The following is a 115343-nucleotide window of genomic DNA, read 5'->3' as shown; positions in this document are numbered from 1 at the left end:
ATAATAAATATAGCTAAGAAGTTGGATGATAGCGGTAGAAATGTATATGAAGAATAGCTTGAATAGATAAATTATAGATAAAAAAGTATGTTAAGTAGAAATAAAAATATAAGTTATATGAATATTTATACTTATTTATGAATAAATATGCTATAATGGTTAATGAATAAAGATTCTGTTTTTAAAAATTAAAGTTGATATATTTTATTCATATAAAAATATTAAAACTATCCTTAATATGTCTTGACATACTATTATCTATGAACTAGAATTATTAGAAAGAGAAAGTTAAGATGCACTTTAACTTGGTCCTGTGAGGCCAGAAAGGGATTAAAACTATGATTTTTATGCATATATGCATAATAAAGGTAATTTCATAGCTTATTTTTTGAAGGCGAATAATATAGTAAGGTCACACAGGATAGTAAAAAGAAACAGTTTATTATTGTATTCTTTTTGTTATCCTTTTATTTTATTCAAATTTAAGGTGTAGTTTTAGCTAAAAATATATATTGTAGGAGGCTTAAGCATGAAGGCAAAGCTTATATTAGAAAATGGAATGATTTTTGAAGGTAAAGCTTTTGGCTACCTTAAAGAAAGTGTTGGTGAAGTAGTATTTACCACAGGTATGACAGGATATCAAGAAGTATTAACAGATCCATCATACTATGGTCAAATAGTAACTATGACTTATCCACTAATAGGTAACTATGGAATTAATCTTGAAGATATGGAATCTGATTCAGTAAAGGTAAGTGGATTTATTGTAAGAGAAAAGTGTAACTTACCAAGTAATTTTAGATGTGAATTAGATTTAGATAATTATTTAAAACAAGAAAAAGTCATTGGGCTTGAAGGAATAGATACAAGAGCATTAACAAAGGTGCTAAGAAATAGCGGTACAATGAAAGGAATCATTACACTAGAAAATGTAGATGATGAATATGTAAAAGAAAGACTTGAAAGTTTTTCAAACAAAAATGCTGTTAAATCTGTAACTGCAAAAGATTCATATGTAATTGAAGGTACTGGAAAGCATGTAGCTATAATGGATTTTGGCATAAAGACTAATATAATAAGAAACTTTAAAAAGAGAGGGTGCAAAATAACTGTATTCCCTGCAACAGCAACAGCTGAAGAGGTTTTAAACGTTAATCCAGATTTAGTATTCTTATCAAATGGCCCTGGAGATCCAGAAGACTTAGATTTTGTTGTAGAAAATGTTAAAAAGATTGTTGGCAAGAAACCAATAGTAGGAATATGTTTAGGACACCAATTATTAGCTTTAACATTAGGTGGAAAAACAACTAAATTAAAGTTTGGTCATAGAGGCTGTAACCATCCAGTTAAAGATTTAGAAAGAAATATCGTTCATATAACTTCTCAAAATCATGGATATGTTGTACAAACATTACCAGAGAATATGGAAGTTACTCATGTAAATATTAATGATGGAACTGTAGAAGGAATGAAACATAAGCAATTACCAATATATTCAGTACAATTTCATCCAGAAGCATCAGCAGGTCCACAAGACAGTGAATATATATTTGATAGATTCTTAGAATATGCACTATAGGAGGTTACGAAAATGCCATTAAATAAAGATATAAAAAAGGTTTTAGTTATAGGATCAGGTCCAATAGTTATAGGTCAGGCGGCAGAGTTTGATTACTCAGGAACTCAAGCTTGTGAAGCTTTGAAATCAGAAGGAATAGAAGTTGTACTTGTAAATTCAAATCCTGCAACAATAATGACTGATAAAGAAGTTGCAGATAAAATATACTTAGAACCATTAACTTTAGAATTTGTTGAAAAAGTTATAGCAAAAGAAAGACCAGATAGCTTACTTGCAGGAATGGGTGGTCAAACAGGGCTTAACCTTGCAGTAGACTTATATGATGCTGGAATTTTAGATAAGTATAATGTAAAAGTAATCGGAACATCTATTGAATCTATCAAAGAAGGAGAAGATAGAGAACTATTCAGAGATATGATGAATAGAATTGGAGAACCTGTTATAAAGAGTGAGATTGTAACAGATCTTCAAGCAGGATTAAATTTTGCAAATGAAATAGGGTATCCAGTAATAGTTAGACCAGCATATACACTTGGAGGTTCAGGTGGTGGTATAGCTGAGAATGAAGAAGAATTAAGAACTATATTAGATTCAGGTCTTCAACTTAGTACTATAGGTCAAGTATTACTTGAAAAGAGTGTTAAGGGATGGAAAGAAATAGAGTACGAAGTTATGAGAGACTCTTATGGAAACTGTATTACAGTATGTAACATGGAAAACATAGATCCAGTTGGTATACATACAGGAGATAGTATAGTTGTTGCTCCATCGCAAACTTTATCAGATAAAGAATATCAAATGCTTAGAACAGCATCAATAAACATAATAAATGCAGTAGGAATTGAAGGTGGATGTAATGTACAATTCTCATTAAATCCAACTACATTTGAATATGCAGTTATAGAAATAAATCCTAGAGTTTCAAGAAGTTCAGCTTTAGCATCTAAAGCAACTGGTTACCCTATAGCTAAGCTTGCTGCTAAGATAGCATTAGGTTATGGATTAGATGAAATAATGAATGCGGTAACTAAAAAGACATATGCATGTTTTGAACCAACATTAGATTATGTTGTAGTAAAAATTCCAAAATGGCCATTTGATAAGTTCTTTGGTGCAGATAGACAACTTGGAACTAAGATGATGGCGACTGGTGAAATAATGTCTATAGGAGCTAATTTCGAGCAAGCGTTCCTAAAGGGAATAAGAAGCTTAGAAATCGGAAAATACTCTTTAGACCATCCTAAGTTTAAAGAACATAGCATGTCTGAGCTTAAAGCATTAGTAATGAAGCCAGATGATGAAAGAATCTTTGCTTTAGCAGAAATGCTTAGACGTGATTATATGATTGATAAGATTAATAAATTAACAGGTATAGATTTATTCTTCTTAGAAAAAATTAAATGGATAGTTGAAGAAGAACAAAGATTAAAATTAAGTAAGATTGAAGATTTAGATAAAGAATGGTTACACAGCTTAAAGAAAAAAGGATTCTCAGATAAGGCTATAGCTGACATGCTAAAAGTAAGCCCAGATGATATCTATAGATTAAGAGATATATGGAATATTAAGCCATCATACAAAATGGTTGATACATGTGGTGGAGAATTTGAAGCTTTATCACCATATTACTATTCAACTTATGAACAATATGATGAGGTTGAAATATCAGATAAAAAGAAAGTTATAGTTATAGGATCTGGTCCTATAAGAATAGGTCAAGGTATTGAGTTTGACTATGCTTCAGTTCACTGTGTAAAGTCATTAAAGAAACTTGGAATTGAAACTATAATAGTTAATAATAACCCAGAAACAGTAAGTACAGACTTTGATGTTTCTGATAAATTATACTTTGAACCATTAACAGAAGAAGATGTTTTAAATATAATAGAAAAAGAAAATCCAGATGGAGTAATACTTCAATTTGGTGGTCAAACAGCTATTAAATTAGCAAACTTCTTAAAAGAAAAAAATATTGTAACTTTAGGAACTACAGCAGATCAAATAGATATGGCTGAAGATAGAGAAAAGTTTGATGAATTACTAGAAAGATTAGGAATATCTAGACCTAAGGGTAAAGGGATCTGGTCGCTTGAAGAAGGATTAGAAGAAGCTAGTAGATTAGGCTTCCCAGTACTTGTTAGACCTTCATATGTAATTGGTGGTCAAGGTATGGAGATAACTCATGATGAAGAAGAATTAACATTTTATTTAGTAAATGCATTTGCTAAAGATAAGAAGAATCCAATACTTATAGATAAGTATCTAATGGGCAGAGAAATTGAAGTAGATGCAATATCAGATGGAGAAAATGTATTAATACCAGGAATTATGGAACACTTAGAAAGAGCAGGGGTGCACTCTGGAGATAGTGTTACTATGTATCCAAGTCAAAATATATCTGATGACATGAAGGGCAGAATTTTAGATTATACTAAGAAGTTGGCTTTAGCAATAGGCATAAAAGGTATGATAAACATTCAATTCATAGAATTTGAAGGAAATCTTTATGTAATTGAAGTTAATCCAAGAGCATCAAGAACAGTACCATACATTAGTAAGGTAAGTGGTGTTCCAATAGTAGATTTAGCTACTAATGTAATGCTTGGAGCAAAACTTGTTGATTTAGGGTATGGAGTAGATATATATAAGGAACCGGAATTAGTTTCAGTTAAAGTTCCAGTATTCTCAACTCAAAAATTACCTAACGTTGAAGTGTGCTTAGGACCTGAAATGAGATCCACAGGAGAAGTTTTAGGTGTAGGTAGAAATGTTAAGGAAGCACTTTATAAAGGGTTTGTAGGGGCTAATATGTATCCATCAAAGGAAAAAGGAAAGATACTTGCTACAATTAATAAGCATAACAAACAGGAATTTTTAGAGATAGCTAAAGATCTTGCTAAAGTTGGATATACATTTATGGCTACTACAGGAACTTGTAAATTATTAAAAGATGCTGGTATAGAAGTTGAAGAAGTTAGAAGAATTAATGAACAAGAGCCTAATATACTTAATGTAGTCAAGAATAGAGAAGTGGATTTAGTGGTTAATACTCCAACTAAAGGAAATGATTCTAAAACTGATGGGTTCTTAATAAGAAGAGCAGCAGTTGAAAGAAACTTAGGAGTTATAACAGCATTAGATACGTTAAGAGCTATAGCAGATGTAGAACTTGAAAAGTTAGATGAAAATAAAGATTTAGAAGTATTTAATATAGCAGAAGTATAATATAGAAGAGCTACCGTTAATCGATAAGATTAACGGTAGTTTTAATTTTATTGTCTACTTTTTAGGGTAAAGTTCAAATTTTACGGGTAGTCCTGACTATTTCGAAATATTTATCCATGTATATAACACATTTTGATATAAATATCATAATATATACTATAATCTGTGAAGATAAAGATTAAGTATACAAAAGTTTAATATTTTTGGAGGTATATTATGAATTTAATATCAGAAGATGAAAGACTTGATGATTGTAGAGGAGAAAGAAGAAGAGGGCGTAGAAATTCGTGTAATTGTTCTACTACTAGTTCAAGAGACTTCACTACTACTAGCTCAAGAGAATGTTGTTCTACAGAAGGTGGAAAATCTATATTAAGATGTGGCTGTGCAAACGCTGGTCCTTTTCCAATACTTGGAACACAAGGGCTAATACCATCATTACCAATACCAGTAGGTAGCGTAACTATAGATACTTGTAATTTATGCAAACCTTCAGTATTAATAACTGCAAACTTATTGATCAATACACCGGCAGCTTTATTATCTAGTTTAACATTTAGAATTGTTAAATGCGTAGATGGCTGTTCTCAATCAGTAGGAGGCAGTTTTACTTTCTCAGATGCAATTGAAGCTTTATCAAGTAGTTCATTCACATTCTCATTCTGTGACTGTTCTTCATGCAATGGATGTGTAACTTATTCAGTGGAAGTTACATCAGCAACTTTATTACAAGCTGGAACAACAGTTGGAGGAACAATTTCTGCACTTGCAGTAGAAAATCTTTGTTAGCAAGTTTTTTAATTTGGGGTATTACAATTTGTAATACTCCTATTAATTTATCAAAATAATATTATACTTTTGTTATTTTAATAAATTGTAATGAATATATTATATTATAGTAACTTAATAGGAGCTTAAAATGTCGGAGATGAATGATTTAAATGAATTAAAGTGTGAGTACTACATTCCTATGGGAAAGCCTGGATCTATTGTTATAAAGGCACCTGTAGTACTTTCAACACTAAAAATATCAATTCCAATAAATAAAAGAATAAACTTAAATACTAAGTGTTCAAGAATTGAAATAATATCAAATAAAATTTCTATAAAGAAACCAAAGTTTAATAGAGATAATAGACTTGCAATAAATGGATATATACATAAATATATTAAATACTTTAATAATAATTCTAATAAGAATATAGGTAGAAATTTAGAAGTAAAGATTCCTATTAATTCAGAAATATTAATTAATTTTGATCAAATTCCAATTTATAATCCTGTCAGTAATAAAAATATTTTTTATGAAGAATCAAAAGCAATTAAGTGCGACTTTGAATGTATAAAACTTATTAGTGATTGTATAGCACAATCAGAATATAGATATTTTAATGACTCATTATTAGAATTAACTGTAACATTGACCCAAATTCAAAATATATTTATTCCTGAGCCTGATGGAGATTTTGTTTTAATTACTAATAACCTAAAGCCAAATCAGTTTAAAAATAATGGGGCTGAAAATAAGAATAGTCATTATTTAGTTGGATATGATAGTAGCAGAGGCTTAATTGCTAATATAATAGAACCTAATAAAAAAAGGTAGAAAAAATGCGGCTAAAAATTATTTTAACTATTTTTTAGTCGCATTTTTTATCTATTAATAAGATTATTTAAATAAGAAAGATAAAATAGAAATATTGACATACGAATATATGTTCGATATAATAAAAATATAAATTGTGAACATATGTTTGCTAAAAAGGGGATGTGTACCATGAACAATGAAGGTAATTTTTTTGTAAAATTAAATTGTAAAAATATCGACAGTATAAGAAGTTTAATAGTGGACAGGCCGATTAAAGATATAGATCAAAAAGAAAAATACATAATGTGTGCTGGAAAATATGATAAAAATGGATGGACAATAGTTTTTAGGGCTAGGACATATCAAGAAGCTGAGAAGTTAGCTAGTTTAAATCCATTTGAATATAGAAGATCAAAGGTAAGTTAAAAATTTAGTATATAAAAATATAAAAAGCAATTCTTATAAGAGTTGCTTTTTATACTTCATATTGAATATTAGATATAACAACTGAAAGTTTTTCTATAAGATTAATTATTGAACCAATCTTTTTAGAGTTATCACTTTTGATTATTTCGATAATAGGTCTTAGTGGAAAGTTAGGCAATGTTTCTTTAACTATTCCTATGTCACCGTTGCTAAGTGAAACAATAGTTCCTGCTGGAAACGGTATTATTACTTTTGAAAAAATATTCACTATATTAAAATCAAATGCAGATCCAGCATTTGACATTAGATATTCAACTGCATCACTTGGGCATAAGGCACGTTTATAAGGTCTATCAGATGTAAGAGCATCATAAACATCTGCCACTGATACTATTCTAGCTAAATGATTTATTTCTTCACCAAGTAATTTATTAGGATAACCTAATCCATCAAATCTTTCATGATGTTGAAGGACTATTGAATTTATATGTGAACTAAAGTTGTATGTTTTTTTTATAAAATCATAGCCTTCTTTAGGATGATTTTCTATTATTTTAAATTCATCTTCTGTTAAACGTGATGGTTTTTGTAATATCTCTTTAGGAATAAATGATTTACCTATATCATGAATAAGGGCACCTATACAAAGATATTTTAGATGTCTCTTAGGTAAATTTAAACTGATTCCAAGTACAAGAGAAATTACCGCTACATTAACACTATGCGCATATGTATAGTTGTCCATACTTTTTATATCTACAAGAGAAAGCAAGACATTTTTATTATTTAATATTTCTGAAATAAGTTCTTCTGCTAAATCATCAATTGAATGAAAATAATCTTGTTCTTTTTTGGTATAATCATTAAATTTTCTTTTCTCAAATTTATGTATGTTAGCAATTCTTTCAATGTCGGCAAATGTTTCCTTAACAATTCTAATAGCTTTTTGCCTTAGTTCTGGCTTTATTATATCTTCAATCTCTTCAGAACTATATTCATCAATTATATATAACGAATATATATGTAAATATTTAACTTTATCTATTAATGATTTAGTTAACACGCATCCTGACTTTAGCAAAACTCTTCCATCATAAGCGTATATACTTTTACCCAATATTGAATTTTCTCTAACACACTCAATAGGAATTAATCGCATCAACATCTACCTTTCATTGGTTAATAACTAAATTATATCATAAAAATATTATAAAATGAGAAAAACTACTAATAATTATTTTATAAAAAATAGTTATTAGCAGTTTTTTTATTAAATATCTAAAAGATTTTGCTTATAATCAGAATAATACTGTCTTAATCTTGACATTTTATCTTCTAATTCAAGATATAATCTTGATGCTTCAGGATAGTTTTTATTTGAAAATGCTTCTTTAATTTTAGTAAATAAACTTTTACTAGTATAAGTATCTTTCATAATTTCTAATCTTAAATCATTTATCTTCATCCAATTAGAAACATCTAAATCTAAAGCTTTATCTAAAGAATGAAGACATTTATAACTACGAATTTCATCTTTATAGTTAGAAATTACTCTTTTTGTTATTTCAGTAGTCCATCTTTCAATAACAGCTAATCTAAAGCTATTTAGGATAGAGTCAGTAAATACATCATTTCTCTTTAGAATATGAAGTTTTGAAGGATTGTTTTCTAATTGAGATATATTTTCGTAAATAGTAGCAGGTGCTTTTCCAAAGAATTTGTTTCTTTCAGATTCGCTATAGTCATCAAAAATATTCTTTTCAGTTCTATATGCTCTAGATTTTTCTAAATAATCTGCAGATTCACCAGGCTCTTTTGATAATTCAGCTAGTAGAGCATCTGCATCTTTATTATTTTCAACAGCATATATAATACCATCAAGCATAGCCATGTAAGAAGCGGCCATTACAAGATATGTATTTGAATGAGGATTTGGGGATCTAAGCTCAAACCTTGTAGCCATTGGAGAATTGATATCTCTAATTAATCCTGCAAGAACTGTTCTATTTCTTGATGGATTATCTGGAGATAAACCAAGTGATGTTACTGTACAAACAGGGGCTTCAAATCCAGGCTTTAATCTTTTTAATGAGTTATTAGTTGATGAAACAAATGGATTTACAATTTCATAATTTCTAAGAAGTCCCATTATTGCTCCATAACCTATAACACTTAGAAAATGATCTTTAGTACCATTAAATATATTGATTCTTTTACCATTGTTTAATTTAAGACTAACACCTAAATGAGTATGCATTCCAGAACCAGCTACATTTTCTATTGGTTTAGCCATGAATGTAACGTCTAGTCCATTTCTTCTGAATGTTTCTTGAATAAGTATTCTTATAAAAAGTTCGTTATCAGCAGCTTGGACTGCATCAGAGAACTTCCAGTCGACTTCTAATTGTTCCATAACATGATCATAGTCTCCAGAAGAGTTTAATTTAGCTCTAACTCCACCAACTTCTTTATGTCCCATTTCAGGTTCGAAGCCATACTTATCCATTAAGATTAAAGTTTCTTCTAAAGCAGTTCTAACAGAACCTTTTGTCCTTGTCCAATATTGTTCGTGTAAAACTTGTGAAGTAGATAATTCTTCAACCTCTGCAACATTATTTGGAGTCTTAACCCAAAATTCTAATTCGGTTGCTGATGTAACAACAACTTCATCTATATCGTTAACTGTAATATCAAAAGGTTTTAATGTTTCAGGATTAGTATTAAAGATGGTCATTAAGTTTTCTTTAAATGTAGTAACAGCTGAAGATAAGATGTGCCTTGAATCTACAGCTTTATTATCATGATATAAGAAGCAAGGGATTCTTAATGTTCCAATAGGCTTGTCTGTTTCAGAATCTATATAGTTGTAATTATAGTCAACCAACCATTTACAATCTAAATCAATTACCATATTTACTTTAGCATTATCTAGAGTTGCAATTCCAGGTAAAACAACTGATGAGCCATCAGTTTGTATTGCTACACCTTGTAAAAAGTCATCTAAGTCTTCTAAAAAAAGATTCATAGGTATTTTTTCATCAGTATCATTTCCAGATAAGTCTATTCCAACAAAAGAAGCAAATTTTATTTCTGGATGGTTATTTAAGATCTCTCTTAAGTCTTTAGAATTATGATTTTTCTTTTCAATTGTATAAATTAAATTATTCATACGGTGTTTATTACAACTCCGTTGTTGTAATAAAACATTCACATCCTTTCTATAATATCGAATAAAAAAAAGAAAAATCTTTTTAATATTCGTTATTTTCATCTAAGAAAATTTTATTATAAGCTGATAATACTGTCAATAATTAATATATAGAATATGAATCTTATTTATTAATATCTCCATTATATTTCAATGTAAGGAAAGTTTATGAGTTAAATGTTTATTTGATTATGGATTTATTAATGATAAAGTAATAAAATATTTATAGATAATTTTAGAAGTGGAGTGACAGTGCTTTGGATATAAAAAATAATCCTATAGGTTTTTTTGATTCAGGAGTAGGTGGACTAAGTGTCATGAGAGAATCTATCGCTATAATGCCTAATGAGAATTATATATATTTTGGTGATTCAAAAAATGCTCCTTATGGAACAAAATCTTTAGAAGAAGTTAGAAAACTTACTTTCGATGCAGTTGAATTTTTATTAATGAAAAATGTTAAAGCTATAGTTATTGCTTGCAACACGGCAACAAGCGCGGCAATAGAAGATCTTAGAAATAAATACACAGATATACCGATAATAGGAATAGAGCCGGCTATAAAACCAGCAATAAGTTTGAATAAAGAAGGAAATATTATTGTTATGGCAACTCCAATGACTCTTAGAGAAAATAAATTTAAAGAACTTATGAATAAATTGGATGATAAAGGTAACTTAGTACCATTACCATGTGCTGGTCTTGTAGAATATATAGAGCAAGGTATATTAGAAGGCGATGACTTGGAAAGTTATTTAAAAGAAAAATTAAATCCTTATTTAAAGCCTAAAATAGCATCAGTTGTGTTAGGATGTACTCATTATCCATTTGTTAAAAGAACAATATCTAAGGTCTTAGGAGATGATGTAGCGATCATAGATGGAGGCCATGGTACATCTTTAGAGTTAAAGCGTAAGTTAAAAGATAAAGGAGAGCTAAATGACAGTAAAGAAAAAGGAAAAATAGAAATTTATAATTCTAATAATGATAGTAAAGTTATAGATTTTTGTTATAATTTAATAAATACCAAATAAAGCTTCAGTTTATAAAATGAATTGAAAGATTATTTTGAGTAAATAATATTATTTAAGATTGTACTTTGAGAGGAGAATTTTCAATGAAAAACCCAATTGTAACAATAACAATGGAAAATGGCAATGTTATTAAGGCTGAATTATATCCTGAAATAGCACCAAATACAGTAAAGAATTTTGTTGACTTAATTAACAGAGGATTTTATGATGGATTAATATTCCATAGAGTTATTCCAGGATTTATGATTCAAGGAGGATGTCCAGAAGGAACAGGAATGGGTGGCCCAGGATATTCAATAAAGGGAGAATTTACATCTAATGGATTTAAAAATGATTTAAAACATACAAAAGGTGTGTTATCAATGGCAAGAGCTATGCATCCAGATTCAGCAGGAAGCCAATTCTTTATTATGGTAGCAGATGCTCCACATTTAGATGGACAATATGCTTCATTTGGTAAAGTTATAGAAGGATTAGAAGTTGCTGATAATATAGTAGCTCAAAAAACTGATGTATATGATAGACCATATGAAGATCAAGTTATAAAGAGTATGACAGTTGATATGCATGGTGAAGCTATTGAGGAACCTGAAATAATTGAAGAATAATACATAGTGTAAAATGGAAATATAAATATATTATAGAAATCCCTTAATAGGGATTTCTATAATTATAATAGAGAAAATGAAGATTCATTAATCATAGATATCTTGAATTTATAATAAAAATTTATAAAAATACTAATAGAATAGGGAGGTTGGCAAGTTTGGCTATAAACTATAAATGTATATTAGCATATGGATTAACTGATGAAGAATTTGATAAGATTCAAAAGAGAAGAATAAAAGTAAAAAGAGTTACAAATTCTGATGCTTCAAATAAAATTATTGATATTTTATGTGGTACTGAAGTAGAAAATAGTGAAGAAGAACTTCCAGTAGGTGAGAAAGCACTTATTTTTAATGGATATAATGATAAAGAGCTAAGAGGCGTAATAAAGTTTATTAGAGGCTTTATTGAAGGGGGAGTTCTAGCTGTAGTCACGGAACAATCAAGTAAATGGACTCTTAAATATTTATTAGAGCATCTAATAGAAGAAAGAACTATGTATGAAGAATATAAAAAAGGAGAGAAATAAAAAATGAGTCGTGTAGGCGAAAAGATAAAAATGGCTAGAGAAAAAAGTGGAATGCCAGCAAAAGTACTAGCTAAAAAACTTGGAGTAGCAGAAAAATTTATAAATGAAGTTGAAATGGGAAGAAAAGTTGCCCCAGAATCATTTATAGATAGAGCAGCAAAAGTACTAAATGTTGATTTAAATGACATTAGTATGGTAGTCACTGATGAAGCTCTTATGGAAGAGAAAAAAACGTTAAAAGAAATGCCTAAAAAGAAAATAGAAGCTTCATCAGAAGTATGGACAGATGCATTTTCATCAGTACTTAAAAATGTACCTATATATGATTATTCATTAAGTAAAAATAATGGATTTAAAGAAATGCCAGTACATTCAAATAAAATAGAAGGCTACCCTCAAGATAAAGTTTGCTATTTGCAAATTGAGGATGATGAAATGAGTGGCTTTAGAATAATGAAGGGAGATTTAGCTTTTGCTCATAGTGTAAAAGAAGTTAGTAATAATGGAATTTTTTTATTAGATTATAGAGGCAAAAGAAAAGTTAGACAAGTAAAGACTTTAGGAAATTCTAAAATTTTATTAGTAAGTAATTCTGGCAGTTTAATAACTGAAACAATGGAAATAAAAGAAGTTAATGTAATTGCTAAATTAGAAAGAATCGAAATTAAATTATAAATGAAATTATATGTATGAGATAGATTGTTAATGTATAAATCTATCTCATTTTTTATATAGTAATACATTTACAAAGTAATATATGAAGATAAATATTCATACTATTAGTATAAATATTATTCAATTATAGAGGTGATTATTATAGCAGAATTAGATCCACAAAAATCTGCAAAGATAGATGCATCATTAGGATTATTAAATAATGTACCAAGCACTGTGTTAAATAGACTAAATAATAAATTAAATTTAATTGGAGACGCAAACTTAATAGAGGTAACAATTTTATATAGAGATGAACCGATTGAAGTTAAAAAATTAATTGAAGGTCTAGGAGGAACTTTTCAAGATTTAGGTTTTAATTTTGCAATAGTAGGGATCCCAGTAGACAGAATAGTAGATTTGGCTAGAAGCAACAGTATACAATATATTGAATTGCCACAAAATTTATATACATCAGATTTAACAAGTAATAGGGAATCATGTGTTCCGCAGGCAACATCAACATACAATGTTAATGGAAAAGGAATACTTATTGGATTCATAGATTCAGGAATTGATTATACTCATCCAGCATTTAGGAATAGTGATAGAACTACAAGAATTGAATATATATATGATTTAAGTGATGGAGGAAAAGTATACAACAAAGAAAAAATTAATGAAGCCCTAGAAGCAACAGATCCATACTCAATAGTTCCATCAATAGATATAACTGGACATGGTACACACGTTGCTGGTATTGCCTGCGGTGGAGGAAATATTCCGAATTCTTATAAAGGAGTAGCTACAGAAGCATCTATAGCAATGGTCAAGGGCACAAGAGGAAATTGGGTTTTAAGTACTCAAATAATGAAGGGATTAAAATTTTTGTTAGATAAAAGTAAAGAATTAAATATGCCATTAGTTGTTAATATTAGTTTGAGTACTAATAATGGGGCTCACAATGGAAGTAGTTTATTAGAACAATATATTAGAACAATAGCAAATTTAGAAAGGATAACAATTGTAATTGCAGCAGGGAATGAGGGAGATTCTGCACATCATACTGGAGGAACATTTGAAATTATTCAAAATCAATCATTTAGTATAGCAAGAGATGAAAGTCTAATAGTTATAAATCTATATAAATCCATTTTGCCAGATATAACAATAAATATTAGAAGTTCAACGGGAGAAGCAAGTGGAAATATAAATATAAGAGAAGGATATTTTCAAGGAAATGTTGGTAGAGATAGGTATGATATATATGTTTCGGGACCAAAACCTTTTGAACTTAATAATGAAATTCAAATAGTTCTTTCTCCAATAACATCAAATTATATTACTGGAGGGCTATGGACAATATCAATTGATAAGATAAACAACTATGAAGGGGTATATTCAATTTGGCTTCCAGTTTCAAAAGGACTTAATCAAAAAACTAAATTTTTATCACCAGTAGCTTCAAATACATTAGGAATACCAGCAACTGTAGATAATATAATTGCGGTTGGAAGCTATAATCCTGTAACGAGAAACTTATCTAGTTTTAGTGGGAGAGGAGCAGAAAACCTAAGATATCCCCTAAGACCGGATTTAGCAGCACCTGGAGAGAATGTAATGGCACCGATACCTAATGGTGGATATGATAGAAAGACAGGAACATCAATGGCAACTCCTCAAGTGTCAGGGATTTGTGCATTACTTATGGAATGGGGGATTGTTAAAGGAAATGATTTTTATTTATATGCACAAAGATTAAAGTATTATTTAGTAAAGGGATCTACTAGAAAAAGAACTGATATAATCTATCCCAACTCTTCATGGGGATATGGAGCAGTTTGTGCATATGATAGTTTTTATTTAATTGAATCGACAATAAATTCAATTTTAGCTGGAAGGCAACGTGATTATACAAGAGATTACTATAGAGAAAGTAACAGTGTAGATTTAAATACCGATAATATATTATCCAAGTTAGGGGTGAGTTGTATAGGGAATGATTCAGAGAATGCAACCATATCACCTGATGATCTAATAGGAATAATTGTACAGATATCAAATCCAGAAGTTGTTGAACAGATAAAAAAAGGCATGCCAGATGCTGCAATAGTTAGGCTTTCAGATGCGTTTATTATAGTAATAACGCCTTATAAAGACATAAATAAGCTAGGAAATTATAATTTAGATATTATTCCTAATATAAATCCACCTGTATACACATTAAGTGCACTATCACCAGTAGAGGCTAGTGGGGCGCCCTTGTTTGTGAATAATCCCTATTTAAGATTGGATGGAACTGGAGTATTGGTTGGTATAATAGATACAGGAATAGATTATTTAAATGAAGAATTTATGCTAGAAGATGATACAACAAGAATTGAAAGAATATGGGATCAGACCCTTAAAGCAACAGAAGAAGTACAAGGCATAAAATTAGGAGTTGAGTATACCAAAGATCAAATTAATGAAGCTATAAAACTATATAAGGGTGGTGGAGATCCATATAGTATAGTTGCTAGTAAAGATAATGTTGGTCATGGAACAATGACAGCAGGAATAATTGGAGGAAGAGGACGAAATCCGGCATTATTAGGAGCAGCTCCAAATTGTAAATTTGCAGTTGTTAAACTTAGAGAGATGAGTAAAGCTGAATCAATTTATGCAGGCGTATCTAAAGAGGGAATTAATAAGTATGGATATATTGATATAATTTTAGCTGTTAGATATTTGAACAATATAGCATTGCAATTAGGGATGCCTATTGTTTTTCATATACCTATGGGAACTAATACAGGAGCACATGATGGTAATAGTTATATAGAACAATTATTTGAAAGTCAGTCAGGTAGAAGAGGTTTTGTTCCAGTAGTGGGGACTGGAAATCAAGGTGATACTCAAACACATACAGAAGGAAAAATTAATAAAACTGAAGATATGGTTTCAGTTGAGGTAAAGGTTGGAAAAAATCAAAAAGATATGAATTTTCAATTCTATTTTTTGAAGCCAGATAAAGCGTCTATTGGAATTGTTTCTCCTTCAGGAGAGGTTTTAGAAAGAGTTAATACTAATCTTAAATCAATAACAGATTATAAGTTCATTTATGAAGGGACAATAGTATGTATACATTATTTGATTCCTGATAATATATCGGGAAATGAAGTAATAATTATTAAACTTAGAAACTTAAAGGAAGGAATATGGACCTTTAGGTTATATGGAGATTATATTGTTGATGGAAGATTTTGGTCTTGGCTACCGCAAAGAGAATTATTATATGATGATACTAGATTTCTTTCTCCACTACAGACATCTACATTAACTGTACCAGCAACAGGAAAAAATGTTATTGTTTCTGCATATTATAATCAATCATTAAATACTGTAGTGGCTGAATCAGGACGTGGTTACACTATAGATGGAAGAGTAAAACCAGATATAGCTGCAGGTGGTGTAGATGCAATAGTTACAAAGCCAGGTGGTGGGACTACTGTTGCTACAGGATCATCAATAGGATCATCAGTATTAGCTGGATGCTGTTGTTTAATATTACAATGGGCTATTGTAGAAAAGAATGATATTGAGATAAATGTTAATAAAATGATAGCTTATATAATAAGAGGGGCTAAGACTAGAGAGGGTGACACATATCCAAATAAAGATTGGGGATATGGAATGCTTGATTTAGAAGGGGTTTTTAATGCTTTAAGAAAACGGAATTACGAAAAAAATAATGATTTATATCTAGAAGATACTGTTGAAGAAATTAAGTATTTAACGTATTCTGATTTAAATAAATTAAGGAATGGAAATAGCATAATTGAATTTAATATAGGAAATTTATTTTGTAGGATTCCATAGTAACAAATAGAAATTTATAACATATAATGATTAAGTAAAAATAATATTTGAGGAGTATCTATGGCAGATATAGGAAGATTAAAGGTCCAATGCTTTAGAGGAAATGATTATATTCCCATTGATGGAGCTAAGATTACTATAAGAGGAATAGGAGAATTTGCAACAAATAGAACTATAAATCTGACTACAAATTCATCTGGGTTAACTGAAGAGATTGAAGTTGATGCACCACCGATAGAGTATTCGCTAAATGAAAATAGTAATAAAACACCATATAGTTTGTATGATATAACTGTAGAAAGAGAAGATTTTGAGCCTATAAGTATAAGGGGATGCCAGGTATTTCCGGGTGAAGTAGCATATCAAATATGCAATTTAAGTACAGATCTTAGATCAAGAAATACAAGGCAAGAAGTTATAAATATTTTACCAAACACATTATATGGAAACTTTCCACCCAAAATACCAGAAGAGGTTGATAAGCCATTACCACCACCAACATCAGGGGTAGTGCTACCGCAACCAGTAGTACCTGAATATATAGTAGTACATCAAGGCAGCCCTAATGATGCATCAGCTCCTAATTATAAAGTTGATTATAAGGAGTATATAAAAAATGTTGCATCATGTGAAATTTACTCAACATGGCCAGAAACAACAATACGTGCAAATGTTTTTTGCATAATATCATTTACTTTAAACAGGATTTATACTGAATGGTATAGAGGAAAAGGAAAGAATTTTGATATTACAAGTTCTACAGCTTATGATCATGCTTTTAATTACGGAAGAAATATTTATGACAGTATCAGTGCTATTGTAGATGAGATATTTTCTACTTATGTAAGAAGAATTGGAAATAAACAGCCACTTTTAACTCAATATTGTGATGGTAAAAATGTCAAATGCCCAGAATGGCTAAGTCAATGGGGAAGCAAATATTTGGGCGATCAAGGAAAATTACCATATGAAATTTTAATGTATTACTATGGAAATGATATTGAGCTTGTTACTGCTGAGAAAGTTGAAGGAAGCCCTCAATCTTATCCAGGTTATGATTTGACAATTGGATCAACAGGAGAACCTGTAAGAACTATTCAGGAACAATTAAACAGAATAGCTCGAAATTATCCTTTAATACCTAAAGTAGCTCAGGATGGCGTTTTTGGAGAAACAACAGCAGAAGCGGTGAGAACATTCCAAGGAATATTCTCTTTACCAAAGACTGGTGTAGTAGATTATGCAACATGGTATAAGATATCAGATGTATATGTAGGCGTTACTAGAATTGCTGAATTAAGGGGAGCAACAAATAGAATATTTGTGCCACCTGTAGCTCCTAGAAAAGATAATGATATAAAAATTCCAAGTTTTTATTATTAAATATGAGAAGACTGTTGCTATAATATTTTCAACAGTCTTCTTATATTTATATATAGCTATATATAAAAATAATTTTTTATAAACTTTAGAGATTCTATAATTTATACTCCTTCACAATTAAATTTTGGGACATAAGAAATAGTGTCAGTACCTTCCTCTTGTATGAATCCATTTTTTAGACCTAAATTTAGAGCATAATTTATTAAAGAATCATAGTGCTTAGGATTTAGTGGTTTATTTATTTCATGGTAATTACAAGCGTTAAACATAGGAACATATTGATTCATTAAGCTGATGTATATACTATCCCCATACCTGTTGTACAAAGTATCAACAACTTTTTTTGAATCAAATAAAAGTCCGGGAAGCATTAGATGTCTTACTATAACACCTTTAATTATTTTTCCTTCTGAATCAAATTTGGGTGTACCAACTTGTTTTAACATTTCATCTATTACTGAAATAGCATTAGATGCGTAGTTATTCACTTTAGAATATTTTAATGCATATTTATCATTAAAATATTTAAAATCAGGTAGATAAACATCAATATAACCATCTAATAATTTTATTGTTTCCAGAGAATCATAACTATTAGTGTTATAAAGAATAGGTATATTTAATCCATTGGATTTTGAAATCTTTAATGCTTCTATAATTTGAGGTACATAATGAGTAGGAGTGACTAAGTTAATGTTGTTTGCTCCTTTTTCTTGAAGCTCTAAAAAGATTTCACTTAATCTTTCGATTGATATTTCTTTACCATTGAATTCTTGACTTATATCATGGTTTTGACAAAAAACACAATTTAAATTGCAATGTGAGAAGAACACGGTTCCAGAACCGTTTCCCATAGAGATTGGTGGCTCTTCCCAAAGATGAAGGGCAGCTCTAGCTACCTTAACTGTGTTAGAGGCTTTGCAAAAGCCAATACTATTATTATTTCTATTAACTTTGCAGTTTCTACTGCAAAGAGTACATTCGTTTAATAAATCTAAATTTTTCATTGACTATACTTCCTTAAAATTTTAATAATAATTAAAGTATAGCATATTTGAAAATTAACTATAATTACTTAGCTTTAAATATATAACGCAAAATATATTAAAGCTTGTGTTTACTTCTATAGAAAAAGCCAATAATTCTATCCTTAAAAAAGAAGTAAATACATTGTGAAATAAACACTAAGCTTAATAATCCGAATAAAGGATAAAGCTTATTTATAAGATTTCCAAACCCAAATTGAGAAATTATAAATGCTACTCCTAAAACAGGGAAAATAGCTTTTTTAAAGCTTATATTGAATGTATTTTCTAAAGTTTTACTTATGGAATATACGTCTGATACTTCTGTTGAGAACATTTCAAGCCATATTATAACAAGAAGGAGGGCTTGAATTATTGTCCCAAATCTATTAGCAACAAATAAAAGAGGAATTTCATACTTATATATATAAGGTTGATTTATAGTTAATAATAAGTTAATCATTGAGCAAAGGATTGTAAGGCCTAAAGCACCACAGATTATGCCTATAAACATGGTTTTTGGCTTTTTCATAGTTGTGCTTAAAGGAACGATAACTCCAGATGCAGATAAAGTATTATATCCAGCATATAGAAGTGTTGATATTGCTATGCCGTCCTTTTGTGGCTCGAAGCTTGAAATATTTGAGTAGGATACTGCATCTTTACAAAATAAAAAATAGAGAATCGTAATTAAACTTATGGTAAAAACAAGTGCAGGAACTATAAAGGAATTTATCTCTATTAATCCGTCAGTACCACGAAGTAAGAAAAAAACAGCAATGCAAATCATAATTAATGAACCAATTACTTTTGGAATACCAAAAAACTGATTTATTAAAGCACCACTTCCAGCAAGAATTATGGATGCACTTGAAATAAGAAAAAAAGTAGTTACAAGTCCAGTAAATTTTCCAAGTATATTAGGACTTATTAGATTTATTACATCACTATAAGAATCAAGGTTGTGGTTTATACTTATCTTTGAAATTATTGAGCTCATTATTATATAGAATATGCCACAAATGAATATTCCTAAAAAACTTTTTAATCCGTATTTGGTAAAAAACTCTGTTATTTCTTTTCCTGAAGCAAGTCCTGCACCAACAATAGTACCAATAAATACTGTGGCTATCTGAAATATTTTGGTTAATTCATCTTTCAATTTATCGTTCCCCCTTAAAATTCTTCCTAGTATTAAATATATAAGGGAGACTTTTTATTTATTCTTTAAACAAGTAAATAATTGTTACAATAATAAAAATAATATTTTATATATTAAGAATAAATCATGAATATATGTACTATCAGCATAAGGTTGGAATTTTTAAATTAATATGCAATAATCATTATAGTAAATAAATTAAAGAATTTATGTTAATTTAAAATAGATTGGAGAAAAGTAAAAATGAAAGAATGGAATGGGAAAAGATATCATACATTAAATCATTTTTTAAGAGAAAAATTTGGAGAGAAGGTATTTAAAATATCACTAGATGGTGGTTTTACATGTCCTAATAGAGATGGAAAAGCAGGAAGAGGAGGTTGCGTATTTTGCAGTGCAAGAGGTTCAGGTGACTTTGCAGGAGATAGAGATTTTTCAATATCTAAGCAATTTGATGATGTTAAATTAATGATGGAGCACAAATGGAAGAGCGGGAAGTATATAGCATATTTTCAGGCATACACAAATACATATGCACCTGTAGATGAATTAAGAAAAAAGTATAATGAAGCAATAGTAAAAGAAGGTGTTGTAGCTTTAGCTATTGCCACTAGACCAGATTGTCTTGATGATGATGTTTTAGATTTATTAGAGGAAATCAGTAAAAAGTTATATGTATGGGTAGAACTTGGATTACAAACTTCAAATGATGAGACAGCAAAGATAATAAATAGAGGATATATGTTAAGTACATTTGATGATGCAATGGAGAGATTAAATAAGAGAAATATTGATACAGTAGTTCATGCTATATTTGGATTACCAGGTGAAATAAAAGAAGACATGATTAATACAGTAGATCATATAGCTCATAGTGGAGCTCAAGGAATTAAGATACATCTTCTGCATCTTATGAAAAATACTGCACTTGTAAAAGAATATGAAAAAGGAAATCTAAAATTTTTATCTCAAGAAGAATATATTAATTTAATAACAGAAAGTATTTCTAGACTTCCAGAAGAGATGATAGTTCATAGATTAACCGGAGATGCTCCAAGAAATGAACTTATTGGTCCAATGTGGAGTTTAAAAAAATGGGAAGTATTAAATGCAATAGACAAGGCCTTTGAGGATAATAATATATATCAGGGGATGAATTTTAAGAGATAGATTATTTAATTATCTAAAAATAGTGATTAAATAAAAAGGTTAATAATTAAAAAAATAGTTGTTCAAATATTTGAAGAATGAAAAAATGCCCAGAATTTAAGAATTTAAGAATTTAAGAATTTAAGAATTTAAGAATTTAAGAATTTAAGAATTTAAGAATTTAAGAATACAAGAATATAAATTCTTACGAATTTGCTTATTTTATGCGGATTGATGAAGATAAAGAAATACTTTATTCTTAAAAAGTCAATTGAATAAGAACAACATAAGTTTGATTTTAAAAATACATTATATATGGAAGAGAGGATTTAATAACTATGAAAGTTGATATAATTATTAGTGGGGATGATATCAAAGAAAGTAAAATAGAAAATAAAATAGCGATTGTTATAGATATGTTTAGAGCAACTTCGGTAATAGTCACTGCTTTAAATAATGGATGTAAGGAAGTAATACCTTTCTTAACTATAGAAGAGACTTTTGAAAAGGCAGAAGAGCTTAAAAGAGAGAATTGTATTTTAGGCGGGGAAAGAAAAGCTGTAAAGATAGATGGCTTTGATGTTTCAAATTCACCTTTAGAATATACCAAAGAACTTGTAGGTGGAAAAAGTGTTCTTATGACAACAACTAATGGAACAAAAACACTAACAAGGTCTTTATCTGCAAAGAAAATTTTTATAGCAGCTATGATCAATGCAAAAGCTGTTGCAGAAAAATTACTTGAAATAAATGAAGATGTTGTAATCATAAATGCGGGAACTAATGGAAATTTCTCTATGGATGACTTCATATGTAGCGGATACATAATAGATGAAATGACAAAAAAATCATCAAAATTAGATTTAACTGATATAGCTAAAACAGCACATCAAATATATAAATCAAATGAAAATGTAATGAATTATATTAAAGATGCTACCCATTATTCGGTTATGAAAAGTTTAGGGCTAGATGATGATATATCATATTGTACTAAGAAAAGCATAATTGATATTGTTCCAGAATATAAAAATTCGAAGATAGAAATTTAAAAAAATAGAGCGTCTCATTTGAGGCGCTCTACTTTATAATTAAAAATAACTAGCTATTCTTATATTCTTCAATTAAATTATTTATTATATAAGAACAAGTTTTGCCTTTGCAAGAACCTGTGCCTGCACCGGTAGCTGCCTTAACTTTTTCAAAAGTATCAGCACCATTCCTTATTGCCTCTTTTATTTTAGCTCTTGAAATTGCTCGGCAACGACATGTTTTGGTTAATTTATCTAAAATAGCTTCGTTTAAATTATTATCATTACTATCCATATTTATTCTCCTAAAATTTAAAGTATTTTACATAATTTAAGCACTAAATTAATAAAGAGTCAAGAGGAGAATAATTATTTGAAATTATTAAAATAATTTAGCTTCTGTTAAGAAAATAGGTATATAATATTTATAAAATTTAAAGTATAGGGGAAAAAGATAATTAAAATCAAATGGAGGCGAATAATAATGATAAAAGTGCTTTTGGTAGAAGATAATATTAAAATAAGTGAAAATATAGTTGAATATTTAAGTAAAGATTTAGAAATTGAGCCTGTATATAATGGAACAGATGCAATTCATTTATTGGGCTTATATGATTATGATATTGTTATTTTAGATTTAATGTTGCCAGGGGCAGATGGAATGACTGTATTAAATAATATATCAAAAAAATGTTTGAATACAGGAGTAATAATATTAACTGCAAAAGAAGAATTAGGTGATAAACTTAGAGCTTTTAATCTAGGGGCGAATGATTATCTTACTAAGCCTTTTTTCATGGAAGAGCTTAAAGCAAGAATAAATGCAATTTTAAAAAGCATGGGAAAGATAAAAGACGCTAATACTCTTGAATTTAAAGGGCTAAGCATTGATATGAAGATAAAAAAGGCCTATATAGAAGGAATGGAATTAGAATTAAATGAGAAGCTATATAAATTGTTAGAATATCTAGTTTTAAATAAAGGTGTATTATTATTTAAAGAGCAAATTTTTGATAATGTATGTGGCTATAATAGTGATGCTTCTACTGAAATAATAGAAGTATATATAAGTAGATTAAGAAAACAGTTAGCTAGCTTTGGATATGATAAGTATTTAATAACTAAACGTGGGATGGGATATGTATTAGATGAAAGTATAGGGGAGTAAATAATGAAAAAGGATATCTTTTTAGCTACAAGAAGAAATATTATTGCTATTAGTACAATAATAGTATTTGCTTGTTTGATAGTATTTGCAGTAATAACACAGACACTATATTCTGCAAAAGTAATGGATAATATTGATAAACAGCTTTTGGAACAACGAGATATAATAAATATGGATGTATTTGATTTTGAAAGATATTTAAATCAAATGAATAATCCATTTCCTAAAAATTTTCATGGAAAACCAGGTATGCATGAGGAGGATTTTATACGTATTCCACCTAATTTGATTGTGATCGTATATAAAGATGATGAACTAAAAAATATAAGTAGAAACCAATATTTCACTGAAAATAATTTGCCTGATTTCTCCAAAGAGTCAGAAAACACAATAGTTACAATTGATGATAATGGATATAAGTTTAGAGGTATAATTATTTCTAAAGATTCATATAAAATACAAGTATTATCTAATATAGATTCAGAAGTGAATTCAATACATAGGCTAACTAAAACTTTAATTATAAGTTTGATCATTTTAATAATAGTTGCTATAGTATTATCTGCTTATTTAGCATCAAAAGTTATAAAACCAGTGAGAGAAGCATATGAAAAACAGATTCATTTTGTTCAGGATGCATCTCATGAAATGAGAACTCCATTAGCTGTAATAAAAGGAAAGTTAGAACTGTTGGCAAACTCATCGAAAGATACTATAGATAGTCATTTTGAGCATATTTCGAAGATAATGAGTGAAATACGTGGATTAGAAAAATTGAATACTGACTTATTATTATTGTCTAAAGAAGATTTGGACTTAGGCATAAATATTACTAAATTTTCTTTGTATGAATTTATAAATGATATAGGTGAATTTTATATTGATTTAGCGGATATACAAGGAAAAGAATTTAAAGTGATTAAACCTGCATACGATGTAGAAGTTCTATGGGATTATAGCAAAATAAGAAGAGCTGTAATTATATTGATAGAAAATGCTTTTAAATATACTGATGATAATGGAAAGATAGAATTTATCATAGAAGAGTTTAATAAAAATATTAGAATTTCAGTACGTGATAATGGTATAGGAATCAGAGAAGAGGATCAAGAACGTATCTTTGATAGATTTTATAGAAGTGATATAGTTAGAGGAAAAAATATTAGTGGAACTGGAATAGGCCTTAGCTTACTAAAGTCTATTTCTAAAAATTTTGGCATTAAATTAAATGTAAATTCAACATATGGAGAAGGATCAGAATTTACAATGATGATCCCTAAAACATTTGATTAATATTAAAGAAAAGTAAGAACACCTACATGTATTTTTGAAAATATATGTAGGTGTTTTTCTGTTTATATAAAATTTAACTTTGTTAAGCTACTGTTAAGACGTGTCATTTAAAATAAGTATATAAGATAAAGAAACGGAGGTGTATAGATGGAAGAGGTTAAATTTAGACATGAGCTAAAGCATTATATTAATTTCTCTGATTATATATCAATTAAAAGTAGATTAAGATCTATAATGCACATAGATAAGAATGCTAATGAAAATAATGAATATAAAATAAGAAGCTTATACTTTGATAATGTTTATGATAAGGCATTAATGGAAAAGGTTATAGGAGTTCCTAAGAGGCACAAGTTTCGTATTAGGTTTTATAATGATAATCATGAATTTATAAGACTAGAAAAAAAATCAAAGATAAGAGGATTGTGTCTTAAAGATAGTGAGAAAATCACAAAAGAAGAATGTGAGAAAATAATAAATGGAGACATAGAATTTTTGAGAGATTCTAATAAAAAGTTATTTATTGATTTGTATAGTGAAATGAAGGGAAATCTATTAAGACCGAAAACCATAGTTGACTATACAAGAGAAGCATATATATATCCAATAGGAAATGTGAGGATAACTTTTGATAAATCGGTAAGAACAGGTTTAAATAATATAAATATGTTTGATGATAATCTAGCAACTATAGAAACCATAGATAATAAATACATTGTTTTAGAGGTAAAATTTGATGAGTTTTTACCACAAATAATAAGAGATATTATACAAGTAAAAGAACGTAGAGCAACTTCAATTTCAAAATATGAAGCTGCAAGAATTTATGGATAGACGAAATACATATAATTTTAGGAGGAAAAAGAATGTCTGATTCAGCAATTAATTTTAGCGATATTTTAAAATCTAGTTTTGTAGAAAAATTAAGTTCAATTTCATATTTAGACATGGCTATAGCGTTGTTATTAGCTTTTGTGGTTGGGCTGTTTATAATGCAAGTTTACAAAAAAACTTTTAAAGGTGTAATGTATTCAGAAAGTTTTGCAATATCACTTTTAGCACTTTGTTTAATTACTACTTTAATCATATTAGCGGTAACATCTAATATTGTATTATCACTAGGTATGGTAGGTGCTCTTTCTATTGTACGTTTCAGAAGTGCAATTAAGGAACCTATTGATATAGCATATCTTTTTTGGTCAATTAGTTCAGGAATAGTAATTGGAGCTGGATTAATACCACTTGCAATAATAGCATCAATATTCATAGGTATAGTAATGATATTATTTGTTAATAAGAAAACTGCAAATAATCCATATATATTAGTTATAAACTGTTCAGATGATGATTCAGAAAATAATGCATTAAATTTACTTTCAAAAAGTGTTGAAAAGTATAATGTTAAATCAAAGACTGTTTCACCTGTAAATGGAGTTGAAATTACAGTTGAGGTTGGATTAAAGAAAAATACTACAAAATTTGTAAATGCCATATCAAAATTAGAAGGTATTTCGAATGTTGTTTTAGTAAGTTATAACGGAGATTACATGTCTTAATTTATAAATAGAAGATGGTTGGAATTGGTTATTAGATAGAAGAGGTTATAATTATAGAAATTAGAAAAGAGGTTTCAGTTAGCATGAAACCTCTTTTAAAGATTAAACCTATTAATAGTTATTAAATGAACCTATGAATGCTGCAGCAAATACAACAGCTAAAAGAATATATACTGCCAAAATACATATTGTTATTATGAATGAAACAAATCCAGCTCTATTCCAAGTATTTTGAACTAAGAAAAATTCTTCTGGACTAGAATAATTACCATTTTTCCAAGCCCATTCATTTCCTTTTGCACCACATACAAATATCCAAATTATATTGAATAGTGGAATTAGACAAAGTAGAGTAAGATAAGATTTATTACCTATGCCCCACATAATATTCATCATAAAAGCTCCCCAATTCCATTTTTTTATTTCAGAAGGAACTTCTGAACTTGAGTATTGATTAATACCCATATTGTTTGAATTTTCCATAATTATTTATCCCCCTAATTAATAATTTAAAATAATTTCAATTTATTATATCATGGTTATAATTGTAATTAAAGTTTATTAAGGTTAAATATAATATATAATGGGAAAATGAAAAGTTTGGTATAATAATTTTGAAATAATGTTCAAGGGGGAAAACATGGATAATAATGATAAACGTAATTTAGATAGCTCTGATGGGATCTCAGAAGAAAATAATCTTTTGAATGAAGTTATTGATGATATCAGCATTAGAAATGATAAGGACAATATATAAATAATGAGCCGCTTTACACATAAGCAACAAATAAAATATATAAAGAATCAAATCAACAAAAGTTTATTTTTAACAAAGTCATTTACTAGTATTCTTTTGTTATGATTATTTATCAGCATTAAGAACATATTGATAAATTTTAAGAATACTAAGTAATTATATAGTCATGAATTGACAATTAAAATTTGGTAATATATAATTAGAAAATAATGAAAGACTGTGATTAGGAAAAGTATCTTAGAATTTATTTTTAGAGAGTAGCTGTTTGGTGGAAAGCTATAATAAATCTATGAGAAAATCACCTAGGAGTTGGAGACTGAAAAGCTTATACGCTGAATAAGTTATCACGTTGACCTGCGTTAAAGGATAGAGTATGTATGTACTTGAACTAAAGCATTTATTATGATGCAATGACCTTAGGTGGTTTGCGAATTCAACTTCGTCCTTTAGGATGGAGTTTTTTTTATGTTTTAGGCAATAATAACAATTAATAGATAATTTTATACGCATGGAAAGGGGAAAATTTAATGTACAAAAAAGTTGATTCTTCTAAAAGTACTGTAGATATGGAAAAAGAAATCGCTAAGTTTTGGAAGGAAAAAGATGTAATTCAAAAAAGTTTTGATTCAAATCAAGATGGAGAGTATTTTACTTTTTATGATGGTCCTCCAACTGCAAATGGAAAGCCACATGTTGGTCATATCTTAACAAGAGTTATGAAGGACATAATTCCAAGATTTAAAGTTATGAAGGGATATAAAGTTTTAAGAAAAGCTGGATGGGATACTCATGGCCTTCCAGTTGAGCTTGAAATAGAAAAGAAACTAGGAATCTCAGGGAAAGAACAAATAGAAGATTACGGTGTTGAAAAATTCATTACTGAATGTAAGGACAGCGTATTCTCATATGTTAGCTTATGGAAAGATATGTCTGAACAAATTGGATTCTGGGTTGATATGGATGATCCATATGTAACTTATCATGATGATTATATAGAATCAGAATGGTGGGCATTAAAGAAGCTATGGGATAAAGGTTTATTATATAAAGGTCATAAGGTAATGCCTTACTGTCCAAGATGTGGAACAGCTTTATCATCTCATGAAGTTGCTCAAGGATATAAAGATGTTAAAGATTTAACTGCTACTGCTAAATTTAAGGTTAAAGGAGAAGATAACAAGTATATACTTGCCTGGACAACAACTCCTTGGACATTACCATCAAATTTAGCATTATGTATAAACAAAGCTTATACATATGCAGATGTTAAAGTTGGAGATGAAGTTTATGTATTAGCTAAAGACTTAATTGAAAAAGTGCTTGGCGATAGAGAATATGAAGTAATAAAAGAATATAAAGGTGAAGAACTATTAGGAACTGAATATGAACAATTATTACCTTTTGCTAAGGTTGAAGGTAAAGCATTTGTTGTAATTCATGGAGACTATGTAACATTAACAGATGGTACTGGTATAGTTCATATAGCCCCAGCTTATGGTGAAGATGATAGCTTTGTTGCAAAACAAAATGGCATCGCATTTGTAAACATGGTTGACGCAAGTGGTAACTTCGTAGATGAAGTAACTCCATGGGCAGGAAAATTCGTTAAGAAATGTGATGAAAGCATTTGTAATTACTTAGAAGAGCATAATCAATTATTTGATAAACATAAGCATCTACATTCATATCCACATTGTTGGAGATGTGATACACCACTTCTTTACTATCCAAAAGACAGCTGGTTTGTTGCCATGACTCAAATGAGAGATAAATTACTTGAAAATAATAATAAAGTAAATTGGTATCCTGATAACATTAGAACAGGTAGATTTGGTAAGTTCCTTGAAAATGTTATTGACTGGGGTATTTCAAGAGATAGATACTGGGGAACTCCACTTCCAATATGGCAATGTGAATGTGGTCACAGAGAATGTATAGGAAGCAGAGAAGAATTGGAATCAAAAGCTACTACAGACTGCAAGGGAATAGAATTACACAAACCATATGTTGATGGAATCAAGTTAAAATGTCCTGAATGTGGTAAGGAAATGACTAGAACTCATGAAGTAATTGACTGCTGGTTTGATTCAGGATCAATGCCTTTTGCACAATGGCACTATCCATTTGAAAATAAAGAAACTTTTGAAAAGAACTTCCCAGCACAATTTATTTCAGAAGCAGTTGACCAAACTAGAGGATGGTTCTATACATTAATGGCTATATCAACATGTTTATTTGATACAAATCCATTTGAAAACTGTATAGTATTAGGTCACGTTTTAGATAAAAAAGGACTTAAGATGTCTAAGTCTAAGGGAAATGTTGTAGATCCATTTGAAGTATTAGGAAGCCAAGGAGCTGATGCTACAAGATGGCACTTCTATACTGCAAGTGCACCATGGCTACCAACAAGATTCTCTATAGATGATGTTGCTGAAACTCAAAGAAAATTCTTAGGAACATTATGGAACGTATACTCATTCTATGTTCTATATGCGGATATAGATAAATTTGATCCAACTAAATATCCAGATTTCGTTTCAGGGAATGTAATGGATAAGTGGATTATATCTAAATTAAATACATTAATTGAAACTGTAGATGAAAACTTAAGTGGATATAAGATTACTCAAGCTGCTTTAGCTATTGAAGACTTTACAGATGAATTATCAAACTGGTATGTAAGAAGAAACAGAGCTAGATTCTGGGCTCAAGACTTAAGTGATGATAAGATTGGAGCCTATGTAACTTTATATAAAGTATTAACTACTTTAGTTACAGTTGCAGCACCATTTGTACCATTTATATCAGAAGAAATTTATCAAAACTTAGTTGTAAGTTTAGATAAGGATGCTGTAGAAAGCGTTCATTTATGTAAGTTCCCAGAAGCTGATAAGGCTGCTATAAATGTAGAATTAGAAAAAGAAATGGATTTAGCATATACTCTTGTTAAACTTGGAAGAAGTGCAAGAAATTCAGCTAATATCAAGAACAGACAGCCACTTTCAACAATGCTTGTTTCAACTAAATCTTTACCAGAATATTATGGAGATATAGTTAAAGAAGAATTAAATATCAAAGCTGTTGAATTAGGTGCAGATTTATCTGAACATGTTAATTTTGAAATTAAGCCTAACTTACCTGTACTTGGTAAAGCATATGGTAAGTTAATACCACAAATCAGAAAAGCTATTTCAGAAAAGAATCAAATGGAACTAGCTCAAAAGATTCAAAATGGTGGAGAAGAAACTATAGATGTTAATGGAACTGAAATAGTTCTTACTAATGAAAATCTTCTAGTAACAATGCAAGGCTTAGAAGGATATGCATTTGCTGGTGAAGGTGAAATTGGAGTTGTGTTAGATACTACAATCACTCCAGAACTTCAAGAAGAAGGTCATGTAAGAGAAATGATTTCAAAGATTCAAAACATGAGAAAAGATAAAGGATTTGAAGTGGCTGATAAGATAAAACTTTATGTTTCTGATAATGATATGTTAATTAACGTAATTAAGAAGTTTGAAGATACAATTAAGAAAGAAACTTTAACAGAAGAAGTTATATATTCTTTAGAAGCTGATTATACAGAAGTAACTATAAATGGTGAAAAGTTAAATATGACAGTTGAAGTTATAAAATAGTAATTGCCTTATGAGTGCACTAGGGATCTAAGAGATTTAGATTCCTAGTATACTTTAAAGAAAAAAACTGCATAATAAATTAAAATAAGTTTTAAGCTATGATTATTATAATAAATATACTATAATTATTATAAAAGTAAATTTTTGTGAAACTTTATAATAGAAATAGAGATTATTTGTGCATACTATTATTGATTTATTATGCAATATATTAGTATAATTAAAGTATCTAGAAAATTCAAAGGAGGAATAAAAAATGGCTACTTCTATTAAAGATGTTGCAAAAGAAGCAGGTGTATCGATTGCAACAGTTTCTAGAGTTTTAAATGATATCGATGTAGTAAATGAAGATACTAAGAAAAAAGTCTTAGATGCAATAAAAAAATTAGGTTATAGACCTAATATAGTAGCAAGAAGTTTAAAAACTCAAAGAACAAAAACAATAGGAATACTACTTCCAGATATATCAAATCAATTTTACCCAGAGATAGTTAGAGGAGCTGAAGACGTTTCCAATATTTATGATTATAATATAATATTATGCAACTCTGACTTAGATATACAAAAGGAAAAAGAATATTTAAGAGTGCTAAAAGAGAAAATGGTTGACGGTGTATTATACATGAGTAGTTCTCTTAATGAAGAAATATTAGATTTAATTAATGAATTAGACTTAAAAACAGTCCTTGTTGAAACACGTGATAAAGATGGCGCACTTCCAAGTGTAACAATTGATAATGTAAAGGCTTCTTTTGATAGTACTAATTTCTTAATAAGTAAAGGATTAAAAAATATTGCATTTATAGGAACTGAAAAAGATAGTATGAATGCATGGGGCGATAGATATACAGGATATGAGTCTGCGATGAAAGATGCAAAGCTTAATATAGATTCTGATTTAGTGTATCTTAACTCAATAAAAATTAAGACTGGTTATGAAGGCGTTATTAGCTTTATTAAATCAGGAAAGAAATTTGATGGTATAGTTTGTGCATCTGATGATATTGCTATGGGTGCTATAAACGCATTGAGAGATAATGGACTTGAAGTTCCTAAGGATGTAAGTGTTGTTGGATTTAATGATAATTTTGCAGCATCTATTTTCTATCCTAAGATAACAACTATTTCACAACCAACATATGATATGGGTTCTGTAGCTATGAGAATATTAATAAAGATGTTAAGCCAAAAACCTTTAGAGGAATCTCAATATGTTTTGGAACATCAATTGATTGAAAGAGACAGTACAATTTAGTTTTTAATATTTAACCTAAAGGAATTTTATATAATTAAATTCCTTTGGGATTTTTTATTTTTAAATAGTTGATTTAAATAAATAATAGAGCCCCATTAAGAAAATATAAATTTCTTAATGAGGCTATTTTATGCCGTATTTTAATCAATATTCTTTATAGACATAAATTCAATAATGATAAATTAAAGTATACCTTCACTTTTAAGAATGTCTTCCAGTCTTTGAACTTTACTTGTTAATTGAACAAATTTTTCTTTTAATTCTTCCTTTGAAGATCCAGTATCACTAGTAATGCAAGCTTCCATTTCTTCAACAGCTTTTAAAGCCTCTTCTACATCGTTTTGAGCTAATTTTAAATTGGAATCTTTCATAAAGTTACTTCTCCTTATATTTTTATATTATGTTTAATAATTATATGGTATCACTACTAAAATGTAAGTTCAAGGAATATAAATTTAAAGAGTAATAATATTTAGGAGGGAAGGGTACAGTTGATAGCTGGGAGTTGACAGTTGGTAATTAATTAAAAAGAATAATACATATTTAATTAATTGTTCAGTATCAATTATCAATTATTAACTGTATAAGTATAATGATAAATTATATTTGGTTTTTGTTAATTTTTCTAGGGGGAATTGTTGGCTTAATTAATGGAAATGGTGAAGTGATATCAAAATCTATAGTTAATTCTTGTGGAAATACAGTAACGTTTATGATAGAGCTTGCAGGAATAATGTGTTTTTGGTGTGGGGTTATGAAAATTGCAGAAAAAAGTGGATTTACAGAAAAATTATCCAAAATACTAAAACCTGTATTAAAGCTTATATTTAAAGATGCTGCAAAGGATGAGAAAGCTCTTGGAGCAATAGTTATGAATCTTACAGCAAATATGATGGGATTATCAAATGCAGCAACTCCATTTGGAATTAGAGCTATGGAAGAAATGGACAGGCTGAATCCTAATAAAGGGACTACAACAAATGATATGTCACTTTTTTTAGTATTAAATGCAGCATGTATTCAGCTAGTGCCTACAACAATAATATCAATCAGAGCAGCCTGTAATTCAGTTAATCCAGGAATAATTATAGTACCAGCAATTATATCAACAACTGTGGCGGCAATAGTTGGAGTATGTTCGTGTAAACTTTTAGAGAGGTACTTTTGATTATGATTAATTATTTAAGTAAAAGTATAATACCAATAATACTGCTTATAATTATAACTTATGGAATGCTGAAAGAAAGGAAGGTTTATGAGTGGTTCATAGAAGGTGCAAAAGAAGGTCTTGGCGTAGTAATGAGAATCTTCCCATATATTTTAGCAATGATAATAGCTGTACAGATTTTTAGAGAAGCAAAACTCATGGATGCATTAAACAACATAGCAGGACCTATTGTAAATCTTATAGGATTGCCAAAAGAGTTACTGCCACTTGTTATTATAAAGCCTTTATCAGGCAGTGGGGCAATAGGTGTGTTTACTGAAATAATTAAAAATTTTGGACCAGATACAAAGATAGGACTTATAGCATCTGTAATCATGGGTACTACAGAAACTATTTTTTATACAATAACAGTCTACTTTGGTGCAGTTAAGGTAAAAAAAATTAGACATACTTTATGGGCAGCTGTAATTGCTGATATAACTGCAATGATAATGGCTATTTTAATGGTTAACTTATTGATTATTAAATAAGCAGAGTTAAACTTAAATATAGAAAATAAAAAAATTAAAATTAAATGTTGACATTAACGCAACGTAATCCCTTATGATGAAATTGTCAGGAGGTACAAAGTCATGGAATATACAATAAAAAGATTAGCTGAACTTGCTGGTGTTAGTGCACGAACACTCAGATATTATGATGAAATTGGTTTATTAAGGCCATGTAGAATAAATTCAGCTGGTTACAGAATTTATGGAGAAAGAGAAGTAGATTTATTACAACAAATATTATTTTATAAATCTATGGATATGAAGTTAGAAGAAATTCAAAAAATTATTTCTAATCCAGATTTTGATACTAAAAAAGCTTTAGAGGAACATTACGAAAAGCTTATCTCCAGACGAAAGCAACTTGATCAATTAATATTGACGGTTGAAAAAACATTAGCATATAAAAAGGGAGAGATAGAAATGTCTGATAAAGAGAAATTTGAAGGATTAAAGAAGGAAAAGATAGCTAAAAATGAAGCTATGTATGGCAAGGAAATTAGAAATAAATATGGAGAAGATGTAGTTGAAGCTTCAAATAATAAATTCTTAAATATGAGCGAAGAAAATTTTAATGAAATGCAGAAGACTGAAGATGAAATGTTTGAATTATTGTCAAAAGTTATTAAAACAAAAGATTTAGAATGTGATGAAGCCCAAAAGGTATATGAAAAGCATAAGAAATGGCTAGAGTTTTCATGGCCATCATATTCAAAGGAAGCTCATGCTGGACTTGCAGAAATGTATATAGCTGATGAAAGATTTTCAAAATACTATAATGATAAACTAGGAGAAAATGCAGTAGAAGTATTACACGATATAATTGTAAGATATACTAAATATAAATTAATAATTTGATTTTCATAAAATATGGTGAGTAGTATAATAATAGTAGTATACTACTCATTTTATTTAAGACCAGCTATAAAAAGTCAATAACTTCTTATAAGGTCTAAAAAGGATATAAGAAACTAAGGAGAATGCGCGATGAATAATAGTGTGTTTATTAAAAATAGAGAAAACTTAATTAATCAAACAGATGATGATTCAATATTAATAGCTTTTGCAGGGCATGCGCCTAAGAAGACAGGCGATGAACTATATCAGTTTACTCAAAATAGAAATTTTTATTACTTAACTGGTATAGTAGAGCCACATCATATAGTTGTGTTATCTAAAATAAAAGGAAAAGTAACAGAAAAGTTATTTTTAAAGGAAATAAACTTGGATGAAGAAATGTGGAATGGAAAAACATTAAGAGATACAGAAGGAAAAGATATTTCGGGAATTAAAGAAGTAGTCTATATGAATGACTTTTATTCATATTTGAATTCACAAATTAAAGGTACAGAGCAAATTAATTTATACTTAGATTTAGATAAGGAAAATATAGAAGAAGATGATTCGGAAGCATTAAAATTTTCAAAAGAAATGAGAAATAAATATCCTCAAATAGTTATAAAGAATTTTTCAAATAAAATTATTCCTTTAAGAATGATAAAAAGTGATGAAGAAATAAATGAAATGAAAAAAGCAATTGAAATAACTATAAGAGGAGTTAAATCTCTTATGAATAATGCTAAGCCTGGTCTTAAAGAATATGAGCTTGAAGCTTATTTTGATTTTGAATGTAAAAGAAGTGGAGCAAAAGATTTTGCATTTTCAACTATAGCAGCAGCTGGAAAAAATGCTACTATACTTCATTATGTATCTAATGATAGTGAGATAAAGGAAAATGATTTAATATTATTTGATTTAGGGGCACAATGGAATTTATACAATGCAGATATTACGAGGACATTCCCTGCAAATGGTAAGTTTACTGACAGGCAAAGAGAAGTTTATGAAGCAGTTTTAAGAGTGAACAAAGCTGTAATAGAAAAAATAAAGCCAGGGGTTGTTTATAAAGAATTAAATGCATGGTCTAAAGATTTAATTGCAGAAGAGTGTATTAAGCTTGGAATAATTAAAGAAAAAGAAGAAGTAAGCAAATATTATTGGCATAGCATTGGACATAATTTAGGATTAGACACTCATGATTTAGAACCTCAAGGAAGAGAATTTGTATTTGAAAAAGGAATGGTATTTACAGTTGAACCTGGAATTTATATTTCAGAAGAAGGGATTGGAATTAGAATAGAAGATGATGTTTTAGTAACTGAAGATGGATGTGAAGTTTTAACTAAGGACATGATAAAAGAAGTAAAAGACATAGAAGAATTTATGAAGAATAGATAATCTTTAAAAATTTGAATATAAATAATTATAAACCAGAATAATATATTTAAGTTATATTGTAGTTAGGAGATGATTTATATGTTAGAAGAAATGAAAAAATTATGTCTGGCAGCTGTTGGTGTAGCAGCAATTACCTATGATAAAACAATTGATATTATAAATGATTTGGTTGAAAAAGGAAAAATAACAGTAGAGGAAGGAAAAGAATTATCAGAAGAACTAAAGAAAAATATTACTACTAAGGCAGAAGTAGCAAAAAATAAAGCAATTGATATGAAGCCATTGACAAAAGATAGTGTTCAAGATGTCTTAGAAAATTTAAACTTAGCTACTAAAAGTGATATAGAGAGCTTAAAAATTAGAATTAATGAACTTGAAGAAAAAATTAATAATAAGTAAAAGAGAAACAGAAGGTGTAAGTTTTATATGAATTTTACATCTTCTATTTATATAAAATTAGTATATACTTTTTAAAAGTGAAGATTTTAATTAATAATTTATATGTTGCCTTTGAATGGGTTATTATTTTGAAAGAGGATATTATTTATGAAAGAAAAGCCATCAAGTAGATTTAGAGAAATAATAATGGTATTTGCTAAATATGGATTTGGATATATTTTCGATAGAAAAGATGAAGAACAAAAAAAATCTCCTGCTAATTTAAGAAAATCTTTTGAAGATTTAGGTCCAACATTTATTAAGATAGGTCAAATATTAAGTACCAGACCAGATTTATTGCCAAAAGAATACATAGATGAGTTAGTTAAGTTACAAGATTCAGCGATAGTGGAAAATTTTGACGATATGAAGTTAGTTTTTGAAAAATCACTGAACACAACTATAGATGAAAGTTTTCAATATCTTAATAGGGCTCCAATAGCATCAGCATCTATAGCACAAGTATATGAAGGAATATTAAAAGATGGCAGAGAGGTTGTTTTAAAAATTCAAAGGCCTAAAATATATGAAAAAATAATAAAAGATATTGCTATTCTGATGAAGATATTGAAGATTGCTGAAGGAAGAATAAATATACCTATAATTGATCCTATAGAAGCGCTGGAAGAAATAAAATTCACAACAATTCAAGAACTTGATTTTATATCAGAAGCTGGTAATATAGAGAAATTTAGCGAGTTAAATAAAAATACTGCACCTATTTATGCACCTTATGTAGTTAGAGAGTTGTTAAGTGATAAGGTTTTAGTATTAGAAAATATTGATGGTATAAAAATAAATGATATAAAAGAGCTTGAGCAGAATGGATATGATATAAATGATATTGCTGATAAATTGACATTAGCATTCTGTAAACATATATTTGAAGATGGCTTTTTTCATGGAGATCCACATCCCGGAAATTTATTGATTTCAGAAGGGAAAATATGTTTTATAGATTTTGGTATAGTAGGACAACTAAGTGATAACATGAAAAAATGGCTTAACATAGCCATGATAGCTATAGCTACTCATGACAAAGAAAAACTGGTTAACTGTATTTTAGCAATAGCTATAAAGAAAGGAAAGGTCAATAAAGTAGATATATATGATTCAGTTTCATATATTTTCGATGTTTATTTAGAAACATCTATAAAAAATATAAAAATATCAGAACTTGTTCAAGAAATATGGAATATTACGAGGGAAAATAATATACAGTTACCTAGAGAATTGGTTTCCTTGACAAGGAGCTTAATTTTGTTAGAAGGAGTAATTGCTTATCTTGACCCAGATCTAGAAATAGTAAATGTAATTGCTAATTTTATGAAATCAAATAATAGAACTACGATTTTAAGATGTTTAGAGAAAGAAGAATTAATAATTTCACTATATTGTTTTACAAGAGATTCTATGAAAATTCCTACAAAGACTATAGAGGTTTTGAATAAATTATCAGATGGAAAGCTTACACTAGATATACGAATTAATGAGATAGATGAAATAATTAAGCAAGCTAATAAAATGGTAAATAGATTAACAGAAGGTGTTGTTATCGCTGCTTTAATATTATCTTCATCATTAATTATCAGTAATGATGTTAAGCCTTTATATAGAGGAATATCAATAATAGGGATAGGTGGATACGCAATTGCTTTTATGTTAGCTATAAAAGTTCTAATATCTATGAGCAGAGCAAATGAATGTCGAAAAAAGAAATAAAATTAACAATAAAATCAAAAAATATTGAAATAAAATTAAAAATAAGGTATCCTATATCATATAAAAGTGAATAAAGTAAGAGATAGAGGCGCAATATTTAATAGTAATATTATGGAGCTAAGCACTTTGAAGTAATATGAAAGGAAATATTGCCGAAGTCTATAACTAATGCTTTAAGGTTATAGAGCTGGGGTTGCATAGAATATATGCAAAACTGTCACAAGTACTTTGTGGTGAGCTATCATTCGTGGTTATGTAAAACATATTATGTTTTTTAAAGACCTTGGGTGTTATCTCAAGGTCTTATTTTTTTGATTAAGAATTTATTTTAAATTTAGAAAATAAATTTCTTAGAGCCATAATTGTATTTTATAAGTTAATTACTTAAATTCTATCTTTAAATTTATCACAATAAAGATTAGGAGGATCATTAACATGAAAAATTCAAGAAGCTACTGTGTGTTTTTATTGACATTAATTATGTTAATAATGGCATCGACAGCAGTTTTTGCAGCTGACGTTGCAGAGGTTAATGCAGAAAAATTTGGACTTTGGACTATACTTCCACCAATTATAGCAATCGCATTAGCATTTATAACAAAAAATGTTGTAATATCACTATTTATAGGAACTCTATCAGGATGTTTTTTATTACAGATTACAGGAAGTAATCCATTTATGGCTATTATTCAAGCATTTTTAGATTTTGTACAAAGAGCATTAAACTCATTAGCAGATCCATGGAATGCAGGTATTGTTCTTCAAGTTATGGTAATTGGAGGAGTTATAAGTTTAGTCAGTAAAATGGGCGGAGCAAAAGCAATTGCAGAGTCTCTTGCTAAAAAGGCAAAAACTCCAAGAAGTGCTCAATTAATAACATGGTTCTTGGGAGTATTGGTATTCTTTGATGATTATGCAAATTCATTAATTGTCGGACCAATAATGAAGCCAGTAGCAGATAAGATGAAAATTTCAAGAGAAAGATTATCTTTTATAATTGATGCTACAGCAGCACCAATTGCAGGAATTATGATTGTATCTACATGGATTGGGTTAGAAGTTGGATTAATAAAAGATGGTTTCACATTAATAGGTCAGGAAGTAGATGCATTTGGAGTATTTTTAAGTACGATTCCATATAGATTCTATAACATATTAATTTTAATTTTTGTTGTTGCTACATCACTTTTATTAAGAGATTTTGGTCCCATGAGAAAAGCGGAAATAAATGCAAGAAAAGGATACATATCAGATGCAAGTAAAGAAATTACTCTTGATAAAGATGTAGAAGATGAAATGGCACCTAAAGAAGGTGTTAAACTAAGCGTATGGAATGCAATTATTCCAATTGGAGCGTTAATGATATCAGCTCTGATAAGTTTTTATTATAGTGGATATACTGCAATTATGGGTGGTGAAGATGTTGTACTTCAAAATTTAATGACAACATCACCAGCTTCATTTACAGCTATAAGAGAAGCTTTTAGTGCATCAGATGCATCGGTAGCATTATTCCAATCAGCATTATTTGCATCTATTGTTGCCATATTTATGGCTGTATGTAAAAAAATATTTACATTCTCAGAAGCAGTAGAAGTCTGGATAGATGGAATGAAAGGATTAATCATAACAGGAGTTATATTAATACTTGCATGGTCATTAAGTTCAGTGATAAAAGAGTTAGGAACTGCAGCATATTTAGTTAAATTGCTTTCAAGTTCAATACCTCAATTTTTATTACCAAGTATAATATTCATTTTAGGAGCAGTTATATCATTTGCAACAGGTACAGCATATGGGACTATGGGAATATTAATGCCACTTGCGATCCCTCTTTCATACTCAATATCGCCTGAAATGGGATACGTTATAGTAGGTACGAGTGCTGTTTTAACTGGAGCTATTTTTGGGGATCACTGTTCTCCAATTTCAGATACGACAATTATGTCATCAATGGGAGCAGGATGTGATCATATTAGTCATGTTAGAACTCAAATGCCATATGCGTTATCTGTAGCAGCAATTACAATACTATTTGGATATATTCCAGTAGGATTAGGACTTTCTATATGGCTTGTATTACCATTAGCAACAGCTGCGATATTTGCGCTAGTTTATTTTATAGGGAAACCTGTTGATAATATAGAATAAATTTTTGATACAAATTATATAAAAACTACTCAAATTAAATTTTGGGTAGTTTTTTTGATGAATTTAAAGATGAAACATATAGATTTTTATAAGGATTTTTTAATTCATAAATATAAATTTTAAAATTCTAGATGCTTAATTATCTAAATGAGTGATATAATTTGACTTATAATAGAAATTTGAAGTTTTTAGAAAGAGGTAATAATCAATGAGAGTAAGTGAAAGAATAGAAAAACTAAGAAAGATAATGAAAAGAGAAAATATAGATTATTATATAGTGCCAAGTGCAGATTTTCACCAAAGTGAATATGTTTCTGAATGTTTTAAATCAAGAGCATATATTACAGGATTTACAGGGTCTGCTGGAACTGCATTAATTGGAATGGATAAAGCAATATTGTGGACAGATGGAAGATACTTTATTCAAGCAGAACAACAATTAGCAGGTTCAGGAATAGAACTCTATAAAATGAGAATACCAGGATGGCCAAGCTTAGAAGAATATTTAAGTACAAATATGAAAGAAGGAGAATGTCTTGGATTCGATGGAAGGGTGTTCTCTATAAATGAATATAAAGAATTCAAGAAAATACAACAAAGCAAGAATATTAAAATTGCAATGGATAAGGATTTGATTGCAGAAATATGGGCAGATAAACCTTCTATGCCTAAAGAAAAAGTATTTTTACATGATGTAAAATATTGTGGTAAAACAGTTAATGAGAAAGTAGAAGAAGTACGTGAACAAATGAAAACATTAGGATGTAAATCATATATTTTATCATCTTTAGATGATATCGCTTGGCTATTTAATATCAGAGGAAATGATGTAGAGTGTACGCCTGTAACATTAGCATATGCACTTATAAATGATAAAGCAGCTGTATTATATATAGATAAAGATAAGATTGGTTGTGAAGATAAGAGTATATTAGAAAATAGAGATGGAATAACCTTAAAGAATTATGAGGATATATTTGAAGATGTAAAATTAATAAAAGGAAACGTACTATTAGATCCAAGTAAGGTTAGTGCATTTATATTAACTAATTTGAATGAAGATGTTAGAGTGATAGAATCTATAAATATAACTACTAATCTTAAAGCGATAAAAAATAATGTTGAGATAGAATGTTTTAAAAATTCTCATATAAAAGATGGAGTAGCCATGGTTAGATTTACAAAATGGCTTAAAGAACATGTTGGTAAAGAAAAAATAACAGAAGTTACTTTATCAGAAAAATTATTAGAATTCAGATCTATGGGAGATTTATTCATAGAAGAGAGTTTTAAAACTATAGCTGGATATAAAGAACATGCAGCTATGATGCATTATTCTGCCACAGAAGAAAGTGCTTATGAATTGAAGGAAGAAGGTATGGTATTAGTAGACTGTGGTGGGCAATATTTAGATGGAACTACTGATATAACAAGAACTTTTGTACTTGGAAAAATTACAGAAGAAGAGAAAAAAGATTTCACATTAGTATTAAAAGGACATATTAATCTTATGACATGTAAGTTCTTACAAGGCTCAATAGGATCTAGCTTAGATATAATGGCAAGAAAACCATTATGGGAAGAAGGAATAGATTATAAATGTGGAACAGGTCATGGTATAGGATTCTGTTTAAGTGTACATGAAGGGCCTCAACAAATACGTCCAATAAATTATGTGGAATTAAAACCAGGAATGATATTAACAAATGAGCCAGGAGTATATAAAGAAGGTAAGCATGGAATAAGAATAGAAAATGTTATGCTTATAGTAGAAGATAGTAAGACAGAATATGGTGGACAGTTCTATAAATTTGAACCCTTATCATATTGTCCAATAGATTTAGACGGTATTGAAGTAAGTATGTTAACAGATAAAGAAAGAGAATGGATTAATAGTTATCATAAAGAAACTTATGAAAAATTAAGTCCATACTTAAATGATGAGGAAAAAGAATTCCTTAGAAAAGAAACTAGAACTATATAAATAAAATTTTTTATAATTATATAACTGATATGCTAAGGTTAAAGGCTGATAAATAGCTTTTAACCTTATTTTTATTTTGATAATATTATTGAATGTCTTGTATTATTTGGAAAAATATATTGACTTATACAGTCTAACTGTATATTATAAATATATAGTTAGACTGTATAGTTTAACTATATATATTTAATGCGAGGTAATTCATATGAATTTAAATAAATATTTACCATTAACAGAAACTACTTTTTATATATTACTTTCATTAAAAGAACCTAGTCATGGATATGCAATTATGCAAAAAGTAGAAGAATTAAGTAACGGAAGAGTGCGAATTGCAGCAGGAACAATGTATGGTGCAATTGAAAATTTATTAAAACAGAAATTGATTGAGAATGTAAAGACAGAAGATAAACGTAGGAAAGTTTATAAATTATCAGATACAGGGCTAGAAGTAATAAAGCTTGAAATTGAGAGATTAAGGCATTTAGTTAGAGTTAGTGAAGAACTGGAATTTTAAAATTTATAAAGGGGAGATGATTATATGAAGAAGTTCAGGGTATTTGTAGATATAAGTGAAGAAGAAAAATATTTAAATGAGATGGCTAACAAGGGGTATTTTCTAAAGAAATATTCTTCTTTGGGGAGATATCATTTCATAGAAAGTAAACCTGAAGATTTACACTATAGAGTAGATTATAGAGTGTTTAAGAAAAAAGATGATTTTGATGATTATGTATCATTGTTTGAAGATGCAGGCTGGACGCATGTTTACGGAACATATCAATCAGGAAGTCAATACTTTTTACCTAATTCATCAGATTCAACTGAAGATATATTCTCAGATATTGAATCAAAAGCAGGAAGATATCTAAGATTCATACAAGCAGCTCGTCTTTGTTCAATATCATTTATAATTGCTTTAATTATTATATTAGTTAGTGTTAATTTTAATTTATCAGAATTAACATTTTTAACACCAGGGTTATGGGAAAGGCAAGGAAGTGAATTTTGGAGGGCTTTTTGGTTTGAGGTTCCATTTGTTATGTTAAGAATAATTCCTCCAATTGCATTAATTATAGCAACTATTCTTTATAGTATATGGGTGATTAAAGCTAAAAAATTATATAATGCAGTCTTGGGTAAAAAAGATAATATTTAGAAAAGAGATGAAGTAATATGGAAAATGAGTCTTTTTTAAAAGAAAAAGAAAGCTTTTTTAGGGAATGGATAGTACCAATTATAGCTGCTATATTTATAGCAGTACTTATTAATAAATTTATTTTTTTTAATGTAACGGTACCAACAGGGTCAATGATACCTACTATAAATAAGGATGATAGGTTTATGGTTACTAGAATATACAATACAAATAATATTGAAAGAGGGGATATTATTGTATTTTATTCAGATGAATTACAAAAATTATTAATAAAGAGAGCTATAGGACTACCAGGAGATCATATAGAAATCAATAATGGACAAGTAAAAGTAAATGGAGATATTCTGAATGAAGGCTATGTAAAAAACAATGATGATTATAATGGAACTTTTGATGTACCAGAAGGTAAGTTTTTCTTTTTAGGTGATAATAGGGCGGATTCGTGGGATGCTAGAAGGTGGATTAACCCATATATAGATGCTTCTCAAATTAAAGGAGAAGCTAGAGTTAGATTTTATCCATTTAATAATATTAAATTCTTTAAATAATACAGTGGGTATATCAAAAGAATGACTTAAATCTGATATACCCGCTGTATTATTTATTAAATATTTTATGTTAAGTACCCCTCTTCACTCGGAGGATTTATATGTTTATTTATTAAAACAGCTATAATAATTCCGATTATTGTATCAAAGCTTCTATTAATTGCATAAATATAAGCATTAGCTTGTGATGCAGAATTTATCATAATTGCTACAAGAACAATGCAAGAAACTACAACTGCTTCAGGTTTTTTTATAATAGTACATATATATATAGAAATAGAGATACCTAAACCTGTCATTATAGGAGTAATTAAATTGAAAAATGGGAATACAGAATTTAAATAAATAATAATTATTCCAACTACTCCTCCAATAATAGTACCTATTGTTCTATTTAATCCCATAGAAATGCTGCTAGAAACAGTATCTTTCATACAAAATACAGCAGCAATACATGCAAAGAAGGGATTATCTCGGTTAAATAGCTGAAAAATGAGCATACATAATGTAACTGCAATAGCAGTCTTTAAGTTTCTAAGACCGATTCTAGGTAGATTAATATTTATATTGATTCACCTCCAAGATAAGATTAATAACAAAAGTTTTTTAGCAGCGATATTATAGCATAAGTTTAAAAATGTAAGAAACAAACTATATCTAAAAATAAGCAAGTATTGCACATAAGTAAAACTAAGAGTATAATGTATATAATTTGAAATAAAGTATACAAGATATATTGTGTGAAAATAATATTTGATTATACCAAGAAAATAATATAAAATATTGTTGTAAAAATATAAATGCAATGAAAAGAAGAGTAGTAAAGTAAACATTCCATAAGAGAGCTGACATTTGCTGAAAGTCAGTGTTTGTGAATTTTATGAAGATGGTCTTAGAGCAGATTTCCTGAGCTAAAGTATTTGAGTTAGGGGAATACGGTGGCAACCGTTATGTTGCAGGGTGATGATGGTCACCTAATGAGTTATTTATTGTGAAATAAATAAGAAATAGAGTGGTAACACGTATAATACGTCTCTATATAGGTTTTAATATACCTATATAGAGCTTTTTTTATATTTATAAAATTATTCATAAGAGACAATAAAAAAAAGGCTAAATCTAATTGTGAATTATGAATTTATAAAAAGGGAGGAACACAAAAAAATGTGTACAGATTGTAAAAAAACATACTATATAACTACCCCAATTTACTATCCATCAACAAAGCTACATATAGGAAATACATATACAACAGTGGCTGCTGATGCTATAGCGAGATTTAAGAGATTAACAGGATATGATGTAATGTTCTTAACAGGAACAGATGAACATGGTCAAAAGATCCAAAGAATTGCAGAAGAAAAAGGAATAACTCCAAAAGAACATGTAGATGAAATTGTTGCAGGAATTAAAGATCTTTGGAAGATGATGAATGTAAGCTATGATAAATTTATCAGAACTACTGATGATTATCATGTAAAAGCTGTTCAAGATATATTTAAAAAATTATATGATCAAGGCGATATTTATAAGAGCTCTTATGAAGGATGGTATTGTACACCATGTGAATCTTTTTGGACTGATACTCAATTAGTTGATGGAAATTGCCCTGATTGTGGAAGACCAGTTGAAAAGTCTAAAGAAGAAGCTTACTTCTTTAAAATGAGCAAATATGCAGACAGATTAATTAAGCATATTGAAGAAAATCCACATTTCATTCAACCAGAATCAAGAAAAAATGAAATGTTAAATAATTTTTTAAGACCAGGGCTTCAAGATTTATGCGTTTCAAGAACTAGCTTTAACTGGGGAGTTCCAGTAACATTTGATGAAGATCATGTTGTTTATGTATGGATTGATGCTTTATCAAACTATATTACTGCACTTGGATATGGTCAAGAAAATAAAGAAATGTATGATAAATATTGGCCAGCAGATGTACATTTAATAGGAAAAGATATTTTAAGATTCCATACAATTTATTGGCCAATTATGTTAATGGCTTTAGGTGAACCACTTCCAAAACAAGTATTCGGTCATGGATGGTTACTTGTTGATGGTGGAAAGATGTCTAAATCTAAAGGAAATGTTGTAGATCCAGTAGTTCTTGTAAATGAATTTGGTACAGATCCTGTAAGATATTATTTATTGAGAGAAATTCCATTTGGAGCAGATGGATTATTCAATAATGAAATATTCATAAAGAAAATAAATTCAGATTTATGTAATGATTTAGGTAATCTTTTATCTAGAACAGTTGCTATGATAGAAAAATATTTTGATGGTGAAATTCCTGCTCAAGCTGAAAGTGGCGATTTTGATGGAGAGCTAATAGCTTTAGCATTAGGTACTCCTGATAAAGTAGAAGATGCAGTTAATAGCTTAAATCTTCCACTTGCATTAGAACATGTATTTGAATTAATAGGAAGAGCAAATAAATATATAGATGAAACAACTCCTTGGATTTTAGCTAAAGATGAAAGCAAAAAGGCTAGACTTGGAACAGTTCTTTATAATTTAGTTGAAAGTTTAAGATTTGCTTCAGTTATGATTTCAGCATTCTTACCAGATACAGCTAAGAAGATAAATGAGCAAATAAATACCGACAATATATCATGGGAATCATTAAAATTATTTAATGGAACAAAAGCTGGAACTAAAGTAGTAAAAGGCGATAACTTATTCCCAAGAATTGATGTAGAGAAAAAACTTGAGGAATTAGAAGCATTAAGAGCGAAAATGAATCCAGCTCCAGAGAAGAGAGAAATCACTCCAATAAAAGAAGAAATCACAATAGAAGACTTCGAAAAAATTGATTTAAGAGTAGTTAAAGTTTTAGCATGTGAACCAATTAAGGGAGCGAAAAAATTACTTAAATTAAAAGTAGATTTAGGCGGAGAAGAAAGACAAGTGGTTTCAGGAATTGCTGCATACTATAAACCAGAAGATTTAGTTGGAAAGAATGTAGTTTTAGTTGCTAACTTAAAACCAGTTAAATTGAGAGGAGAATTATCGCAAGGCATGATTTTATGTGCTGCTACTGATGATGATAAAGAATTAAAGGCAGTTGATCCAGGAGATATAATTTCAGGAAGTATTGTAAGATAATATTTAAATTTAATTTAGTTTAATATGAATGTGAGGCGTGCTTAATTAATTTAAACATGTCTCGCATAAATTTTATACATCTATAAAAAGATTGATTGTATCCAAGTAAGTGGTTTAAATAATTGTTTTCTGAAAATAAAAAGCTTGAACAATATTTTAAAATAAGATATAACGCCCAGAATTTAAGTGAGAACCCCAATTTTATATTTGGCTTATCGAACTTACTCTTATGAACGGATGTGAATAGTGAGTTTCCTTTAAAAAGTGGATGGGTAAAAATTACGACAGCCCAAAGTATGAAAGTGACAGATTTTAAATAAAAGAAATTTATTGCTTAAATATTTGAAGAATGAAAAAATGGCCAGAATTTAAGAATTTAAGAATTTAAGAATTTAAGAATTTAAGAATTTAAGAATTTATATTCTTGAGAATATAAGAATATAGGAATATGCTTATTTTATGCGAGGTAGATAGAGGCAAAAGATACTTATTAATATAGTTTCATTATTTAAGGAAACATATTCATAAATAGATAAAGATGGGCTATACTGATAAATATCACCTTACCAAGCGTTATATAGCAAAATAAGAGAGGTGAAGAGATTTTTGAACATTATAATAGGAAATGCATGGCCTTATGCAAATGGAGAGCTTCATTTAGGAAGAATAGCGGTTCTACTTCCAGGAGATATATTAGCTAGATACCATAGATTAATGGGAGACGATGTAGTCTTTGTATCTGGAAGCGATTCTCACGGAACACCAGTTACTATGAAAGCAAAAGAAGAAAATCTTACTCCAGAGCAAGTGAGTGCGAAATATCATGAAAAGATAAAGGATTGCTTTGAAAGATTAGGATTTTCATTTGATTTATTTACTCAGACACATACAGAATATCATTCAGAAAAAGTTAAAGAATTTATATTGGAATTATATGAAAAAGGTTATATATATGAAAAGAATGTAGAAGAAACTTACTGCGAACACTGTAAAGAATATCTATTAGATAGATATATTGAAGGGGTATGCCCATTTTGTGGAGGATATGCTGTTGGAGATCAGTGTCAGGAATGTTCAAAAATATTTGAAAGTGATGAACTTCTAGATAAAAAATGTTCATTTTGCAAATCTACACCAATAATAAAAGAAACTAAGCATTTATTTTTTGCTTTATCTAAATTGGAGAATGATGTGAAAAGAATTTATATAAAGCAAGATGGATGGAGAGAAAATGCACAAAAGATAACTAAAAGATATTTAGATGAAGGTCTTAGAGATAGGGGAGTAACAAGGGACTTTAATTGGGGAGTAGATGTACCTTTAGATGGGTATGAAGATAAAAAAATATATGTTTGGATAGAAGCGGTTATGGGATATTTAACTGCAAGCATGAAATGCATTGAAGAAAGGCACGAAGATTATAGGGAATATTGGGATGGAGATGATAGCAGAGTTTATTTTGTACATGGAAAAGATAATATTCCATTCCATACAGTGATTTTCCCTGCAATTTTATCAGGATTAGGATTTAAAAATCCTAATATAAGAGAAATATCAAGTGAATACTTAAAACTTGAAGGAAAGAATTTTTCTGCTGCAAAGAATTGGGCTGTATGGGGAAAAGATATATTGGATAACTACAATGCTGATTTAATAAGATATTATTTAATATTAAATGGACCAGAAACAAAAGATACTGATTTTTCATGGAAATCTTTTATAACAGCTAATAATAATGACTTGGTTGGATTATTTGGGAATTTAGTCAATAGAATAGTAGTTTTTGCTAAAAAGAATTTTGATAACTCAATACCAAAAGGAACTTTAGATAAGAATTTTAAAGATGATTTATTTAAAGTTTATTGTGAAATTGGGGATAATATTGAAGAGGGCAATTTTAAATATGCATTGGATAAGGTTATGTCTTTAGTTAAAACAGCAAATAAATATTTCGATACAGCAGCACCATGGATAAGTGTAAAGCAAAATAAGGCTAAATGTGCAAAAGACATATATATATGCATTCAATATATAGCTAATATATCTAATCTAATAGAACCATTTATGCCATATTCAGCAGAAAAAATCAGAAAAATTTTAAATATAGAAAACTCAATATGGATGCCAATAGAGCTTAAAGAAGGAAAAATAAATGATGTAGAGATTTTATTTGATAGAATTGATAGAAAAAATATTGATGAGGAAATTGAAAATTTAAAAGAGAAATGTTACTAAAGAATTTTAACAAAATGAAAGCGCCTCTTGTAGGGGATACAAGGCGCTTTCTTAACCAATTATGGTTAAAGGGGTAAATAATAATGCTTTAACTACTTTACAATTAAAATTTTACTATAGTAATATGTCAGTTATGTGACAGAATTGATATTAAAAAATAAATATTACTTATTATTACTAATGTTTAATAATATGGAATATAAATGAATGATTTGTTGGAAAACGGAAATTAATTATAATTAATTTACTAAAATATTTAAGAAAAATCAATGCAATAAAATTTTTAGTAGGTAAAATAATTTTATGAAAATTGTATAAATATAAAGATAAGAGTAAAATTAATAGAAAGATTTAATAATAAAAAATAAATTTATCATATATAAAGAATGAATTAAAAAGGAGTATATGAAAAATTAGGTTTCAATAGGAGTGAATTATGGAAAAGAGATTTTCAATTATAGATAGTCATGCTCATTATGATGATGAATCTTATGATGAGGATAGAGATCAAATTTTAAATGAATTAAGAAATAATGGAGTTATAGGTATTTTAAATTGCGCGGCTTCATATGAGAGTTTAAAAACAACTGATAAATTAACTAAAGATTATGATTTTATTAATGGTGCATTAGGAATTCATCCTGAAAATGCAGATGAATTTAAAGAAAATACATTAGATGAAATAAGAGAATACATTAGAAATAATAATAAGATAGTTGCTATTGGAGAAATAGGACTAGATTATTATTGGGATGAGAATCCACCTAAAGAAGTACAAAAAGAAGTTTTCAGAAGTCAAATGAAATTAGCTGAAGAATTAGAGCTACCAGTAGTAATACATGATAGGGATGCACATCAAGATACTTTAGAAATAATCAAAGAATATCCAGATGTAACTGGTGTTGTTCATTGCTTTTCAGGCAGTGTAGAATTTGCACAGGAGTGCATTAAACTAGGATATTATATTGGATTTACTGGAGTTGTAACATTTAAGAATGCAAAAAAAATAGTTCAAGTTGCTAAAGAAATTCCAATAGATAGAATTTTAGTTGAAACAGATTGTCCTTATATGTCTCCAGAACCAAATCGAGGTAAAAGAAATAGATCAGATTATATAGAATATATAATAAATAAAATAAGCGAAATCAAAGAAATAGAGCCAGCTGAGGCCAATAAAGTATTTAATGAAAACTTTAAAAGGTTGATTTATAAGGAAAAATAAGGTAAAATATAATTCGTACACTTCATCACTATAATACTTATATTTAAAAAGGATGTTTGAACTAACATTTAAAATTAATATCGTTTGGTTTTACTTACAAAGAAGTATGGTTAAATCGCTATCATTTAATATTTTATTTATTTTATGCACAGTGTGCATTGTTACTATACTTCATAATAATGCAAGAGATTCATAATTTGACAACTTTGTAGGATTAATATATAATGCAAAGGACACTCTTGCCAAAGGAGGGAAATCAATGATAGAAAGGTTAAAAGGTTTTATCAAAGAAAGTTTTTCAAACGGTCCTAAGGCAAAAATTATTTGTGCAATAGCTGCATTATTTGTAGTTATGATTGTTACGACAGTAACAATAACAAATATGAGAAAAACATTAACATTAAGTATAGACGGTAAAGATGAGACTATTGTCACATACAAGGGGACTGTTCAAGATGTGTTGCAAGAAAGAGGCATAAATGTAAGCCCTAAAGATAAAGTGCAACCATCACTAGAAACCAAAGTATCAGAAAATGAGTTTATTAAATTGAAAACACCTGTTAAAGTACAAATCACAGCAAACGGGACACGCTTTGATGTACAAACTGCTGAAAATACAGTTAAAGATATGCTGGAAGCAGAAAAAGATACATTAAATTCTAAAGGAATTGATTTTGAAAAGGACATAGATGAAGTAAATCCCGGACTAGATACGAATATTGAAGAAAACTTAGATATACAAATTGTAAAAGTAGAGACAAAAGAAATTGTTGAAAAAGAAGCCATTAAATTCGATACAATTGTTGAAAATGATGCTGATTTAGATATTAGCGTCAAAAAGGTTAAGAGTGAAGGAATTGATGGTGAAAAAGAAATTACGTATAATGTAGTCTATAAAGACGGAGTAGAGGTTTCTAGAGACATAAAAAGTACTAAAACCATTTCAGAACCACAAAATGAAATAATAATTAAAGGGACGAGCCAGGTTTATGCTAGTAGAGGTGGAGAAAATATAACTTACAAGAAAAAAGTAAGTAGTGTATCTACAGCATATACTGGCGGAGGCATTACGGCTACAGGAAGAACACCTGTTAGAAATGTCGGTGGATTAAGCACTATAGCAGTTGACCCCTCTGTAATTCCATTAGGAAGTAAGGTTTATGTAGAGGGATATGGATACGCTATTGCTTCAGACACTGGTGGAGCAATTAAAGGTAATGCTGTTGATTTATACCTTAGTTCTGCAAGTGACTGCAGACGGTGGGGAAGAAGACAAGTTGATGTACTAGTTGTTGCTTACCCAGGAGAGTGGTAAGTAGAAGATTAGAGATAACGATTGTTATCTCTATTTTTTTCTTTAAAACATAAGAATTTTAGAATATTATTAATAGTAGTAAGAATTTTATAAATTAATAGTTAATTAGGAATAATAATTAAAAACACTTATTCTTAAATAGTGATAAAGGAGAGTATGGTTTTGATAAAAGAAGTTATTGTTGTTGAAGGCAGAGATGATGTGGATGCTGTTAAAAAAGCATTAGATGCAGAAATAATAGCTGTTGGCGGATTTGGAATAAATGCTAAAGTTATTGATAGAATAAAAGAGGCACAAAAAAGAAAAGGCGTAATTGTATTAACTGACCCTGATTTCGCAGGAGAAAAGATAAGAAGAATAATTTCTAAAAGGGTTAAGGGAATAAAGCATGCTTATATTTCAAGAGAAGATGGAACAAAAGATGGAGACATAGGTGTTGAGAATGCTACACCAGAAGTAATATTAAGAGCATTAGAGATGGCAAAGATTACTCAAGAAGAAAAGATTGAATTCTATACAATGCAAGACATGTTTTATTTTAAATTAACAGGGGATAATACATCTAGAGAAAGAAGAGAGGCACTCGGAAAGATTTTAGGTATTGGATATGGAAATGCAACTCAAATGGTGTCGAGATTAAATAATTATGGAATAAGCAAAGAAGAATTTAGTAAAGCTATAGAAGAAATAGAAAAACAATTGGAAGCAGGTAATAGATAGATGGATTTAAATGATTATAAAACACAAGAATTGGTTAAAAAATATAATTTTAGGTTTTCAAAAAGTTTAGGCCAAAACTTCTTAACAGATGAATCTGTATTAACAGACATTGTAGAAGGCGCAGAAGTTAATAAAGATGATTTTGTTATTGAAATAGGGCCGGGAGTTGGAACTTTAACAGCTCAGCTTTTATTAAAAGCTAAAAAGGTAACATCAATAGAATTAGATAATGATTTAATTCCTATACTTACAACTGAGCTTGGAGAAAATGAAAATTTTTCATTAATACATAAAGATGCATTAAAAGTTGATTTTAATGAACTAATAGGTGATGAGAAAAGTGTTAAATTAGTTGCTAATTTACCTTACTATGTTACAACACCAATAATAGTAAGACTTTTAAAAGAACAGTATAATTTTAAATCTCTAACTATAATGATACAAAAAGAAGTAGCTGAAAGAATTAATGCTGAGCCAAATTGTAAAGACTATGGTTCGTTATCTGTTTTGGTTCAATATTATTGCAATACAAGTATAGTAAGAAGAGTTCCACCAACTTGCTTTATACCAAGACCTAAAGTAGATTCAATAGTTATAAGATTGGATAGATTAGAAAAACCAAGAGTTGAAACTAAAGATGAAAATCTTATGTTTGAAATAGTGAGAGCTGGATTTAATATGAGAAGAAAAACTTTATGGAATGCAGCTAAGACATTGAAGGTAGAAAAAGAAAAATTAGAAACTGCGTTTGAAAAGTCTGGAATAGATCCGAAGAGAAGGGCGGAAACATTAACATTAGAAGAGTTTGCAAAATTAGCAGATTCTATATACGATGTAAAAAATAATTAGAAGAAATTAAAGACAGGAAGTGGTATGGCTTTCTGTCTTTTTGATTTTAAAAAATCATAATCCTTATTTTAAAACATATAATGTATGGAATAAATATATGTGGAGGGAATATTAATTTGTCTCATAATAAATTGTATAGAAATTTCATAATATTACAAGAAGATGAGAGAGGATACTCATCAGAAAATGGGAAAGCTCTCTCAGGATATGCAAAGGTAGAAGCCAAGGGGGATAAGTGTAAAATATCTTTTTATGCTCAAAACCTTAGAAAAGAAGATAATTATTCTATGGTACTTATTTGCTGCAAAAGAGACTTTAAAGAGTTAATTGATTTGGGACCTTTAACAATAAATGAGGTTGGAAAAGGAGATACCAGCAAAGAATATTATATAAATAATATCGCAGGTCTTGGAGTCTCATATGAAAAAATTTCTGGCGCAGGTATATGTAAAGTATCAGGAAATGATTTGAATTTTATAATGCATGGCTTCATGAATGGTGAAGAGCCAACTGAGAATTGGAGAAAATTTAAATTAGTAAGAGTTGAATCGAAAAAAGAAGATGTAGTATTAGAACCTAAAAAGCTTGATGAAAAAATCATAAGTGCTAATGAAAAAATCATAAGTGCTAATGAAAAAATCATAAGTGCTAATGAAAAAATAGTAAATTCAAAGGTAGATGATATAGGTAAGGCAGAAAGAATTGAGAACATAAAAATAGGAACAGTAGAAGTATTAGAATCAGTAGAGAAAACTGATACTAATATAGAAAGTGTGGAAGAGAAGATAGAAGAAAATATATTATCTTCAGATGAAAGAAACAAATGTAAGAAGTGTGATAAAGAAGAAGATAAAAAGGAAAAGCATAAAAAAGAGGAATGTAAGAAAGAAGAACATAAGAAGGATGAATGCAAAAAAGAAGAGTGTAAGAAGGATGAATGCAAAAAAGAAGAGTGTAAGAAGGAAGAGCACAAAAAGGATGAAGAACATAAAAATGAATGCAAGAAATGTGAGAAGGGCGAAGCAAAGAAAGAAGAGTATAAAAAAGAGAGCTTTGAAGAAATAATAGATAATCTTTGCGATAAAATAGAAGAGTGCAATCACATAATAGATTTTGATATACAGGATATGAATTGCGATTACATGGTTTATGGTTTTATAAAGAAGAAATATGATAATAAATGTGAGTGGAAGAAATTTAAATTAAATAGAAGTAAGAGTGATATGTACTGTAAAACACATATAAATAAAAGAATAGAAGAAAACACAAGGCTGGATTTAGATTTAGACACACCAGACTTTGATAAATATGAAAGAGATATTAAAGAAAATGTGAATACTTCTAAAGATTTTGCTATGAACGGAAGTGTGGGAGAATACTTTGAAAAAATAGCAAGAGGTTTTGATGTATATGAGGACAAACTAAATGATATCAATAATTGTAAATGGTATAGAGTTAATGTAGATAGTATAGATGATTTATGTAATGAATCAAATTATAACAAATATACATTAGCGTATTATCCAATGATAAACTATTATCCATATATAAGCAAAAATAATCATTTCTTATTAGGTTATAAGTGTGATACAGAAGGAGAATTACAGTATATAGTATATGGTATACCAGGTTCTAAGGATAAAGAAGATCAACCGTATGGAGGAAAAACAGGATTCGTAACATGGACAAATAGTAATAATAGAAGTCAGGGATATTGGCTAATGTTCTATGATTTTAAAAATTCTTCAATTGTAATACCTATGAAGAAATAAAAATAAGTTGAACAGATATGAATAAAAAGCAGTTAATTGTTACGTCCATATTAATATGTTTAATGTTGTTACTATCCATAGTTCAAGGTTTTTTCAATAAAAACTTTAATAAGGTGGCTCTTACGGATAATGGGATAAGTGAATTTAAGGAATATAATTTTGATAAAAGTAACTATATTATTTCTTTGCCAAATGAATGGACGGTAGTTGAGAGAATGGGAGATAATCAATACATAAATAATGTATTGAATTTTACAGATGGAAATAATAAACTTACTGGATCATTACAAATTATTAATACAAATGATGAGATTGAAGCCTTTGCAGAGAGAGATTCTAAAAACCAATCTTTAAAGTATTCTAAATTAGAAATAATGCCTTATAAATATAAAAGTAATATTGGGGTTTTATCAACATATGAAACTACCATTAGAAATGGCTATGATTTTAAAAATCAATGTTATTATTTACAATTCGAAAAAGGTAAAATAGTTAAGATATTATTTAATGTAAAAGAAAAAAATTATAAAGAAAATATAAAATCAGTATTTAATTCTATTGTTTCCAGTGTAGAGCTTAGTTAAGCGATAATATTTGCTAATAATGAGCATTAGTATTATAATTTTAAGTACCAATGAGAGGCTGTTTTGTTTCTCTTTGGTACTTGTTTAATGTAAGGAGGAAATTAATGAGGATAACACTATTTGAGATATTTGGGTTAAAAATCAGAAGTTATGGACTGATGATTGCAATTGGTATAATTATAGCTTCTAGCTTATTAATCAGAGCAGCTAAGAAGAAAGGCTATGATGAAGATTCATTATTAAATTTAATTATATTTGCTGTAATAGGTGGAGTGTTAGGCGGAAAGTTATTATTTATAATAACTGAATTTAAGGAAGTTTTACAAGATCCAAGTATATTGAAAAACTTTGGATATGGGTTTGTTATTTATGGTGCTATAATCGGTGGAGCTCTATCTATATATTTATACTCTAAGAAAAAAGGGTGGAATACGTTAGAATTATTAGATATGACTATTCCAGGTGTAGCTATAGCACAGGGATTTGGAAGGATAGGTTGTTTTCTAGCAGGTTGCTGCTATGGGGCTGAAACGGATTTGCCAATTGGAGTTGTGTTTCCAGAGGGGTCTCTTGCACCAGCTGGAATTCATATTCATCCGACTCAATTATACTCATCAGCTTTCGATTTTATATTAGGATTTTTCCTTTTATATTATTCAAAGAAAGAGAAGAAATCTGGAAAAGTAGTAGGTTGTTATTTAATCATATATAGTATAGGTAGATTTTTGATTGAGTTCTTGAGAAATGATCCAAGAGGTAGTGTAGGAATTCTTTCTACATCACAGTTTATTGCTATATTTACTTTAATCATTGGAATAGTGGTTTTTAATTTCCATAAGTTGATTAAAGGAGTGTATAGGAAGTGAGAAAAAAGAAATTTATAATTTTAAGTATATTAATAGTTACTATTATAAGTAGTTTATTCTCAGGATGTACTTTATTGGACAATTTAGCTATTAAGGCTAATTTGAGAAATGAAAGTTTTGACTACATAAAGCAAGAGAAAGTAGATCAAATAATAATACAAAATTTTAGAGATAGTGGATTTAGATTTATAGTAAATGATCCTCAGGCAATTAATGATATATATAAAATTTTGAAGAAGGGCAAAATCGTTTCTGATAAATCTTCTCTTGATCCTGATTACATATTTGAAGTTCAGATTGGAGACGAAGTAAAAAAGTATAATTATATAGTTGGTACTGATGAAAAAGGTAAGGGTAATTTTTATAATGATCAAGAGTCATTTATAGTTCCAAAGACTTTGGAAAATACAATAATGCAAAATCTTTCATTTATAAGAAAGCCAAGAGATTTTCAATATATTTACTATCAATCAATCCTTGATATACTTGAATTAAAAAAAGATGCATTATCATCTAATAGTAAAGTCGGAATAGATATTTCAGGTGATACAGAATGCTTGAAATATATATTTTCAGTAGAATTATTAGATTTTGAAGAGAGCATAAAGAAAATACTACCTAATGCTGAATTAGTTAAAAACAATTCAGATCAATTTGATACAATAATAACAGTTAAAAATAGAGGGTATAGCACAACTATATTTAAAACATTGATAACTGTGGATAATAAAAAAGACAATTCTTATGAAAATTACTATATTCAAGCTGAATATAGTTATAAGGATTGGAATATTAACATTAGTGAACCAAATGAAAAGCCAAGAGATTGGTAAAGAGCAAGGAGGACTATGCGATGGGAAACTGTGATAGCTGTCCAAGTAAGGGCACTTGTCAAACAAAAAAAGAAGATTGTAATGGTGTAGAATCTTCAAAATTACAGCCAAGATTCGGAAGGATAAAGAATGTTATAGGTGTAATAAGTGGTAAAGGTGGAGTTGGTAAATCAACTGTAACTGGTATCATGGCAGCAATGTTAGCTAAAAGAGGATATAAGGTTGGTGTACTTGATGCTGATATTACAGGACCTTCTATGCCAAGAGTTTTGGGTATAAATGAGAAGAGAGCTGGAATAGTGCCTATTAATGATGAGGTTGTTAGATTTGATCCAGTTGAAACTGATTGTGGTATAAAAGTAATATCAATGAATCTTGTTAATCCAGTAGAAGAAGAACCTCTTATCTGGAGAGGCGGGATTATAAATGGCGTGCTTAAACAAATATTTGTTGATACTAACTGGGGAGAACTTGATTATTTACTTATAGATATGCCACCAGGCACAGGAGATATTGCATTAACTGTTATGCAGGAGTTTCCTATAAATGAACTAGTTATTGTTTCAACACCACAAGATATGGTATCAATGATAGTTAAGAAAGTTGTAATAATGGCTAATAAAATAGGTGTTAAAATTAAAGGCGTCGTAGAAAATATGGCTTATATTAATTGTCCGGATTGTGACAAAAAGATAAGAGTATTTAGTAATAAATCATCTGAAGAAAATGCTGAATATTTAGGAATACCATTAATAGGAGAACTTCCTATTGATATTAATCTTACAGACGCATTAGCGCAAGGTAAATTAGAAGAGTATGTTAAAGAAGATCCATTATATTCATTAATATTCGAAGGATTATATTAATAAAACTTACTGCCCAAGAATGATCTGAAAATCATTCTTGGGCAGTATTATTTTGATTATGAATAATTCTTCTATTATAGGTAAATAATAAAATTGAAATTTTTTAGAGAGGAAGTATGAAAATGAAAGCTGCAGTTGATAAAGATACTTGCATAGCATGTGGATTATGTCCATCTATATGTCCAGAATGTTTTGAAATAGAGGATGATGGAAAGGCTGGATTCATAGTTGATGAAGCACCAGATGGAACAGAAGGAGAAGTTCAAGAAGCTGTAGACAGCTGCCCAGTAGCTGCAATATCAATTGTAGAAGAATAGAAAACTTGATTTTTGTTATTTCTTCTATAATTGTAGTCTTAATTTATATTAAGAAATCATATTTTAGAAAATAAAAAATGATTATATTTAATAGTAAAACTATTTTAAATATAATCATTTTTTTATTTTAAAGTAATAATGATATTATACTGTACCAAACTTAGATGTAGCATTTATTATTCTGTTAACTGGAAGGACTGATACTATTACTAAGCATATGATACCTTCTATTCCTATCATAGGTCCATTAACAGATAATGAGTAAATCCAAGAAGACATTCCTTCAGGAGCATACATACCAAAGAAGGCAACTCCTGATATAAAGTGACACAAAAATCTAATGAATACAGATATACCTACACCGAGTAATCTCTTGTCCTTAAAGAATCCAGCAAGTCCTAAAGCAGTAAATGGAAGTGGATAATCAAATAGTACTTGGACTGGATGAAGGATATATGGATCCATAATGAATGTAATTACTCCATAAAGGAATCCTGTTAAACATCCAACCTGAGGTCCGTACATAAATGCAATAAGCAGTATAGGAACCATACTTCCTAAAGTTATACTACCTCCTTGTGGAAAGTGATAAAGTCTAAGTAGTTTTAGTATAGTTGCTAATGCTAAAGCAATCCCTATTCTTGTTATTAATTGAGATGTAAATTCTATCTTTTTTGCTTTAATTAATACAATTAATAATGCGATACATCCAATTATAGTAGCAACTGTTAACCACGCATTCTGTGGATTTTCTGTAAATTGTTCCTTTAAACTAGGAACAATCTGAGTTAATGAAAAGAATTCATCCTTCCATCCAAAAAAATTTTCCATAAAAAAACCTCCTTTGTGTGCTTGTCCATATTATTTTATATGGATTGGGTAAGCCAGAGTATAAATCAAATTTTTTTATTATAGTAGAAAATTGATTCAACTCTATACAGGAGATATCAACCGAATAAATAGATATTTATTTTTATAAGGTTGCATTCCCTACGCTAGAATTAACTAGATCAGGTTTAAAGGGTTTATGATTTCTCAAATCTCAGCACAAAGGCTCCCCTAGCACATTACTATATTATTTATTGTATATTTAAATCTATATATAGTCAATTACATTATATACATTTAATTTATCGATATTATTATGATGAGAAATATATGAAGATGTATTTTCGTTTAAAGGCATATTGTAAGTCTTAATTGTATTATTTAATAAACTATGAGATGAAATGGTTGAGATATTATTATTATTATCAATTATTGAGCTTTCTTTAAATGTAGAATCCAGAATAAATCCTTTCATAATTAAAACCTCTTTTTTTATATTATTTTATAAATATTTTTAACAAAAAAATTTTTTTTATTCCTTAAAATAATACTGAATCCACATGTAATCTGATTTTAAATGATCTTTAAATTAGTCAAATATCCAATATGGGTAAAAATTCGAATAATATGAAGATAATATGACCTAACTAGATATAATTGAAATATTTTCGTTTAAAAATAAAAAATTAGAAGTATTGCTAACACATATTTAATAAAGTATAATAAAACAATGATGATACTAGATATTGTGTTGTGGGAGGAATATTAATGCTATATGTTGTAAAAAGAGATGGGAGACAAGTGGATTTCAACTCTGATAAAATAGCTCAAGCTATAAAGGGCTCAGCTAATGAAATCGGTTTAGATTTAAAAGAAAGTCAAGTTCTAGATACGGTAAAAAAGGTAATATCATTTATAGAAGTAGAAGCAAAATTAACTATAAGTGTAGAAGAAATTCAAAATTTAGTTGAAAAAGCATTGAGCGAACAAGGTCTTAAGGAAATTGCAGCGGCATATTCTGGATATAGACAAGAAAGAACAAAAGTTAGAGAAATAAAATCAGACTTAATGAAAGCTATACGTAGTATAGGTGTAGAAACAGATAGAGATAATGCAAATGTAGGAAATAACTTTAGCTCAAAGTTATTAAGAATAGCATCAGAATCAAATAAGTGGAATACTTTAGCAATAATGCCAAAGTTCTTAGCTAAGGCTCATGAAACTGGAGACTTATATTATCATGATTTAGATAGTTATAATTTAACTGTAAACTGTCTACACATACCTACAAGAGAAATATTAGAAAAAGGTTTCAACACTGGATATGGAACAATAAATGCTCCAAAGAGAATAGAAACAGCAGCAGAATTATCTTGCATATTACTTCAATCAACTCAAAACGATATGTTTGGGGGCCAATCACATCCAGATTTTGATAATGATATGGCAATCTTTGTAGAACCTACAAGAGAAGAGATTAGGAAAGAATTTAAAGAATTAGGTTTATCAGATGAAAAGATTAATGAAGTGTTAGAAAAGAAAGTAAGGGAAAGAGTTCACCAAGCTATGCAAGGTGTAGTTTATAATTTGAATACAATGCATTCAAGAGCAGGATCTCAAGTTCCGTTTAGTTCAATAAACATAGGATTGCCTACAAGTGAAGATGCGGCATTAGTATGTGAGATTTTCCTTTTAGAATATGAAAAAGGATTAGGTAAAGGAGAACAACCTATTTTCCCTAATATAATTTTTAGAGTTAAAGAAGGCGTAAATAGAGAAGAAAATGATCCATACTTCTATTTATATAAATTAGCATGTAGAGTTGCAGCAAAAAGAATGAACCCTACTTTTATGAATATAGACGCAGACTTTAATAAAGAATACTATGATAAAGGATATGTTCCAGCAACAATGGGATGCAGAACATACATAATGAAGAACGTTAATGGGGAGCCTGGTTGTAAAGGAAGAGGAAACATTGCTCCAACAACTATTAATTTACCAAGAATAGGTCTACAAGCAAAGGGCAGTGTAGATAAATTCTTTGAAATATTAGATTCAAGACTTGAATTAGCAAAGGATTCTCTACTTCATAGATATGATGTGTTGAAAAAACTAAGAGTTAAAGATTTACCATTTGTAGTTGGGCAGGGTCTTATGAAAGGCTCAGAAGGCTTAGAGCCAGATGATTCTATTGAACCAATATTAAAACAAGGAACTTGGGGAATTGGATATATAGGTCTTGCAGAAACCTTAGTAGCATTAGTTGGAAAGCATCATGGTGAAGATGAAGAATCTAGGAAACTAGGAGTAAAGATTGTTGAATATATTAGACAATATACAGATAGATTATCAGAAGAACTAAGTTTAAATTGGAGTTGTTATGCTACTCCTGCAGAAGGCCTTTCAGGAAAGTTTATAAAGCAGGATCAAAAGATATTTGGAATAATAAAAGGCGTTACAGACAAAGAATATTATACAAATAGTTTCCATGTACCTGTTGGTTATCCTATATCAATAAAAGATAAAATAGATATTGAAGCACCTTATCATAAACTATGCAATGGAGGTCATATAAGTTATATTGAAGTAGATGATTATCCAAATGCTGAAACTGTTATGGATATAGTTAATTATGCATATAAGCATACTAATATAAGTTATATAGGGGTTAACTTCCATATCAGATACTGTAAAGAATGTGGAACATATCTTCAAGCAGGAGATAGTAAATGTACTAAATGTGGAAGTATGGATATTCAAGGAATATCAAGAGTTACAGGATATTTAAGTTTAGATGAGAGATTTGGACCAGGAAAGTGTCACGAAAGAGAAGATAGAATTTCTCACACAGAAAACCATACACATAATTATTAAAAATATATAAATTTAGAAGAGTTGCCATCAAGAATATATTTTAAATGGCAATTCTTTTTTATATATGAATAAATATTTAATAATGCTGAATTAATATTAAAAAATAGTAGTCTTACTAATAAGAAATTTACATTTTAGAATATGATATATAAATATAATGTTGCAATGTAAAAAAAAAATCTTGCAATAATTTTATTAAATATTCATTAAAATATATGAAATTAAATAATACATGAAGGAAGGTAAGGCGTCTGTTGCAAAAATATGATTATAAGTATTGGCAGTTAATGTATAATGTGATATTATATGATTATATATAATATTTTGAAATATTATGAGCAATATTTATAAATTGGGGGAAAGTACAATGGCAGTTATTGATTTGAAGACTGGAAGCAAAGTCACTATAGTAGATACTACTCTTAGAGACGGCGAACAAACAGCAGGAGTAGTTTTTGCTAACCAAGAAAAAATAGCAATAGCAGAAATGTTGAGCGACTTAGGTGTTGATCAACTTGAAGTAGGAATACCTACTATGGGCGGAGACGAAAAAGCGGCTATAAAAGAAATTGTTAAGAGAAATCTGAAGTCAAGTATTATGGCATGGAATAGGGCTGTTATAAGTGATGTAGAGCAATCAATTGATTGTGGTGTAGATGCGGTTGCAATATCTATATCAGTATCAGACATTCATATTGAGCATAAGTTAAGGACATCTAGAGAATGGGTACTTGAACATATGATAAAATCAGTAGAATTTGCAAAGAAGAATGGACTTTATGTATCAGTAAATGGAGAAGATGCATCTAGAGCAGACAAAGATTTCTTAGTGCAATTTATTAATGAAGCTAAGAAGGCAGGAGCAGATAGATTTAGATATTGTGATACCGTAGGTATAATGGAGCCATTCAAGATAAGAGATGATATAAAATATTTACATGATAAAACTAATTTTGATATAGAAATGCACACACATAATGATTTTGGTATGGCAACAGCAAATGCAATAGCTGGTATAAAAGGCGGAGCATCACATGTGGGTGTAACTGTAAATGGATTGGGAGAAAGAGCAGGAAATGCTGCGCTAGAAGAGGTATTAATGGCACTTATGCTTGTTTATGGATATAAAGGTGAAAATATAGATACTAAGATGTTTAAAGATGTATCGGAATATGTATCAAGAGCATCAGGCAGAGAACTTCCAAAGTGGAAAGCTATAGTTGGATCAAATATGTTTGCTCATGAATCAGGAATACATGCAGATGGAGCATTAAAAGATCCTAAAAATTATGAAGCTTTTGATCCAGCAATAGTCGGACTTGAAAGACAAATATTAATAGGAAAACATTCTGGACGAGCTGCTATAGTTAATAAGTTTAAAGAATATAATATAGATCTTACAGATGAAGAATCAAAAGGTATATTAGAACTTGTAAGATCAACTTCAGTTAGATTAAAGAGAACTCTCTTTGATAAAGAAGTAGTACAATTATTTAAAGAATATCAAAGATTGAAGTCTGAAAAGTAAAAATTATCTCAGGGGAATCCCAGAGGTTTAAAAATAAAAAAAGTGATGAAATAGGGGGAGCTATAGGTGGGCGATAATTTAGTTTATAAAATTTTAAAAACACATGTTGTAGAAGGAGAATTAAAAGCAGGAGAGCCAATAAGTTTAAAGATCGATAAGACTTTAACTCAAGATTCAACTGGAACTATGGCATATCTTCAATTAGAAGCTATGGGCATAGATAGAGTAAAAACAAAAAAATCAGTAGCATTTATAGATCATAATATGTTACAACAAGGATTTGAAAATGCAGATGACCATAAGTTTATTCAAACTGTAGCGTCTAAATATGGTGTATATTTTTCAAAGCCAGGTAATGGTATATGTCATCAAATTTTCTTAGAAAGATTTGCTACGCCAGGAGATACGTTAATAGGATCTGATAGTCATACACCAACTGCTGGTGGTGTTGGTATGCTTGCAATGGGAGCTGGTGGATTAGATGTTGCTCTTGCCATGGGTGGTGGGGCATATAATATTAATACTCCAAAAGTTGTTAAAATCGAACTTACAGGAAAATTAAATAAGATGGTAGCTGCCAAAGATGTTATTCTTGAAGTATTAAGAAAACTAACAGTTAAAGGCGGAGTAGGTAAAGTATTTGAATATGCAGGAGAAGGTGTTAAAACACTTTCAGTTCCAGAAAGAGCTACAATAACAAATATGGGAGCTGAACTTGGAGCTACAACTTCAATATTCCCTAGTGATGAAAGAACATTAGAATTCTTTAAGGCACAAGGAAGAGAAGAAGACTGGATAGAATTTAAGCCAGATGCTGATGCGGCATATGATGATGTAGTAACAATTAACTTGGATGAACTAACTCCACTTACAGCTAAGCCACATAGTCCAGATAATGTAGCTAAGGTTAGTGAAGTAGGCAAAATTAAAGTAGATCAAGTATTTATAGGTAGTTGTACCAATTCCTCTTATGAGGATTTAATGAAGGTTGCAAAGATACTAAAAGGAAATAAGGTACATCCAGATGTTAGTTTAGTAATTGGACCAGGATCAAGACAAGTTATGGAAATGATAGCTAGAAATGGTGCTTTGGCAGATATAATCAGTGCAGGAGCAAGAATACTTGAAAATTCTTGTGGACCATGTATTGGTATGGGTCAAGCACCAGGAACTAATGGAATTTCTTTAAGAACTGTAAATAGAAACTTCTTTGGTAGAAGTGGAACATTGTCAGGTCAAATATATATTGTAAGTCCAGAAACAGCAGCAGTTTCGGCAATAAATGGAGTATTGACTGATCCAACAGAAATGGATATAGATTTAACAATAGATATGCCAGAAAGATTCTTGATAGATGATTCTATGATTTTAGCACCAGCACCAACAAATGCTGAAGTTGAGGTGGTTAGAGGACCAAACATCAAGCCATTCCCAATAGGAAAAGAATTAGGCAGTGAAGTTGATGGAAAAGTAATAATTAAAGTAGAAGATAATATTACAACAGATCATATTATGCCTTCTAATTCTAAGTTGTTACCATTTAGATCAAATATTCCATATCTTTCAGAATTCTGCTTCAGTACAATCGATGAAGAATTCCCTAAGAGAGCTAAGGAAAATAATGGTGGATTTATAATAGCTGGAGATAACTATGGGCAAGGATCAAGTAGAGAACATGCTGCATTAGCACCATTATATCTAGGTGTAAAAGGCGTAATAGCTAAATCATTTGCTAGAATTCATAAAGCTAATTTAATTAATAATGGAATAATTCCAATGGAATTTAAGAATGCAGATGATTACAATAAGATTGATTTATTAGATGAATTAAAAATTGAAGGAATTCAAGATGCATTAAATACAGGAGCTGTTAAAGTTAAGAATTTAACTAAAGGAACTGAATATGATATATTAGTGGATTTAACTGATAAAGAAATTGAAGTTATTAAAGCTGGTGGAAGATTAAATTACGTAAAGAAAAACAGCTAAACATAAAATGATATTATGAGTGAATAATATAGAAAGTATAGTATTAGGAATATAGTATTCTTAATACTATATTTTTTATATACTATTAGTAAAACGGGTAAATTATAATCTAGCATATTAACAAAAAATAAATTATTAAAAAGTAATTATGGATTTTATAAGAAGTTATTTTTATAGAGGATTTAAAACATATAGGGTTACAGAAGATTGAAGGGATTAGATGTAAAAAAGTTAGTCTTTTATAAATTTTAAGTAAAATGTATAATAAATTATATATGATAATTATAATATAAAGAAAGAAGAGCTTATTATGGAAAAAAATATAAGATTATCAGGAATAGCATATGAGAGTTTGGTAAATGGACCAGGTATGAGAAGGGTATTTTTTGCACAAGGATGCAGACATAATTGTGAAGGGTGCTTTAATCCAGATACCCATGACTTTAATGGTGGAGAGTTAAGAAATATAGAAAAACTTATAGAAGATGTATTAGATAATCCAATGTTAAGAGGTATAACATTTAGTGGAGGAGATCCATGGGAACAGGCAGAAGAATTTGCATATATGGCTAAGGCATTTAAAAAAAATAATTTAAATATATGGTGTTATACAGGATATACATTTGAATATATATTAAAACATAAAAAAGAACGAAATGGATGGCAGGAGTTGATTACTAACATTGATGTTCTGGTAGATGGAAAATTTGATATAAATAAAAAAGATGAAAATTTAAAATATAGAGGATCTAGTAATCAAAGAATTATAGATGTCAAAAAGAGTTTAGAATCAGATATGATAGTAATCATGGAATACTAAATTTGTGTAATAAAATATTAAAAGAGAAATTTAAAAAATATTTTATAGGTAATATATATCGAGAGGGGGAAGAAAAAATGAATTACTTTTTAGAAAATGATAATTTAAGAATTGGTACCAGGACTTATGGTGGTGAACTTATAGCCATACATAATAAAATTAATGGCAGCGAATATTTATGGGATGGAAATCCTGAATATTGGAAATACCATGCACCTATATTATTTCCTATAGTGGGAAAGGTTGTTGACTGTAAGTATAGGGTTGATGGAAAAATATATGAATTACCACAACATGGTTTAGCAAGAACTTCAGAATTTACCCTTTTAGAAAAGAAAGAAGATGAAATAACTTTTGAACTAAAATACTCTGACGAAAGTTTGAAAGTATATCCATATAAATTTTTATTGAAATCTAATTATAAATTAGAAGGAAATACTGTTAAGGTTACATACACAGTAGAGAATGTAGATGATAAAAAAATATATTTTTCTATTGGATCTCATCCGGCATTTTTATGTCCTATAGATAGAAAAGATAATTTAATTGATTGCTATATTGAATTTAATGAAAGGGAAACTAGCAAAAGAATAGTTATAAATAATGAAGGATACCTTTCACGAACTAAAATTGATTGCTTAGAAAATACCAATAAAATAAACTTATCAAAAGAATTATTTAAGGATGATGCGCTAGTTTTTAATGATTTAAAGTCTAATAAAATTACTATAAAATCAAATAATAATGATAAATATTTAGAAGTAGACTTTACTGGTTTTCCTGATATGGGAATATGGGCGCCTAAAGATGGTGCTCCATTTGTGTGTATAGAGCCATGGTTTGGGCATGCAGATTATGAAGATTTTAATGGTGAGTTCACTGAAAAAGAAGGTGTAATGCCATTGAATGTTGGAGAAAAATTTACTTGTACTTTTAGTGTTACTGTTAAATAACAATAAAAAATATTATATTATAAAATTATATGGCTAGTTATTGTTATAACTAGCCATATAATTTTATGAACTTAAATTCTCAATTTAATATAGTATAGAATAAACAGTATAGTGAAAAAATATTAAAAGATATCCACAAAAAAGATGAAAAATTGATAAAATTGTGGATTATTATCATCAAATTGTGTATAAATAAGATCAAGAAAGTAAAAGTGAATAAAAAGAGGTAATAAGAAATGATTCTAGAAAAAGATTTTTTTAAACAAGGTGCATTAGATTTAGCAAAAGATTTATTAGGAAAAATCCTTGTTAGAGAATGTGACGGAAGAATACTCAAAGGAAAAATTGTAGAGACAGAAGCATATATAGGAGAAATCGATAAGGCATCTCATGCGTATAATGGAAGAAGAACAGAAAGAACAGAACCACTATTTAGAGAAGGTGGAATAGCATATGTTTATTTTATTTACGGAAAATATTTTTGCTTCAATGTAATAAGTGGAATTGAAAATAAAGGGGAAGGAGTTTTAATAAGAGCAATTGAACCACTTAATGAATTTGATTATTTAGCTGAGAAAAGATTTAATCAAAATTATGATGAATTAACTAAAGCTAAAGAAAAGGCTCTCACAAATGGTCCATCAAAACTTTGTTTGGCATATTCTATAGATAAAAGTGATAATTATAAAAAACTATATGAAAAGGGAAACTTATATATAGAGGATAATTATGAAGATAATTTGTTTGAAATAGTGGAATCTAAAAGAATAGGGATAGACTATGCTGAAGAAGCAATAGATTTTTTATGGAGATTTTATATAAAGGACAACAAATATGTTTCAAAAAAATAAAAGGAGATAGATCACATACAAAAAAGTAGTCTATTTCCTTATTTTTATTACATAAAAGTATTTTAATCATGCTTTTTATTAAATGCAAAAAATTTCATCAGAATAAATGTAACAGGAACTCCTATAATAGCTGCTGAGCAATATGCTATAAGTTTATGTAATCCCATTAAGTTAAATACTAAATAAACAACGATATTTTGAATTATAAAGTTTGGAATATATGAAATAGCAAATTTTATAAATTTAGAAAAATCAAGTTTTTCTTTAAATGTAATTATACTATTTAATATATATGAAATTACTAATCCAGAAATATATCCAGTAACAAATGCCATATTTTCATTTAAGAAACCAGAATACATATATGCAAAAATAACTCCATTAAAAGTATTTATAATACCTATAACTACAAATAGAATAAATTCTTTTGAAAAGAATGTAGATTTAAATTTTTCAAATAAATTATTCATAAATAAATACCTATTTGTCTTTCTCTTCATTATTGATTAATTTATCAGCTATGATAAATCTAGGTCTTTGTTTTGTCTCATTATATATTTTCCCAATATATTCTCCAATTACTCCAAGGGATAATAATTGAATTCCACCTAATATCCAAATAGAAAGTGTTAAAGAAGTCCAGCCTGTTACAGTTTCTCCAAAAAATTTGACAATAAATGAATATAATAATGCTAAAATACTAATAAAGCATATAGTAAAGCCAAGTCCAGAAATGATCCTTATAGGTTTTATGCTTAAAGAAGTTATACCATCGAGTGCAAATGCTATCATCTTTCTTAAAGGATACTTAGATTCACCTGCAAATCTTTCGTGACGCTCATATTCAACTATAGAATATCTATATCCTATTAGAGGAACCATACCTCTTAAAAATAAATTAACTTCTTTAAATTGAGCTAAGCCTTCTAATGCACGTTTGCTCATAAGACGGTAATCAGCATGATTATAAATCATATCAACTCCTAGTCCGCTCATGAACTTATAAAAAGCAAGAGCAGTTGTTCTTTTGAAAAATGTATCTGTTTGCCTTGATGATCTTACACCATAAACAATATCACTTCCGTTATAATATTCTTCTACAAATTTGTCTATAACATCTATATCATCCTGAAGATCAGCATCAAGGGATATGGTCATATCTGCATAATCTTTTGCAGTCATAAGACCTGCTAACAATGCGTTTTGATGCCCTCTGTTTCTAGATAAGTTTATACCAGAAAAAATATTATTTTTATTGTGAAGCTCTTCAATTATACTCCATGTTTTATCTTTAGAACCGTCATTAACAAATACTATCTTACTTTCTTTTGATATTATCTCATTATCAATCATGTTGGTAATTTTTTTAAACAATCTTTTAGCTGTTTCATGCAGTACCTCTTCCTCATTGTAACAAGGGATTACAAGGTATAAAATTTGGTTCATAAAATCGCCTCCAAGTGATTATTATATCATTAATTGTAATTAATATTAATATGGTAAATGATTAATACAGAAAAAATAATAAATTTTTAACAATATAATAATTATACAAAGAAGTTATGACTTTATATACATATATTAAACAATGTTTTTCGACAAAAAAAGTCTTTTAAGTCACAAGTAGATGTAAGAAAATTATTCTCATTTCATAGATAAAATTAATAGAATTAATTCTATTATAATAGTATAATTATAAGTACAAATCGTGAAATCAAAATGTGAAAAGAGAAAATAAGTTATGAGTTACAATGTTATTGATATTATTAATAAGTGTATATATATAGAAAATGAGCAAAAGAAAATGTTTGAAGTATTTTTAGATGATGATAATGCCTCTATAAAGTTACAAGTATTAGTAAAGGTATTTTTAAAAGATACGGATAGAATAATTAATTATTATAATCAATTAAAAGAAGAAATACTTGAATATGAACTTGAAGAGATAGATATTAGAACTTACGATAAGATAGCATTTCTTATGAATGAGTATAATATTAGAATGCATTCTGTAAACTTAAATAAGGTTTCACCTAGAGAATATTTAAAAATATTTTTAGAATTAGCACGAGATAAGCAGTCGTTATTTATTGATCTGCAAGGAAGATTTTATAATAATGCTAGGGACAGCCAAAGTAATACTTATAAGGTATTATCCAAGATAATTGAATATACAAAACGTCATACAAAAATGATTGAAAAGACAGTGTTATAAATAAAGAAGCATCCTAAAGTAGAAAGGATACTTCTTATTTTTTATATTAGAATTCACTACTTCCTGTTGTTCTAGGGAATGGAATAACATCTCTAATATTACCCATACCAGTGATATACATGATTAATCTTTCGAATCCTAAACCAAATCCAGCATGTTTAGTTTCTCCATATTTTCTAAGTTCTAAGTACCACCAGTAATCTTCTTTGTTAAGACCTAATTCAGCCATTCTAGCTTCTAATACATCAAGTCTTTCTTCTCTTTGGCTACCACCGATAATTTCTCCTATACCAGGAACCAAAAGATCTGTAGCAGCAACTGTTTTATTATCATCATTCATTCTCATATAGAATGCTTTAATATCCTTTGGATAATCAGTTACAAATAAAGGCTTTTTAAAATGTTCTTCAGTAAGATATCTTTCATGTTCAGTTTGTAGGTCGATTCCCCAAGATACTGGGTAATCAAATTCCTTTCCACACTTTTGAAGTATATCAACAGCTTCAGTATAAGTAACTCTAGCAAAGTCTGATGAGACAACATGATTTAATCTTTCAAGTAATCCTTTATCTACAAATTGATTGAAGAATTGCATTTCTTCTGGACATTCATCCATAACATATTTAATAACATACTTAAGCATTGCTTCTGCGAGTTCCATATCATCTTCTAAATCTGCAAAAGCTATTTCAGGTTCTATCATCCAGAATTCAGCAGCGTGTCTTGTTGTGTTAGAGTTCTCAGCTCTGAATGTTGGACCAAATGTGTAAATATTTCTAAAAGCTAAAGCAAAACATTCCCCATTTAATTGTCCTGAAACAGTAAGGTTAGTTTCTTTACCAAAGAAGTCTTGAGTATAATCAATATTTCCATCTTCAGTTAGTGGTGGATTCTTAGGATCAAGAGTTGATACTCTAAACATTTCTCCAGCACCTTCACAATCACTACCAGTAATTAATGGAGTGTGAGTATATACAAAGTCTTGATCTTGAAAGAACTTGTGTATAGCGTATGCAGCTACTGAACGCACTCTAAATGTAGCTGAAAAGGCATTACTTCTTGGTCTTAAGTGAGCAATTGTTCTTAAGTATTCAAATGTATGTCTTTTCTTTTGTAGAGGATAATCAGAATTAGACATACCTTCTACAATAACTTCTTTTGCTTGAATTTCAAATGGTTGTTTAGCATCTGGTGTAGCAACTAATGTACCAATAACAGATACTGAAGAACTTATAGGAAGTTTTGAAATCTCTTTGAAGTTTTCTAATTTATTATCAAAAACTACTTGAATATTTTTAAAAAAAGAACCATCATTGATTTCTATGAAGCCAAAAGCATTTGATGCTCTTAAAGTTCTTATCCATCCAGAGATAGTTACTTCTTTTGATAAGAACTCATCAGTGTTTCTATAAAGAGTTCTAATTAAATTTGATTTTGCCATTTATATGACCTCCGTTATTATAAATAAATATATAACATGTGTAAAATTTTTTACATTGTGATGTAAAAAATTTTACGTTTGAATTAATATGTTTATTATTACTTTATTAAATATTAAAAATAAAATTGTTAAAATAAGCAATAACTAGATTTTACAATACTTTCTTATTGAATGCAATTCCCAATTATTAATGATATTTCTATATAAGTTTATAGTTATAATTTTTTCAGCATTTAATAGGATTATTCATTTCCTGTTTCAAAGCTTTGAATTAATGTAGGAGGAAAGTTTAACATAGTCATATCTTTTACTATTTTCTTTACTTCATAAGAAATTTCTTTAAACTTAGCGCTTATTGTATTTTCTTCGGTGATTTCAATTATGCAATATGTACTATTTGGACGACCTATTTTAGGTTTGCCAACACTGCCAACATTAATATATGTTTTATTATTAATTTCTTTAATTCCAGGCAAATGAGTATGAGCACAGATCAATGCATCTTCTTTTATTTTATTTAAGTTCTCAACTGTGTTCTCTGAATCAATAAAGAGATATTCATTAATGCTAGATGGACTACCATGAACAAATAATAAATTTTTATCTCCAGCTTTTATTGTTAGCGATGAAGGTAATCCTTTAAGATATGATTTATTCTCAGCTCTTAATTCATTAACAGTCCAAGGCAAAGAGAACCTATTTATAGCTGTTTCTCTGATATAAGAGAATTCATTATCAGTTACTGAATTATCATAATTACCTTTTATGCAAAGTATATTTCTTCTCCTAATCATAGAAATAGTTTCATTAGGATGAGGTCCATATCCAACTAGGTCTCCTAAGCAAATAACTGAGTCAACCTTTTCTGAATCAATATCTTCTAGTACATTTATAAGAGCATAAATGTTAGAATGTATGTCTGAAATTACTGCAATTTTCACAAAAATCCCCCCGTGAGATAAGCTTCTAGTTGATAATGACAATAAAAATATTTTATTTAAAATGTAATTGTCATTTATCTAAAATTTAGATATATAAAAATACTATAATTTTAAAGTGTTATAATATTATTATAGCATTTACTTAATAAATAATATTATTAATTTTATAATAAAAATTATATACTTTTTATTATAAATATCACTAATCAAAAGCAAAGGATATTTATATATTCTAAGAAATATAATAATATATATTCTTAAGAATATAGGAATATAATTGAGCTTAGGCTCGCACATGTTCGCTTAGTAAGCGATTCACACCAAATGAAATATTTGATAGGCTCACAAGATAGGAACTCACTTATGAACTTGGGCCTAGATAATAAATTTTATTTTTAGATAAATCTAAGGAGGATATTTTTAATGAAACAAAGTAGAATAGACAATGTAATTAAAAAGATGAAAGAAAATAATTTAAAACAGATTATTGTAACATCAACAGCTTCTATATATTATTTAACTGGTAAATGGATTTCAAGTGGAGAAAGAATGATTGCTCTATATTTAAATATAGATGGAAAGCATAAATTTATAGTAAATAAACTTTTCCCTATAGAAGGAAATATAGGAATTGATATAGTATGGTATACAGATAATGATGATCCTATTTCTGTATTAGGAAGCATAGTTGAAAAAAATGAAGAATTAGGTGTTGATAAATTTTGGCCAGCACATTTTCTTATTAAATTAATGAATATTAACATTATTTCAAAGTTCGTAAATTCTTCAGACGTTATAGATGAATTAAGAATGAGAAAAGATGAGGAAGAAAAAGAACTTATGAGAAAATCATCTCAAATAAATGATAAGGTCATGGAAAGATTTTGGAAAGAGATTAAAGAAGGATATACTGAAAAACAATGTTCTAGAATATTAGCAGAATTATATGAAGAAGAGGGCGCTCAAGGATTTTCTTTTGAGCCAATTGTAGCATTTGGGGCAAATGGAGCTGATCCACATCATGAGTGTGATAATACAAAGCTAAAAAAAGGCGACAGTATAGTTATAGATATTGGAGGATTATATAATCATTATTGCTCTGATATGACAAGGACAGTATTTTTTAAAGAAGAACCAACTAAAGAAAAAAGAGAAGTATATGAAATTGTTAAAAATGCAAATTTAAAAGCTATATCAAAGGTTAAAGCAGGTGTGAAATTCTCAGAAATAGATGCTGCGGCTAGAGATTATATAACTGAGAGGGGATATGGAGAGTATTTTACTCATAGAACAGGGCATAGCATTGGAATTGAGGTACATGATAAAGGTGATGTGAGCTCAGTAAATAACGATGAGGTTCAAGAAGGAATGATTTTTTCAATAGAACCAGGAATATATCTAACTAATAAAATTGGAGTAAGAATAGAAGATTTAGTGCTTGTAACTAAAGATGGATGCGAAGTTCTTAACTCAGTTTCAAAAGATATAACAATAATTTAATTTTGAATTAAGTAAGATTAATGAATTTAACTAAAATAAAGGATCACATCAATATTAATATTGATATGATCTTTTTACTCTTAATATGAATTTATTTAGATTCTAAATATTTTTCTCCAACAATAACTACATCTCCAGCACCTACTGTTAATAATAAATCATCATTACCAACTTTAGACTTAACATATTCTAATGCTTCATCATGTGAATGAACATTAGTACATTTTATTCCTCTTTCACGTATAGCATCTCCAAGCATACCTGAAGATACTATTCCTGTATCTTTTTCACGTGCAGCATATATATCCATCAATATAAGCTCATCTGCATCATCAAAAGCAGTAGTGAATTCATCAAACAACGTTTTGGTTCTAGTATAAGTATGTGGTTGGAACACACAATATATTTTATTGTGATCTATTTTTTTTGCTGTACTTAAAGTCGCTTTAATTTCTGTAGGATGATGAGCATAATCATCAATTACAGTAACTCCATTAATTTCTCCCTTATATTCAAATCTTTTATGAGCACCCTTACACTTAGATAATCCACTAGCTATTGAATCATAAGTTATATTAAAAATTAGAGAAACACAAATTGTGGCTAAAGCATTTAATACATTATGCTTTCCTGGAACACTTAAAGATACACTAAATAAATTTTCGTCATCTTTATATACATCAAATGAAGCACAACCCATTTTGTTAAAATTAACATTTCTTGCAGTTACATCTGCATTTTCAAATCCATAACTTAATGTATTACATTTTGCTTTATTGATAATGTTTTTAACCCGAGGATCTTCTCCATATCCTACAAGATATCCGTCATCAGGTATTAAATTTGAAAATTTTTCGAATGTTTCAGCTATTTCATTTATATCTTTGTAGCAGTCTAAATGATCAGCGTCAATGTTTAAAATTACACCAACATAAGGGAAAAATTTCAAGAATGAACGTTTATATTCACAAGCTTCTGTTAAGAAGTACTCACTATTACCAATTCTGAAATTACCATCTATTATATCAAGTTCTCCACCAACCAATATGGTAGGATCTAAATTTCCATCAAGAGTAACATGAGATAGCATAGATGTACATGTAGTTTTTCCGTGTGTACCAGAAATAGCTACATTATATTTATGACCTTTCATTATATGACCTAAGAATTCAGCTCTATCCATTAATTGAATGTTTTTTTCTTTGGCTTCCAAAAGTTCTGGATTATCATTAGGTATTGCAGCAGTATAAACAATTAAATCAACATTATTAATGTTTTCTCTTCTATGACCTATGTATATTTCTGCTCCAAAAGACTTAAGCTTTTCAACAATCGGAGAATTTTTTGCATCAGATCCTGATACCTTAAATCCACTATTTAATAAAACAGCAGCAAGTCCACTCATACTGATTCCACCTATACCAATAAAATGAACTTTTTTATTTTTATCTTTTATAAAATCAAAAGACACATTAACAACTCCTTTTCATAAAAATATCTATAATTATTCTAAAAAATAAGAAAATTACAAGTAAAATAAATTTTTATCTATAATATATTGCAAAAATTAAAATTTAAGTTAATATTAAATAGCTGTAAATAAGATTTACTAGAAATTTGTGAAGCATAGAATAAATTATAAATTTACATATAACCATATATAATTATATACATTTTTCAGAGAATGAACCATAGAAAAACAATAAATACATAATATTATATGTAATTTTATTATATTTGTTAATCAATTTTAGATATAATATTAAGTTTATATCTAAAAATATTGCTATTAATTTGAATTTAGAATAAAATATGAATATTAATAGCAATAAATTAAAATAAAATTCGTGTAGGTGATTTTAGTGGAAAAGTTTACGAGAAATAAGAGAGTGGTCGCAATAACTAAAATATTATTAGAAAACCCTAATAAAATAATTGGATTAAATACTTTCTCAGAATTATTAAATGCAGCTAAATCAACAATAAGTGAAGATATAGTTGTTGTAAGAGAAGTTTTAGAAAAATTAGAAATGGGTAAAATTGAAACTATTGCTGGTGTAGCTGGAGGAATCAGATATGTGCCAGGAATAAGTAATGAACAGAAGAAAGATTTTGCGTTAGAGTTATGTAAACAATTAGAAGATGGAAGTAGGGTGATTCCGGGGAATATGATTTATATGACAGATTTAATGTATAATCCACAGATAATAAATAAAGCTGGTGTATTATTATCATCATGTTTTCAAGATAAAAATGTGGATTATGTAATAACAGTAGAAACAAAAGGAATTCCTTTAGCATATGAAGTAGCTAGAAACTTAGGAGTTCAGTTAGTTATTGCTAGAAGAAGTAGCATAGCAACTGAAGGATCTACAGTTACAATTAATTATGTATCAGGAACAAGTGGAAGATTGCAACAAATGGCTCTTTCTAAAAAGTCAATGAAATCAAACAGTAGATGTATATTCATTGATGACTTTATGAAAGGCGGCGGAACTGCTGTTGGGATTAAAGATTTATTAAAGGAATTTGACAGTGAATTAGTTGGCATCGGAGTGTTAGTAGATAATCAAGCAATAGAAAAGAAATTAGTGGATGAGTATGTTTCAGTGGTAGAACTCAAATCTGTAGATAAGTCAGCAATAATAGATGTTCAACCTTCTAAGATATTTTCTTAAAATAATTAAAAATTAGAGATTGAAATATATTATTTTGTAATTTGAGAACCCAAGTTTATTAAAAAGTAAAATTATCTTATAAAAATATAATAAAATATTTCGTTTTATTATACAAAAATATACAAAAAAGCAATGTGTTAATTCATTATATAAGATAATTTTTAGGAAAGTTGACATAAAAAATAAATTTTCTAATAATTTAACAAATTAAAAAAGGAATTTAGAAATTTGTGGAGAAATTATATAAATATGAAATTTTAATAAGCAACTGGGAAGGGGTAGAGTAAAAATGCAAATTACAGACGTTAGAATTAGAAAAATCTCAGCAGAAGGTAAAATGAAAGGAATAGTTTCTGTTACTTTTGATAATGAATTCGTGATTCATGACATCAAAGTTATAGAAGGACAAATGGGATTATTCATTGCTATGCCAAGCAGAAAAACACCAGATGGAGAATTTAAGGACATAGCTCACCCAATAAATACAGAAGCAAGAGAAAAAATTCAAACTGCAATTTTAGAAGCCTATGAAAAAGCAGTAGCTCAAGAAAATGCAGAAGAATAATGATTTATGAAATAAGAGGAAGTTTTGTGCTTCCTCTTATTTCGTTTGAAGTATCAAACATCTAAGATTCTCATGGGTTGAAATAAATTTATCTTTCAAATATAATTAATTAGAATAATAGAATAGGCTTATAGCTTATATAAAGAGGTGTTATTATAATGTATAAATGCGCATTAATTCTAGCGGCAGGACAAGGTAAAAGGATAAAATCAAATTTACCTAAAGTACTTCACAAAGTATGTGGTAAGGAAATGGTAAAGCATGTTATAGATACGGTAAAAAAAGCAGAAATTCAAGATATAAATTTAATTATAGGTAAAGGAGCAGAGCTTGTAGAAGAAAAAACTAAGGACACAGGTGTCACTTATTCACTTCAAGCAGAGCAATTAGGGACTGGGCATGCAGTTAAATGTGCTAAAAAATTTTTGGAAAATAAATCAGGAGTTGTAGCTGTTTTTACAGGAGATACACCTTTAATAAAGCAGTCAACAGTTGAAAGCTTAATAAATGATCATATAAACAACAAGAATGCAGCAACAATTTTAACAGCTATGGTAGACGATCCAACTGGATATGGAAGAATAGTTAGAGATGAAAGTGGAAAAGTATTAAAAATTGTTGAACATAAAGACTGTAATGAGGAAGAACTCAAAATTAAAGAGATGAATTCAGCAATTTATTGCTTTGATATAGAATTATTAGTTAAATCATTAGATAAATTAAATAATAATAATAAGCAAGGTGAATATTATCTTACAGATGTAATTGGAATTTTAAAAGATGAAGGATATTCAATTGGTGCAGTTGTTACTGACATCGAAGAAACTATTGGAGTAAATTCTAGGGTTCAGCTAGCAGAAGCAGAAGAGATTCTTAGAAATAGAATCAATACTATTCACATGGAAAATGGCGTTACATTAATAGACCCTAAAACAACATATATAGGTGCAGATGTTGAAATAGGAAAAGATACAATAATATATCCAAATAACATACTAGAAGGAAATACTGTTATAGGTGAGAATTGTTTATTATATCAAAATTCAAGAATTAAGGATAGTGTAATAGGTAATGAAGTAGATATCCAATCATCTGTAATATTAGATAGTAAAATTGGTGATAATACAACCGTTGGACCTTTTGCTTATATTCGTCCAGATAGCATTATAGGTAAGAGTACAAGAATAGGAGATTTCGTTGAAATAAAGAAAGCTACCATTGGAGATGGAACTAAGGTATCTCACTTAACTTATATTGGAGATGCAGAAGTGGGTTCAGGATGTAATTTTGGATGTGGAACAGTAGTAGTAAATTATGATGGAAAAGAAAAGCATAAGACAATTATTGGAGACCATAGTTTTATTGGATGTAATACTAACTTAGTTTCTCCGGTTAAAGTTGGTGATAATACTTATATTGCAGCAGGATCAACTATTACAGCTGAAGTAAAAGAAGGAGATCTAGCTGTAGCAAGGGCAAAACAAAGAAATATTAGTGGTTGGGTTGAAAAAAGAGGATTAAAAAAATAGCAATTTAAATATTATTAGCTAATAATTTTTAAGGAGGTCTTCTGACATTATGATAACTCATGGAAAAAATATAAAAATTTTTACTGGTAATTCTCATCCGCAGTTAGCAGAAGAAATAGCAAATATACTAAATGTAACTATGGGAAAATCAAAAGTTTCAACTTTTAGTGATGGAGAAATATCAGTTGATATTTCTGAAACAGTAAGAGGAACAGACGTATTTATAATACAATCAACTTGTTCGCCTGTAAATAATAATCTTATGGAATTACTAATAATGATTGATGCTTTTAAAAGAGCATCAGCAGGAAGAATAACAGCTGTTATTCCATATTACGGATATGCTAGACAAGATAGAAAAGCTAAATCAAGAGATCCAATAACGGCTAAGTTAGTAGCTGATCTATTAACAACAGCTGGAGCAAATAGAGTATTAACTATGGATTTACATGCAGCACAAATTCAAGGATATTTTAACATTCCAGTGGATCATTTACTTGGATCACCAATACTTGCAGAATATTTTATAAATAAAGGATTAATTGACAAGGATGATGTTGTGGTAGTGTCACCGGATTTGGGAAGTGTTACTAGAGCAAGAAAATTTGCAGATAATTTACATGCGCCGATAGCTATTATAGATAAAAGAAGACCAAAAGCTAATGTTTCTGAAATTATGAATATAATTGGTGATGTAGACGGAAAAAGATGTATACTACTTGATGATATGATTGATACAGCAGGAACAATAACAAATGCTGCTAATGCGCTTAAGGATTTGGGAGCTAAGAATGTTTATGCTTGTTGTACTCATGGAGTGCTATCAGGTCCTGCTATGGAAAGAATAAATAGTTCATCAATTGAAGAATTAATAATGCTCAATACTATACCGCTAAAAGAAGAAAATGATAATTATAAAATTAAATCAATATCTGTTGCTCCTCTATTTGCGGAAGCAATTAGAAGGATTTATGATGATCAGCCAATAAGTAAGTTGTTTGAATATCAAAGATGATACATATTGGAAATATCCCTCTATGGCATTAAAGCTGTAGAGGGTTTTTGCAGTATGAATTTTAAGGCATTATTAAGAATATTACTTAAAATTATGGTGATAGAATTTAATATGTCATGTTTGTAATAATATATGGTTTATTATAAAAATGCTTTATTTACTACCTAATGTAGGGCATAATTATATATAATGAATTTTGAATATTTTGGAGGAAATAAAATATGGAGAGTTTATCGGATAAAATTTTAATAGTAGATGATGATGAAAATATAAGTGAAATTTTAAATATGTATTTAGAGAGCTCAGGATATACTACTAAAATAGCTAGTACAGGAAAAAGAGCTCAAGAATTATTTTTGGAATATAATCCTAATTTGGTGTTACTTGATGTAATGATACCTGGAATAGATGGGATAGATGTATTAAAGTGGGTGAGAAAGCAAGGCGAAGTTCCTGTAATAATGCTTACAGCTAAAGGTGATACATTTGATAAAGTTTTAGCATTAGAATTAGGAGCAGATGACTATATAGTTAAACCCTTTGAACCAAAAGAGCTATTAGCAAGGGTAAAGGCTGTTTTAAGAAGATATTCAGCTGATAATGCTAAGAGTGAAATAATAAAGCTTAGTGATTTATCAATAGATCCAACATCATATAAAGTTATTTTTAATAAAGAAGATATAAAAATGCCGCCAAAGGAATTTGAACTTTTGTATTATTTAGCAAAAAATAAAAATAGAGTATTTACAAGAGAACAATTACTTTGCGAAGTATGGGGGTATGATTACCCTGGAGATTCTAGAACAGTTGATGTTCATATAAAAAGATTAAGAGAAAAATTAACTAGTGGTGAAGAATGGCAGATAGAAACAGTTTGGGGTGTGGGATATAAGTTTGAGGTGAAATAATGAGGAAACATGGCTTATTGCATAAATTAATGAATATTAATGCTATTATTATGGCTTGTGTTTTAACTTTTTTAGCTTGTTTACTATCTATATGGATAAAAATGAATTTTATTACAGAAAAAGAGCTTCAATTTAATCAAATGGGGCAATATATAAGTAATATGATAATAACTTATTCTGATATTGAAGATACTGAAGAAAGTAGAATTTCTAAATTGAAAAATATATTAAATATATCAGGAACAGCAATAAATGCTGATATATATATACTAGATGATAAGATGAGAATGTATATTTCAGCAGATAATATTAAACATATATATGATGCTGAAGATGCTAAGATTTTAAATTTATCTTCAGATGTTTTAAAAAGCGGGAAGACGATAAAATATATAAAAAAGAATTATACTTGCATATATCCTGTAATGCAAGATGGTGAATTTAAGGGCTGTGTTGTTATGGAGTCGCCTTTATTTTTAGTTAAAGGTCAATTAAGTAAAATATATATTATTATTTGGATTTCAGCAGGTCTTTTTATGATCTTATCTACTATAGTTTTATCATTTTTTACAAATATAATATTAATTAATCCATTGCATGAAATAAGCAAGACCGCAAGAAGATTTGCCAATGGAGAAGTGGATAAAAGAGTTAGTATATGTTCAAATGATGAAATCGGAGAATTGGCAAAATCGTTTAATATAATGGCTGAATCATTAGAAAAAGTTGAAAATAATAGACGAGAATTTATATCTAACGTTTCTCATGAATTAAGGAGTCCTATAACTTCAATTAAAGGATTTATATCAGGAATAATAGATGGCGTAATCCCAAAAGATAAAGAGGGATATTACTTAGAAAGAGCGTATAATGAAACTCAAAGATTAACCAGATTAATTAATGATTTATTGGATTTATCAGCTATTGAGTCAGGAAAACTTAAATTTAAAATGAAAAAAGTTGATATTAATGAAATAATACGAATTTGTATTATAAATAATGAGCAAAAATTAAATGATAAAAATATAAATTTAGAAGTTAATTTTCAATACGAAAAATGTTTTGCAAATGCAGATGAAGATAAGATGATGCAGGTGGTAACAAATTTGTTAGATAATTCAGTTAAGTATTGTGGAGATTGTGGAACTATAAAAATAAGTAATTATGTTAAAGGAAATAAAATATTTACTCAAATATACAATGATGGACCTCAAATAGAAGAAGAAGAAATAAATAAAATATGGGATCGATTTTATAAATCAGATAAATCTAGAACTAACAAGGTAAGTACTGGACTAGGACTGCCAATAGTTAGAATGATACTCATGCAGCAGGGAGAAGAGATCTGGGCAGAAAATGATAAAATTAAAGGTGTAAATTTTATTTTCACCTTAACTAAATTTAAAGAATTATAATAAAGGAGTAATGAAATATGTTTTTAATAGTTGGACTTGGAAATCCAGGTATTCAATATGAAAATACACGACATAATATAGGATTTAATGTTATCGATAATATAAGTAAGGAGTATAATATTGATATAAATAGGGAAAAATTTAAAGGTATGTATGGCGAAGGCTTTATAGGCAATACAAAAGTGATTTTATTAAAACCAACTACATATATGAATTTAAGTGGAGAAAGTATAAGAGAAGTAGTTGATTTTTACAAGATTACTAATGAGCAGATAATAGTTATTTATGATGACATAAGTTTAGATATTGGAAGACTTAGATTAAGGGAAAAAGGTAGTGCAGGTGGGCATAATGGAATAAAGAGCATAATAGCGCATTTAGGTACAGATATTTTCCCGAGAATAAAGGTGGGCGTAGGACAACCTGACGTTGATCTTGTAAAATATGTACTGGGTAAATTTACAAAAGAGGAAATGGATATTTTAAAATTTAGTATAGATGCATCCACAAAAGCAGTAGAAGAGATTATAAAATCAGATGTTAAGCAGGCTATGAATAAATATAACGGATTTAAGCCGAATTTAAGTATTTAAGGATGGTGCAAAATATGAGGTTAAAAGGATTATTGGAGCCTTTAGAGGAGAGTTCAGAGTTTAAGAACTTAGAAGATTCAATTAAAGGTAAAAAATATCCTATAGGAATATATGGTATATCAGAATCTGGAAGAGGATATATAATAGATGGTATATTTGAGAATATTGATAAGTCTATAGTAGTAGTAACTCAAAATGATATAGAAGCCAAAAACCTATATGAAGATTTAATATTATACACAAATGAGGTTTACTATTTCCCAGCTAAGGAGGTAGTATTTTATAATATTGATGCTGTATCGGGAGATTTAAGATGGGCTAGATTAAAAGTAATAAATGAGATATTAAATAATAATAAAAAAATAATTGTAACATCTGTAGATGCATTTGCCTCTAAATATACACCACATAAATTATTTACAGAATATAATATAAAATTAAAAGAAAATGATGATGTTGATGTTAAAGAGATAGGCAAAAAACTAATTCAATCAGGATATGAAAGAGTAGAAATGGTTGAAGGAAAGGGTCAATTTTCTTTAAGGGGAGGGATTCTTGATGTTTTCCCAACATGCTCAAGTTATCCATATAGAATTGAATTATTTGGAGATGAAATAGAATCCATAAGAACATTTAATATAGAATCACAAAGAAGCATTGAAAAAGTTAAATCAGTAAACATATTTCCAGCAAAAGAAATAGTCCTTACTGATGAGGCTTTAGAATATGGTAGAGAAAAACTAAAGAGTGAATTTGAGGAAATAGAAGATAAGGATAAAGATAAAGACAGAGTAGAAAAATTAAGAAAAATTTTAAATAAGAATTTAGAATCACTAGAAGAAACATGTTCTTTCGAAACTATAGATAGTTATTTAAATTATTTTTCTAAGAAGACAGAAAGCTTATTTGATTATTTTAATGATTATTATTTTATAATGGATAATGTTCAAAGATGTGAGGGAAAATTAAATTCTACATATATAGAGTTTGAGGAGAATTTTACAGCATTTTCTCAAAGAGGAGATATTTTTCCGGGACAAGGAGGACTATTACTTAATAAAGAAGAAATACTAGGATCATTTTCAGAACAAAAAATAATTTTTTTAGAATCGTTATCTCAGAATAATAACTGGTTAAGACCAATTACAAAAATTGATATAAGTCAATCAACGTTAACAAATTATCAAGGTCAGTTAGATTTATTAATTGATGATATTTCAAGAAAGAAATCTGAGGAATATAAGACGTTAATTTTATCAGGTACAAGAGCAAGGGGAGAACGTTTAGTAGACACATTACGTGATAGAGGAATTGAAAGCTCATATAAAGATTCTGTAGATAAAATTAATTTTGGTGAAGTTGTAATTACTTTTGGAAATCAGCTGAAAGGTTTTGAATATCCAAACTATAAAATTTGTGTAATTTCAGATAAGGAAGTATTTGGCGAAGCTAAAAGAAAGTTAAAGACTAAAAATAAATCTAAGCAAAAAGGTATTGCAAAGATAAAAAGTTTTGCAGAACTTAAACCAGGTGACTATGTAGTTCATGCTAACCATGGAATTGGTGTATATAAGGGTATTAAACAAATTGATGTTGCAGGACATAAGAGAGATTACTTAGATATTGTGTATGATAAGGGGGATAAGCTTTATGTTCCTGTTGAGCAATTGGATTTAATACAAAAATATGTTGGAAGTGAAGGAAAATTCCCTAAGATAAACAAACTTGGTGGAACTGAATGGCAAAAAGCTAAAGCTAAGGCTAGAAAATCCATTAATGAAATAGCTGAGGACCTAGTTAAGCTTTACGCAACAAGAGCAACCGTAAGGGGCTACAAATTTTCAAAGGACACACAATGGCAAAAACAATTTGAAGATGAATTTCCTTACGAAGAAACTCCGGACCAATTAACATCATTAGAAGAAATTAAAAGTGACATGGAATCAGATAAGCCTATGGATAGACTTTTATGTGGAGATGTTGGATATGGAAAGACAGAAGTTGCAGTAAGGGCGGCATTTAAATGTGTTATGGATGGAAAGCAAGTGGCTTTTTTAGTTCCAACTACAATCTTAGCAGAACAACATTACAAGAATATGAAAAATAGATTTTCAGATTTTCCAATAAAAGTTGATATGGTAAGTAGGTTTAGAACTACAAAACAGCAAAAGGAAACACTTCAAAGGCTTAAAGAAGGAAACGTTGATATTTTAATAGGAACTCATAGAATAGTTTCAAAGGACATACAATTCAAAGACTTAGGATTGTTAATAATTGATGAAGAGCAAAGATTTGGAGTTAAACAAAAAGAGAAAATAAAAAATTTAAAGAAAAATGTAGATGTATTAACTTTAAGTGCTACTCCTATACCAAGAACTCTTCATATGTCATTAACAGGGGTGAGAGATATATCGGTTATAGAAACTCCTCCAGAAGAGAGATATCCTGTACAAACTTATGTTGTAGAACAAAATGATCAACTTATAAGAGATGCAATTTTGAGAGAAGTAGGCAGAGATGGGCAAGTATATTTTGTTTATAACAGAGTAGAAGATATTGATAGAATGGCTAAATACGTCCAAGAATTGGTTCCGGAGGCTAAGGTAGGCATCGCACATGGTCAAATGGCAGAAAGAGAACTTGAAAAAGAAATGATGGACTTTATGTCGGGAGAGCATAATGTACTAGTGTGTACAACAATTATAGAAACTGGAATGGATATTCAGAATGTAAACACTATTATAATATATGATTCTGATAAAATGGGATTATCACAACTTTATCAATTGAGAGGAAGAGTAGGTAGATCTAACAGAATAGCATATGCATATCTGCTATATACTAAAGATAAGGTTTTAACAGAAGTAGCAGAGAAGAGACTTAAAGCTTTGAGGGATTTTACGGAATTAGGATCAGGATTTAAGATAGCTATGAGAGATTTAGAAATAAGGGGAGCAGGTAACATGATGGGATCTTCTCAACATGGACACATGGCAACTATAGGATATGATTTATATTGTAGAATGCTCGAGGATACTATTAAGATAATTAAAGGTGAAATAAGTAAAGAACCTATTGAAACTACAGTAGATATAAAAGTTGATGCATTTATTTCAGAACATTATATAGAAGATGAAATACAAAAGATAGAGGTATATAAAAAGATTGCAGCTATTGAAAATATAGATGATTATAATGATATAGAAGAAGAACTAAACGATAGATACTCTAAAATGCCTGAATCAGTTCGTAACTTGATGGATATAGCATATATAAAGAATAAAGCAAAAACTGTATTTATTGAGGAAATAAAAGAAATGCCAAAAGTGATAATATTTAAATTCGCTCAAGGCGAAAGTGATTATTCTAATATTTATGTAAATCTTATTAAAAAATACAAAGATATTGTGGTATTGAAATTTGGATTAGAACCATACTTTGCTTTTAAAATTAAAGGAATAAAAAAAGAAAATAAGTTAGAGTTTTTAAAAGAAGTAGTAGATGACATAATCTTGTAATAAAAAAATGATATACTAAATTATATTGTTTATTTTGAACTGAGTAATATTACAATATAAATATTAATTGAAAAAATTGAATTGTAAAAATAATATTGATATACTAATATTATGTCTTTTACAGCAATACTTAGAAAAAAGCGAGGGGAATACTTTGAAAAGATTAAAAAAAATTATTGCAACTGCAGCAGTTTGTGCATTAGCAATATCAATGATGGGTTGCAAAATGATTGAAAAAACGCCTGAAGCTATAGCAAAAACAGTTATTGCAAAAGTAGGTGATGAGAAAATTACTAAAGGTGATTTAGAAAGTGAATTGGAAAAAGCTGGAGTTGTTCAGCAATTAAAATCTACTTATGGCGAAGATTATGCAAATAATGATCAAGCAAAAGAACAACTTAAACAAATAAGACAACAATATTTAACTATGTTAGTAAATGAAAAAGTAATGATACAAAAAGGTACTGAATTAAAATTAATACCATCAGATGATGAACTTAATAAGAAAGTTGAAGATACAATTTCTCAATATAAGCAAGTGTACGGTGGAGAAGATCAGTATAAGAAAGCTTTAGAGCAATATGGTTATACAGAGGATAGCTTTAAAGAAATTCAAAGAGATCAAGCAAAATTAAATGCTATATATGAAGCAATGACTAAAGATGTTAAGATAACTGATGATGATGTAAAGAATTATTATGAAGAGAATAAAGACAGTAAGTATACTACACAAGGAGAAATAGATTATAACAAATCTTTAGAAGAAGCTAATGCTATAAAGGCTGAATTAGATGCTGGTGCAGATTTTGCTAAGACAGCTAAAGAAAAATCAACTGATACTGGAACAAAAGACAATGGCGGAAGTTTAGGATTTGTAAAGTATGATGATACTCAATATGTTCAAGAATTTATGGATGGATTTAAAAATTTAAAAGAAGGTGAAATTTCAGCACCTGTAAAGAGCCAATTTGGATATCATATAATTAAAGTCACTGGTGTAACTAGTGAAGGTGCGAATGTATCTCATATTTTAGTTGCAGAAAGAGGAGAAAGTAAAGTAACTCCTTTTGATGAAGTAAAAGATAGCATTAAATCACAAGTAACTCAAGAAAAAACTAATGCAGCATATAATTCAAAATTAGAAGAATGGAAAAAGGATATACAGATAAAGACATACGAAGATAGATTATAGTAAATTTTCTCCTCTTAACTTAAAGAGGAGAAAATTTTTTTTTATATAATATAAAATTTAGTTATTAGTGCATAAAATTTCTATATATTCAAATAATAATATCGTAAATTACTTAGATAAAATTACTTAAACAAATATAGAAGAAAGGAGCATGTTGTTAGAAAGGAATAGATAACTTTATATTAAATAATATTTTTAAGTGTTATATAACAAAAACATATAATATTTTATAAACTTTCTACAACGGTGAATAACTAATGAAAGCAACAGGAATTGTCAGAAGAATTGATGACTTAGGAAGGGTAGTAATTCCAAAAGAAATAAGAAGAACATTAAGAATAAGGGAAGGAGATCCGTTAGAGATTTTTACAGACCGTGATGGAGGAGTAATATTGAAAAAATATTCTCCAATTGAAGAGCTAACTGATTTTTCAAAGGAATATTGCGAAAGTTTACAACAAGTTATAGGACATATTGTATTGATATGTGATAAAGATGCATTTATTTCAGTAAGTGGAGCTCCCAAAAAAGAGTATATTGAAAGAAAAGTAAGTAACGAATTAGAAAAAATAATGAATGATAGAAAAACTGTGTTATTAAATAAATCTTCAGGATCAGTAGTTCCATTACATAATGATGATGAAGAAACAGAATATATCAGTCAAGTCATTGCACCTATCATAGCAGAAGGTGATGAGATTGGAGCTGTAATTATTCTATCAAAAGAAGATGATGTAGAATTAGGAGATGTTGAAACAAAACTAGTTGAGACAGCAGCTGCATTTTTAGGAAAACAAATGGAGCAATAATACTTCTTTGAGAAACATAAAAAATCAAAATTATCAATAATTAAAATAAAAGTCATAATACCTCCAGATTTACAATAAGAATTATTAATAGTATGTAAGTTTGGAGGTGTTTTATGAAAAAACAATCACTTGTTAAAGCAAGTTTAATTTTAGGTATAGCAGGAATATTAACAAGATTCCTAGGATTATTTTTTAGATGGCCATTGATAATGTTAATTGGAGATGAAGGTATAGGGTATTATCAGATGTCTTATCCGCTATATATGTTTTACATAGCATTAGCTTCAGGTGTACCAGTTGCTATGTCTAAAATAATATCTGAAAGAAATGCTGTAAATGATATAAGAGGAACCTTCGAAGTAATGAAGGAGTCGTTTCTTTTAATGATAATAATAGGGACAGGCATGACGGTATTCTTATTTTTCTTTGCTCATCCTATAATTCATTATCTTAAATGGGATGAGAAGTCGTATTATTCTTTAATAGGGATCTCTTTTGCTCCTGTTGTTATTTCATGTATGACAATACTAAGAGGATTTTTTCAAGGATTTCAAAATATGACCCCATCAGCCATATCTCAGATAATAGAACAAATTGGAAGAGTGCTTTTTGGAGTGGGATTAGCAGTGTTTTTATTGCCAAGGGGTATAGAATATTCAGCTGGTGGCGCAGCCTTTGGTGCAACAGCTGGAGCGGTTTTAGGTACGTCGTATCTGTATTCAAAATATAAAAAAATAAAAAAAGAATATGGAATAAAGAGATTGAAGGCTAATTCAGATGTATTAAATACAATACTGAAAATTGCAATTCCAATTTCATTGGGAACAACAGTAGGAACTATAATGAATTTAATAGATTCCATTTTAGTTCCGCAAAAGCTGTTACAAGCTGGTTTTACAACTACAGAAGCTACAGTATTATATGCTCAATTAACTGGAAAAGCGTCTGTCATAGTTAATATACCACTTACACTTTCAATGGCAATTTGCACATCTTTAATTCCTATAATTGCTGAGAGTTTTATTTTAAAAAAGAATAGTGAATTAAAGAATAAAATAAATATGTCAATGAAAATGGCAATAGTAATAGCACTTCCGTGTACGCTTGGTTTATTCTTTTTAGCTGAACCTGTAATGAAATTTATTTTTCCAGGAAGATTTGAAGGATTTGAAATATTGACATATCTATCTATATCTATACCATTTATAATAATAACACAAACTACTACGTCAATATTGCAAGGAACAGGGCATTATATAAAGCCGGTTATAAATTTACTTATTGGATGTATTGTTAAGGTAATATTAACATGGACATTAATACCTGTTAAATATCTTAATATTTATGGTGCAGTTATTGGAACTATAAGCGCATATGTTATTGCAAGTATATTAAATATTATAGTCTTAAAAGTTACGCTAAAAATAAAATTAGATTTATATGACATATTAATAAAACCTTCATATGCATCAATAATTATGATAATAGCAGTAATGTTTAGTTATAATATTATATATAAGTGCACTGTAAGTAATGGTATATCATGTTTGTTGTCAATATTTATAGGAGGAATAATATATGGTATATTAGTAATAGTATTTAAAGTATTTGGAATAGAAGAAATAAAAGATAGAATCAAAAGGATATAAAAAGGAGAGGAACCTAATGATTAAAATAGTTGGATTAGGACCAGGATCAAAGGAATCATTAACAATAGGAACATTAAATGAACTTAGAAATGGGAAGAATGTGTTTTTGAGAACAGAAAAACATCCAACAGTAGATTACTTAATAGAAGAGGAAGTGAATTTCAGCACCTATGATAACGTATATGAGACTAAGGAAAGCTTTGATGAAGTATATTTAGATATAGCACAAGATTTAATATGTAAACATAAAGAGTGCGGGGACTTGGTTTATGCAGTTCCGGGTCATCCTCTAGTTGCTGAAAAATCTGTTTTTAATTTAATTGATTTATGTAAAGAAGAAAACATAGAGTATAAAATAATTCCAGCTGTTAGTTTTATAGATGCTATGATGGAAGGTCTACAAATAGATCCAATAGAAGGATTAAAGGTAATAGATGCATTTGATATAAAAAATCAAATATTAGACAAGAGAATAGGAACAATAGTAACTCAAGTATATAATCCATTAATAGCATCAGAAGTTAAACTTAGATTATTAGAATATTATAATGATGAGACAGAAATATTTTATGTAAGAGCAGCAGGTATACAGGGAGAAGAAAGTATTAGAAAGATACCTTTATTTGAACTAGATATGCAGGAGGATATAGACTATCTAACATCTATATATATGCCTAGGGATCTAAATAATAAAAAAGATTTTAATGATTTATTAGATATAGTAGAAAAATTAAGAAGTGAAGATGGATGTCCTTGGGATAAAGAACAGACTCATAAATCCTTAGAAAAGGCACTTGTAGAAGAGAGTTATGAAGTTATTGATGCTATAGACAGAGATGATGATGACGCCTTGATAGAGGAGCTAGGAGATGTATTACTTCAAGTTGTATTTCATTCATCAATAGGTAATGAAGATGGTTATTTTAACATTCTAGACGTAATAGAGGGGATTTGTAATAAAATGATATATAGACATCCACATATTTTTAATAGTGATGTTAATTTAAATACCTCTGATGAAGTTATAATCAAATGGGATGAATTAAAAAAGAAAGAAAAGGGATATTTAGGACTTGTTGATGAAATGAAAGGAATAACTAAAGGATTACCAGCGCTTTTAAGAGCGCATAAAGTTCAAGAAAAGGCTAAAAAGGTTGGATTTGATTTTGAAAATGTTGATGAAGCAATAAAAAAATTAAATGAAGAAATTCAAGAAGTAATAGATGTATATAATATGGAAAATATGGATAAAATAAAAGATGAAGTCGGTGATTTATTATTTTCTTGTGTAAATATTGCTAGACTTTTAAAGGTTGATGAAGAAATTTCTTTAAATAATGCTATAGACAAGTTTATACGTAGATTTGCTTATATTGATGAAGAATCAAAGAAAAAAGGTATTGAATTAATTGATATGAGCTTAGAAGATATGGATAAACTTTGGGAAAAATCAAAAAAATAGATTAATATAACAATATATTAAAGGAATTTTCTACTTTTTGAAGAATAATAATTTATAAAGTAACTATGTTGTAACTTATTTGCTATATAATTTTGCTTTATTTTTAATTCAATGAAAGAATTTGTTTTTCTATAGACTCTTGTGGAAAGAGGTTATATAATAAAAGGGTGCAACTTAGTACATAAAAAGAACAGTTTAAATAAAATGTAACTGTATTTTAAGGAGGATGTTATTGTGAATAAATCAGAATTAATCACTAGTATGGCAGAAAAAAGTAAATTAACTAAAAAAGATGCTGAATTAGCTTTAAAAGCATTCATCGAAACAGTTGAAGAAACTTTAGAAAACAAGGATAAGGTTCAATTAGTTGGATTTGGTACTTTTGAAAGCAGAGTAAGAAAAGCAAGAAAAGTAAGAAATCCAAGAACAGGAGAACCTCTTGATATTGCTGAAACAACAGTTCCAGTATTCAAGCCAGGAAAAGAATTTAAAGATAAAGTTAATAAGTAATAATTAACTTAAAATAGGAAAAGTGGACCCGAAGTTTCGGGTTCTTTTAATTTACTATAAGGAGAAGAAATGAGATTAGATAAGTACTTAAAAGTTTCAAGAATAATAAAAAGAAGAACGGTAGCTAAGGAAGTTTGCGAAAGTGGAAGAATAAAAATAAATGATAAGGTAGCAAAACCTTCTACAAAGATAAATGAAGGTGATATTATCGAAATAACATTTGCTAACAGAATGCTTAAAGCAGAGATTATTAATATTGCTGAACATGTTAGAAAAGAAGATGCTAAAGAAATGTATACTATACTAGAAGGCGAAGAAGACAAAGAGTAGAAACTAATAACTACTCTTTTTATTATATTTAATAGAAAATATAAATTCTAAATCTAATCCTATAATCATATATGTATATAAGAAGAATATAGGAGGAAGTTTTTATGGAGAAAAGAGTAGATAATAAACAAGAAGAAAATAAGTCTAATTTAAATTTAGAAAATAGAAGAAGATTAACTATAAGTGGAGTTATTGAAGTTATAAGTTTTGATGAATTAAAAATAGATTTGACTACTAATTTAGGTAATCTAACTATTAAAGGTGAAGATCTAAAAATGAATAAATTAGATGTGCAAAATGGAGATGTTATAATTGAAGGCAATATTGCATCTATGGTGTATAATGGAAAAGTAACAAAAAAGAGCGATGAAAGCATAATAAAAAGGCTATTTAGGTAGGGTAAGAAGATGCCGCTACAGATAAGCATGCAATTTAACATAGTATTCTTTAGTATATTAGCAGGAATAATAACAGGCATACTATTTGATATGTATAGAATAATCAGAGGGTTAAGTAATTTTAAGGCTGTTATGATTGTGGAAGATATATTATTTTGGATACTCGCAAGTATAATTGTTTTTACTTTTTTATTATATACTAACTATGCTTTTTTAACTCCATATGTATATATTTTTATATGTTGCACTATTTTACTTTATATGATATTTATAAGTAAGTATTTTTATAGTATCGAAAAATTTATACTAGATATAATTTTTAAGATTATAAGGGTGATATTAAAAAACTTAAGTTATCCATTAAAACTAGCATTTTATAAGATTATAGATAAGAATAAATAAGAAAAATATCTTGAATAATATTAATATAGTGTTTACAATATAATTAGGGTAATTTATAAAAATAGAGGTTCTATATTATGAGAAAAAAGTCAATATTAAAGAAATTGATAATTGCTTTATTTTTATTCATCTTTTGTTTTGGCTATATTAGACAAATGATAACAATGAACAGAATAGAAAAGGAAATACAAAGCAAACAATCTCAGTTAGACGAAATTAAGACTAAACATGAAAGACTTCAAGATGAGGTTAATAAAATCGATGAAGGATCATTGGATTACTTAGAAAGATTGGCAAGAGAAAGACTTGGTATGATTAAACCCGGTGAGAAAGTTGTTAATAGTGAAGAGTCGGCCAAAAACGATGGGAATTAGATTCTGATTTTTATAAATATTTATCTTAAATTGAATAATAAAAAATCATTTAACTAATAATTAGGTTTAAAGTAAGAATAATTACTAATGTAAATTGTTCTTAAACAATATATTTTCAAATTCAAGGAGGAGTCGTTTAAACATGACCTTAATGGCAGGAAACATAGTAGAGGGCACAGTAGTTAATATTACAAATTTTGGAGCTTTTATTGAAGTTGAAGGGAAAACTGGATTGGTTCATATCTCAGAAGTAGCGGATTCTTATGTAAAAGATATAAAGGAGCATCTTAAAGAACAAGATAAAGTTAAAGTAAAAGTTATATCAATTGATGATAATGGTAAAATAAGTCTTTCAATAAAACAAGCAAATACTAATGTTCCTAAAAGATCAGCTAGACCAGCGGAAATTGATTGGAAATCATCTGAAAAGAAAAAATCAGCAGCAAATAACTTTGAAGATATTATGTCAAAATTCTTAAAAGATAGTGAGGAAAGAATGCAAGATGTGAAAAAACATCAAGAATTCAAAGGTAAGAATAGTAAAAGAGTTTAATTATCTATCAAAGATATTATTAATGGCGCTATTATGTAGGATGAATTAATAATTGGCTTGCTTTGCAATTATATTTATTCTACATTTTTTATACATTAAAATTTAATTAATTAAAATAAATAATAAAATTTATAAAAAAATTAGGTTGACAGTAATAACATTATGCATTATAATAAGTTTTGTTGTTAGCAGCTTGATGCTCAACAAGCCGAAGTGGCGGAACTGGCAGACGCACAGGACTTAAAATCCTGCGGTGGTTAAACACCGTACCGGTTCGATTCCGGTCTTCGGCACCAAAAAATAAATAGTATTTAACATCGCGGGGTGGAGCAGTTGGTAGCTCGTCGGGCTCATAACCCGAAGGCCGTAGGTTCAAGTCCTGCCCCCGCAACCATTATGGCGGAATAGCTCAGCTGGCTAGAGCACTCGGTTCATACCCGAGGTGTCGTAGGTTCAAGTCCTATTTCCGCTACCAAAAGTGCCGAAGTGGCGGAACTGGCAGACGCACAGGACTTAAAATCCTGCGGTGGTTAAACACCGTACCGGTTCGATTCCGGTCTTCGGCACCAAAAAAATAAATAGTATTTAACATCGCGGGGTGGAGCAGTTGGTAGCTCGTCGGGCTCATAACCCGAAGGCCGTAGGTTCAAGTCCTGCCCCCGCAACCATAATTATATAACAATTGCCTTATAGTATGCCGAAGTGGCGGAACTGGCAGACGCACAGGACTTAAAATCCTGCGGTGGTTAAACACCGTACCGGTTCGATTCCGGTCTTCGGCACCAAAGACTTAAGCAAAAGCTTAAGTCTTTTTTGTTTTGTGCAAAATTCTATATAAAGATGAAAAAATATATGTCATTATATTTTTTCTAAATTAAGTGACGAGTTTGACAGAGAAATTTCTTAAATGTAATATTTATATAATAAATATAAATTGGGGGGCTTATGGAAAATATAATATTATCATTAAATGTAGTGTTACCTTTATTTCTTACGGTTGCATTGGGGTATTTTATTAAAAGAATTAAGTTAATAGATAAACATACATTAAAGGTTATGAATAATGTAACATTTAAAATATTTCTACCAACATTACTTTTTTATAATGTATACAAAACTAATTTGGATGGAGTTTTTAATATTAAGCTCATGATTTTTGCTCCAAGTTCTATAATAATAAGTTGTTTATTTATGTGTATTATAATACCGTTAATTGAAAAAGAAAATGCAAGAAGAGGGGTATTAATACAGACTATTTTTAGAAGTAATTTTGTTTTATTTGGAATACCAGTAGTAATTTCTTTGTTTGGAGATGACGCTATTGGAATTACATCATTGCTTATAGCTGTTGTAGTGCCTACTTTTAATTTTCTCGCAGTTATAGTTTTGGAGATATTTAGAGGTGGACATATTAACATAAAAGCTATAATTAAAGGTATTGCTAAAAATCCGTTAATTATAGCATCAGCACTTGGTTTAATGGCTCTTTTCATAAATATAAAGTTGCCTGTTTTTATGGAAACTGCAATACAAGACATATCAAAAATAGCAACACCTCTAGCACTTGTAATATTGGGAGGGGAATTTGAGTTTAGTAGATTAAAAGGAAATATAAGAAATATATTTATAGGAGTATTTGGGAGATTAATATTTATTCCTTCAATATTTATTCCTATATCAATAGCTATGGGATTTAGAGATATTGAGTTAGCGAGCGTATTAATTATGTTTTCAGCACCTACAGCAGTATCATCTTTTACAATGGCTGAACAAATGGGGGCAGATAGTGAACTTGCTGGACAGCTAGTTGTTTTTACAACTGCAATATCTATTGTAACCATATTTCTATGGGTTCTTTTAATTAAGCAACTTGGATATTTTTAAATTTTTATAATATATAAGTATATTCATAAACTGAAAAATAAATACAGTTTATTTGCGATACAATATATAAAATAATTAACATTAACGACAAATTAATTATTCAAATTTTAATTTCAAGAAATCTATGCAAACCTACATTTTGCATAGATTTTTTTATATTTTATATATAAATTATAGATTAAAAATAAAACACTATATTATTAAATATTAGAGAATTTTAGATGATGTTGTCCTACGAAAGTTATGGTTTGAAAACAGTTTATGACATATATCGAAAGACTAGAGTGATATAATTCTAATTACAATATTTGGAAATGAGGCGACGAAAATGCAATACGAATTAGAATTAAATTCTTATAATGATATAGGGAGAGAGAATAAAGTAAAAAAAAATCCGTGGTTAAGGATATCTTTGGTAAGACTATTTGCAATTTTTATAATTGGAGTATCACTTGGAAGAGTGATTTTATTATTAAATAGAGCAGATAATAAAGGAATTGCACCATTTGGTATAGCGTATTTAATGGCTCTATGTGCTATTAAAAGAGATAAAAAGAAATGTATTCTAGCATCAATTGGTGTTGGTCTTGGATATTTATCTATGTGGAATTCAATAAATGATCCATATATATATTTAGTCTCAATAGTTGTTTTAAGTATTTATTATCTATTGATATCAACTAAAGATAAAATTAAATTAGAAATAATAAGCTTTTCCATATTATTAGTAGTTTTTGTATTAGGTGGAATCTTTATTTCTAAGTATGATGGTGGAATAAATTTAACATTAACCCTACTCCAGACATCAGTAGTTATACCTATATATCATATTATAAAGTACTCAATTAGATCCTTAGATGAGTTTAGAATAAATAGTAGTATTTCGGCTGAGGAAATTGTAAGCATATCCATATTGTTTTGCTTAATAATTACAGGAGTGGGAGAAATATATATATTAAACTGTTCAATTAGAAATATATTAGCTCTGACTTCTGTCTTTATTATTGCTTATATGGGTGGAGCTAGTTATGGGGCAATGATTGGAGTCGCTATGGGAGTAATATTGGGGATATCTGAAAATGATATGATTTTTAATGTGGCTTTTTATGGAGTTGAGGGCTTAATAGTAGGAATATTTAAAGATACTGGGAAAATTCTTTCAATACTTGCAGGTATAATAATATATTTTGCTTTGGGATTATATTCTAATCAGCTAACAACAAACTTGATTATTGAAGTGATGATAGGAGCTATTTTATTTTTGTTAATTCCTAAATCTGCATATAAAAGTATTGAAATTGAGATAAATCCTGAAAAAAAGAGAAATGCTATAAGTAATATTAGTTTAAATGATTTAAAGGAGGAGTTTACCCTAAGAATAAGAGGGATTACTGATGTTTTGGGTGCAATTTCTGCATGCTTAGGTGAGGACAACGAAAATAGTAATTTATCAATCAAAAATAAATCATGTGCGTTAATAGAAAATCTTGCAGAAAGAAGTTGTAGTCAATGTATAAATAGAGAAAAGTGTTGGCAAAAGAATTTTAATCAGACGTATGTTTCATTTCAAACTCTGATAGATAATTATGAAAGTGGAAAGGTTACATTACCAATTTATTTAGAGAAAAATTGTGTTAAACATCTTTCTATACTAAAAAACACAGAAACTATTATTAATAACCATAATTTAAATGAAACTAAAAAAGAAAAAATTAATGAAGGAAGACAGATTTTATCGGAGCATATAAACAATATAGGAATTACGTTAGAGAGAATATTAGATAACTTCAAAAGAGAAATTAAAATATCGGATGATTTAGAGAGAATGATAAGAAGGGGGTTAAATAGAAATTCTATAGAATATAATGATATATTTTGTTATAAAAATTATGAAGGAAGAATTAGAATAAAAATAAGTATGAACAGTTGTGAAGGGTGTGAATTTTGTAATAAAGATGTTTTGCCTATATTAAATGATATAATTAAGATTCCATTAAGTATTAGTAGTGAAGGGTGTAATATTAATCCGAAGAGCAATGAGTGTACAATAACAATTGAAGAAGCGCCCAAATATTATGTCATGTCATATGCTGCAATGGATATTAAAGATGGAGAAAGTCAGACAGGCGATTATTATAGCTTTGGAAAAACTACAGATGGAAACTATACAATTATTTTGAGTGATGGAATGGGATCTGGTCCTGAAGCTAGTGATCAAAGCAAGGCAACTGTTAATTTAGTTGAACATTTAACAGATGCTGGTTTTGCAGAAGATATAACTGTTAATACAGTTAATTCAATAATGGGTATGAAGTTTGCAGAAAATGAAAAATTTGCAACTTTAGATTTGAGTAAAATTAATTTATATAATGGCAGAACATCGTTTATCAAGATAGGTGCTTCACCTAGTTTTATAAAAAGAAAAGATGGTGTACAAAAAATAGCTTCTAATAATTTACCTTTTGGTCTTGTTGATGAAGTGGATGTAGAAGTTATAAATGAAGAGTTGAAACCTGGCGATATGATAGTAAGTATAAGTGATGGAATAGTGGATATAGATAAATTAAAAGTAGGAGATGATTTATGGATTGAAGAATATTTAGGTGAGAATAGTTATGATCCAAAGCAACTATCAGAGAATATATTAAAAAGAGCAAAAGAACTTAGTAATGGAATTTTAAAAGATGATATGATGGTAGTTGTTTCTAAAGTTTATTCTGTAAGTTAGTATATAGTGAGGCTGTTTCTTTTGAAACAGCTCTTTGTAATTTTGATTATATTATATATTTGAGTTAATAATGTTTACAATTAATATATATATACGTAAAATAAATATATATTATGTTTTTAATAAAAAAATAGGAAGTGTTTGTTTGAAAGATAAAGTTATTACTTATATACGAAAAAATAAATTAATTGAACCTGGAGATAATGTATTAGTAGCTCTATCAGGTGGACCAGATTCAGTTTGTTTATTAGATATATTATATAAGTTGAAAGATAAATTAAATATTACTTTAGGTGCAGTACATATAAATCATATGCTTAGGGGAGAAGATTCTGACAAGGATGAGGAATATGTAATTGAGCTTTGTAATAAGATTGGAATTCAATCATATATAAAAAGAGTAGATATAAATGCGTATTCGGCTGAAAATAAAATGTCATCTGAAATGGCTGGAAGAAAAGTGAGATATGATTTCTTTGAAGAAGTAATGAAAAATGGTAAATATAACAAAATTGCTACAGCGCATAATGCCAATGATCAGGCGGAAACTATAATTTTTAGGCTAATTAGAGGTAGTGGATTAGAAGGTCTTGGTGGTATTAAAGCTTATAGAGATAATAAAATAATACGCCCTATATTATGTCTTGATAGGGAGGAGGTTGAAGAATATATTAGAAAAGAAAACTTGAATCCAAGAATTGATAAAACAAACTTTGAAAAAATATATAATAGAAATAAAATACGCTTAGATATATTACCATATATAAAAGAATATTTTAATGAAGACATAATAGAAACTTTAAATAGAACAGCTGGATTGTTACAAAAAGATAATGAGTTTTTAGAAAGTGAATCTTTAAAAGTTTACCAGAAATATTGTATAGAATACGATAAATATTTTATAATAAAAAAGGATGCATTTACTAATCATGATTCCATTATCTCTAGGATGTTAAGAAATGCACTAATAAGATATTCTAATCAGACCTATGATTTTGAAATGAAGCATATATATGAAATTATGGATTTAGCTAGAAAAGATACCGGGAAAATTGTTAATTTACCTAAAAATATTTTTGTGGAAAATATATATGGAGATATATACATAAAGAATAAATTAAATCAAAAGAAAGTAGATAGTAAGAAGATAAGATTAAATAAACTTGATATAGACAATAAAAAAATTGATTTTCAAGATTTCTTTATACAATTTACTGTAATGAAAAATGACAAAAATATTAATTTAAAAGAAAATGAATTCATAAAATATTTTGAATTTGATAAAATAGAGGATGAAATTCTTTTGAAGACAAGGGAAGATGGAGATAGAATGATTCCTTTAGGGATGAAAGGGAATAAAAAGGTAAAAGATATATTTATTGATATGAAAGTCCCTAAAGATTTAAGAGATTTAATTCCGATATTATGTTTTGATAATAGGATTGCATGGGTTATTGGAGTCAGGACTTCAGAAGAATATAGGATATCAAATAATAGTAAAAATATATTAAAGGTTATAGTTAGTAGAAAGGAACATTAAGATGAAGGAAGATATTAAAGAAGTATTATTTTCAAGTGATACATTATCAGAAAAGGTTAGAGAATTAGCTGAGAAAATTAGTGAAGACTATAAAGGTAAAGACTTAGTCGTTGTTGGGATATTAAAAGGATCAGTCATATTTGCAGCTGAACTAATAAAAAATATTTCAATTCAATGTGAGATAGATTTTATGGCAGTATCTAGTTATGGTAATTCTACAGAAACATCAGGAGTAGTAAGAATACTTAAAGATTTAGACAGTAATATTGAGGGAAAGGATATATTAATAGTTGAGGATATTGTAGATACAGGAACAACATTAAAGTATTTACTTGGATATCTTAAAGCAAGAAAAGCTAATAGCATAGAAATAGTTTCATTGTTAAATAAACCAGCTAGAAGAAAAGTTGAGTTAGATGTTAAGTATATAGGATTTGAAGTTCCAGATGCATTTATTGTTGGATATGGAATAGATTATGCTGAGAGGTATAGAAATTTACCTTATATAGGAATATTGAAGCCAGAGGTATATGAAAAGTAATAATGTAAAATGTTGTAATGAGAAATTCCCTATGATAAAATTTAGAAGTAATAGAGAGGGGGGGCTTGAATGAAAAAATATTCGAGCACAGCTGTATGGACTGTATGTGCAATAATGTTATTTTTAGCTGCTGTTATGATGTGGGAAACAGGGAAACCATCTACAGATATACCGTTTAATATATTTTCACAAAAGTGGAATGCGGATGAAATAGATAGCATTGTTGTAGAAAATAATAAAATAGAAGGAAAAACGAAAGATAATAAAAAATTTAGTACTTATGCGCCTGATGAACTACTTACATCTTTGATGGAAAATCATAAAAATCCAAATGTTATAGTTGAGTTTAGAGCACCATCTAATAATGCAACATGGCTGGCAACATTGCTACCATTTGTTTTATTAGCTATAGTAATTTTCATGTTTTTCTTCATATTTACTCAGCAGTCCCAAGGCGGTGGAAGTGGCAGAGGTGTTATGAATTTTGGAAAGAGTAAGGCAAAAATGGTAACTCCAGAAAGCCAAACTGTTACTTTTTCTGATGTGGCAGGAGCAGATGAGGAAAAAGCAGAATTAGAGGAAATTGTTGATTTTCTTAAACAACCTTCAAGATATATTCAAATGGGAGCAAGAATACCAAAGGGAGTTCTTTTAGTTGGACCTCCAGGGACAGGAAAGACTTTACTTGCCAAAGCGATCGCAGGTGAAGCGGGTGTACCATTTTTTAGCATATCAGGTTCGGATTTCGTTGAAATGTTTGTTGGTGTTGGAGCATCTAGAGTTAGAAGTTTATTTGAAGAAGCTAAAAAGAACTCTCCTTGTATAGTGTTTATAGATGAAATTGATGCTGTAGGTAGACAAAGAGGAGCTGGTCTTGGTGGTGGGCATGATGAAAGAGAACAAACATTGAATCAGTTACTAGTTGAAATGGATGGATTTGGTGTAAATGAAGGAATTATTATGATAGCTGCAACTAATAGACCTGATATATTAGACCCAGCATTGCTTAGACCTGGAAGATTCGATAGGCAAATTGTTGTAGGAGCACCAGATGTAAAAGGAAGAGAAGAAATACTTAAGGTTCATACTAAGAAAAAACCTCTTGAAGAAAGTGTAAAGTTAGATGTTTTAGCAAAGAGAACACCAGGATTTTCTGGAGCAGATTTAGAAAATCTGGCTAATGAGGCTGCCCTACTTGCGGTTAGAAAAGATAGAAAACAAATATCTATGGACGAAATGGAAGAAGCGATTACTAGAGTGATTGCAGGACCGGAAAAAAAGAGTAAAGTTATAACAGAGCATGATAAAAAGCTAACAGCTTATCATGAAGCAGGGCATGCAGTTGTTATGAGATTACTTCCTAATTGTGATCCTGTTCATGAAATTAGTATAATACCAAGAGGTAGAGCTGGCGGATATACGATGCATCTACCTAAAGAAGATACTTCGTATACATCTAAAAATAAATTAAAGGATGAAATGGTAGGGCTTTTAGGTGGAAGAGTTGCTGAAAAATTAATAATGGGAGATATCAGCACTGGCGCTAAAAATGATATAGATAGAGCAAGTAATATAGCAAGAAGTATGATAATGGAATATGGTATGAGTGATGTTATAGGAACTATATCATATAATGCGGGTCAAGATGAAGTATTCTTGGGAAGAGATATCGGCAAAGGAAGAAACTTCAGTGAAGAATTAGGAGCTAAAATAGATAAGGAAATTAAGAAAACAATTGATGAAGCATATAATAAGGCTATTGATTTATTAAGCAATAATCTAAATAAATTACATGCAGTTGCACAAGCATTGATTGAAAAAGAAAAATTAGATGCAAAGGAATTTGAAGAAATTTTTGCAAATAGTTAATATAGTGTAGTATAAATATGTATCTATATAAAATTATTAAACTTTAATTTTATTGGATACATATTTTTTTATTTCCGAAGAAATATCTATATATAATAATATTGCTTATGACAAAATACGAATGATAGGTTAAAAACACAAATAAATATTCGAAATAACTTTTAATAGATTATTTTGGATGATATAATATATATTGAATTTGTGATAGAAGAATTTATTTTAATATATAAATTTTAGGGGGAAAGATTAAATGAAAAGTGATATACAAATTGCTCAAGAAGCAAAGATGAAACCAATAAAAGAGATTGCTGAAGGCTTAGGTCTTTGTGAAGATGATATCGAGTATTATGGGAAATATAAATGTAAAATATCTTTAGATGTATATAATAAAGTTGTAGATAAAAAAGATGGAAAATTAGTTTTAGTAACAGCTATAAACCCAACACCAGCAGGTGAAGGAAAATCAACTGTAACCGTTGGATTAGGGCAGGCGCTTAATAAATTAGGTAAAAAAGCAGTTATAGCTTTAAGAGAACCTTCTCTTGGGCCTGTTTTTGGAATAAAAGGTGGGGCAGCAGGCGGTGGATATGCTCAAGTAGTCCCAATGGAAGACATAAATCTTCATTTTACAGGAGATATGCATGCAATAACATCAGCTAATAACTTATTATCAGCAGCTATAGATAATCATATCCATCAAGGAAACCAATTAAGAATAGATTCAAGAAGGATAACTTTTAAAAGAGTTATTGATATGAATGATAGAGCTCTTAGAAATATAGTTGTTGGAATGGGTGGAAAAGTTAATGGATTTGTTAGAGAAGATGGGTTCACAATAACTGTGGCATCAGAAATAATGGCTATATTATGTCTATCTAAAGATTTGGAAGATTTAAAAGAAAGAATGGGGAATATAGTTATAGGATATGATTTAGATGGATGTCCTGTATATGCAAAGCAATTGAATGTACAAGGAGCGATGGCACTATTAATGAAGGATGCTATAAAACCTAATCTAGTACAAACGTTAGAAAATACACCTGCGTTAATACATGGTGGACCATTTGCTAATATTGCACATGGATGTAATTCTATTATGGCAACAAAGCTAGCATTGAAGCTTGGAGATATTGCTATTACAGAAGCAGGATTTGGTGCTGATTTAGGTGCAGAAAAATTCTTTGACATAAAATGTAGATATGGTGGATTAAAGCCATCTTGTGTTGTAATAGTTGCTACTATTAGAGCTTTAAAGCATCATGGGGGAGTAGCAAAAGCAGATTTAAATACTCCAAATGTTGAAGCTTTATCAAAAGGAATATCAAACCTAGAAAAACAAATTGAAAATATTAAGAAATTTAATGTAGATGCAGTAGTTGCAATAAATAAATTTGTCACTGATAGTGATGAAGAAGTTAAGTTTATAAAAGATTACTGTGATAAACTGGGTGTAAAGGTAGCTTTATCCGATGTGTGGGCTAAAGGTGGAGAAGGTGGAATTGAGCTAGGAAACATAGTTATAGATATTTTAGAAAATGATAAGTTAAATTTTGCTCCAATTTATGATGAAAAAGCTACAATAGAAGAAAAAATATTAACTATAGCTAAAGAAATTTATGGTGCTGATGGAGTTAACTATACACCAGCAGCAAAAAAACAAATAAAAGAGTTAGAAGCATTTAAATTAGATAAATTACCTATTTGTATGGCTAAAACACAATATTCATTATCAGATAACCCTAATTTGCTAGGAAGAGCTGAAAACTTTACTATTACAGTTAAAGAAATAAAAGTATCAAATGGCGCAGGATTTATAGTAGCGTTAACTGGTGATATTATGACTATGCCAGGATTACCAAAAGTACCAGCAGCTAATAAAATGGATGTTTTAAAAGATGGGGAAATAATAGGATTATTTTAGAAGTATTTGTATTATAAGCTCTTGACAAATATATGAGAATTGTTAAAATTATATTGTTATTTTGGAATGGATTTAAATTAAGGCAGCTCTTTGGGCTGCTTTTAATTTAATTTTATAAAGGTGGTGCTTTTGGTGATTTTACTAGTGGATGTGGGAAATACTAATATTGTTTTAGGAGTACATAATGGTCAAGAATACATAGCTAGTTGGCGTATTTCTAGTGATGGAAATAAGACTTCAGATGAATATAGCATACAAGTTATGCAATTATTTAATGTGAGTGAAATTGATCCTAAGGAAATAAAGGGTGTTATTGTTTCATCTGTTGTTCCTAACATAATGCATTCTTTAGAAAATATGCTTAGAAAATGTTTTTGTCATGAACCGATAATAGTTGGTCCAGGAATAAAGACAGGAATAAATATAAAATATGATAATCCCAAAGAAGTTGGAGCTGACAGAATAGTAAATGCAGTTGCTGCACATGAAATATATAAGAAGTCTGCTATAATAATAGATTTTGGTACTGCAACTACTTTTTGTGCTCTAAGAAAAAATGGAGATTATTTAGGCGGATGTATATGTCCGGGTATTAGGATTTCAGCAGATGCACTATTTGAGAGGGCAGCAAAGCTTCCAAGAGTAGAATTAGAAGTACCTAAAACTATAATATGCAAGAGTACGGTAACTAGTATGCAAGCGGGAATTTTATTTGGCTATATTGGGCAAGTTGAATATATAGTTAAAAAAATGAAAGAAGAGATTAAGAATTCTAAGAATAAAGAAGAACCGCTTGTAATAGCTACAGGAGGTTTAGCTAATCTTATAGCTAAACAGACAGATTTTATAGATATAGTTGATTCGGATTTAACCTTAGAAGGACTAAAAATTTTATATGAAAAAAATAAGGAGTAAATTTAAATGAAAATAGGCAATGTTACTCTTGATAATAATGTATTCTTAGCTCCTATGGCTGGAGTTACTGATATATCATTTAGAGGGTTATGCAAAGAAATGGGATGTGGCTTAGTTTACACTGAAATGGTAAGTGCAAAAGCATTATATTATGGAAGTGAAAATACGAAATCTCTTCTTAGAATTGCAGATGAAGAAAAACCAGTTGCAGCTCAAATCTTCGGAAGAGACCCTAAAATTATGGCTCAAATTTGTGAGGAACACCTAAATGAAAGAGATGATATTTGTATTATAGATATAAATATGGGGTGTCCAGCTCCTAAAATTGTAAAGAATGGAGAAGGATCAGCATTACTGAAAGAACCTGATTTGGCATTTGAGATTGTTAGGGAAATAAAGAAAGTATCTAATAAACCTGTCACAGTAAAATTCAGAAAAGGGTTTGATGAAGATAATGTAAATGCTGTAGATTTTGCAAAGGGTATGGAACAAGCTGGAATAGATGCAATTGCGATACACGGAAGAACTAGCAAGCAAATGTATCAAGGTGTAGCTGATTGGGAAATAATTAAGAAAGTAAAGCAAAGTGTTAGCATACCGGTTATAGGGAATGGAGATGTTTGTACTCCAGAAGATGCAATGAGGATGAAAGAACTTACTAATTGTGATGGAATAATGATTGCCAGAGCGAGTCAAGGAAATCCTTGGATATTTAAACAAATATTAAGTGCGTTAAAAGGTGAAGGAATAAAAGAAATTACAAACAGAGAAAAGTTGGATATGTGTATAAGACACTATGAGCTAGCTATCAAATATGATGGTAATTATAAAGCTGTTAGAGAAATGAGAAAACATGCATCTTGGTATATAAAAGGTCTTCCTAAATGCACAGAAATACGAAATAAAATAAATGTTTTGGATGATAGTAATCAAGTCATAGAAATTTTAAGAGAATATAGAAATGAATTATAGTATTTGAATTAGGATTTATTGACATATCATATATGCTGATTTATAATTATTAGAATGATTTCAAGATAAACTATTTAATCGATATCTGTAAATGAGTTTAATTATATTCACATATAATCTTTTGAATAAATGGTTTGAATAAATTTACAAATTAATAATTCTTAGTATAAAAATAATTATATTAAGTATATTATATTAATATTAAAAAATAAGGTTCTAAAGGGGAGTCAAATATATGAGCGAATCAAAACAATATGTTATGACATATGAAGGTGTAAAAAAATTAGAAAACGAGCTAGAATATTTAAAAACAGTTAGAAGAAAAGAAATTACTGAAAAAATAAAAGTTGCTTTAGGATATGGAGATTTAAGTGAAAACTCAGAATATGATGAAGCTAAAAATGATCAGGCTTTTGTTGAGGGAAGAATAGTTCAGTTAGAAGCTATGTTAAAAAATGCAGTAGTTGTTGATGAATCAGAAATACCTAATGATATGGTGTCAGTAGGCTCAAAAGTAAAAGTAAAAGATTATGAATTTGATGAAGATGTAGAATATACAATTGTAGGTTCAGCTGAAGCAGATCCTATGAATTTTAAGATATCAAATGAATCTCCTGTTGGAAAAGCTTTAATAGGAAAAAAAGTTGGAGAAATTGTTGAAGTAGTAATTCCGGATGGAGTGAATAAATTTGAAATATTAGAAATAAGTAGAAGTTAAAAATGGAGGGACAATGATGTCAACAGAAGAAATGAGTATACAAGAGCTGGAAGCTCAATTTAGTGAGCAAGAAGCCCTAAGAAGAGAGAAGCTAGCAGAATTACAAAGAGAAGGTAAAGATCCGTTTGATGTTTACAAAGTAGAACGTACTCATACATCAGAAGAAGTTAAAGCTAACTATGAATCATTAGAAGGCAAAGAAGTAACAGTTGCAGGAAGAATTATGTCTAAGAGAGGTCAAGGTAAGGTTGTATTCTCAGATATATATGATAAAGATGGAAAAATGCAATTATTTATAAAGATTGATATGGTTGGAGAAGAAAACCTAAAACAATATAAAAGCTTAGATTTAGGTGATTGGGTTTCAGCTACAGGTGAAGTATTCACAACTAAGACTGGAGAAGTATCTGTAAAGGTAAGTTCTTTTGAATTAATATGTAAATCATTAAAACCATTACCAGAAAAATGGCATGGATTAAAAGATCCGGATTTAAGATATAGACAAAGAGAAGTTGATATAATAACTAATTCAGAAGTTAAAGATACTTTTATTAAGAGAAGTAAAATAATATCAGCAATGAGAGAATTCCTAGATAATAAAGGTTTCTTAGAAGTAGAAACTCCTATACTTGCACCAATTGCTGGTGGAGCTGCTGCTAAACCATTTATAACTCATCATAATACTTTAGATATTGATATGTATTTAAGAATTGCTACAGAGCTATACCTTAAGAGATTAATAGTGGCTGGATTTGAAAAAGTGTATGAAATTGGAAGAAACTTTAGAAATGAAGGAATGTCGGTCAGACATAATCCGGAATTCACTGCTATAGAGTTATATGAAGCATATGCAGATTATAATGATATGATGGAAATTACTGAGAATATGGTTGCGTATATATGTGAAAAAGTAAATGGTACTACTAAAGTTAATTATCAAGGTACTGAAATAGACTTCATGCCGCCTTGGAGAAGAGTGACAATGGTAGACGTAGTTAAAGAACATGCGGGTGTGGATTTCAATGAAATAAAATCAGATGAAGAAGCACAATCTATAGCTAAAGAAAAAAATCTAGAATTCTCTAAGCCTTTAGATAAGGTAACAAAGGGTGAAGTATTAAATGCTTTATATGAAGAGTTTGGTGAAGCTAATATGATTCAACCTACATTTGTTATGGATTATCCAGTAGAAATATCACCTTTAACTAAGAAAAAAAGAGGCAATCCAGCATTCACAGAAAGATTTGAAGGTTTTGTATTTGGTAGAGAGCTTTGTAATGCTTATTCAGAATTGAATGATCCAATTGTTCAAAGAGAAAGATTTGAACAACAAGCTAAAGAAAGAGAACTTGGTGATGATGAAGCGTACATGTTAGATGAACAATTCATGAGCGCCTTAGAAACTGGTATGCCACCAACTGGAGGATTAGGAATTGGAATAGACAGATTAATAATGTTCCTTACAGATTCAGCATCAATTAGAGATGTTATTTTATTCCCTACAATGAAGCCACAAAAGTAATAGATTATATAGAAAGCTAGGCATAAAGTATGTATTTGTGCCTGGTTTTTATTTGTTTAAGATGAAATATAATATTTTGATAAAATAAATTGTGAAAAATATTATAAAAAGGGTTGCATAATTAAGAAAACCTGTTATAATAATAAAAGTAATGACGTTCCGCGATAGCTCAATGGTGGAGCACTCGGCTGTTAACCGATAGGTTGGAGGTTCGAGTCCTCTTCGCGGAGCCATTTTTTTATTTGAAAATAAAGAAGTTATCATAAGATATTTTTGAGGATATTTTATGATAACTTCTTTTTATAATGTTATGAATTAACAAGTTAAGTTTAGCAATAATTTTGCCGTGTGTTAAATACTTTTAATATGGCTGTGAGTCCAAGAGATTTCCTTGAGCTATTATTTTAGAGTATATTTAATATATAAGTATATAATTGCGTTATAGTAAAAAATCAAATTTATTATGAAAAAATTTATAATAAGATCATTTTCATTTTAATTTGCTTTTTTGCAATAAACTGTAGTAGTCAGTTTATAGTAATATGTTTATAGATCATGAGTCAGGTTCTATAAAATGATTTCCTAGTCAAATATTAATTTAACATGAACTTGTTCATGCTGCTTGTTTTTTTGTAGTTAACTAGTATGGGCTTAATATTGTAATTTATCATATATAATAATGTTACTTGAAAGACATATATAGGATTTAAAAGAAAAAGACTTTAAATATTTAATTTTAGTATAAAAGGGTTGCATAATTAAGAAAACCTGTTATAATAATAAAGGTAATGACGTTCCGCGATAGCTCAATGGTGGAGCACTCGGCTGTTAACCGATAGGTTGGAGGTTCGAGTCCTCTTCGCGGAGCCATTTTTTTATTATTAAATAAGTTTTTATAAGAAAGCGTGAAGAAGTTATTGTATATAATAGCTTCTTATTTTTATAGTTCAAATATTAACTATTAATTCTATAAATAAGATATATTGAATTCAATTTGCTATATAAAAAATTTAAATAAAAAAAAGGTTGCATAATCTAAAAAATCTGTTATAATAATAAAAGTAATGACGTTCCGCGATAGCTCAATGGTGGAGCACTCGGCTGTTAACCGATAGGTTGGAGGTTCGAGTCCTCTTCGCGGAGCCATTTTTTTTATATTTTTTTACTCTATTATTGAATGTATTATATAATGATAATTGAACTTGACATATATGGGTATTTTGATAAAATTAATTTATAAAATTTAATATACATGTTGAGAAAGAAGAGTAATTTTAAATTCATTTAAAGAGAGATGATGGTAGGTGAAAATCATTAATAATTTAAAATGAATGGAGCTTTTGAGTGTAATGTTTTGAAAGTTGGGCTTTAGCCAAGAAGGGTGGAACCGCGGAATAATAATTTCGTCCCTTTATGGTTAGAGCTTTTTTATTTTATAATAAAATATTTGGAGGGATAATAATGGCAGTAGAAAAGACAATGGATAAAATCGTAGCGCTTTGTAAGAACAGAGGATTCGTATTTCCAGGATCTGATATATATGGTGGCTTGGCGAATTCTTGGGATTATGGTCCATTAGGAGTAGAGTTTAAAAATAATGTAAAAAAAGCTTGGTGGAAAAAATTTGTTCAAGAGAGTCCTTATAATGTAGGCTTAGATTCTGCTATATTAATGAATAGAGAAGTTTGGGTTGCATCAGGTCACGTTGGAGGATTTTCAGATCCATTGATGGACTGTAAAGAATGTAAAGCTAGATTTAGAGCAGATAAATTAGTTGAAGATCATATGACGGAAAATGGAGCTGAAGTAGCTAGTGCTGATGGATGGTCTAATAAACAATTGAAAGAATATATTGAAAAGAATAATATAGTGTGTCCTAAATGTGGAAAGATGAACTATACAGATATAAGAAAGTTTAATCTTATGTTTAAGACTTTCCAAGGAGTTACTGAGGATGCGAAAGCAGAAATATTCTTAAGACCGGAAACAGCACAAGGTATTTTTGTTAACTTTAAAGCTGTTCAAAGAACTTCAAGAAAAAAAGTGCCATTTGGTATAGCTCAGATAGGTAAATCTTTTAGAAATGAAATCACTCCTGGTAATTTTATTTTTAGAATAAGAGAATTTGAACAAATGGAATTGGAATTTTTCTGTAAGCCAGGAACAGATTTAGAGTGGCATAAATACTGGAAAGATTATTGTTGGAATTTCCTACTTAATTTAAATATTAATCCTAAAAGCTTAAGAATGAGAGATCACGGAGAAGAAGAGTTATCATTCTATTCAAATGCAACATCTGATATAGAATATTTATTCCCATTTGGCTGGGGAGAACTTTGGGGTATAGCTGATAGAACTGATTATGATTTAAATAAGCATCAAGAACATTCTGGTCAAGATTTAACTTACTTGGATCAAGTTACAAATGAAAGATATATTCCATATGTTATCGAGCCATCATTAGGTGCCGATAGAGTTGCTTTAGCATTTTTAGTAGAAGCGTATGATGAAGAAGAATTAGAAGGTGGAGATGTTAGAACGGTAATGCATTTACATCCAGCTTTAGCACCGTTTAAAGCTGCTATATTGCCTTTATCTAAAAAGCTTTCTGATAAGGCGTTAGATATATATACTGAATTAAGTAAGAAGTTTAGTGTTGACTTTGATGAAACAGGAAGTATAGGGAAGAGATATAGAAGACAAGATGAAGTAGGTACTCCATACTGCGTAACAATTGATTTTGATACATTAGAAGATGAATCAGTTACTATTAGAGATAGAGATACTATGACTCAAGAAAGAATAAAAATAAGCGAATTAGAAAATTATATTCAAAAAAGTTTAGAATTTTAATGATTAAAAAGTTGTTTTAGAATGAAAATAGTATTCTAAAACAACTTTTTATTTATAATATAGCGATTACAAAATAAATTATAGTTCATAATTTATAAAGATGTATTAATATGGTATGCTGATGATTAGAGTGATATAATTAAATTTAACGTTATATATTAATATAAATTTTGGAGGCAAAAAATGAAAAGGGATTTCAAAGAGTTTAAAGATTTTATATGTGGTAAAAATGTAGGGGTGGTTGGTATTGGTGTGAGCAACATCCCTTTGATAAACTTTTTATTAGATCTAGGGGCAAAAGTAACAGCTTTTGATAAAAAGAATAAAGAAGATCTTGGAAACGTAGCAGATGAGTTTAGTAAAAAAGGAGTAACTTTAGAGCTTGGAGAACACTATTTAGATAATTTAACAGGATTTGATGTGATATTTAAAACGCCATCAATGAGAATAGACAGTGAAGCTTTGGTGAGAGCTAAAAACGAAGGTGCATATGTAACATCTGAGATGGAGGAATTTGTTAAATATACTAAAGGAAAAATATATGCCATAACTGGTAGCGATGGAAAGACTACAACTACAACTATAGTGTCTAAGTTATTAGAAGAAGAGGGATATAAAACTTGGGTTGGAGGCAATATAGGAACTCCTTTATTTGCACAAATAGAAAATATAAAAGATGATGACAAAGTAGTTTTGGAATTATCAAGTTTTCAGCTTATGACAATGCATGAAAAAATAAATGTAGCTATTTGTACTAACCTAGCACCAAATCACTTAGATATGCATAAAGATATGCAAGAATATATAGATTCGAAAAAGAATATTTTCTTATATCAAAATGATGATGATGTTTTAGTTGTTAATAGAGAAAATGATATAACTTATTCGTTTGAAAAAGAAGCAAAAGGCAAAGTAAGAGAATTTAGTTCTAAAAGAGTAATTAAAGATGGTGCATATTTAAAAGATAATATTCTTTATCTTGAAGGGAAAGAAGTTTGTGATAGAGATGATATTATAATTAAGGGAGTTCATAATGTTGAAAATTATTTAGCAGCATTTATTGCAACTAAAGATGATGTAAGCATAGAGACTATGAAAAAAATTGCTCAAACTTTTGCGGGAGTAGAACATAGGTGCGAGCTTGTAAGAGAAATTGATGGCGTTAAGTATTATAATGATTCAATAGCATCTAGCCCTACAAGAACATTAGCTGGGGTTAAAGCTTTTAATGAAAAAGTTATATTAATTGCAGGTGGATATGATAAAAACATACCATTTGAACCATTAGCTTATGAAGGATATCCTTATATAAAAACATTGATACTTTTAGGAAAAACTAAAGATAAAATTAAATTGGTTTTTGATAAACTTGAGAAAGAAAAAGGAATAAAAGTTGATATAAAGACAGTTTCTTCCCTAGATGAAGCCGTTGATGTGGCAAAAAAAATTGCTAGATCAGGAGATATAGTAACATTATCGCCTGCGTGTGCTTCTTTTGATATGTTCCCTAATTTTATGGCAAGAGGTAATGTGTTTAAAGAAATAGTTAATTCATTATAGAAAGAAAAAGTGTACTCAATAACTACTGAAGTTTGAGTACACTTTTTCTTATTTAGATTGAAATTCTTTGAATTTAATATTATTAACATTGAGAGATGATTCATAAAAAATACCTGCAGCAGTAGCATAATATTTATTTACATTTTCTTTAATTTCTGGTGAATACTTAACAGAGCCTTTTTCTAAATCTAAAGTCATAGAATATATGTAATTATAATCATCCTGATTAATAAAATATAATGAATTATTTATATTTTGGATTTGAGAACCATTCATTATACAAAGTCTCTTACAATTTGAAGTGGAAGGATCAAAGGAGTATAAGTTATTATTATCAGATGAATTAAAGAATAATAATTCATTATCATAGCTTGTAAAACTACTAGATGTATAATCAGTAAGTTTTTGTCTTTCTGATCCATCAATTTTAATAGAATAGATTTTAGAATTATCACTAAGGTTTTGATAAATAATATAATTGTTATTTATAATAAAATATCCAACGCTATCAGAAGTAACTTGATATGTTTCTGAAGAGCTAGTATCGAATACAAATAATCTATTATTTGAAGATTTATTAGTATATACTAGTTTGTCTTTATAATTAGTAAGATTGTTAATAGAGTGAGTATTTATTTTTGTATAATCTTTAGTATTAATATCTATAGAACATAAAGAATTATTTTCTGATCCATTTGAAAAGTATAGAGTGTCTTTGATTAATGCTATGTTATCTGCTGAGTAATCAGCGAAATCAGTTATAAGTTTACTTTCTAAAACATTTGGTTTTATAGGGTCTGGAATTATAGAGATTCTATTATTTTCTTCGGGATTAGAAAAAATTAAATCTGTTCCGTTGAAGATAAAAGGAGAATAATAACTAAGATCATCAGTTAATTCTATCTTTGATGAAGAGTCTTTTTCAGAATCATTAGAGCCAGAAGTTGAACTCAAAATATTTTTCTCTGTCGAATTGCTATTATTTGAATTAGTATTATCGGCGTTACAGCCAACTAATATAGTTAGTGTCATACAAAGTATTAAATAAGATATTTTTTTATTCATTTTAAAATCTCCTTAAATTACATTATTTATATTAATATGCACCATGTTAATTATAAATAGTTTCTCTATTATATATAATCGATAAAAATTAATATATATTAAAACATAATTATATATTAATTCTGAAAATATTTGTATAAGTTAAATGTATTTATATTGATCAAATGATGTATATTTACATTTATATAAATACAACTATTCCAAGCGTATCTCAATATGAAAAATAAAGAAAAATAAAGAAAAAATGATATATATCATTGATAAATTGATTGTATTGATAAATTTAGAATTGAATAGTTAAAAAAACATGTTAATATAATATTCGTTGTTGCGGAAGCGCAAAACAAAGAAACAAAAGTTAATTCAAAACATTTAAAAAATTAAAAAATAAATGTTGACAATAAGAATTAATGATGTTATTATAATAAAGCGGTCGAGAGAGCGCTATGATGATCTTTGAAAATTGAACAGAATATAATAAACAATTAGTAAACCAGCAATTCTTTTATTAGAGTAAGAGCAAAGATTAAACTTTTTATTGAGAGTTTGATCCTGGCTCAGGACGAACGCTGGCGGCGTGCCTAACACATGCAAGTCGAGCGATGAAGTTTCCTTCGGGAAACGGATTAGCGGCGG

The 115343-nt window shown here is 28.9% G+C and carries 97 protein-coding genes, 9 tRNA genes, 1 rRNA gene, 2 riboswitches and 3 other annotated features (1 of these 112 running past the window's edge); of the genes, 91 read left to right on the top strand and 16 right to left on the bottom strand.

From position 1 onward, the window contains the following. The 6 genes from BN2920_RS00975 to BN2920_RS00950 all read left to right on the top strand — a co-directional run. Positions 1–57 carry the 3' end of a hypothetical protein gene (locus tag BN2920_RS00975; protein WP_207644373.1) on the top strand. 180 nt of this gene lie to the left of the window's left edge, so only the last 57 of its 237 coding nucleotides appear in the window; its start codon lies beyond the left edge, outside the window; it ends in the stop codon at positions 55–57. Positions 58–529: 472 nt separating this feature from the next. Further along, the gene (gene carA / locus BN2920_RS00970; protein ID WP_058293200.1) at positions 530–1579 is read left to right on the top strand and encodes a glutamine-hydrolyzing carbamoyl-phosphate synthase small subunit; all 1050 of its coding nucleotides are present in this window, start codon (positions 530–532) and stop codon (positions 1577–1579) included. A 12-nt stretch (positions 1580–1591) separates the two neighbouring features. Next, complete coding sequence (gene carB / locus BN2920_RS00965) at positions 1592–4804, top strand: carbamoyl-phosphate synthase large subunit (RefSeq protein ID WP_058293199.1); 3213 nt, start codon at positions 1592–1594, stop codon at positions 4802–4804. A gap of 216 nt (positions 4805–5020) precedes the next feature. Next, positions 5021–5593, top strand: coding sequence for a DUF4489 domain-containing protein (locus BN2920_RS00960; RefSeq protein WP_058293198.1), 573 nt, complete (start codon positions 5021–5023; stop codon positions 5591–5593). A 130-nt stretch (positions 5594–5723) separates the two neighbouring features. Then, positions 5724–6410 (top strand): hypothetical protein, encoded by a 687-nt coding sequence (locus BN2920_RS00955; protein ID WP_058293197.1) that lies wholly within the window; start codon positions 5724–5726, stop codon positions 6408–6410. A gap of 171 nt (positions 6411–6581) precedes the next feature. Next, a complete protein-coding gene (locus BN2920_RS00950) occupies positions 6582–6818 on the top strand; it encodes a hypothetical protein (protein WP_058293196.1) in 237 nt (78 codons plus the stop codon). A 49-nt stretch (positions 6819–6867) separates the two neighbouring features. Here the strand turns inward: BN2920_RS00950 and BN2920_RS00945 are convergent, their stop codons facing one another. Both BN2920_RS00945 and BN2920_RS00940 read right to left on the bottom strand, forming a co-directional pair. After that, on the bottom strand, positions 6868–7977 hold the full coding sequence (locus tag BN2920_RS00945; protein WP_058293195.1) for an HD-GYP domain-containing protein: 1110 nt from the start codon (positions 7975–7977) through the stop codon (positions 6868–6870). A gap of 111 nt (positions 7978–8088) precedes the next feature. Next, on the bottom strand, positions 8089–9987 hold the full coding sequence (locus BN2920_RS00940) for a type I glutamate--ammonia ligase (protein ID WP_058293194.1): 1899 nt from the start codon (positions 9985–9987) through the stop codon (positions 8089–8091). A gap of 296 nt (positions 9988–10283) precedes the next feature. On the opposite strand from BN2920_RS00940, the gene murI reads away from it, so the two are divergent. The 6 genes from murI (at position 10284) to BN2920_RS00910 (ending at position 18096) form a co-directional block, all read left to right on the top strand. After that, the gene (murI, locus tag BN2920_RS00935; protein ID WP_058293193.1) at positions 10284–11060 is read left to right on the top strand and encodes a glutamate racemase; all 777 of its coding nucleotides are present in this window, start codon (positions 10284–10286) and stop codon (positions 11058–11060) included. Positions 11061–11143: 83 nt separating this feature from the next. Then, entirely contained in the window at positions 11144–11668 is a 525-nt protein-coding gene (locus BN2920_RS00930) for a peptidylprolyl isomerase (RefSeq protein WP_058293192.1), read from the top strand. A gap of 158 nt (positions 11669–11826) precedes the next feature. Beyond that, a complete protein-coding gene (locus BN2920_RS00925) occupies positions 11827–12198 on the top strand; it encodes a DUF3783 domain-containing protein (protein WP_058293191.1) in 372 nt (123 codons plus the stop codon). A 3-nt stretch (positions 12199–12201) separates the two neighbouring features. Next, the gene (locus tag BN2920_RS00920; protein ID WP_058293190.1) at positions 12202–12873 is read left to right on the top strand and encodes a helix-turn-helix domain-containing protein; all 672 of its coding nucleotides are present in this window, start codon (positions 12202–12204) and stop codon (positions 12871–12873) included. Between the two features lie 141 nt (positions 12874–13014). Further along, a complete protein-coding gene (locus BN2920_RS00915; RefSeq protein ID WP_058293222.1) occupies positions 13015–16713 on the top strand; it encodes a S8 family peptidase in 3699 nt (1232 codons plus the stop codon). A gap of 60 nt (positions 16714–16773) precedes the next feature. Continuing rightward, complete coding sequence (locus tag BN2920_RS00910; RefSeq protein WP_058293189.1) at positions 16774–18096, top strand: peptidoglycan-binding domain-containing protein; 1323 nt, start codon at positions 16774–16776, stop codon at positions 18094–18096. A gap of 101 nt (positions 18097–18197) precedes the next feature. Here the strand turns inward: BN2920_RS00910 and BN2920_RS00905 are convergent, their stop codons facing one another. Together BN2920_RS00905 and BN2920_RS00900 are read right to left on the bottom strand one after the other, a co-directional pair. After that, positions 18198–19103: a radical SAM protein gene (locus tag BN2920_RS00905; RefSeq protein ID WP_058293188.1), complete on the bottom strand. Its 906-nt coding sequence runs from the start codon at positions 19101–19103 to the stop codon at positions 18198–18200. A gap of 97 nt (positions 19104–19200) precedes the next feature. After that, positions 19201–20283 (bottom strand): YkvI family membrane protein, encoded by a 1083-nt coding sequence (locus tag BN2920_RS00900; RefSeq protein WP_058293187.1) that lies wholly within the window; start codon positions 20281–20283, stop codon positions 19201–19203. Positions 20284–20526: 243 nt separating this feature from the next. Between BN2920_RS00900 and mnmL the strand changes: the two genes are divergently transcribed. Further along, positions 20527–21453 (top strand): tRNA modification radical SAM protein MnmL/YtqA, encoded by a 927-nt coding sequence (mnmL, locus tag BN2920_RS00895; protein ID WP_058293186.1) that lies wholly within the window; start codon positions 20527–20529, stop codon positions 21451–21453. Between the two features lie 317 nt (positions 21454–21770). Beyond that, positions 21771–22484, top strand: coding sequence for a 2-phosphosulfolactate phosphatase family protein (locus BN2920_RS00890; RefSeq protein ID WP_058293185.1), 714 nt, complete (start codon positions 21771–21773; stop codon positions 22482–22484). Between the two features lie 49 nt (positions 22485–22533). Here BN2920_RS00890 and BN2920_RS00885 read toward each other — a convergent pair whose 3' ends face one another. Then, a complete protein-coding gene (locus tag BN2920_RS00885) occupies positions 22534–22758 on the bottom strand; it encodes a (2Fe-2S)-binding protein (RefSeq protein ID WP_058293184.1) in 225 nt (74 codons plus the stop codon). A gap of 189 nt (positions 22759–22947) precedes the next feature. Between BN2920_RS00885 and BN2920_RS00880 the strand changes: the two genes are divergently transcribed. The 4 genes from BN2920_RS00880 (at position 22948) to BN2920_RS00865 (ending at position 26480) form a co-directional block, all read left to right on the top strand. Next, complete coding sequence (locus BN2920_RS00880) at positions 22948–23631, top strand: response regulator transcription factor (protein ID WP_058293183.1); 684 nt, start codon at positions 22948–22950, stop codon at positions 23629–23631. Between the two features lie 3 nt (positions 23632–23634). After that, positions 23635–24924 (top strand): sensor histidine kinase, encoded by a 1290-nt coding sequence (locus BN2920_RS00875; RefSeq protein WP_058293182.1) that lies wholly within the window; start codon positions 23635–23637, stop codon positions 24922–24924. A gap of 147 nt (positions 24925–25071) precedes the next feature. Further along, positions 25072–25758: a polyphosphate polymerase domain-containing protein gene (locus BN2920_RS00870; protein ID WP_058293181.1), complete on the top strand. Its 687-nt coding sequence runs from the start codon at positions 25072–25074 to the stop codon at positions 25756–25758. A gap of 32 nt (positions 25759–25790) precedes the next feature. After that, complete coding sequence (locus BN2920_RS00865; RefSeq protein WP_058293180.1) at positions 25791–26480, top strand: DUF4956 domain-containing protein; 690 nt, start codon at positions 25791–25793, stop codon at positions 26478–26480. A gap of 111 nt (positions 26481–26591) precedes the next feature. Here the strand turns inward: BN2920_RS00865 and BN2920_RS00860 are convergent, their stop codons facing one another. After that, positions 26592–26963, bottom strand: coding sequence for a hypothetical protein (locus BN2920_RS00860; RefSeq protein WP_058293179.1), 372 nt, complete (start codon positions 26961–26963; stop codon positions 26592–26594). A 484-nt stretch (positions 26964–27447) separates the two neighbouring features. Further along, positions 27448–27687, top strand: a binding site (T-box leader). A 77-nt stretch (positions 27688–27764) separates the two neighbouring features. On the opposite strand from BN2920_RS00860, the gene ileS reads away from it, so the two are divergent. After that, positions 27765–30878, top strand: coding sequence for an isoleucine--tRNA ligase (gene ileS, locus BN2920_RS00855; protein ID WP_058293178.1), 3114 nt, complete (start codon positions 27765–27767; stop codon positions 30876–30878). 256 nt (positions 30879–31134) lie between these two features. Then, complete coding sequence (locus BN2920_RS00850) at positions 31135–32133, top strand: LacI family DNA-binding transcriptional regulator (RefSeq protein ID WP_058293177.1); 999 nt, start codon at positions 31135–31137, stop codon at positions 32131–32133. 182 nt (positions 32134–32315) lie between these two features. On the opposite strand, the gene BN2920_RS00845 is transcribed toward BN2920_RS00850, so the two are convergent. After that, the gene (locus BN2920_RS00845) at positions 32316–32504 is read right to left on the bottom strand and encodes a hypothetical protein (protein WP_058293176.1); all 189 of its coding nucleotides are present in this window, start codon (positions 32502–32504) and stop codon (positions 32316–32318) included. 221 nt (positions 32505–32725) lie between these two features. Between BN2920_RS00845 and BN2920_RS00840 the strand changes: the two genes are divergently transcribed. The 11 genes from BN2920_RS00840 (at position 32726) to lepB (ending at position 44089) form a co-directional block, all read left to right on the top strand. Further along, positions 32726–33301 (top strand): nucleoside recognition domain-containing protein, encoded by a 576-nt coding sequence (locus tag BN2920_RS00840; RefSeq protein WP_058293175.1) that lies wholly within the window; start codon positions 32726–32728, stop codon positions 33299–33301. 2 nt (positions 33302–33303) lie between these two features. After that, positions 33304–33831, top strand: a complete 528-nt coding sequence (locus BN2920_RS00835; RefSeq protein WP_058293174.1) for a spore maturation protein — start codon at positions 33304–33306, stop codon at positions 33829–33831. A gap of 102 nt (positions 33832–33933) precedes the next feature. Beyond that, positions 33934–34707, top strand: coding sequence for a MerR family transcriptional regulator (locus BN2920_RS00830; protein ID WP_058293173.1), 774 nt, complete (start codon positions 33934–33936; stop codon positions 34705–34707). Between the two features lie 129 nt (positions 34708–34836). Next, a complete protein-coding gene (locus BN2920_RS00825) occupies positions 34837–36087 on the top strand; it encodes an aminopeptidase P family protein (RefSeq protein WP_058293172.1) in 1251 nt (416 codons plus the stop codon). A 78-nt stretch (positions 36088–36165) separates the two neighbouring features. Next, on the top strand, positions 36166–36486 hold the full coding sequence (locus tag BN2920_RS00820; protein WP_058293171.1) for a phasin family protein: 321 nt from the start codon (positions 36166–36168) through the stop codon (positions 36484–36486). Between the two features lie 147 nt (positions 36487–36633). Then, entirely contained in the window at positions 36634–38247 is a 1614-nt protein-coding gene (locus tag BN2920_RS00815; protein WP_058293170.1) for an ABC1 kinase family protein, read from the top strand. 75 nt (positions 38248–38322) lie between these two features. Then, positions 38323–38496, top strand: a riboswitch (Lysine riboswitch). 180 nt (positions 38497–38676) lie between these two features. Further along, positions 38677–40398: a Na+/H+ antiporter NhaC family protein gene (locus BN2920_RS00810; RefSeq protein WP_338132734.1), complete on the top strand. Its 1722-nt coding sequence runs from the start codon at positions 38677–38679 to the stop codon at positions 40396–40398. 208 nt (positions 40399–40606) lie between these two features. After that, positions 40607–42382, top strand: coding sequence for an aminopeptidase P family protein (locus BN2920_RS00805; RefSeq protein WP_058293168.1), 1776 nt, complete (start codon positions 40607–40609; stop codon positions 42380–42382). A 205-nt stretch (positions 42383–42587) separates the two neighbouring features. Further along, on the top strand, positions 42588–42899 hold the full coding sequence (locus BN2920_RS00800; protein WP_058293167.1) for a PadR family transcriptional regulator: 312 nt from the start codon (positions 42588–42590) through the stop codon (positions 42897–42899). A gap of 24 nt (positions 42900–42923) precedes the next feature. Further along, positions 42924–43541, top strand: coding sequence for a DUF2812 domain-containing protein (locus BN2920_RS00795; protein WP_058293166.1), 618 nt, complete (start codon positions 42924–42926; stop codon positions 43539–43541). 17 nt (positions 43542–43558) lie between these two features. Beyond that, on the top strand, positions 43559–44089 hold the full coding sequence (gene lepB / locus BN2920_RS00790; RefSeq protein ID WP_058293165.1) for a signal peptidase I: 531 nt from the start codon (positions 43559–43561) through the stop codon (positions 44087–44089). A 65-nt stretch (positions 44090–44154) separates the two neighbouring features. On the opposite strand, the gene BN2920_RS00785 is transcribed toward lepB, so the two are convergent. Next, positions 44155–44634, bottom strand: a complete 480-nt coding sequence (locus BN2920_RS00785) for an FUSC family protein (protein ID WP_268259376.1) — start codon at positions 44632–44634, stop codon at positions 44155–44157. Between the two features lie 251 nt (positions 44635–44885). Continuing rightward, positions 44886–45129 (top strand) — a binding site (T-box leader). Positions 45130–45253: 124 nt separating this feature from the next. Between BN2920_RS00785 and metG (BN2920_RS00780) the strand changes: the two genes are divergently transcribed. The 12 genes from metG (BN2920_RS00780) to BN2920_RS00725 all read left to right on the top strand — a co-directional run bounded on the left by metG (BN2920_RS00780) (position 45254) and on the right by BN2920_RS00725 (position 58776). Then, positions 45254–47197 (top strand): methionine--tRNA ligase, encoded by a 1944-nt coding sequence (metG, locus tag BN2920_RS00780; RefSeq protein ID WP_058293163.1) that lies wholly within the window; start codon positions 45254–45256, stop codon positions 47195–47197. Positions 47198–47803: 606 nt separating this feature from the next. Next, the gene (metG, locus tag BN2920_RS00775) at positions 47804–49432 is read left to right on the top strand and encodes a methionine--tRNA ligase (protein ID WP_058293162.1); all 1629 of its coding nucleotides are present in this window, start codon (positions 47804–47806) and stop codon (positions 49430–49432) included. A gap of 436 nt (positions 49433–49868) precedes the next feature. After that, a complete protein-coding gene (locus BN2920_RS00770; protein ID WP_058293161.1) occupies positions 49869–50654 on the top strand; it encodes a TatD family hydrolase in 786 nt (261 codons plus the stop codon). Positions 50655–50913: 259 nt separating this feature from the next. Beyond that, positions 50914–51969 (top strand): 3D domain-containing protein, encoded by a 1056-nt coding sequence (locus BN2920_RS00765; RefSeq protein WP_058293160.1) that lies wholly within the window; start codon positions 50914–50916, stop codon positions 51967–51969. Between the two features lie 162 nt (positions 51970–52131). Further along, positions 52132–52689 (top strand): ribonuclease M5, encoded by a 558-nt coding sequence (gene rnmV, locus BN2920_RS00760; protein ID WP_058293159.1) that lies wholly within the window; start codon positions 52132–52134, stop codon positions 52687–52689. After that, positions 52690–53538 (top strand): 16S rRNA (adenine(1518)-N(6)/adenine(1519)-N(6))-dimethyltransferase RsmA, encoded by an 849-nt coding sequence (rsmA, locus tag BN2920_RS00755; RefSeq protein ID WP_058293158.1) that lies wholly within the window; start codon positions 52690–52692, stop codon positions 53536–53538. Between the two features lie 116 nt (positions 53539–53654). Beyond that, positions 53655–55310 (top strand): DUF7922 domain-containing protein, encoded by a 1656-nt coding sequence (locus BN2920_RS00750; RefSeq protein WP_058293157.1) that lies wholly within the window; start codon positions 53655–53657, stop codon positions 55308–55310. Positions 55311–55327: 17 nt separating this feature from the next. Then, positions 55328–55894: a hypothetical protein gene (locus BN2920_RS00745; RefSeq protein ID WP_058293156.1), complete on the top strand. Its 567-nt coding sequence runs from the start codon at positions 55328–55330 to the stop codon at positions 55892–55894. 104 nt (positions 55895–55998) lie between these two features. Further along, positions 55999–56760 carry a prolipoprotein diacylglyceryl transferase gene (locus BN2920_RS00740; RefSeq protein ID WP_058293155.1) on the top strand — a complete coding sequence of 254 codons (762 nt, stop codon included), beginning with the start codon at positions 55999–56001 and terminating at the stop codon, positions 56758–56760. Beyond that, positions 56757–57593: a YhfM domain-containing protein gene (locus tag BN2920_RS00735; RefSeq protein ID WP_058293154.1), complete on the top strand. Its 837-nt coding sequence runs from the start codon at positions 56757–56759 to the stop codon at positions 57591–57593. The genes BN2920_RS00740 and BN2920_RS00735 overlap by 4 nt, the downstream gene beginning before the upstream one ends. 20 nt (positions 57594–57613) lie before the next feature. Continuing rightward, positions 57614–58459 (top strand): Mrp/NBP35 family ATP-binding protein, encoded by an 846-nt coding sequence (locus BN2920_RS00730; protein ID WP_058293153.1) that lies wholly within the window; start codon positions 57614–57616, stop codon positions 58457–58459. 122 nt (positions 58460–58581) lie between these two features. After that, complete coding sequence (locus BN2920_RS00725) at positions 58582–58776, top strand: ferredoxin (protein ID WP_058293152.1); 195 nt, start codon at positions 58582–58584, stop codon at positions 58774–58776. A 144-nt stretch (positions 58777–58920) separates the two neighbouring features. Here the strand turns inward: BN2920_RS00725 and thiT are convergent, their stop codons facing one another. Together thiT and BN2920_RS00715 are read right to left on the bottom strand one after the other, a co-directional pair. Then, complete coding sequence (thiT, locus tag BN2920_RS00720; protein ID WP_058293151.1) at positions 58921–59607, bottom strand: energy-coupled thiamine transporter ThiT; 687 nt, start codon at positions 59605–59607, stop codon at positions 58921–58923. A gap of 138 nt (positions 59608–59745) precedes the next feature. Continuing rightward, positions 59746–59847, bottom strand: a riboswitch (TPP riboswitch). Positions 59848–59872: 25 nt separating this feature from the next. Further along, positions 59873–60079, bottom strand: coding sequence for a hypothetical protein (locus BN2920_RS00715; RefSeq protein WP_058293150.1), 207 nt, complete (start codon positions 60077–60079; stop codon positions 59873–59875). 293 nt (positions 60080–60372) lie between these two features. Between BN2920_RS00715 and BN2920_RS00710 the strand changes: the two genes are divergently transcribed. From BN2920_RS00710 to BN2920_RS00685, 6 genes are all read left to right on the top strand, one after another. Then, positions 60373–62481 carry an anaerobic ribonucleoside triphosphate reductase gene (locus tag BN2920_RS00710; protein WP_058293149.1) on the top strand — a complete coding sequence of 703 codons (2109 nt, stop codon included), beginning with the start codon at positions 60373–60375 and terminating at the stop codon, positions 62479–62481. 367 nt (positions 62482–62848) lie between these two features. Further along, positions 62849–64009 (top strand): homocitrate synthase, encoded by a 1161-nt coding sequence (nifV, locus tag BN2920_RS00705; protein WP_058293148.1) that lies wholly within the window; start codon positions 62849–62851, stop codon positions 64007–64009. A 66-nt stretch (positions 64010–64075) separates the two neighbouring features. Beyond that, positions 64076–65998 (top strand): aconitate hydratase, encoded by a 1923-nt coding sequence (locus BN2920_RS00700; protein WP_058293147.1) that lies wholly within the window; start codon positions 64076–64078, stop codon positions 65996–65998. Positions 65999–66308: 310 nt separating this feature from the next. After that, entirely contained in the window at positions 66309–66818 is a 510-nt protein-coding gene (nrdG, locus tag BN2920_RS00695) for an anaerobic ribonucleoside-triphosphate reductase activating protein (RefSeq protein ID WP_058293146.1), read from the top strand. 77 nt (positions 66819–66895) lie between these two features. Continuing rightward, the gene (locus BN2920_RS00690; protein WP_058293145.1) at positions 66896–67771 is read left to right on the top strand and encodes an aldose 1-epimerase family protein; all 876 of its coding nucleotides are present in this window, start codon (positions 66896–66898) and stop codon (positions 67769–67771) included. Positions 67772–68007: 236 nt separating this feature from the next. Further along, entirely contained in the window at positions 68008–68622 is a 615-nt protein-coding gene (locus tag BN2920_RS00685) for a DNA-3-methyladenine glycosylase (protein WP_058293144.1), read from the top strand. A 62-nt stretch (positions 68623–68684) separates the two neighbouring features. Here the strand turns inward: BN2920_RS00685 and BN2920_RS00680 are convergent, their stop codons facing one another. Next, on the bottom strand, positions 68685–69092 hold the full coding sequence (locus tag BN2920_RS00680; RefSeq protein WP_058293143.1) for a GtrA family protein: 408 nt from the start codon (positions 69090–69092) through the stop codon (positions 68685–68687). Between the two features lie 10 nt (positions 69093–69102). Then, positions 69103–70068, bottom strand: coding sequence for a glycosyltransferase family 2 protein (locus BN2920_RS00675; protein WP_058293142.1), 966 nt, complete (start codon positions 70066–70068; stop codon positions 69103–69105). Positions 70069–70363: 295 nt separating this feature from the next. Between BN2920_RS00675 and BN2920_RS00670 the strand changes: the two genes are divergently transcribed. Next, the gene (locus tag BN2920_RS00670; RefSeq protein ID WP_058293141.1) at positions 70364–70837 is read left to right on the top strand and encodes a hypothetical protein; all 474 of its coding nucleotides are present in this window, start codon (positions 70364–70366) and stop codon (positions 70835–70837) included. A 46-nt stretch (positions 70838–70883) separates the two neighbouring features. On the opposite strand, the gene asnS is transcribed toward BN2920_RS00670, so the two are convergent. Beyond that, positions 70884–72278, bottom strand: coding sequence for an asparagine--tRNA ligase (asnS, locus tag BN2920_RS00665; RefSeq protein ID WP_058293140.1), 1395 nt, complete (start codon positions 72276–72278; stop codon positions 70884–70886). 242 nt (positions 72279–72520) lie between these two features. Then, complete coding sequence (locus BN2920_RS00660) at positions 72521–73219, bottom strand: metallophosphoesterase family protein (RefSeq protein ID WP_058293139.1); 699 nt, start codon at positions 73217–73219, stop codon at positions 72521–72523. A gap of 423 nt (positions 73220–73642) precedes the next feature. Here BN2920_RS00660 and BN2920_RS00655 point away from each other — a divergent pair, with 423 nt between their 5' ends. After that, positions 73643–74719, top strand: coding sequence for a M24 family metallopeptidase (locus BN2920_RS00655; RefSeq protein WP_058293138.1), 1077 nt, complete (start codon positions 73643–73645; stop codon positions 74717–74719). Positions 74720–74810: 91 nt separating this feature from the next. Here BN2920_RS00655 and murC read toward each other — a convergent pair whose 3' ends face one another. Next, positions 74811–76190 (bottom strand): UDP-N-acetylmuramate--L-alanine ligase, encoded by a 1380-nt coding sequence (gene murC / locus BN2920_RS00650; protein WP_058293137.1) that lies wholly within the window; start codon positions 76188–76190, stop codon positions 74811–74813. A 391-nt stretch (positions 76191–76581) separates the two neighbouring features. On the opposite strand from murC, the gene purR reads away from it, so the two are divergent. The 39 genes from purR to murD all read left to right on the top strand — a co-directional run bounded on the left by purR (position 76582) and on the right by murD (position 113642). Beyond that, positions 76582–77397: a pur operon repressor gene (gene purR, locus BN2920_RS00645; RefSeq protein WP_058293136.1), complete on the top strand. Its 816-nt coding sequence runs from the start codon at positions 76582–76584 to the stop codon at positions 77395–77397. Between the two features lie 289 nt (positions 77398–77686). Continuing rightward, entirely contained in the window at positions 77687–77962 is a 276-nt protein-coding gene (spoVG, locus tag BN2920_RS00640; RefSeq protein ID WP_058293135.1) for a septation regulator SpoVG, read from the top strand. A gap of 158 nt (positions 77963–78120) precedes the next feature. Continuing rightward, on the top strand, positions 78121–79491 hold the full coding sequence (gene glmU / locus BN2920_RS00635) for a bifunctional UDP-N-acetylglucosamine diphosphorylase/glucosamine-1-phosphate N-acetyltransferase GlmU (RefSeq protein ID WP_058293134.1): 1371 nt from the start codon (positions 78121–78123) through the stop codon (positions 79489–79491). Positions 79492–79540: 49 nt separating this feature from the next. Further along, positions 79541–80506, top strand: a complete 966-nt coding sequence (locus BN2920_RS00630; protein ID WP_058293133.1) for a ribose-phosphate diphosphokinase — start codon at positions 79541–79543, stop codon at positions 80504–80506. Positions 80507–80727: 221 nt separating this feature from the next. Beyond that, positions 80728–81414 (top strand): response regulator transcription factor, encoded by a 687-nt coding sequence (locus BN2920_RS00625; RefSeq protein WP_058293132.1) that lies wholly within the window; start codon positions 80728–80730, stop codon positions 81412–81414. Positions 81415–81443: 29 nt separating this feature from the next. Further along, positions 81444–82829 carry a sensor histidine kinase gene (locus BN2920_RS00620; RefSeq protein ID WP_242868279.1) on the top strand — a complete coding sequence of 462 codons (1386 nt, stop codon included), beginning with the start codon at positions 81444–81446 and terminating at the stop codon, positions 82827–82829. Between the two features lie 17 nt (positions 82830–82846). Beyond that, positions 82847–83422, top strand: a complete 576-nt coding sequence (gene pth / locus BN2920_RS00615) for an aminoacyl-tRNA hydrolase (RefSeq protein ID WP_058293130.1) — start codon at positions 82847–82849, stop codon at positions 83420–83422. Positions 83423–83436: 14 nt separating this feature from the next. Beyond that, positions 83437–86940, top strand: a complete 3504-nt coding sequence (gene mfd, locus BN2920_RS00610; RefSeq protein WP_058293129.1) for a transcription-repair coupling factor — start codon at positions 83437–83439, stop codon at positions 86938–86940. 154 nt (positions 86941–87094) lie between these two features. After that, positions 87095–88132 (top strand): peptidylprolyl isomerase, encoded by a 1038-nt coding sequence (locus BN2920_RS00605; protein ID WP_058293128.1) that lies wholly within the window; start codon positions 87095–87097, stop codon positions 88130–88132. Between the two features lie 257 nt (positions 88133–88389). Continuing rightward, positions 88390–88941 (top strand): stage V sporulation protein T, encoded by a 552-nt coding sequence (gene spoVT, locus BN2920_RS00600; RefSeq protein ID WP_058293127.1) that lies wholly within the window; start codon positions 88390–88392, stop codon positions 88939–88941. Positions 88942–89054: 113 nt separating this feature from the next. Further along, on the top strand, positions 89055–90590 hold the full coding sequence (locus BN2920_RS00595; RefSeq protein ID WP_058293126.1) for a putative polysaccharide biosynthesis protein: 1536 nt from the start codon (positions 89055–89057) through the stop codon (positions 90588–90590). A 16-nt stretch (positions 90591–90606) separates the two neighbouring features. Beyond that, the gene (gene yabN / locus BN2920_RS00590) at positions 90607–92052 is read left to right on the top strand and encodes a bifunctional methyltransferase/pyrophosphohydrolase YabN (protein ID WP_058293125.1); all 1446 of its coding nucleotides are present in this window, start codon (positions 90607–90609) and stop codon (positions 92050–92052) included. 234 nt (positions 92053–92286) lie between these two features. After that, positions 92287–92562: an HU family DNA-binding protein gene (locus BN2920_RS00585; RefSeq protein WP_058293124.1), complete on the top strand. Its 276-nt coding sequence runs from the start codon at positions 92287–92289 to the stop codon at positions 92560–92562. A 69-nt stretch (positions 92563–92631) separates the two neighbouring features. Then, the gene (locus BN2920_RS00580) at positions 92632–92892 is read left to right on the top strand and encodes an RNA-binding S4 domain-containing protein (RefSeq protein WP_058293123.1); all 261 of its coding nucleotides are present in this window, start codon (positions 92632–92634) and stop codon (positions 92890–92892) included. A 104-nt stretch (positions 92893–92996) separates the two neighbouring features. Next, positions 92997–93290: a sporulation protein YabP gene (gene yabP / locus BN2920_RS00575; RefSeq protein WP_058293122.1), complete on the top strand. Its 294-nt coding sequence runs from the start codon at positions 92997–92999 to the stop codon at positions 93288–93290. Positions 93291–93299: 9 nt separating this feature from the next. Next, entirely contained in the window at positions 93300–93692 is a 393-nt protein-coding gene (gene yabQ, locus BN2920_RS00570; protein ID WP_058293121.1) for a spore cortex biosynthesis protein YabQ, read from the top strand. 77 nt (positions 93693–93769) lie between these two features. Further along, positions 93770–94066 carry an FtsB family cell division protein gene (locus BN2920_RS00565; protein ID WP_058293120.1) on the top strand — a complete coding sequence of 99 codons (297 nt, stop codon included), beginning with the start codon at positions 93770–93772 and terminating at the stop codon, positions 94064–94066. 142 nt (positions 94067–94208) lie between these two features. Then, positions 94209–94619 (top strand): S1 domain-containing RNA-binding protein, encoded by a 411-nt coding sequence (locus tag BN2920_RS00560; RefSeq protein ID WP_058293119.1) that lies wholly within the window; start codon positions 94209–94211, stop codon positions 94617–94619. Positions 94620–94826: 207 nt separating this feature from the next. Further along, positions 94827–94915 (top strand) — tRNA-Leu (locus BN2920_RS00555). 22 nt (positions 94916–94937) lie between these two features. Next, positions 94938–95013 (top strand) — tRNA-Met (locus BN2920_RS00550). Between the two features lie 4 nt (positions 95014–95017). After that, positions 95018–95094 (top strand) — tRNA-Met (locus BN2920_RS00545). A gap of 5 nt (positions 95095–95099) precedes the next feature. Continuing rightward, positions 95100–95188 (top strand) — tRNA-Leu (locus BN2920_RS00540). Between the two features lie 23 nt (positions 95189–95211). Next, a tRNA-Met gene (locus BN2920_RS00535) sits at positions 95212–95287 on the top strand. 28 nt (positions 95288–95315) lie between these two features. Beyond that, a tRNA-Leu gene (locus BN2920_RS00530) sits at positions 95316–95404 on the top strand. A gap of 160 nt (positions 95405–95564) precedes the next feature. Then, positions 95565–96503 carry an AEC family transporter gene (locus BN2920_RS00525; RefSeq protein ID WP_058293118.1) on the top strand — a complete coding sequence of 313 codons (939 nt, stop codon included), beginning with the start codon at positions 95565–95567 and terminating at the stop codon, positions 96501–96503. Between the two features lie 328 nt (positions 96504–96831). Then, the gene (gene spoIIE, locus BN2920_RS00520; protein WP_058293117.1) at positions 96832–99231 is read left to right on the top strand and encodes a stage II sporulation protein E; all 2400 of its coding nucleotides are present in this window, start codon (positions 96832–96834) and stop codon (positions 99229–99231) included. Positions 99232–99376: 145 nt separating this feature from the next. Next, positions 99377–100771: a tRNA lysidine(34) synthetase TilS gene (gene tilS, locus BN2920_RS00515; RefSeq protein ID WP_058293221.1), complete on the top strand. Its 1395-nt coding sequence runs from the start codon at positions 99377–99379 to the stop codon at positions 100769–100771. A 1-nt stretch (position 100772) separates the two neighbouring features. Beyond that, positions 100773–101312 (top strand): hypoxanthine phosphoribosyltransferase, encoded by a 540-nt coding sequence (gene hpt / locus BN2920_RS00510; RefSeq protein ID WP_058293116.1) that lies wholly within the window; start codon positions 100773–100775, stop codon positions 101310–101312. Positions 101313–101381: 69 nt separating this feature from the next. Then, complete coding sequence (gene ftsH / locus BN2920_RS00505; RefSeq protein WP_058293115.1) at positions 101382–103181, top strand: ATP-dependent zinc metalloprotease FtsH; 1800 nt, start codon at positions 101382–101384, stop codon at positions 103179–103181. Between the two features lie 250 nt (positions 103182–103431). Further along, positions 103432–105102, top strand: a complete 1671-nt coding sequence (locus tag BN2920_RS00500; RefSeq protein WP_058293114.1) for a formate--tetrahydrofolate ligase — start codon at positions 103432–103434, stop codon at positions 105100–105102. 132 nt (positions 105103–105234) lie between these two features. Next, on the top strand, positions 105235–106017 hold the full coding sequence (locus BN2920_RS00495) for a type III pantothenate kinase (RefSeq protein ID WP_058293113.1): 783 nt from the start codon (positions 105235–105237) through the stop codon (positions 106015–106017). A gap of 6 nt (positions 106018–106023) precedes the next feature. Continuing rightward, positions 106024–106989 carry a tRNA dihydrouridine synthase DusB gene (dusB, locus tag BN2920_RS00490; protein ID WP_058293112.1) on the top strand — a complete coding sequence of 322 codons (966 nt, stop codon included), beginning with the start codon at positions 106024–106026 and terminating at the stop codon, positions 106987–106989. Between the two features lie 235 nt (positions 106990–107224). Continuing rightward, on the top strand, positions 107225–107707 hold the full coding sequence (greA, locus tag BN2920_RS00485) for a transcription elongation factor GreA (protein ID WP_058293111.1): 483 nt from the start codon (positions 107225–107227) through the stop codon (positions 107705–107707). Between the two features lie 16 nt (positions 107708–107723). Beyond that, positions 107724–109229, top strand: a complete 1506-nt coding sequence (lysS, locus tag BN2920_RS00480; protein ID WP_058293110.1) for a lysine--tRNA ligase — start codon at positions 107724–107726, stop codon at positions 109227–109229. A gap of 158 nt (positions 109230–109387) precedes the next feature. Then, positions 109388–109462, top strand: a tRNA-Asn gene (locus tag BN2920_RS00475). A 562-nt stretch (positions 109463–110024) separates the two neighbouring features. Beyond that, positions 110025–110099 (top strand) — tRNA-Asn (locus BN2920_RS00470). A 201-nt stretch (positions 110100–110300) separates the two neighbouring features. Next, a tRNA-Asn gene (locus tag BN2920_RS00465) sits at positions 110301–110375 on the top strand. A 100-nt stretch (positions 110376–110475) separates the two neighbouring features. Then, positions 110476–110643 (top strand) — a binding site (T-box leader). 47 nt (positions 110644–110690) lie between these two features. Then, the gene (locus BN2920_RS00460) at positions 110691–112082 is read left to right on the top strand and encodes a glycine--tRNA ligase (protein ID WP_058293109.1); all 1392 of its coding nucleotides are present in this window, start codon (positions 110691–110693) and stop codon (positions 112080–112082) included. A gap of 183 nt (positions 112083–112265) precedes the next feature. Next, positions 112266–113642, top strand: a complete 1377-nt coding sequence (gene murD / locus BN2920_RS00455) for a UDP-N-acetylmuramoyl-L-alanine--D-glutamate ligase (RefSeq protein ID WP_058293108.1) — start codon at positions 112266–112268, stop codon at positions 113640–113642. Positions 113643–113690: 48 nt separating this feature from the next. On the opposite strand, the gene BN2920_RS00450 is transcribed toward murD, so the two are convergent. Further along, positions 113691–114707: a DUF5050 domain-containing protein gene (locus BN2920_RS00450; RefSeq protein ID WP_058293107.1), complete on the bottom strand. Its 1017-nt coding sequence runs from the start codon at positions 114705–114707 to the stop codon at positions 113691–113693. A 534-nt stretch (positions 114708–115241) separates the two neighbouring features. Here BN2920_RS00450 and BN2920_RS00445 point away from each other — a divergent pair. Further along, a 16S ribosomal RNA gene (locus BN2920_RS00445) occupies positions 115242–115343 on the top strand; the annotation flags it as partial.

The organism is Clostridium neonatale (assembly GCF_001458595.1).
GTDB classification, from domain to species: Bacteria; Bacillota; Clostridia; order Clostridiales; family Clostridiaceae; genus Clostridium; species Clostridium neonatale.
Note: the sequence above shows the minus strand (reverse complement) of the source record. Positions and strands in the feature narration are given on the sequence as shown.

Bases quoted from the DNA above. Each gene is read 5' to 3' on its own strand.
- BN2920_RS00940 (WP_058293194.1), bottom strand. From the start codon at position 9,987: ATGAATAATTTAATTTATACAATTGAAAAGAAAAATCATAATTCTAAA.
- BN2920_RS00835 (WP_058293174.1), top strand. From the start codon at position 33,304: ATGATTAATTATTTAAGTAAAAGTATAATACCAATAATACTGCTTATA.
- spoVT (WP_058293127.1), top strand. From the start codon at position 88,390: ATGAAAGCAACAGGAATTGTCAGAAGAATTGATGACTTAGGAAGGGTA.
- rsmA (WP_058293158.1), top strand. From the start codon at position 52,690: ATGGATTTAAATGATTATAAAACACAAGAATTGGTTAAAAAATATAAT.
- glmU (WP_058293134.1), top strand. From the start codon at position 78,121: ATGTATAAATGCGCATTAATTCTAGCGGCAGGACAAGGTAAAAGGATA.
- ileS (WP_058293178.1), top strand. From the start codon at position 27,765: ATGTACAAAAAAGTTGATTCTTCTAAAAGTACTGTAGATATGGAAAAA.
- BN2920_RS00745 (WP_058293156.1), top strand. From the start codon at position 55,328: ATGAATAAAAAGCAGTTAATTGTTACGTCCATATTAATATGTTTAATG.
- BN2920_RS00850 (WP_058293177.1), top strand. From the start codon at position 31,135: ATGGCTACTTCTATTAAAGATGTTGCAAAAGAAGCAGGTGTATCGATT.
- ftsH (WP_058293115.1), top strand. From the start codon at position 101,382: ATGAAAAAATATTCGAGCACAGCTGTATGGACTGTATGTGCAATAATG.
- BN2920_RS00795 (WP_058293166.1), top strand. From the start codon at position 42,924: ATGAAGAAGTTCAGGGTATTTGTAGATATAAGTGAAGAAGAAAAATAT.
- BN2920_RS00905 (WP_058293188.1), bottom strand. From the start codon at position 19,103: ATGAAAAATTTAGATTTATTAAACGAATGTACTCTTTGCAGTAGAAAC.
- BN2920_RS00815 (WP_058293170.1), top strand. From the start codon at position 36,634: ATGAAAGAAAAGCCATCAAGTAGATTTAGAGAAATAATAATGGTATTT.
- BN2920_RS00875 (WP_058293182.1), top strand. From the start codon at position 23,635: ATGAAAAAGGATATCTTTTTAGCTACAAGAAGAAATATTATTGCTATT.
- BN2920_RS00860 (WP_058293179.1), bottom strand. From the start codon at position 26,963: ATGGAAAATTCAAACAATATGGGTATTAATCAATACTCAAGTTCAGAA.
- BN2920_RS00820 (WP_058293171.1), top strand. From the start codon at position 36,166: ATGTTAGAAGAAATGAAAAAATTATGTCTGGCAGCTGTTGGTGTAGCA.
- BN2920_RS00580 (WP_058293123.1), top strand. From the start codon at position 92,632: ATGAGATTAGATAAGTACTTAAAAGTTTCAAGAATAATAAAAAGAAGA.
- spoIIE (WP_058293117.1), top strand. From the start codon at position 96,832: ATGCAATACGAATTAGAATTAAATTCTTATAATGATATAGGGAGAGAG.
- BN2920_RS00930 (WP_058293192.1), top strand. From the start codon at position 11,144: ATGAAAAACCCAATTGTAACAATAACAATGGAAAATGGCAATGTTATT.
- nifV (WP_058293148.1), top strand. From the start codon at position 62,849: ATGGCAGTTATTGATTTGAAGACTGGAAGCAAAGTCACTATAGTAGAT.
- BN2920_RS00840 (WP_058293175.1), top strand. From the start codon at position 32,726: ATGATAAATTATATTTGGTTTTTGTTAATTTTTCTAGGGGGAATTGTT.
- greA (WP_058293111.1), top strand. From the start codon at position 107,225: ATGAGCGAATCAAAACAATATGTTATGACATATGAAGGTGTAAAAAAA.
- BN2920_RS00830 (WP_058293173.1), top strand. From the start codon at position 33,934: ATGGAATATACAATAAAAAGATTAGCTGAACTTGCTGGTGTTAGTGCA.
- carA (WP_058293200.1), top strand. From the start codon at position 530: ATGAAGGCAAAGCTTATATTAGAAAATGGAATGATTTTTGAAGGTAAA.
- nrdG (WP_058293146.1), top strand. From the start codon at position 66,309: ATGGAAAAAAATATAAGATTATCAGGAATAGCATATGAGAGTTTGGTA.
- BN2920_RS00450 (WP_058293107.1), bottom strand. From the start codon at position 114,707: ATGAATAAAAAAATATCTTATTTAATACTTTGTATGACACTAACTATA.
- BN2920_RS00870 (WP_058293181.1), top strand. From the start codon at position 25,072: ATGGAAGAGGTTAAATTTAGACATGAGCTAAAGCATTATATTAATTTC.
- BN2920_RS00800 (WP_058293167.1), top strand. From the start codon at position 42,588: ATGAATTTAAATAAATATTTACCATTAACAGAAACTACTTTTTATATA.
- yabN (WP_058293125.1), top strand. From the start codon at position 90,607: ATGATTAAAATAGTTGGATTAGGACCAGGATCAAAGGAATCATTAACA.
- asnS (WP_058293140.1), bottom strand. From the start codon at position 72,278: ATGGCAAAATCAAATTTAATTAGAACTCTTTATAGAAACACTGATGAG.
- BN2920_RS00960 (WP_058293198.1), top strand. From the start codon at position 5,021: ATGAATTTAATATCAGAAGATGAAAGACTTGATGATTGTAGAGGAGAA.
- BN2920_RS00560 (WP_058293119.1), top strand. From the start codon at position 94,209: ATGACCTTAATGGCAGGAAACATAGTAGAGGGCACAGTAGTTAATATT.
- BN2920_RS00655 (WP_058293138.1), top strand. From the start codon at position 73,643: ATGAAACAAAGTAGAATAGACAATGTAATTAAAAAGATGAAAGAAAAT.
- BN2920_RS00680 (WP_058293143.1), bottom strand. From the start codon at position 69,092: ATGAATAATTTATTTGAAAAATTTAAATCTACATTCTTTTCAAAAGAA.
- BN2920_RS00690 (WP_058293145.1), top strand. From the start codon at position 66,896: ATGAATTACTTTTTAGAAAATGATAATTTAAGAATTGGTACCAGGACT.
- BN2920_RS00670 (WP_058293141.1), top strand. From the start codon at position 70,364: ATGAGTTACAATGTTATTGATATTATTAATAAGTGTATATATATAGAA.
- pth (WP_058293130.1), top strand. From the start codon at position 82,847: ATGTTTTTAATAGTTGGACTTGGAAATCCAGGTATTCAATATGAAAAT.
- BN2920_RS00710 (WP_058293149.1), top strand. From the start codon at position 60,373: ATGCTATATGTTGTAAAAAGAGATGGGAGACAAGTGGATTTCAACTCT.
- BN2920_RS00730 (WP_058293153.1), top strand. From the start codon at position 57,614: ATGGGAAACTGTGATAGCTGTCCAAGTAAGGGCACTTGTCAAACAAAA.
- BN2920_RS00825 (WP_058293172.1), top strand. From the start codon at position 34,837: ATGAATAATAGTGTGTTTATTAAAAATAGAGAAAACTTAATTAATCAA.
- BN2920_RS00950 (WP_058293196.1), top strand. From the start codon at position 6,582: ATGAACAATGAAGGTAATTTTTTTGTAAAATTAAATTGTAAAAATATC.
- BN2920_RS00765 (WP_058293160.1), top strand. From the start codon at position 50,914: ATGATAGAAAGGTTAAAAGGTTTTATCAAAGAAAGTTTTTCAAACGGT.
- metG (WP_058293163.1), top strand. From the start codon at position 45,254: ATGTGTACAGATTGTAAAAAAACATACTATATAACTACCCCAATTTAC.
- murD (WP_058293108.1), top strand. From the start codon at position 112,266: ATGAAAAGGGATTTCAAAGAGTTTAAAGATTTTATATGTGGTAAAAAT.
- BN2920_RS00955 (WP_058293197.1), top strand. From the start codon at position 5,724: ATGTCGGAGATGAATGATTTAAATGAATTAAAGTGTGAGTACTACATT.
- lepB (WP_058293165.1), top strand. From the start codon at position 43,559: ATGGAAAATGAGTCTTTTTTAAAAGAAAAAGAAAGCTTTTTTAGGGAA.
- BN2920_RS00685 (WP_058293144.1), top strand. From the start codon at position 68,008: ATGATTCTAGAAAAAGATTTTTTTAAACAAGGTGCATTAGATTTAGCA.
- yabP (WP_058293122.1), top strand. From the start codon at position 92,997: ATGGAGAAAAGAGTAGATAATAAACAAGAAGAAAATAAGTCTAATTTA.
- BN2920_RS00630 (WP_058293133.1), top strand. From the start codon at position 79,541: ATGATAACTCATGGAAAAAATATAAAAATTTTTACTGGTAATTCTCAT.
- BN2920_RS00500 (WP_058293114.1), top strand. From the start codon at position 103,432: ATGAAAAGTGATATACAAATTGCTCAAGAAGCAAAGATGAAACCAATA.
- dusB (WP_058293112.1), top strand. From the start codon at position 106,024: ATGAAAATAGGCAATGTTACTCTTGATAATAATGTATTCTTAGCTCCT.
- BN2920_RS00910 (WP_058293189.1), top strand. From the start codon at position 16,774: ATGGCAGATATAGGAAGATTAAAGGTCCAATGCTTTAGAGGAAATGAT.
- BN2920_RS00725 (WP_058293152.1), top strand. From the start codon at position 58,582: ATGAAAGCTGCAGTTGATAAAGATACTTGCATAGCATGTGGATTATGT.
- carB (WP_058293199.1), top strand. From the start codon at position 1,592: ATGCCATTAAATAAAGATATAAAAAAGGTTTTAGTTATAGGATCAGGT.
- BN2920_RS00740 (WP_058293155.1), top strand. From the start codon at position 55,999: ATGAGGATAACACTATTTGAGATATTTGGGTTAAAAATCAGAAGTTAT.
- BN2920_RS00945 (WP_058293195.1), bottom strand. From the start codon at position 7,977: ATGCGATTAATTCCTATTGAGTGTGTTAGAGAAAATTCAATATTGGGT.
- BN2920_RS00675 (WP_058293142.1), bottom strand. From the start codon at position 70,068: ATGAACCAAATTTTATACCTTGTAATCCCTTGTTACAATGAGGAAGAG.
- BN2920_RS00845 (WP_058293176.1), bottom strand. From the start codon at position 32,504: ATGAAAGATTCCAATTTAAAATTAGCTCAAAACGATGTAGAAGAGGCT.
- BN2920_RS00525 (WP_058293118.1), top strand. From the start codon at position 95,565: ATGGAAAATATAATATTATCATTAAATGTAGTGTTACCTTTATTTCTT.
- BN2920_RS00595 (WP_058293126.1), top strand. From the start codon at position 89,055: ATGAAAAAACAATCACTTGTTAAAGCAAGTTTAATTTTAGGTATAGCA.
- hpt (WP_058293116.1), top strand. From the start codon at position 100,773: ATGAAGGAAGATATTAAAGAAGTATTATTTTCAAGTGATACATTATCA.
- mfd (WP_058293129.1), top strand. From the start codon at position 83,437: ATGAGGTTAAAAGGATTATTGGAGCCTTTAGAGGAGAGTTCAGAGTTT.
- BN2920_RS00920 (WP_058293190.1), top strand. From the start codon at position 12,202: ATGAGTCGTGTAGGCGAAAAGATAAAAATGGCTAGAGAAAAAAGTGGA.
- BN2920_RS00620 (WP_242868279.1), top strand. From the start codon at position 81,444: ATGAATATTAATGCTATTATTATGGCTTGTGTTTTAACTTTTTTAGCT.
- thiT (WP_058293151.1), bottom strand. From the start codon at position 59,607: ATGGAAAATTTTTTTGGATGGAAGGATGAATTCTTTTCATTAACTCAG.
- mnmL (WP_058293186.1), top strand. From the start codon at position 20,527: ATGAAAGAATGGAATGGGAAAAGATATCATACATTAAATCATTTTTTA.
- lysS (WP_058293110.1), top strand. From the start codon at position 107,724: ATGTCAACAGAAGAAATGAGTATACAAGAGCTGGAAGCTCAATTTAGT.
- BN2920_RS00805 (WP_058293168.1), top strand. From the start codon at position 40,607: ATGAGAGTAAGTGAAAGAATAGAAAAACTAAGAAAGATAATGAAAAGA.
- BN2920_RS00865 (WP_058293180.1), top strand. From the start codon at position 25,791: ATGTCTGATTCAGCAATTAATTTTAGCGATATTTTAAAATCTAGTTTT.
- spoVG (WP_058293135.1), top strand. From the start codon at position 77,687: ATGCAAATTACAGACGTTAGAATTAGAAAAATCTCAGCAGAAGGTAAA.
- BN2920_RS00885 (WP_058293184.1), bottom strand. From the start codon at position 22,758: ATGGATAGTAATGATAATAATTTAAACGAAGCTATTTTAGATAAATTA.
- BN2920_RS00715 (WP_058293150.1), bottom strand. From the start codon at position 60,079: ATGAAAGGATTTATTCTGGATTCTACATTTAAAGAAAGCTCAATAATT.
- BN2920_RS00890 (WP_058293185.1), top strand. From the start codon at position 21,771: ATGAAAGTTGATATAATTATTAGTGGGGATGATATCAAAGAAAGTAAA.
- yabQ (WP_058293121.1), top strand. From the start codon at position 93,300: ATGCCGCTACAGATAAGCATGCAATTTAACATAGTATTCTTTAGTATA.
- BN2920_RS00460 (WP_058293109.1), top strand. From the start codon at position 110,691: ATGGCAGTAGAAAAGACAATGGATAAAATCGTAGCGCTTTGTAAGAAC.
- BN2920_RS00565 (WP_058293120.1), top strand. From the start codon at position 93,770: ATGAGAAAAAAGTCAATATTAAAGAAATTGATAATTGCTTTATTTTTA.
- BN2920_RS00770 (WP_058293161.1), top strand. From the start codon at position 49,869: ATGGAAAAGAGATTTTCAATTATAGATAGTCATGCTCATTATGATGAT.
- BN2920_RS00880 (WP_058293183.1), top strand. From the start codon at position 22,948: ATGATAAAAGTGCTTTTGGTAGAAGATAATATTAAAATAAGTGAAAAT.
- BN2920_RS00625 (WP_058293132.1), top strand. From the start codon at position 80,728: ATGGAGAGTTTATCGGATAAAATTTTAATAGTAGATGATGATGAAAAT.